At 30.9% G+C, this 91,429-nt stretch carries 82 protein-coding genes, 1 other RNA gene, 2 pseudogenes, 1 riboswitch and 1 other annotated feature; of the genes and pseudogenes, 66 read left to right on the top strand and 19 right to left on the bottom strand.

Going from position 1 to position 91,429, the window contains the following annotated elements:
• Positions 1 to 228 precede the first annotated feature (228 nt).
• Positions 229 to 570: a four-helix bundle copper-binding protein gene (locus CPJCM30710_RS09100; protein ID WP_212903857.1), complete on the bottom strand. Its 342-nt coding sequence runs from the start codon at positions 568 to 570 to the stop codon at positions 229 to 231.
• A gap of 388 nt (positions 571 to 958) precedes the next feature.
• On the opposite strand from CPJCM30710_RS09100, the gene CPJCM30710_RS09095 reads away from it, so the two are divergent.
• The 7 genes from CPJCM30710_RS09095 to CPJCM30710_RS18100 all read left to right on the top strand — a co-directional run bounded on the left by CPJCM30710_RS09095 (position 959) and on the right by CPJCM30710_RS18100 (position 6,995).
• On the top strand, positions 959 to 1,321 hold the full coding sequence (locus CPJCM30710_RS09095; RefSeq protein WP_212903856.1) for a DUF2294 domain-containing protein: 363 nt from the start codon (positions 959 to 961) through the stop codon (positions 1,319 to 1,321).
• Between the two features lie 218 nt (positions 1,322 to 1,539).
• Entirely contained in the window at positions 1,540 to 2,727 is a 1,188-nt protein-coding gene (locus tag CPJCM30710_RS09090; RefSeq protein WP_212903855.1) for a 5-(carboxyamino)imidazole ribonucleotide synthase, read from the top strand.
• Between the two features lies 1 nt (position 2,728).
• The gene (purE, locus tag CPJCM30710_RS09085) at positions 2,729 to 3,250 is read left to right on the top strand and encodes a 5-(carboxyamino)imidazole ribonucleotide mutase (RefSeq protein ID WP_246503504.1); all 522 of its coding nucleotides are present in this window, start codon (positions 2,729 to 2,731) and stop codon (positions 3,248 to 3,250) included.
• A gap of 21 nt (positions 3,251 to 3,271) precedes the next feature.
• Positions 3,272 to 4,567, top strand: coding sequence for an L-lactate MFS transporter (locus CPJCM30710_RS09080; RefSeq protein WP_212903854.1), 1,296 nt, complete (start codon positions 3,272 to 3,274; stop codon positions 4,565 to 4,567).
• A 255-nt stretch (positions 4,568 to 4,822) separates the two neighbouring features.
• A complete protein-coding gene (gene gdhA / locus CPJCM30710_RS09075) occupies positions 4,823 to 6,169 on the top strand; it encodes an NADP-specific glutamate dehydrogenase (protein ID WP_212903853.1) in 1,347 nt (448 codons plus the stop codon).
• A 325-nt stretch (positions 6,170 to 6,494) separates the two neighbouring features.
• A complete protein-coding gene (locus CPJCM30710_RS09070; RefSeq protein WP_212903852.1) occupies positions 6,495 to 6,770 on the top strand; it encodes a hypothetical protein in 276 nt (91 codons plus the stop codon).
• A gap of 93 nt (positions 6,771 to 6,863) precedes the next feature.
• Entirely contained in the window at positions 6,864 to 6,995 is a 132-nt protein-coding gene (locus tag CPJCM30710_RS18100; RefSeq protein ID WP_281413973.1) for a hypothetical protein, read from the top strand.
• A gap of 294 nt (positions 6,996 to 7,289) precedes the next feature.
• Here CPJCM30710_RS18100 and CPJCM30710_RS09065 read toward each other — a convergent pair whose 3' ends face one another.
• Both CPJCM30710_RS09065 and CPJCM30710_RS09060 read right to left on the bottom strand, forming a co-directional pair.
• A complete protein-coding gene (locus CPJCM30710_RS09065; protein ID WP_212903851.1) occupies positions 7,290 to 7,640 on the bottom strand; it encodes a cupin domain-containing protein in 351 nt (116 codons plus the stop codon).
• Positions 7,641 to 7,996: 356 nt separating this feature from the next.
• Positions 7,997 to 9,067 (bottom strand): sulfite oxidase, encoded by a 1,071-nt coding sequence (locus CPJCM30710_RS09060; protein ID WP_246503503.1) that lies wholly within the window; start codon positions 9,065 to 9,067, stop codon positions 7,997 to 7,999.
• A gap of 482 nt (positions 9,068 to 9,549) precedes the next feature.
• Here CPJCM30710_RS09060 and CPJCM30710_RS09055 point away from each other — a divergent pair, with 482 nt between their 5' ends.
• Both CPJCM30710_RS09055 and CPJCM30710_RS09050 read left to right on the top strand, forming a co-directional pair.
• Positions 9,550 to 11,781, top strand: coding sequence for an alpha-galactosidase (locus CPJCM30710_RS09055; RefSeq protein ID WP_212903850.1), 2,232 nt, complete (start codon positions 9,550 to 9,552; stop codon positions 11,779 to 11,781).
• Position 11,782: 1 nt separating this feature from the next.
• On the top strand, positions 11,783 to 12,397 hold the full coding sequence (locus CPJCM30710_RS09050) for a YczE/YyaS/YitT family protein (protein ID WP_212903849.1): 615 nt from the start codon (positions 11,783 to 11,785) through the stop codon (positions 12,395 to 12,397).
• Positions 12,398 to 12,579: 182 nt separating this feature from the next.
• Here CPJCM30710_RS09050 and CPJCM30710_RS09045 read toward each other — a convergent pair whose 3' ends face one another.
• Together CPJCM30710_RS09045 and CPJCM30710_RS09040 are read right to left on the bottom strand one after the other, a co-directional pair.
• The gene (locus CPJCM30710_RS09045; RefSeq protein WP_212903848.1) at positions 12,580 to 13,401 is read right to left on the bottom strand and encodes an AraC family transcriptional regulator; all 822 of its coding nucleotides are present in this window, start codon (positions 13,399 to 13,401) and stop codon (positions 12,580 to 12,582) included.
• 325 nt (positions 13,402 to 13,726) lie between these two features.
• Positions 13,727 to 14,197: a hypothetical protein gene (locus tag CPJCM30710_RS09040; RefSeq protein ID WP_212903847.1), complete on the bottom strand. Its 471-nt coding sequence runs from the start codon at positions 14,195 to 14,197 to the stop codon at positions 13,727 to 13,729.
• Between the two features lie 689 nt (positions 14,198 to 14,886).
• On the opposite strand from CPJCM30710_RS09040, the gene CPJCM30710_RS09035 reads away from it, so the two are divergent.
• Complete coding sequence (locus CPJCM30710_RS09035; RefSeq protein WP_212903846.1) at positions 14,887 to 15,156, top strand: DNA alkylation repair protein; 270 nt, start codon at positions 14,887 to 14,889, stop codon at positions 15,154 to 15,156.
• On the opposite strand, the gene CPJCM30710_RS09030 is transcribed toward CPJCM30710_RS09035, so the two are convergent.
• Entirely contained in the window at positions 15,135 to 15,410 is a 276-nt protein-coding gene (locus CPJCM30710_RS09030) for an SRPBCC family protein (protein WP_212903845.1), read from the bottom strand. The two genes, CPJCM30710_RS09035 and CPJCM30710_RS09030, sit on opposite strands and share 22 nt — an antisense overlap.
• Before the next feature lie 750 nt (positions 15,411 to 16,160).
• Between CPJCM30710_RS09030 and CPJCM30710_RS09025 the strand changes: the two genes are divergently transcribed.
• The 5 genes from CPJCM30710_RS09025 (at position 16,161) to hflX (ending at position 21,165) form a co-directional block, all read left to right on the top strand.
• Complete coding sequence (locus CPJCM30710_RS09025) at positions 16,161 to 16,523, top strand: DUF2089 domain-containing protein (protein ID WP_171298330.1); 363 nt, start codon at positions 16,161 to 16,163, stop codon at positions 16,521 to 16,523.
• A 21-nt stretch (positions 16,524 to 16,544) separates the two neighbouring features.
• Entirely contained in the window at positions 16,545 to 16,916 is a 372-nt protein-coding gene (locus CPJCM30710_RS09020; RefSeq protein ID WP_212903844.1) for an SHOCT-like domain-containing protein, read from the top strand.
• Positions 16,917 to 16,940: 24 nt separating this feature from the next.
• On the top strand, positions 16,941 to 17,201 hold the full coding sequence (locus tag CPJCM30710_RS09015; RefSeq protein ID WP_212903843.1) for a hypothetical protein: 261 nt from the start codon (positions 16,941 to 16,943) through the stop codon (positions 17,199 to 17,201).
• A gap of 1,128 nt (positions 17,202 to 18,329) precedes the next feature.
• A complete protein-coding gene (locus tag CPJCM30710_RS09010; RefSeq protein ID WP_212903842.1) occupies positions 18,330 to 19,808 on the top strand; it encodes an Lsa family ABC-F type ribosomal protection protein in 1,479 nt (492 codons plus the stop codon).
• An 88-nt stretch (positions 19,809 to 19,896) separates the two neighbouring features.
• Positions 19,897 to 21,165, top strand: a complete 1,269-nt coding sequence (gene hflX, locus CPJCM30710_RS09005) for a GTPase HflX (RefSeq protein WP_212903841.1) — start codon at positions 19,897 to 19,899, stop codon at positions 21,163 to 21,165.
• Positions 21,166 to 21,548: 383 nt separating this feature from the next.
• On the opposite strand, the pseudogene CPJCM30710_RS09000 reads toward hflX, so the two are convergent.
• Positions 21,549 to 22,040 (bottom strand): annotated as a pseudogene (locus CPJCM30710_RS09000) (transposase); the annotation flags it as partial.
• A 190-nt stretch (positions 22,041 to 22,230) separates the two neighbouring features.
• Here CPJCM30710_RS09000 and CPJCM30710_RS08995 point away from each other — a divergent pair.
• From CPJCM30710_RS08995 to CPJCM30710_RS08955, 9 genes are all read left to right on the top strand, one after another.
• On the top strand, positions 22,231 to 22,578 hold the full coding sequence (locus CPJCM30710_RS08995) for a winged helix-turn-helix transcriptional regulator (protein WP_212903840.1): 348 nt from the start codon (positions 22,231 to 22,233) through the stop codon (positions 22,576 to 22,578).
• A gap of 234 nt (positions 22,579 to 22,812) precedes the next feature.
• A complete protein-coding gene (locus CPJCM30710_RS08990; RefSeq protein WP_212903839.1) occupies positions 22,813 to 24,030 on the top strand; it encodes an MFS transporter in 1,218 nt (405 codons plus the stop codon).
• 372 nt (positions 24,031 to 24,402) lie between these two features.
• Positions 24,403 to 25,530 (top strand): hypothetical protein, encoded by a 1,128-nt coding sequence (locus CPJCM30710_RS08985; RefSeq protein ID WP_212903838.1) that lies wholly within the window; start codon positions 24,403 to 24,405, stop codon positions 25,528 to 25,530.
• Entirely contained in the window at positions 25,502 to 26,434 is a 933-nt protein-coding gene (locus CPJCM30710_RS08980) for a hypothetical protein (protein ID WP_212903837.1), read from the top strand. The genes CPJCM30710_RS08985 and CPJCM30710_RS08980 overlap by 29 nt, the downstream gene beginning before the upstream one ends.
• Positions 26,435 to 27,034: 600 nt before the next feature.
• Positions 27,035 to 28,687, top strand: a complete 1,653-nt coding sequence (cplR, locus tag CPJCM30710_RS08975; RefSeq protein WP_212903836.1) for an ABC-F type ribosomal protection protein CplR — start codon at positions 27,035 to 27,037, stop codon at positions 28,685 to 28,687.
• A 407-nt stretch (positions 28,688 to 29,094) separates the two neighbouring features.
• Positions 29,095 to 31,806, top strand: a complete 2,712-nt coding sequence (locus tag CPJCM30710_RS08970) for a PAS domain-containing sensor histidine kinase (RefSeq protein WP_212903835.1) — start codon at positions 29,095 to 29,097, stop codon at positions 31,804 to 31,806.
• A 452-nt stretch (positions 31,807 to 32,258) separates the two neighbouring features.
• Positions 32,259 to 34,139, top strand: coding sequence for a molecular chaperone HtpG (gene htpG / locus CPJCM30710_RS08965; RefSeq protein WP_212903834.1), 1,881 nt, complete (start codon positions 32,259 to 32,261; stop codon positions 34,137 to 34,139).
• A 183-nt stretch (positions 34,140 to 34,322) separates the two neighbouring features.
• Positions 34,323 to 35,387: a GerMN domain-containing protein gene (locus CPJCM30710_RS08960; RefSeq protein WP_212903833.1), complete on the top strand. Its 1,065-nt coding sequence runs from the start codon at positions 34,323 to 34,325 to the stop codon at positions 35,385 to 35,387.
• 178 nt (positions 35,388 to 35,565) lie between these two features.
• A complete protein-coding gene (locus tag CPJCM30710_RS08955; protein ID WP_212903832.1) occupies positions 35,566 to 35,760 on the top strand; it encodes a YwbE family protein in 195 nt (64 codons plus the stop codon).
• A 148-nt stretch (positions 35,761 to 35,908) separates the two neighbouring features.
• Here the strand turns inward: CPJCM30710_RS08955 and CPJCM30710_RS08950 are convergent, their stop codons facing one another.
• Complete coding sequence (locus tag CPJCM30710_RS08950) at positions 35,909 to 36,796, bottom strand: AraC family transcriptional regulator (protein WP_212903831.1); 888 nt, start codon at positions 36,794 to 36,796, stop codon at positions 35,909 to 35,911.
• A 144-nt stretch (positions 36,797 to 36,940) separates the two neighbouring features.
• On the opposite strand from CPJCM30710_RS08950, the gene CPJCM30710_RS08945 reads away from it, so the two are divergent.
• Positions 36,941 to 38,626: a glycoside hydrolase family 13 protein gene (locus CPJCM30710_RS08945; RefSeq protein ID WP_212903830.1), complete on the top strand. Its 1,686-nt coding sequence runs from the start codon at positions 36,941 to 36,943 to the stop codon at positions 38,624 to 38,626.
• A gap of 154 nt (positions 38,627 to 38,780) precedes the next feature.
• Positions 38,781 to 40,238: a sucrose-specific PTS transporter subunit IIBC gene (locus CPJCM30710_RS08940; RefSeq protein WP_212903829.1), complete on the top strand. Its 1,458-nt coding sequence runs from the start codon at positions 38,781 to 38,783 to the stop codon at positions 40,236 to 40,238.
• Positions 40,239 to 40,452: 214 nt separating this feature from the next.
• Here CPJCM30710_RS08940 and CPJCM30710_RS08935 read toward each other — a convergent pair whose 3' ends face one another.
• Positions 40,453 to 42,135: a cell shape-determining protein gene (locus CPJCM30710_RS08935; RefSeq protein ID WP_212903828.1), complete on the bottom strand. Its 1,683-nt coding sequence runs from the start codon at positions 42,133 to 42,135 to the stop codon at positions 40,453 to 40,455.
• Between the two features lie 448 nt (positions 42,136 to 42,583).
• Between CPJCM30710_RS08935 and CPJCM30710_RS08930 the strand changes: the two genes are divergently transcribed.
• On the top strand, positions 42,584 to 43,123 hold the full coding sequence (locus CPJCM30710_RS08930) for a hypothetical protein (RefSeq protein WP_212903827.1): 540 nt from the start codon (positions 42,584 to 42,586) through the stop codon (positions 43,121 to 43,123).
• 222 nt (positions 43,124 to 43,345) lie between these two features.
• Here the strand turns inward: CPJCM30710_RS08930 and CPJCM30710_RS08925 are convergent, their stop codons facing one another.
• Positions 43,346 to 44,230 carry a metallophosphoesterase family protein gene (locus CPJCM30710_RS08925; protein ID WP_212903826.1) on the bottom strand — a complete coding sequence of 295 codons (885 nt, stop codon included), beginning with the start codon at positions 44,228 to 44,230 and terminating at the stop codon, positions 43,346 to 43,348.
• Between the two features lie 237 nt (positions 44,231 to 44,467).
• Here CPJCM30710_RS08925 and CPJCM30710_RS08920 point away from each other — a divergent pair, with 237 nt between their 5' ends.
• The 3 genes from CPJCM30710_RS08920 to CPJCM30710_RS08910 all read left to right on the top strand — a co-directional run bounded on the left by CPJCM30710_RS08920 (position 44,468) and on the right by CPJCM30710_RS08910 (position 48,688).
• Entirely contained in the window at positions 44,468 to 44,878 is a 411-nt protein-coding gene (locus CPJCM30710_RS08920; RefSeq protein ID WP_212903825.1) for a hypothetical protein, read from the top strand.
• A 27-nt stretch (positions 44,879 to 44,905) separates the two neighbouring features.
• Positions 44,906 to 45,901, top strand: coding sequence for a type II toxin-antitoxin system antitoxin SocA domain-containing protein (locus CPJCM30710_RS08915; RefSeq protein WP_212903824.1), 996 nt, complete (start codon positions 44,906 to 44,908; stop codon positions 45,899 to 45,901).
• A gap of 297 nt (positions 45,902 to 46,198) precedes the next feature.
• Positions 46,199 to 48,688 (top strand): LTA synthase family protein, encoded by a 2,490-nt coding sequence (locus CPJCM30710_RS08910; protein ID WP_212903823.1) that lies wholly within the window; start codon positions 46,199 to 46,201, stop codon positions 48,686 to 48,688.
• A 178-nt stretch (positions 48,689 to 48,866) separates the two neighbouring features.
• Here the strand turns inward: CPJCM30710_RS08910 and CPJCM30710_RS18095 are convergent, their stop codons facing one another.
• A complete protein-coding gene (locus CPJCM30710_RS18095) occupies positions 48,867 to 48,989 on the bottom strand; it encodes a hypothetical protein (RefSeq protein ID WP_281413972.1) in 123 nt (40 codons plus the stop codon).
• Positions 48,990 to 49,217: 228 nt separating this feature from the next.
• Positions 49,218 to 50,084 carry a 4-hydroxy-tetrahydrodipicolinate synthase gene (gene dapA / locus CPJCM30710_RS08905; RefSeq protein ID WP_212903822.1) on the bottom strand — a complete coding sequence of 289 codons (867 nt, stop codon included), beginning with the start codon at positions 50,082 to 50,084 and terminating at the stop codon, positions 49,218 to 49,220.
• Positions 50,085 to 50,188: 104 nt separating this feature from the next.
• Positions 50,189 to 50,363: riboswitch (Lysine riboswitch) on the bottom strand.
• A 367-nt stretch (positions 50,364 to 50,730) separates the two neighbouring features.
• Between dapA and CPJCM30710_RS08900 the strand changes: the two genes are divergently transcribed.
• The 10 genes from CPJCM30710_RS08900 (at position 50,731) to rbr (ending at position 58,875) form a co-directional block, all read left to right on the top strand.
• Positions 50,731 to 50,922, top strand: coding sequence for a hypothetical protein (locus tag CPJCM30710_RS08900; protein WP_212903821.1), 192 nt, complete (start codon positions 50,731 to 50,733; stop codon positions 50,920 to 50,922).
• A gap of 439 nt (positions 50,923 to 51,361) precedes the next feature.
• Positions 51,362 to 51,655 (top strand): oxygen-binding di-iron domain-containing protein, encoded by a 294-nt coding sequence (locus CPJCM30710_RS08895; RefSeq protein WP_212903820.1) that lies wholly within the window; start codon positions 51,362 to 51,364, stop codon positions 51,653 to 51,655.
• Between the two features lie 224 nt (positions 51,656 to 51,879).
• A complete protein-coding gene (locus tag CPJCM30710_RS08890; protein WP_246503502.1) occupies positions 51,880 to 52,257 on the top strand; it encodes a GntR family transcriptional regulator in 378 nt (125 codons plus the stop codon).
• Between the two features lie 117 nt (positions 52,258 to 52,374).
• Positions 52,375 to 52,506 carry a hypothetical protein gene (locus CPJCM30710_RS18240; RefSeq protein ID WP_407644983.1) on the top strand — a complete coding sequence of 44 codons (132 nt, stop codon included), beginning with the start codon at positions 52,375 to 52,377 and terminating at the stop codon, positions 52,504 to 52,506.
• Positions 52,507 to 52,908: 402 nt separating this feature from the next.
• Positions 52,909 to 53,037, top strand: a complete 129-nt coding sequence (locus tag CPJCM30710_RS18090) for a GntR family transcriptional regulator (protein ID WP_281413971.1) — start codon at positions 52,909 to 52,911, stop codon at positions 53,035 to 53,037.
• 125 nt (positions 53,038 to 53,162) lie between these two features.
• Positions 53,163 to 53,522, top strand: a complete 360-nt coding sequence (locus CPJCM30710_RS08880; RefSeq protein WP_212903819.1) for a GntR family transcriptional regulator — start codon at positions 53,163 to 53,165, stop codon at positions 53,520 to 53,522.
• A 57-nt stretch (positions 53,523 to 53,579) separates the two neighbouring features.
• Complete coding sequence (locus tag CPJCM30710_RS18235; RefSeq protein WP_407644982.1) at positions 53,580 to 53,747, top strand: ATP-binding cassette domain-containing protein; 168 nt, start codon at positions 53,580 to 53,582, stop codon at positions 53,745 to 53,747.
• 157 nt (positions 53,748 to 53,904) lie between these two features.
• Positions 53,905 to 57,006 carry a PAS domain-containing protein gene (locus CPJCM30710_RS08870; RefSeq protein ID WP_246503501.1) on the top strand — a complete coding sequence of 1,034 codons (3,102 nt, stop codon included), beginning with the start codon at positions 53,905 to 53,907 and terminating at the stop codon, positions 57,004 to 57,006.
• 812 nt (positions 57,007 to 57,818) lie between these two features.
• On the top strand, positions 57,819 to 58,016 hold the full coding sequence (locus CPJCM30710_RS08865) for an alpha/beta-type small acid-soluble spore protein (RefSeq protein WP_212903817.1): 198 nt from the start codon (positions 57,819 to 57,821) through the stop codon (positions 58,014 to 58,016).
• Between the two features lie 274 nt (positions 58,017 to 58,290).
• Entirely contained in the window at positions 58,291 to 58,875 is a 585-nt protein-coding gene (gene rbr / locus CPJCM30710_RS08860) for a rubrerythrin (RefSeq protein ID WP_212903816.1), read from the top strand.
• Positions 58,876 to 58,964: 89 nt separating this feature from the next.
• On the opposite strand, the gene CPJCM30710_RS08855 is transcribed toward rbr, so the two are convergent.
• Positions 58,965 to 59,567, bottom strand: coding sequence for an FMN-dependent NADH-azoreductase (locus CPJCM30710_RS08855; RefSeq protein ID WP_212903815.1), 603 nt, complete (start codon positions 59,565 to 59,567; stop codon positions 58,965 to 58,967).
• A 609-nt stretch (positions 59,568 to 60,176) separates the two neighbouring features.
• Positions 60,177 to 60,494 (top strand) — a binding site (T-box leader).
• 92 nt (positions 60,495 to 60,586) lie between these two features.
• Here CPJCM30710_RS08855 and CPJCM30710_RS08850 point away from each other — a divergent pair.
• From CPJCM30710_RS08850 to CPJCM30710_RS08840, 3 genes are all read left to right on the top strand, one after another.
• The gene (locus tag CPJCM30710_RS08850; protein ID WP_212903814.1) at positions 60,587 to 60,976 is read left to right on the top strand and encodes a tautomerase family protein; all 390 of its coding nucleotides are present in this window, start codon (positions 60,587 to 60,589) and stop codon (positions 60,974 to 60,976) included.
• Between the two features lie 25 nt (positions 60,977 to 61,001).
• Positions 61,002 to 61,694 (top strand): hypothetical protein, encoded by a 693-nt coding sequence (locus tag CPJCM30710_RS08845; protein WP_212903813.1) that lies wholly within the window; start codon positions 61,002 to 61,004, stop codon positions 61,692 to 61,694.
• Between the two features lie 1,023 nt (positions 61,695 to 62,717).
• The gene (locus CPJCM30710_RS08840) at positions 62,718 to 62,975 is read left to right on the top strand and encodes a hypothetical protein (RefSeq protein ID WP_212903812.1); all 258 of its coding nucleotides are present in this window, start codon (positions 62,718 to 62,720) and stop codon (positions 62,973 to 62,975) included.
• Positions 62,976 to 63,013: 38 nt separating this feature from the next.
• Here CPJCM30710_RS08840 and CPJCM30710_RS08835 read toward each other — a convergent pair whose 3' ends face one another.
• Both CPJCM30710_RS08835 and CPJCM30710_RS08830 read right to left on the bottom strand, forming a co-directional pair.
• On the bottom strand, positions 63,014 to 63,670 hold the full coding sequence (locus CPJCM30710_RS08835; protein ID WP_212903811.1) for a Rossmann-like domain-containing protein: 657 nt from the start codon (positions 63,668 to 63,670) through the stop codon (positions 63,014 to 63,016).
• 344 nt (positions 63,671 to 64,014) lie between these two features.
• The gene (locus CPJCM30710_RS08830) at positions 64,015 to 64,506 is read right to left on the bottom strand and encodes a metal-dependent transcriptional regulator (RefSeq protein ID WP_212903810.1); all 492 of its coding nucleotides are present in this window, start codon (positions 64,504 to 64,506) and stop codon (positions 64,015 to 64,017) included.
• 167 nt (positions 64,507 to 64,673) lie between these two features.
• On the opposite strand from CPJCM30710_RS08830, the gene CPJCM30710_RS08825 reads away from it, so the two are divergent.
• Together CPJCM30710_RS08825 and feoB are read left to right on the top strand one after the other, a co-directional pair.
• Positions 64,674 to 64,913 carry a FeoA family protein gene (locus tag CPJCM30710_RS08825; RefSeq protein ID WP_212903809.1) on the top strand — a complete coding sequence of 80 codons (240 nt, stop codon included), beginning with the start codon at positions 64,674 to 64,676 and terminating at the stop codon, positions 64,911 to 64,913.
• 107 nt (positions 64,914 to 65,020) lie between these two features.
• Positions 65,021 to 67,171: a ferrous iron transport protein B gene (gene feoB / locus CPJCM30710_RS08820; RefSeq protein WP_212903808.1), complete on the top strand. Its 2,151-nt coding sequence runs from the start codon at positions 65,021 to 65,023 to the stop codon at positions 67,169 to 67,171.
• A gap of 63 nt (positions 67,172 to 67,234) precedes the next feature.
• On the opposite strand, the gene CPJCM30710_RS08815 is transcribed toward feoB, so the two are convergent.
• Complete coding sequence (locus CPJCM30710_RS08815) at positions 67,235 to 67,873, bottom strand: histidine phosphatase family protein (RefSeq protein ID WP_212903807.1); 639 nt, start codon at positions 67,871 to 67,873, stop codon at positions 67,235 to 67,237.
• Between the two features lie 366 nt (positions 67,874 to 68,239).
• On the opposite strand from CPJCM30710_RS08815, the gene CPJCM30710_RS08810 reads away from it, so the two are divergent.
• Genes CPJCM30710_RS08810 through CPJCM30710_RS08775 form a run of 8 tightly spaced genes read left to right on the top strand, consistent with a single transcriptional unit; the run spans position 68,240 to position 73,300 of the window.
• Positions 68,240 to 69,073, top strand: a complete 834-nt coding sequence (locus CPJCM30710_RS08810; protein ID WP_212903806.1) for an Mrp/NBP35 family ATP-binding protein — start codon at positions 68,240 to 68,242, stop codon at positions 69,071 to 69,073.
• 3 nt (positions 69,074 to 69,076) lie between these two features.
• Positions 69,077 to 69,460 carry a NifB/NifX family molybdenum-iron cluster-binding protein gene (locus CPJCM30710_RS08805; protein WP_212903805.1) on the top strand — a complete coding sequence of 128 codons (384 nt, stop codon included), beginning with the start codon at positions 69,077 to 69,079 and terminating at the stop codon, positions 69,458 to 69,460.
• 1 nt (position 69,461) lies between these two features.
• Entirely contained in the window at positions 69,462 to 70,292 is an 831-nt protein-coding gene (locus CPJCM30710_RS08800) for a P-loop NTPase (protein WP_212903804.1), read from the top strand.
• Positions 70,283 to 71,137 (top strand): ATP-binding protein, encoded by an 855-nt coding sequence (locus CPJCM30710_RS08795; protein ID WP_212903803.1) that lies wholly within the window; start codon positions 70,283 to 70,285, stop codon positions 71,135 to 71,137. Before CPJCM30710_RS08800 ends, CPJCM30710_RS08795 begins: the two co-directional genes overlap by 10 nt.
• Before the next feature lie 14 nt (positions 71,138 to 71,151).
• Entirely contained in the window at positions 71,152 to 71,508 is a 357-nt protein-coding gene (locus tag CPJCM30710_RS08790) for a NifB/NifX family molybdenum-iron cluster-binding protein (RefSeq protein ID WP_212903802.1), read from the top strand.
• A 31-nt stretch (positions 71,509 to 71,539) separates the two neighbouring features.
• Positions 71,540 to 71,998, top strand: a complete 459-nt coding sequence (locus tag CPJCM30710_RS08785) for a Fur family transcriptional regulator (protein WP_212903801.1) — start codon at positions 71,540 to 71,542, stop codon at positions 71,996 to 71,998.
• Positions 71,983 to 72,435, top strand: a complete 453-nt coding sequence (locus tag CPJCM30710_RS08780) for a DUF134 domain-containing protein (protein ID WP_212903800.1) — start codon at positions 71,983 to 71,985, stop codon at positions 72,433 to 72,435. Before CPJCM30710_RS08785 ends, CPJCM30710_RS08780 begins: the two co-directional genes overlap by 16 nt.
• A gap of 28 nt (positions 72,436 to 72,463) precedes the next feature.
• A complete protein-coding gene (locus CPJCM30710_RS08775) occupies positions 72,464 to 73,300 on the top strand; it encodes an MBL fold metallo-hydrolase (protein ID WP_212903799.1) in 837 nt (278 codons plus the stop codon).
• Between the two features lie 167 nt (positions 73,301 to 73,467).
• Here CPJCM30710_RS08775 and CPJCM30710_RS18230 read toward each other — a convergent pair.
• A pseudogene (locus tag CPJCM30710_RS18230) lies at positions 73,468 to 74,033 on the bottom strand (aldo/keto reductase); the annotation flags it as partial.
• A 217-nt stretch (positions 74,034 to 74,250) separates the two neighbouring features.
• Here CPJCM30710_RS18230 and CPJCM30710_RS08765 point away from each other — a divergent pair.
• From CPJCM30710_RS08765 to CPJCM30710_RS08715, 11 genes are all read left to right on the top strand, one after another.
• Complete coding sequence (locus tag CPJCM30710_RS08765) at positions 74,251 to 75,426, top strand: PucR family transcriptional regulator (protein WP_212903798.1); 1,176 nt, start codon at positions 74,251 to 74,253, stop codon at positions 75,424 to 75,426.
• A gap of 196 nt (positions 75,427 to 75,622) precedes the next feature.
• The gene (locus CPJCM30710_RS08760) at positions 75,623 to 76,771 is read left to right on the top strand and encodes an iron-containing alcohol dehydrogenase (protein ID WP_212903797.1); all 1,149 of its coding nucleotides are present in this window, start codon (positions 75,623 to 75,625) and stop codon (positions 76,769 to 76,771) included.
• 17 nt (positions 76,772 to 76,788) lie between these two features.
• Complete coding sequence (locus CPJCM30710_RS08755) at positions 76,789 to 78,129, top strand: aminotransferase class III-fold pyridoxal phosphate-dependent enzyme (RefSeq protein WP_212903796.1); 1,341 nt, start codon at positions 76,789 to 76,791, stop codon at positions 78,127 to 78,129.
• Between the two features lie 170 nt (positions 78,130 to 78,299).
• Positions 78,300 to 79,604, top strand: coding sequence for a M20/M25/M40 family metallo-hydrolase (locus tag CPJCM30710_RS08750; protein WP_212903795.1), 1,305 nt, complete (start codon positions 78,300 to 78,302; stop codon positions 79,602 to 79,604).
• A 12-nt stretch (positions 79,605 to 79,616) separates the two neighbouring features.
• Positions 79,617 to 80,939, top strand: coding sequence for a M20/M25/M40 family metallo-hydrolase (locus tag CPJCM30710_RS08745; protein ID WP_212903794.1), 1,323 nt, complete (start codon positions 79,617 to 79,619; stop codon positions 80,937 to 80,939).
• Positions 80,940 to 80,951: 12 nt separating this feature from the next.
• Complete coding sequence (locus CPJCM30710_RS08740) at positions 80,952 to 82,493, top strand: NCS1 family nucleobase:cation symporter-1 (RefSeq protein ID WP_246503500.1); 1,542 nt, start codon at positions 80,952 to 80,954, stop codon at positions 82,491 to 82,493.
• Positions 82,494 to 82,508: 15 nt separating this feature from the next.
• The gene (gene hydA, locus CPJCM30710_RS08735; RefSeq protein ID WP_212903793.1) at positions 82,509 to 83,879 is read left to right on the top strand and encodes a dihydropyrimidinase; all 1,371 of its coding nucleotides are present in this window, start codon (positions 82,509 to 82,511) and stop codon (positions 83,877 to 83,879) included.
• Positions 83,880 to 83,939: 60 nt separating this feature from the next.
• A complete protein-coding gene (locus CPJCM30710_RS08730) occupies positions 83,940 to 84,698 on the top strand; it encodes a hypothetical protein (RefSeq protein WP_212903792.1) in 759 nt (252 codons plus the stop codon).
• Positions 84,692 to 85,900 (top strand): NAD-dependent dihydropyrimidine dehydrogenase subunit PreA, encoded by a 1,209-nt coding sequence (preA, locus tag CPJCM30710_RS08725; protein ID WP_212903858.1) that lies wholly within the window; start codon positions 84,692 to 84,694, stop codon positions 85,898 to 85,900. Before CPJCM30710_RS08730 ends, preA begins: the two co-directional genes overlap by 7 nt.
• A gap of 259 nt (positions 85,901 to 86,159) precedes the next feature.
• Positions 86,160 to 86,505: RNase P RNA component class A (gene rnpB, locus CPJCM30710_RS08720), an RNA gene on the top strand.
• Positions 86,506 to 86,751: 246 nt separating this feature from the next.
• Entirely contained in the window at positions 86,752 to 88,077 is a 1,326-nt protein-coding gene (locus CPJCM30710_RS08715) for an ATP-binding protein (RefSeq protein WP_212903791.1), read from the top strand.
• Positions 88,078 to 88,275: 198 nt separating this feature from the next.
• Here CPJCM30710_RS08715 and CPJCM30710_RS08710 read toward each other — a convergent pair whose 3' ends face one another.
• Complete coding sequence (locus CPJCM30710_RS08710; protein WP_212903790.1) at positions 88,276 to 89,112, bottom strand: AraC family transcriptional regulator; 837 nt, start codon at positions 89,110 to 89,112, stop codon at positions 88,276 to 88,278.
• A gap of 150 nt (positions 89,113 to 89,262) precedes the next feature.
• Between CPJCM30710_RS08710 and melA the strand changes: the two genes are divergently transcribed.
• Positions 89,263 to 90,570, top strand: coding sequence for an alpha-glucosidase/alpha-galactosidase (melA, locus tag CPJCM30710_RS08705; RefSeq protein WP_212903789.1), 1,308 nt, complete (start codon positions 89,263 to 89,265; stop codon positions 90,568 to 90,570).
• Complete coding sequence (locus tag CPJCM30710_RS18225; RefSeq protein WP_407644981.1) at positions 90,571 to 90,789, top strand: alpha-glucosidase C-terminal domain-containing protein; 219 nt, start codon at positions 90,571 to 90,573, stop codon at positions 90,787 to 90,789.
• A 53-nt stretch (positions 90,790 to 90,842) separates the two neighbouring features.
• Here the strand turns inward: CPJCM30710_RS18225 and CPJCM30710_RS18075 are convergent, their stop codons facing one another.
• Positions 90,843 to 90,977: a hypothetical protein gene (locus CPJCM30710_RS18075; RefSeq protein WP_281413969.1), complete on the bottom strand. Its 135-nt coding sequence runs from the start codon at positions 90,975 to 90,977 to the stop codon at positions 90,843 to 90,845.
• Positions 90,978 to 91,429: the final 452 nt, after the last annotated feature.

The raw sequence follows: 91,429 nt of genomic DNA, 5'->3' as shown, positions 1-91,429 counted from the left end.
CTCGTATCATTTGAATAACTCCTATGAAATAAAATTCTATACTTTTAATTTTACTTCATAATTCAGTAAAAACAAAGACTGCTGACACTTTGTCAGCAGTCTGAAAAAATAGACTGAGAATAATCTCAGTCTATTTTTTGATATATTTGGGTCTATATTTTTCCTTCTCCTAGGAATACCTAATTTACTTTCCAAGATTCAACTAATGTATTTATTTCTGTATAAGTATCATATCCTATCGTCACAAGGTGCCATCGTCGCAAAAGCCATGCATTCTCTTGCACAATGTAGGCATATTTTCCCACAATGTTGTGATTCTGGGTCAGAAAATTTTAAACAGGCATTTCCGCAAGTTGTACAAATATGTGCACATAAATGAGCAATAGCTTTTGCAAATATACTACAACGAGCAATGTATTTCGCAGTTAAAGTACAAATGTCCGCACAATCACGTAATAATAGAAGTTGTTCTTTCCTGCATTCGATATCTGATTTTGCTTTTAACAAGGTAGTCATCTGTTCACAAATAGCTTCACAATGCTGAACAATTTTTAATACAGATTCATGCATCTTAAATCCCCTTTTATTAATTTTACTACTTTACCATATTATGTACTAATTGAAAATTTGTTACATAACAATTGTAATAGACGACAAAATTTAAATATTATCTATAGTATAAAGTGGTTCTTTTTTTGATGCTCATTTGTTTTTTTTATTACTATTGTAGATAATAAATATTTAAGTGATTAAAAAACTAATCTGTATCTAATAGAGTTATGAACAAAATTATAATATTGCACTTTTTTTATAGGTATGCTAAAATGGCTTTGAATTATATTATAAATTGGAGGGCAAAGGGAAAGTAGTATACTAGCCTAAAGCACTTCGATGGAATATAATATATTACTAGGTTAGAATGTTATTTTACTTGTTATAGATGACTGGAGATGGTTATATGACGAAAGGGCAGATTGAAGCAAAGATTAGTGAAATGGCAGCTAAATTTGAAGTGGAATTTATAGGTAGAGGTCCTAAACATATAAAAACGATAATTATTGAAGATTTAATTATTATTAGACAAAAAGGTTTTCTTAGCCCTGCAGAGCAAAAGTTGGCAGAAGATAGACGCGGGGTAGAATTAGTAAAGAAGGCCAGAACTATGTTGTTTGAAAATGCAGAAGAGTATTTTAAGAAACTTATTAACCAAGTGATTAATATTGACATAGTAAGTATTCATTCTGATGTGAGTACGAAAACAGGTGAAAAAATAATATTAATAACTGTTAGTAAAAATTTAGAAAAAGAATTTGAAAAATAAGTTGGAAGACCAAGCGAAAGGTTATAAGTACCAGTCGTAGTGTAAACCAACATTTATTAGTGTAATAGCTAATAAATGTTGGTTTTTTTATTTTATAAATTTAAGGTCTGAATTTAGCTTTATGAGAACCCCTTTTTAATATCTGGGGGGATAATTAGTAATTAAATTAAATTTATTTTAGTGTAAGTATAATTTATCAATGCATTAGGGGGGATTTTATGTTCAAAAGAAAAAATAATGTGATCTTGCCTCCTGCCAAAATAGGAATAATTGGTGGGGGTCAATTGGGGAAGATGCTAGCTTTTGAAGCTAAAAGGATGGGATATACTGTTATCATATTGGATCCTACTCAAAATTGTCCAGCTGGTCAAGTAGCAGATAAGCAAATAGTTGGTTCACTACACGATTCTAATGAAATAAGAAAGTTAGCGGAATTAACAGATGTTGTTACATATGAATTTGAATTTGTAAATGCTGATGTTCTATGTGAGTTAGAATCTGAAGGATATAAAATATATCCATCTGGCTCTACCTTGAAAAAAATTCAGAATAAATATATACAAAAGTCAGTATTTAGCAGTGCAGGATTGCCGGTACCTCGTTTTACTAAAATTAATCATATAGAGGATATAGAAGAGGGAATAAAAGATTTTGGATTCCCACTAGTATTAAAACATTGTACTGGTGGTTATGATGGTAAAGGGAATATTGTAATTAAGGACAAGAAAGATATAGAGAATGTTAAAAATGACTTATTACTAGAAAAATATGAGATGATGATAGAAGAGTTCGTTGCGTTTGACCGTGAACTTTCAATCGTTGTAGCACGTAGTTTTGACGGCAAGATTACATATTTCCCAGTAGCAGAAAATACACATGAAGATAGCATACTAAAATTAACTAAGGTTCCAGCTAAAATAAGTGATCAGGTAGAGTATAAAATCAAAGATATTGCACAAAAAGTCTTGGAAGTATTTGATGATATAGGAATATTTTGTATAGAGATATTTCTTACAGCAAATGGAGAAGTATATATCAATGAGGTAGCACCAAGACCACATAATTCAGCACACTATACCATTGAGGCTTGTATAACTTCTCAATTTGAACAGCAATTAAGAGCTATTACAGGAATGCCTCTTGGATCTACTAAACTAATGTCTCCTGCTGTTATGGTAAATGTATTAGGAAAACAGCCTATATATGGTGAGTATAGTGTTAAAGGCGTGGGTAGAATATTGGAGGAAGAGGGTGTATACCTTCATTTTTATGGCAAGCAGTTTGTTGATGTTAAAAAGAAAATTGGGCATATAACTGTATTAGATGATTCACTAGAAAAAGCAGAAGAAAAATCAATAATAGCTCTTGAAAATTTACTAATAGAACCTATAAAGGAGGAAATTTAATATGGAAAATATGATTAATCTTAATGAGAAAAACAAAAGGGTTGGTATAGTTATGGGGAGTTCTTCAGATTTTCCTATAATGAAAGAAGCTGCAAAGATTTTAAAAGAATTTGGAATTAGTTATGAAATTAATATTGTTTCAGCCCATAGAACTCCAAATGATTTATATGAATATGGAAAAACTGCAGTGGAAAGAGGAATTGAGGTTATTATAGCTGGAGCTGGTGGAGCAGCTCATTTACCTGGAATGATGGCATCACTAACTGCTCTTCCTGTAATAGGTGTTCCAGTTAAAACTAAGAGTTTGAAAGGTATAGACTCATTACTTTCAATTGTTCAGATGCCAAAAGGAGTACCAGTAGCAACAGTAGCTATAGATGGTGCAGCAAATGCAGGGCTACTAGCTGTTCAAATATTAGGAGTGAAAGATCCAGAAGTTATGGAAAAAGTTATTGTGTATAAAAAGAAGATGGAATATGAGGTAATGGAAAGCAGAAGAAAAATAGAGATTGAAGAAATATAAAAAATGTTAGAGGTATTATAAATGAGAGATATAAAAGTTTTCGGAATGCCCTTTGAAAAAGGTAGATGGCTGTTTATTCCTTTAGGAATAATACTTTTTATGTGCCTAGGAACAGTATATTCATGGAGTGTTTTCAGGAAACCTTTAGAAAATTTATTTAATATAGGTGCAACACAAAGTGGATTACCATATATGCTGTTTTTAGCAGCATATGCAGCTTTAATGCCAATATCGGGAGGCTTTATAGAAAAATATAATCCTAAAGTAATAATTATATTAGGAGGAATGCTTGTCGGGATTGGATGGATTTTATCTGGATATGCTCGGAGTATTAATGTACTTGCAATAACATATGGTATAGTCGCTGGAGGTGGAGTTGGAATAGTTTATGGAGTTCCAGTCGCGGTAATTTCCAAATGGTTTCCTGATAAGAAGGGATTGGCAGTTGGACTAATTTTATCGGGTTTTGGACTATCTCCTTTGATAACAGCACCTTTAGCACGATGGTTCATACATATTTATGGTCCACTTCACACTTTTAAAGTTTTGGGAACATTATTTTTAGTAATTATTTCAGTATTAGCTTTACCTTTTAGATTTCCTAAGGAAAATTTGTTTGATAAACAACAAACAATAAATAACAATAATTTGAAAGTTTTAGATGTTAGTACAAAAGAAATGCTTACCAAACCCAAATTTTATGGTCTTTGGATATGCTATGCTATAGGAACATTGACTGGACTTATGACAGTAGGGATAACAAGCTCCGTTGGAGAAGAAATTATTAAAATGGATTCTAAAACAACCGCATTTATGGTGTCATTGTTTGCCATTTTTAACGGTGTTGGAAGACCTTTATTTGGTTGGCTTACAGATAAATTGTCTCCTCTAAAGGCTTCTGTAATATCATATATAATAATAATGATTTCATCAGGTTTAATGTTGATGGCAAGGGAAGGAAGCGTGGGTCTGTATGTAGTTTCTTTTGCTTTACTTTGGATGACCCTTGGAAGTTGGTTAGCTATAGCACCTACAGCTACAGCAATATTCTTTGGTTCAAAATACTATAGTAAGAACTATGGTTTTATTTTTACTGCCTATGGAGTAGGAGCAGTATTAGGAGTTTCTTTGTCAGGTATATTTAGGGACAGGTTCGGAAGTTACATATATACATTTTATCCGATGTTCTTACTTGCGATACTAGGAGTGTTCTTTGCCATTTTATTTTTAAGAGAGTCTAAAGCTAATTGTTTCAGAAGGTCAAAGTATATTTATTCTATTGTAAAGAGAAAGAAGCTAGAACATGATGTGCAATAATAAAGATATAGGAATGTTTAATTATACATAGAATAATATAGTTATTATAAGGTAAATATTTTAAATATAGATGATTTTGAAAAGCTAATGAATTATTTAATAATTCATTGAAAGATCATAAGGTTAAAGGGGACTAGGTATAGTCCCCTTTAACATAACTTTTCTTTAGATAAATAGTATACCTTGAAAGTGTAGAATATCTAAATGCCATGAAGTGGATATAATACTAAAAGATATCCAAAAGGAGGTTACAAAATGAATGGTAAAGAATATGTTGAAAACGTTTTTGAAAATGTAGAGAAAAGAAATGCAGGGGAAAAGGAGTTTTTGGATGCTGTAAAGGAAGTTTTATTTTCTTTAGTTCCGGTACTCGATAAAAATCCTCAGTTTATTAAGGCGGGATTACTTGAAAGGATAACTGAGCCTGAAAGAGTGATATACTTTAGAGTTCCTTGGGTGGATGATGAAGGAAAGGTACAAGTAAACAGAGGCTTCAGGGTTCAATATAATTCAGCTTTAGGGCCTTATAAGGGCGGACTTAGGTTTCATCCTACTGTTAATCAAAGTATCGTTAAATTTTTAGGATTTGAACAAATATTTAAAAATTCTTTAACTGGTCTTCCTATTGGTGGCGGAAAAGGTGGTTCTGATTTTGATCCAAAAGGTAAATCGGATAATGAAGTTATGAGATTCTGTCAAGCGTTTATGTCTGAATTATATAAATATATAGGTCCTAGTGAGGATGTCCCTGCAGGTGATATAGGAGTTGGGGCCAGAGAAATTGGATATATGTATGGTTATTACAACAAGCTTAAAAGTTCAAGTGAGCAGGGAGTACTAACTGGTAAAGGATTAAACTACGGAGGTAGTCTTGGAAGAACGGAGGCAACTGGCTACGGATTGATTTATTTTACTGAAGAGATGTTGAAGGACAATGGGATAAGCTTAAAAGATAAGACTGTAGTCATTTCAGGTTCTGGCAATGTAGCAATTTATGCTATTAAAAAAGCAACTGAACTAGGTGCCAAGGTTATCACATGTTCTGATTCAAATGGATATATTATTGATGAAAATGGAATAGATTTAGAAGTGGTAAAAGAGATTAAAGAAGTTAGAAGAGGAAGAATAAAAGAATATTTGGATAAAGTACCTGGAGCTAAATATGTAGAAGGCTACCGAGGCATTTGGAATGTTAAATGTGATGTAGCTATTCCTTGTGCTACGCAAGGTGAAATAAATGAATCATCAGCACAAACTCTTGTGAAAAATGGTGTTATTGCTGTTGCAGAGGGGGCTAACATGCCTTCTACCCTGGACGCTATAAATGTATTCTTAAATGGTAAAGTTCTATTTGGACCAGCCAAGGCAGCAAATGCAGGAGGAGTTGCTTGTTCAGCTCTTGAAATGTCACAAAATAGCATGAGATATTCCTGGACCTTTGATGAAGTTGATTCTAAACTAAAGGATATAATGACCAATATTTATTATAATTCAAAAAATGCAGCAGTTGAGTATGGATATGGAAATAATATAGTGGCAGGTGCAAATATTGCAGGCTTTATAAAAGTTGCAACAGCTATGATGGCTCATGGTATAGTTTAATATATATTAGGAGTTAATGTCTAAACTTTCGCATCATAAAAACTTAGATGAAAGCAAAGGTTAGAAGGGTATCTCATAAGAAAACGAGATGCCCTTTGCTTATCACTTTAGTTTCAGATTAAATCTAGATTTTTTATAAGGGTTATATGACTTTGGATACAACTTACTACATTATACACTTGACTGTGGTTATCTTAAATAAGTTACTCTTAAATAAGTATAAAATTACCTCCGCAATTATTTTCATAATAGTTGCTTACATGTAAAATAAAGGAGGGATATTCATTTTTATGTAGAAATAAATATATGAAGGGAGATGATTGTTATGAAACAAGAACAAGCAGCTCGGATAGCACGAACTATGACTGGTAGTATTTTAGATACTTCCGATATTGTTAAACAAGTAAATGATGTTACTAAAAATACTAGACAAATAATAGGCATAAAAGTACATCAAGTGGTTAAAGAATATAAATTACCTTTTCATAAAACTTTTCCATTAGTCAGGAATAACTTTAATAAAATTGCAATTGAACACAATATAGACCCAGCAGTTGTATTTTGGGTGTATATGGACTGGCGTTATGAAAATTATAAATAACAAACTATTAAGGAGCTGACAAAGACTTTTTTAATTTTTAAAATAATCACATATACTAACTAATTAATGCTATACTATAAAAGAGGTGATTATTTGGGACGTAGAAGTAGTACTAGAGGAAAAGTTAAAGATCCAACGGACTTTAGCTATTTAATTAATAAACCTGAAGAAGAGAATAATACTAATAATGAAATAAAGACTGGTAGTGAAAAGAAAGAAGAGTAAAACTTAAAAATATATAACTATAGAGAGTAAGATAAGTAATAAAAGATTATCGTACTCTCTATTTTTCATTTATTGTGTAGGAAAGCCTTAAATATATTAAGTTCTAAAAGTTATGTAATCATAAATTATATTGGTAGTAAAGGGAAATATTAATAATATGCTATAACATATTTAAAAATTCCCTCACCTCTAAGCATTGGCGTAAGTGGGGGTTGGTTTCTTTTTCAGTATTATAGTTATGTTTAAGGTGTCAAATTGCATGTGCTAACTAATAAAAATAGCTTCTTGATGCTATTATACATCTTTAAATTCTGCACCTGCTCCAACCTTTGTAACTTGAACTGCAACCATTTCTTCATCATTGTTATTTGTAATTTCATGCCATTCTCCTGTCGGAATAAAAACAGTTGATCCAACTGTAACTTCAAGTTCTTTTTCCCCTAGTTTCATTTTTCCGCTACCTTTTAAAAAAAAGAATATCTGCTCACCACTTGGGTGTCTATGCAATTTTAAAACCTGACCTGGTTTAAAATAATAAACCTCAGAAGTAATATCATTACCTGCAAAAACTGGTATCTTAGGTACTACATTATCATTATATTGAGCTAAACTGCCGTTCAATAAATGCTTAAAATTGTTTTCCATAAATAATGCTCCTCTTTAATTTTTGTTAAAAATATTTACTATAAAAATATTTACTATAAAAGTATTTACTAAAAATAAAGTTCTATACTATTACAATCCTCCAGAGTATTTATATTCAAAAAGCTATTAGGTCTATTATTAATTCGAGGTGGAGGTTTTTATGAAAAACGATAGGGCTATTGAATTATATAATAAATTTTATAGTGATATAAATTTTGATAGATCAGAATTGTTTAAAGTAGTGAAAAACGAATATCCTTTCATATTATAAAAAAACATCAGAATTTGATTCTGGTGTCAATAACCTTACTGCAATTTTTTACATCTATTTCTATTTTATATGACGTGCACTTTAGCTATTCTATTTTAATATGAACTTTGTATACCGCATTGAAGCCGTAGCCTTTTTTGTTCCACTCTGCTTCAAAGGGCTGTACATTGCCACTGGAATCCTCAGCTCTGCAAAGGATGGTATATTCTCCTTTTTTCTGTACATTCCATAGGTATCGCCAAAATGTCCATGAATATTTTTGCTTTGGGTCCACACTCAGCTTTGCTTTTATCCAAGTTGAACCATTATCAAAGCTTAATTCTACTGTGGTGATACTTCCATGTCCCGACCATGCAATTCCGCAAATTTCGTGAGTTCCGGTATCTAATATTGAGTAATCTAGAGGCTGCTGAATTATTGAATTAATCTTAATATTCGTCACCGGTCTGGCATCTAGATCATTGGCTTTATGAGGATAATAAACGTAATCAACGGTTTGGAAAGGCCCTTTAAATGGATGATCTATGATCTGTATTTCCTTAAGCCATTTTACCGAGGCCATTCCATACCACTGAGGAACAATGAGTCTTAAGGGATAGCCATGCTCATAAGGTATGGTACTGCCATTAAGTTCGTAGGCAATGAGTACATCAGGTTGAAGGGCTACATCAATAGGAAGGCTTCTTGCATAATGAAATATCCCCTCCATATCTGTTCGAGTTCCTTTATCATGACCGATAAAGACAATCTCTTTAGCGCCATGCTTTACAACCACCATGTCTAAAAGACTTTTTAGCGTTACACCTTTCCATATTCCATGACTTATAGCTCCGTCTTCCCATTGTTCTCCATAGGCTTTTGGCTCAAAGTAGGTCCTTTTATTACCAGAGCATTCAAGAACCATGGTAATTTTCTTTGATGGCATAGATTTTAAATAAGAATGATGAAAAACCAGAGGTGCTTCTACATGTCCGTATATTGGCAGCAAGAAGGATTGTGGTGTTATCTCAGGGTATTTAAAATGATTTCTTCTATAAAAGTATTCTGAGGGAGTTATCCAGTTTCTTAAGAAGTGAATGGGGGTCTCCTTGTTTTCAGGGATCAGCTTAAGAGTTTTCAAAGTTGGCTTCATTGTATCGGAATGAAATGATTTCATAATTCTCCATCCTAAAATTTGTTCTCAATAGCATAATATTATGGATTATAATATTCTATGATTATGCTTTACAGAAAAACTTATGCAGTACTTAATTGTGTTTAAATATACATTTATATCAATACCTTTAGAAGTAGATTTAATTTTTTTCTACTAATCGTAGTTCTATTTTAGATTCATTATTTTTATATAAATATATGGTCTACTAAATTTTATTGTGTCTGATATTAAATAGTTTTAAGACTTAAAATTTAAAGTAGCATAGCAGATTAGAATAATTATATTAAATATAACAAATTGACATATTTGTATTACATATAGTAATGGAATTTTATATTGGAACGCGTATAATTTAATGTGAAGAAAACGTTAACGTTAAAAAATGTATACAAAATATTTTCATTTTAAAACTGTATAGCTTTGAGACTATTTAGAAGCATGCGGAGAAAAAGGAAGTATAAGGTAAAAGTAAGGAGGCTAATATGAGTATAGTTTACAGTGAAAAAAATAAAGAGTTTCATTTGTTTAATGATAAGATTAGTTATATCATCAAGATTCTAGAAAACAACCAGCTAGGAAACTTGTATTTTGGAAAATACATTAAGCATAGAGATTCCTTTGAGCATTTGTTTGAAAAAGCACATCGTCCAATGACTTCCTATGTGTTTGAGGGAGATTTAAAATTTTCTTTAGAGCACATAAAACAAGAGTATCCGTCTTATGGAACCACTGATTTTAAGATGCCTGCTTTTGAAATTAAGCAAGAAAACGGAAGTCGTATTACGAACTTTGAATATAAGAATCATCGCATTTTTATGGGAAAAGAGCCATTAAGGGAACTTCCTGCAACCTATGTAGAAAGTAAAGAGGAAGCACAGACACTAGAAATCACATTAGAAGATACCTTAATTCAAGCTGAACTAATTCTAAGTTATACTATTTTTGAAGAAAGAGGCGCCATTGCTAGAAATGCATTTTTTAGAAGTTTAGGAGGACAAACACTCCTGTTAGAAAATGCTATGAGTTTAAGTTTGGACTTACCGGATTATGACTATGAGATGATTCAATTATCCGGTGCATGGTCAAGGGAACGTCATGTAAAAAATAGAAAACTAGAACAAGGAATCCAGGCTGTATCAAGCTTAAGAGGAGCCAGCGGCCATAACCATAATTCATTTTTAGCTATAAAAAGACCTTCTGGAGATGAGTTTTCGGGAGAGGTTATTGGAGCAAGTTTGGTATATAGTGGTGAATTTCTTGCACAAATTGAAGTGGATGCTCATTCGATTTGTAGATTGACTATGGGAATTCATCCACATAATTTTGAATGGGTGTTAGATCCAGGCGGTGAATTTCACACACCAGAAGCGGTGCTTGTATATTCAGATGAAGGATTAAACGGCATGAGCCAGACTTTCCACGAATTATATCGTACAAGACTTGCAAGAGGGACATGGAGAGATAAAGTAAGGCCGATTCTCATTAATAACTGGGAAGCAACACAGTTTAATTTTGATGAACAGAAAATTTTAAATATTGCTAAAACAGCGGCTGAGTATGGAATAGAAATGTTTGTACTAGACGATGGATGGTTTGGAACCAGAAACGATGATCGTCAAGGACTTGGCGATTGGTATGCTAATAGCAGTAAGCTTCCAAATGGAATTACAGGTTTGGCAAAGAAAATAGAAGCATTAGGGTTAAAATTTGGCTTGTGGTTTGAACCTGAAATGGTGAATAAGAACAGTGATTTGTTCAGAGAGCATCCGGATTGGATTATCAGTACTCCAAATCGTAGAGAATCCCATGGAAGAAATCAATATGTGCTGGATTACTCAAGAAAAGAAGTAGTAGACTATATTTTCCATCAGATGAAAACATTGTTGGAAGAAGCACCAATTTCTTATATTAAATGGGATATGAATCGTAACATTACAGAGTGTTATTCAAGGGCAGTAGATGGAAAACATCAAGGAGAAGTTATGCACCGTTATATTTTAGGTGTTTATGACTTATATGAAAGATTAATTCAGGCATTCCCGAATATTTTGTTTGAGTCATGTGCGAGCGGTGGAGGAAGATTCGATCCTGGTATGTTATATTATGCACCTCAGTGTTGGACAAGTGATGATACAGATGCCATTGAGCGAATCAAGATTCAGTACGGAACTAGCTTTGTTTATCCTATAAGTAGTATGGGGGCCCATGTATCAGTAGTACCTAACCATCAGGTCTATAGAATAACACCAATAGAAACAAGAGCAAATGTTGCCTACTTCGGAGCTTTTGGTTATGAGCTTGACTTAAATGAATTAAATGAAGAGGAAAAAGAAAAAGTAAGAGAACAAGTAAGGTTTGTAAAAGAATACAGAGACTTGATTCAAAAAGGTAAATTCTATCGTTTATTAAGTCCTTTTGAAAATGAAAAAGCAGCATGGATGGTAGTTTCAGAGGATCAAAAAACGGCTTTAGTAGCTTACTATAAAATATTGAATGATGTCAATAGTGGCTATAGCAGGCTTCAATTAAAAGGGCTGAATAATGACTATTTGTATGAAATTGATAGACTTGGTACATCTCACTACGGAGACGAATTAATGTATGCAGCAATGATTACAACAGACTCTTCTGCAGGACAGATTATCGATCCAGGTGTACAAAAGGAATGTGATTTCTCCTCAAAAATATTTATATTAAAGGCGGTAGATGTATAAGATGAAAAAGAACATTTTAAGATATTTGACATTCTTAATGGGAATTTTGATTATGACTTTAGGTGTGTCTTTGACAGTTAAATCAGGTCTAGGTGCAGGTTCTTATGATTCTATTAACTTTGCTATCGCTTATATTTTTCATATCAATGTTTCAATAGGCATATATGCGACAGCATTACTAATTGTATTCATTACTGCATTTATAAGAAAAAGCAGACCAAGATTTCAAACATTTATTCCTTCAGTAATTATGGGGATTACGACAGATATATGGGTTAGGGTGATTAAAACTATTCCTACGGATATACTTTATATGAGAATTTTCATATTCATAGCTGGGGCATTAATGGTTAGTCTCGGTATTGCAATGTATATGACACCAAAGCTGCCTACCAATCCAACGGATGATTTAATGGTAGCTTTGACTGAAAAAAAGTTTAGCATTACAAAGTCAAAGCTTGGAATTGATATTTTATGCTTTGTTATTGCCTTTATTTTAAAAGGACCAATTGGGGTGGGAACGGTAATCTTAACACTTGCTATCGGACCGACAGTGGATATTTTTTACCATGGAATTGATGCTGTACTGAAGAACTTTCAGGTGGAGGTTGCGTAGTAATATTGAATGTACTTCATTAATTGTTGTTAGGAGTGTGTGGCGATAGCCACACTTTTTTTTGCTGCCATTTTACGAAATGAAATCTGGCTGAAAATAGGCTCGATACAATAAATACAACTTAGCAAAACAATATGTATATCACCAGCCCTCTTTAGAAAGGGTATCGTTTATCTTACAAACTAAGAAGTTTTGCGATAAACACTTGGACTAACCCCTTTCACTTTTTTAAAAGCTTTAGAAAAGATAAGGGAGTCAATATAACCGCAGGAGCGAGCAATATCCCCAATAGAAAGATTTGTCAATGTAAGCATCTCTGCTGCCCTTGTAATGCGGAAATTGCTTAGATATTGTTGTGGTGACTGTTTTACTGTATTTTGGAAGAGTGTAGTGAAATAGCTTCTGTTTAAGCATACATAGTTAGCAATGTCTTTAACCTTTATATCATTAAAATAGTTGTTTTGTATGAATTCAATAGCCTTTGTCACATAAATGTTTGTATTATTTCCTCTTTCTTTGGCAGTGATAAGGGTATTTTTAGTAATTGCTGAAAAGAATAAAAATAGCAATCCTTGCAACCTTAACTCATCAGTACTACTTAATGTATTATGAGCTAACATATCTTCAACATATTTTTTCAAGAGTTCTCCATTTTCACATTGAAAGATTAAACTCTCTTTATTCAATCCTGCGTAGCCTAAATATGTATCTGCTTTTTCGCCATTAAATCCTATCCAAATATAAGACCAAGGATCTTTTTCGCCAGCCTCATAATAGGTGACTACATTGGGGTAAATAAGGAATCCCTGATTTTTTTGTATTAAATGTGGCTTATCACCAACATGATAATGTCCTTTTCCACTTAAAACAAAATGAAGTAAATAGTTTGGACGAACTGCAGGACCAAAGCTGTGGGATGGTTTACATTGGGCTTGTCCGCAAAAGCATGGATATAAGTCCTTAAATTGATTTTGCTGAATGTGCAGCACATTTGCATCTTCCATAACAATGCTCCTTCCTACTTAGAAGATTGTACTTAAAAATTTCATATTAAGTTTTTAATATATAAATTCTTCTACATTTCCATTATTCAGATTAAGCATATTTATTTTAACATAGGAATTGATTGGAAACAATATTAGGAGAAGCGTTATATTATAATTGTATTTTATTACGAATGAAGTGAGTGTGTATGATAAAGATAAACTAAAAAGATGACCTGTTAATAATAGGTCATCTTTTTAGTTTATTTGCTGCAATTTCATAATGTGAAATTTGCTCAAATTTAATAGGCTCGATGCCTATTAAATTTTATTAACTTACATAAGTTTATTTTTTTGTGGTTTTATGAGCTAAACTTCCATTCCATTTCTGCATCTTAGCCTTTAAATTAGCTTTCATAGTATTAGCTTTATCTTGTGTAAGTTTACCATTAGTAACCATTTGGTCTATTTTTTGTGATTGAGCATCAATTATCATGGATCTAAGTTGATCTGCTGTAATACCCTTTTGACTAGCCAAATCAAATGCTGTTTTGCCAGACTTTGCAGCATCTTCTATCTGTGTCTTTGTAAATCCTAATTTGCTTTCTAATACTAAATAGATTGGATTAGTAGCATGTTTTCCTTGTTTTAAACTTCCGTTCCATTTTTGTATCTTAGTCTTTAAATTAGTCTTCATAGTATTAGCTTTATCTTGTGCAAGTTTACCATTGGTAACCATTTGATCTATTTTTTGTGATTGAGCATCAACTATCATAGATCTAAGCTGATCTGCTGTAATACCTTTTTGACTAGCCAAATCAAATGCTGTCTTTCCAGACTTAGCAGCATCTTCTATTTGTGTCTTTGTAAATCCTAATTTACTTTCTAATACCGAATAGATTGGGTTAGTACCATCTTTTCTATTCTTCTTTATTTTATGTTCTATTTTAGTTGTATTATTAGCTGTTGGATTATTAGCTAATGTGTAGCAAACCCTGTACCTAATGATACCACAAGAGCTAAGGCTGCCATTACCTTGAAATTTCTTTTTAACATTTTAACTACCTCCAAAAGTTGATTTGAATTTTTATGTGTAATGTAATTAAATTGAATTATTAATTTATATATACATTACACATAGTTTGTGACAGTTCAGTTACAACTTTATAGATATAATGTTAATATTTTATAAATAGACAACCTATTTCCATAGAATTTCAACATCTTACGACTTTTTCAAGAAGCAGGTTGGGGTAATGCCAAAAGAATATAGAAAAAGAAAAAAAGTGTATGATAATGGATAAAATTAAGTACTAGCGGAATTTAGTGCATTTATTAATTGGGGATTTAATAGTAAAATATTCATAAGTACTAGTATTTAAAGGATATATATAGCGGAAATTACAACTAAGATTATTGCCTTGTCATTAGTGAATAAATATGATGGAATGGAATTATGTGGTTTTATATAATTTATTATTTTATTAAATAAATATAGGGGATAAAATGAATATCATTGATGTTTTCTATATAAATAAATCAGAAGAAAATGCTATACCTATGTCTGCATATCTAAAAAATAACTTTCCTTTTCTTGGATTACCAAGACCTAAACGAAATGAATTACAAAAAACTTTCATAAAGGAAGTCAAGAAGAGAAAAGAAATTGACTGGAGCTTTGTATTTAAATGCTGGGATTTACCAGAGCGTGAATTTCAATATCTTGCAGCTGACTATTTGTTGGCAATGAAAAGTTATACTACCTTTCCTAAATAGTGTTTCACTGGTGCTCCAGATATCAATATGTAAGTAATAGAGTTAAGAGGGTCAATAGCCTCTAGGCGTTCATGAAATATAGCTTTTCCTGAATAGATTTTTCTTTCGCAGCCAACCCCCATTTTGGTATCATCACCTTTGTTAACAATTTCAATGGGTAACGCGGGTTCCGGTGATTTAGTAAAGTCGCCAGCAATCAGCCACACCTTTTCCAAAGGTGCATTAATAATTTTTTCAACACATATATAGCCCATGATTTTACCACCTTACTAATATTGTTTACTATTTACCATTGTATACCAAACGATAAAAATATCAAGGAGAGAATCAAAATGCTGCAATCGGACGAATTTTATGATTTATAACAATTAAGGTTTTGGAATACATTATTAAATATGAGAATAGAAAAACAACTTCCTATTGCTGATATTTAGCGGTAAGGAGTTGTTTAGGATTTATCCTTCAATATCAATGGAAACGCCGGACTTGAATTCCAAGGTGAATTTATCCTCGTATACAGTGACCTTCTCAATCAGCCGCCTGACAAGCTGCTCGTCGTATTCGATAATGGCGGTAGGCTGTTCCTGTAGAAATGCGCTCAGAGCAAGTGGGCACTTTTGTGCTCACTATGGTTCCTGACCCCTGTGAAATTTTAGTTCTGTTACAATCTTGTTTTTTTCCATTTAGACACCGTCCTTTCATTTTTACATGAAATTATGATGTCCAAACTAATGAAATGAATTAGTGGGAATTACAGGATTCTTAAGTTGATGGTTATTGGTACTCTAGCGGGAACAAAATGTGACCGCTTGCTGAATAAGAGAGAAGATAATGCTAACTAAGTATAATCTTCTCTTTTTATATTTTATTGAACTATCTAATTCAAATATTTAATTCGCGAATTCATATATTTAATATTTAAACAAGTAAATATAAAAAGATTTAATATTGATATTGATTTTTTAAAGAACGGTAGTATAATGAAATTATGGAGAGTGATTAGTATGGCATACAAAATAATAACTCAGTGCCCTGTATGTTCTTCCAAACTTACTGTTACAAAACTAAAATGTAAAAAGTGCGACACTGTTATTGAAAATGACTTTGAATTGTCTAAGTTCTCTTATTTAACCATGGAACAGCTAAATTTTGTTGAGGTCTTTATAAAATGCCGAGGTAATATTAAAGATGTTGAAAAGGAACTAGGAATATCTTATCCTACAGTTCGAGGTAAGCTGGAGGATCTAATTGCATCCTTGGGATATACACAAATCAAAGAAAAAGAGGATAACAGTGCTGATGTGATTGATAAGCTTGAAAAGGGAGAAATTACAGCCGAGCAAGCATTAAATTTATTAAGGAAATAGTATTTAAAGGAGTTGTATTAAATGAATGAAGAGGTAATGAGAGTATTAAAAATGTTGGAAGAGGGCAAAATTGATTCGCAAAAAGCCGGGGAGTTAATAGAAGCTTTAAACGCAACAAAAAAAAATGTTCCAGTTGCTGCGAACAATGTAGATAAAATGCTTAAAATTAAGGTTAACTCATCAACTGGAGATAACGTAAATGTAAATATACCTGTAAAGTTTATAAAAACTTTAGGAAGTGCTATTAAGAGAATACCTAAGGTAGTAGGAGTAGAAGGCATTGAGGACATAGATATACAGGCTATTCTCCAAGCTGTAGCCGAGGGATTAGATGGAAAGATCGTAGACGTGAAAAGTGAAAATGGAGACAATGTAGAAATTGTAGTTGAGTAGCAGCACCGGAGGTGACTATTATCTATGAGAATTTATATAAGAGAAAAAACAGGCAGGAAGTTTTTTATTCCTGTGCCCTTAAGCATTGCAGGTGCTGCTTGCAAAATAGCTAATTTTGTATTTAAGAGGGTAGATAAGCATATTGATGCTCAGACAAAAGAAATACTGGATTGTATAGATTTCGATGAACTTGCAAGGAGCTTGAAGCATTTGAAAGGCTACAAGGGACTGAAAATGGTGGAAGTAAAATCACAGGAAGGCGATAAAATAACTATAATTCTGTAATCTAATTTTTAATAAAAGAAACTTTGAAGTAAAAAGTTGATAATAAAATCTTTTTTTAAAAAATGCTACTCAATGTTTTAATGAATAGCATTCTGCGAAAATATACAAACTATAGCCCCCCTGGCCCTCTAAATTATTAAGGGGGTACATCTTTACGCAAAACCAATATTAATGCGTAATTGTATCATTTTATTGCCAAAACACATGTGGAGACTTGCGTGTTGCTACAACGAAAAAATATATAGAAATCCTTAATTTTAGGCACTTCTTCAATCATTTTGTTTTTACAAATGAGGGAAATAAAATTCGTAATAAACAGTTAAAAAAATATATTAACGTTTCTGTAGTTATTGATTTAACTAGGTTTAATAAGATTTTTATCTTAGGTACTATTTTATATGATAAAAATATACTTATTCATTATTTGCTAATTTATAATTTATAATTACTTTTGTATAATATCATTAAGTCATATTTGTAAAATATTGTATACCAACAGAGTCTATAAGAGCGACCATCTCTTGACAGTTACTTTGAATAGATACTATTCTAAATCTTCCGAGGCAAGTGGCGAGCTGATTAACAGATTGGCAAGATGGTTTTGTTGCTTAGTATAACATATAACTTATAGCACATGTGGAATGTGTCGTGAGGATAGAGAAGAAACAATATTCTTGATTCAGTTGTTGTTGATTTTTTCAACGCATAGTGGTACAATATCAATGAATTTGAAATTTGAGGTGAAATGATGATTAAATTTTCTTGCTAATTTTTAAAGTGCAATATGACAGAAAGATAAACGGATGTGCTCTGTTTATTTGTTGTACTTATGCAAGAAAGTTGTTCTTTTTTCTCTTAATGTATACTCTTATGTTATGCTAAAATGAATAGATAAACTACGTATATTTATGAGCTGCAAAAATAATAATTTCTTGCGGCTCTTATTTTTTATAAATAATGAGAATGAGGAGGATGGATAATATTATGAATACTAAAGATACTATGTTGACACATGATAATCTCCATATAGAGCCGGATACTGCAGGCGACATTTATATGGAGTAATACCAGTCGCCTATTGTTCCGACTTTGTTGTTTGTACTATTAATTACAAAGGAGGACAAAAATATGTCTTTAATAAATGTTACAAATCTGACCTTCGCTTATGAAGGCAGTTATGATACTATTTTTGAAAATGTAAGCTTTCAAATTGATACCGATTGGAAATTGGGCTTTACCGGAAGAAATGGACGAGGAAAAACTACCTTTCTGAATCTTTTACTTGGCCAATATGAATATACTGGAAGTATTTCGGCTAATGTAACTTTTGAATATTTTCCTTATGAGGTGCAGGAACAAGAAAGTTTCACCATAGATATCATAAGGGAAATTAGTCCAAATTCAATGGATTGGGAAATAATGAAAGAATTATCGTTATTGGATATAGACGATGATGTTTTATACAGACAGTTTTATACACTATCAAAAGGAGAACAGAACAAAGCATTGCTAGCCGCTATGTTTTTGAAAGAGAATTCATTCCTGCTTATTGATGAGCCTACAAATCATTTGGATGCTGAAGCTAGAAAAAAACTCAGTAATTACTTGAGAAAAAAGAAAGGATTTATTCTGATTTCACATGATAGGTCTTTTTTGGACAATTGTATTGACCATATTCTTTCAATAAATAAGACAAATATAGAAATACAAAAAGGTAATTTTTCCAGCTGGTGGGAAAATAAAAAAAGGCAGGATGGCTTTGAGCTAGCAGAAAACGAAAAGCTTAGAAGAGATATTAATCGTCTATCGGAGTCTGCCAAACGAACAACCAATTGGTCACATGAAGTGGAAAAATCAAAAAAAGGAACAACAAACTCTGGATCTAAGCTGGATAAAGGTTATGTCGGCCATAAGGCTGCTAAAATGATGAAACGTTCCAAGTCAATCGAAAACAGACAGCAAGCAACTATTGAAGAAAAGTCTAAGCTTCTTAAAAATATTGAAAGCTCCGAGAGCTTGAAGATTTCCCAACTTGCTTATCATAAAAATAAACTTGTGGAACTTGAGAATATTTCAATCTTTTACGGTGATACCATGGTTTGCAAAGATGTTGGCTTTAGTATTGAACAAGGTGACCGAATTTCACTCAAAGGTAAAAACGGCTCAGGAAAGTCAAGCATTATCAAGCTTATTTGTGGTGAGGATATAAAATATACAGGCACTTTTAGAAAAGGAAGTGAGCTTAAAATATCCTATGTATCACAAGATACATCGCATCTTAAGGGCAACTTAACTGACTACGCTTTTGAAAACAATATTGATGAAAGTCTTTTTAAAGCAATTTTAAGAAAACTTGATTTTTCAAGAATTCAATTTGAAAAGGATATGTCATCTTTTAGCGGTGGCCAAAAGAAAAAAGTATTGATTGCAAAAAGTCTTTGCGAGAAAGTTCATTTGCATATTTGGGATGAACCACTTAATTTTATTGATATTATCTCTCGTATGCAGATAGAACAGTTACTGCTTGAATATTCACCAACCTTATTATTTGTGGAGCATGACAGTGAATTTTGCAAAAATGTTGCAACAAAGTTTTTTGAGCTTTAGCTAAATGAATCAGAGTGTATTAAAGGGGGAGTGACAGACCTCCCTCCTTTTTGTCTAAAATAGAATGGTAATCGATGGAGGAAGCTGTATGGAGCAAAAGCAAAGAGCAGTAATTGTGGGCTGTAATATCAATAATGATAAGGAATTTTTAAATATGATGGAGGAGTTGTCCAAGCTAGCTGATGCATGTGATATTGAGGTAGTTGGTGAAATTACTCAAAAATTAGAGCGAGTGTATTCGTCACATTATATAGGAAAGGGAAAAGTCCAAGAAGTGATCTCATTAATCCATGAGAAGGATTCGGATATGGTTATTTTTAATGATGAGTTATCTCCTTCACAAATTCGTAATCTCGAAAAAGATTTAAAATGCAAGGTAATAGACAGAACAGTTTTAGTTTTGGATATTTTTGCTAAGAGGGCTAGAACAAAAGAAGCACAGCTGCAGGTAGAAATAGCGAAATTACAATATCTGCTGCCGAGATTAACCGATCTTGGAGAATCATTGGGCCACCAGGCTGGTGGTGCCGGGTTAATAAACAGAGGTTCAGGAGAAACAAAATTTGAACTGGACCACAGAAAGATTAAGGGTAGAATCAGTGTATTGCACGATGAGCTGGAAACACTTGTAGTTCAACGTCAGAACCAAAGGAAACAGCGTAAAAAATCAGGAATACCTGTGGTTGTCCTGGTTGGATATACAAACGCAGGTAAGTCAAGCATTATGAATTCCATGATTGATTTGTACAGTTCTTCGATTGATAAGAAGGTATTTGAAAAGGATATGCTATTCGCTACACTAGAAACTTATGTAAGAAGCATAAAGCTGCCTGATAATAAATCATTTTTGTTAAGCGACACAGTAGGTTTTATCAGCAAACTACCCCACCAGCTTGTTAAAGCATTCCGCTCAACTTTAGAAGAAATTACTGAAGCTGATATGTTAGTTCATGTAGTTGACTACTCTAACCCTAATTATAAACAGCATATTAAAGTTATCAAAGAGACACTAAAAGAACTAGGTGCGGATAATATCCCTACTATCTATGCTTATAATAAAGCAGATTTAGTAGAGGATGAAATCACAAAAGAGGAAAAAGATAGCATATATATTTCTGCTAAAATTAAAGCTAGAACAGATAAGCTAGTAAACGAGATTTGCAAAAGGGCTTTTCAACAGCATGTTTGCTGCCAGCTGTTAATTCCATATGAAAAAGGAAATATACTGTCATATTTTAAGGATAATGCAAATATCAAATCAACTGAATATAACATTAACGGAGTGCTGATATCCGTGGAATGCATGGAATCAGATTATAGAAGATATAAACAATTTGAATGCCTGATTAAAATATAGTTATCTAGGTAAAGTTACACTAGCATTTATTCGTAGTCTCTATAAATCGTTTTCTTTCATTCTTTACTGAGGAGATTAAAAATAAGCCTATAGTAACAAAATCAAGTAATAGAAGTGTCAGCAATTTTATAATTGTTGACATTGTATTATGTATCAAATCTAAAGCAAAGTTAAGTCGCAATGTTCTTATATTATGAACCAAAGGAACCCTTGGGTTCCTTTTAATAATGTTATAACATCAACACCATTCTTAAACCTGCTAATAAAAGTCAATACTTTTTTTAGCAGGTTTTCACGTTTTATCTTCCATATTTTATTGCACACCAATTAAGCCAGTTTAGCTTGTCTCACCCTGGCTTCAATATGATATTTATTTAAGTTTATTACTCATAAACTCCTTTTACTCTTGCATAATATATTCTTAGAAATTTATTTAGACCAGCCATTTTTGCTACCTTTGAAGCCTTACCCTCAGACTCCTTTTTTAGCATAAATAAATATACTGCATCATCCACTGGTTTATGGACTTTTAAGCAATTCATTACTTCAAATCCTGTTTTTATTAATACTGCTGAGCCGCGTTTAGATATTCTTCTCCTGCTTCCAGTAAACTGTCCCGACTGATACGGCGGGGCATCTATGCCCGCATATGCAATTAATGCTTTTCCGCTATGGAATCGTCTTATGTCGCCAATCTCAGCTATCAACCTTGGAGCAAGTATGTCTCCAACACCATTCATTTCACGTACTACAGAATACCCCTTAAGACTTCTTGCCAATTCCTGCATTTGTGATAAAATCAAAGCAAGAGTTTTATCTACTTCTTGGAGAACTCTTACAGCTTCTAATACCAGCATTTTGGTCGATGGGGTATTTTGATGTTCAACTCTTACACTTTTACAGTACCAAACATAGCCATAATTAATAGTATGTTCAAGAAGGATTTACATTAGTGCAAGTCTTTTTTTGAAAGTTAAATGAATTAATAGGTTTATATATGCAGAATGGGATAATTATAAAACTAAGAATATTGCTAAAAACTAATAATTAGGCAGGTGATAAATTGTGATTGATTACAACGGAAAGAAATACGTGTGTCTACTAGATTTAGGGTTTGATGTTATAAGAGGAAAATGGAAAGCTGTTATATTGTGTCATCTTGGAGATGGAGCAAAAAGGTTTCTTGAGCTTCAAAGAATAACCTGTGGTGTAAGTCAAAAGGTGCTTAATGAACAGCTTAGAGAATTAGAAGATGATGGGCTAATATATAAGGTGATTTATCCTGAGGTGCCTCCAAGAGTAGAATACTATCTTACTGAAAGAGGTAAAGAGCTGTATCCTGCTCTAAAAATGATTGAGGAATGGGCTGGTAATCACTACACAGAATACCAAAATGAAACAAATCAAGATTAAGAAAGGAATGTCTTAAGGCATTCCTTTTAAATTTTTATTAAAGCTAATCCATTGCTATCACATTAATACTACCTAAGAGTAAGTATACTACTTTAAAGTGCATACTTTTTTCTTTTTCAATTGTGTATGATAATAAGTCCTGTAGAGAATACAAGACAGACTTTCTTTAAAAAGGGCCCTTTTAAAGAAAGATCTTGAAATCATAATACTTTACTTAAAATAGGAGGATTTACTTTGGAAGGAAATTTATTATTAAATCAAAACACAAATAAAAAAGAAGGACTTAAGAACGGAACACTTGCATTGATTGCTCTAGCAGTAAGTGCCTTTGGCATAGGAACCACAGAATTTGTTATAGTCGGGTTACTATCAACAGTTGCGCAAGACTTGAAAGTAACCCTTACCTTAGCTGGTCTGCTTGTATCTGGTTATGCTTTAGGAGTTGCCTTTGGGGCACCTATAATAACTGCAGCAACTAGTAGGATGTCAAGAAAAACTTTATTAATATCTCTAATGGTTATATTTATAGCTGGTAACAGTATTGCTGCATTATCACCAAGCTTTGAGCTTTTGCTTATTGCTCGTGTCTTCACAGCATTCTCTCATGGAGTATTCTTTTCTATAGGATCAACTATTGCTGCTGATCTTGTACCAGAAGATAAACGTGCTAGTGCTATAGCTATAATGTTTACAGGTTTAACTGTTGCTACGATTACTGGTGTACCACTTGGAACTTACGTTGGTCAATTATTTGGCTGGAGAGCAACCTTCTGGGGGGTAGCTGCATTAGGGGTTATATCTTTAATATCTACATTAATTTTAGTGCCAAGTAATTTAAAGAAAGCACAACCAGTTTCAATTAAGGATCAATTAAAGCTTATAACTAATGGAAGACTAGTACTAGCCTTTTCTATTACTGCTCTTGGTTATGGAGGAACCTTTGTTACATTTACATTTCTAAGTCCAATATTAGAAAAGTTAACAGGGTATTCTCCAAATGGTGTAAGCATAATTTTATTATTATATGGTATAGCAATTGCAGTTGGAAACACTATTGGAGGTAAAGCCGCTGATAAGAATCCACTTAAAGCTTTATTCTGGATGTTTATTGCACAAGCCATTGTGTTATTTATTTTAACATTCACAGCTCACTCCATGGTACTGGGAACAATAACAGTTATTGTGATGGGCCTGTTTGCCTTCATGAATGTACCAGGACTTCAGGTATATGTAGTTGAATTAGCAGAAAAATACGTACCTTCAGCTGTTAATGTAGCTTCTGCTATAAATATTGCAGCTTTTAACCTAGGTATTGCCATAGGAGCCTTTATTGGTGGTTTTGTTGTCAATTCACTAGGATTAGGAAGTACACCTTGGGTTGGAGGCATAATGGTTTTAGGAGCCGTAGCTCTTATAATGGTTAGTCGTTCTTTAGATAATAAGGATAAATAGAAGAGTTTAATTAGTTAATTAAAAACACAACATTCTTAAATTTTACATTAAAGGTTTGGATCCTCATTTTGTAGGATACAGACCTTAGTTTTGTTTTATATTCTATTAAACTTTTAAAAGCAAAACAAGCTGAGTTAATAGTGTGATCACTTCCTCAGGAGCGTTTGCTAATAATAACTGGGCATGGATCTTCAATAGCCCAATCATGGATGAAGTATAGGCGAATTTGTGCTTTGTAATTATAAGTAATTATAGCAAAAAAATTCAATATGGCGCTATTTTATTATATAATTATATCAAAGTTATAACTTTATTAAGATTTAAAACCTATAAATAGTTTAATTATTTTATTTGAAGAGAAGGTGAGAGTATATGGAGATTAATAATTCACAAGAATTGATTGAAAAACTTAGTATTAAAATGAGCAATACATACAATGAATATAAAAAATCAACAAGAAGTGGTACTGATAATACATTATTAAAAAGTTATTTAATAGAAACACATTTATTAAATACATGTAGTGATTATGATAACATTTGTGAAACACTAAGAAATACTATAATTAATTATGCCGAAATTAATGAAACAAAAGAAGAAAACTTATTTTTAATTAAGAAAGATAGCTTAGAAATGTATCTAGATATTAATAACAAGAGATTTTGGAAAATGCATACAATTAGTCAAGTGAAAAATAGTGATAATTTTATTGACCATCTGACCAAAAAGGAAGGGTTTGATAAATTGTGGTTGCCATCTAGGTTTATTAGAAATTTTAGTAAGAGTAAATATTTGTATGGGGTAAAAGTTGGATTTTGTGATGGGTTATCCCAAAATGATTTTTTTGAAGATGATAATAACGATTATAATTTAGAGTTAAATAAGGGGTTTTCGGGGCTAGCAAATAAGTTTCTAGATCTATTAGAAAGTAGTAGTGACTTCAAAAACAAAATAGCTCTAAGTAAAATACAAATATTATCTGGGAAAGGCAAAGATGAGTTTGTAATTGATGATATAAAATATAGCGGAAAAGTTACTGCCAAAGGGAATAGTTTTATTGAGCATGATAATAACTTAGAAGAACTAATAAGAGACTATGAAAAATTGATAGATCACATTGAAGAAAAAATGGCATTAGGAATTTATGATGGAGCTATAGGCGGTGTACCAATAGAGATAATATTTGATAAAAAGGATATTAGTATAACTTCATTGGTAAAGTTGATTTTTACAGGAAAAGAGCCATTTAAGTTATTAGGGTTTGTAGAGCAGATGTCGGATGAATATGCAAGAATAAGTGCTGTTGATTTACATAACGGTAATTATGGCAAAAAAATAAATTTTGAAATTTCAAGTATAGGTATGAATGTATTTATTTCGAGAGGAGTATGTGGAAATTCTATAATGAGGTTATGTACAAATTTATCACGATTTATAGATCCTAATATCATGGTAAGGGGGTATGATATAGATGACATCTACAGTATCATCAGAGAATAGTAATTTTTTAAAAGAAATAGATATGATTAATATAATAGTAGCACTAACTATGCCCTTATCAAATATTCCAAGGTTTCTTTTTGAAAATAAATTCAAGATTATAGGTGTTGAAAGATTATATACAGATAAAGCTAATATAAATGTAAAGTTTGATGTAATTATTCACTGTAGAAATAAGAATTATATGATCGGGTTTGAATGTGAGGATGGGAAGATAATTTCTGGTAATGAAGCATGTAGGTATTCTAAATGCAATTACGAAGAACTTTTAAAATCATTAGGAATAAAAGGACAATCTCTAGTTAACCCTACTTTTAATCTAGGTTACATGTATAATAAAGCTTATTTAGAAAATGTAGAAAATTGCACAAGCGATGAAGTTAATTTTATAATTGTAAGAATTGATGAAAATACTATAAGTTTAGAAAAAAACTCCATTAATAAAGAGATTTATGAGCATTCTAATAATAAGAATATTAGTTGTTTCAAAAATGGAATTCCTAGAATAATTAGATATACTGAGAAAACTAATAAGTATGAATTTATCGGTGGGGTATTTCAAGAGATAGTTTCAAAAGGAGTTCAAGGACAGAAAAACATACCTTTACAGACAATTGTAGACGGTTGCATAAATACTTATGATGGTATTTCAAGTATTATTGGGGATGAGACGAAAAAAGTAATAAAAGGTAACATAAGAGAATTGCTCTCTGAATGGAACGCTAGTGAGTTATCAAAATTTATTCAGTTCAAAAATAGCGAAGTCATTATAAAAAAAGATATAAAAAATATTAAGACACTTGTAGAGTTTAGACAAGCTATATATAAGTATAGCGATGAGGTTATTAGTGGTAAACTAGATTGTGGAATACAGTTAACTTTAGAAGAAATAATATATGCATAAAATTACAAATGTATTCACATGATATTTAAAGTATGATGTATATATTAAGGAGCTGACAAAGACTTTTTTAATTTTTAAGATAACCTCCTTATAGAATGACAAAGAAAGAAGTAAAAATACATTAGTATTTAGAAAGCAGAAGTTTGTTTTATTAAATAGACTATAATAAATATCGGATAATAAGTATAATATTTATATCCGATATTTATATATATGAATTAATAAAAAGCAATAAATTGATAGAATCAAATAAAGCTCTTCAAGACATATCTGTTTATTATGGTCTTTCCATAGGATTTTATAGATTTAAAATTATAGTTGCGCTAGTTAGCATTCAAAAGGATAATATTTACATATTGTACAAAGGGTGCTATTATGATAAAAAAATATTAAGTAAGGCGGAGGTAATTTCACTGATGAGAATGTAATCTACTTTTGATTTTTTAAGTATAACATGTAATTTTATTGCCTAGTTTGTAGGTTTATTTGTTATGCTTAAGTTTTAAGAGAGTAGATTATAACCTAGAGGTGGTATATCTAAATTTGCCTTTTACGGGATAATTGTACTCTCTCCTATAAATTTAAGGAGGGATTTTTTTTATGACATTAGCATTATTAGATAAAGTAAAAAAATATTATGGAGATAGATTAATTTTAGATATAGAAAAACTTGAAATATTAGAAGGGGAAAGAATAGGATTAGTGGGGGAAAATGGTGCCGGAAAGACCACATTACTAAAGGCTTTAATAGGTCATATTCCGGTTGAACAAGGTAAAATCTTTTTAACTGACAGTTATTCTTATATAAGCCAAAATGAGAACTATACAGGAGGATGTGCACACAGTAAGATAAAAAAGCTTTTTAATGCACCAGATAAATATGAGGACTTCTTATCCGGAGGTGAAAAAGTTAAGCTTAAAGTAGTGGAGGCTTTGAATGAGAATAAGAGTCTTATAATTGCAGATGAACCAACATCAAATCTAGATAGTAATAGTGTAAAGCTGCTTGAAGATATGTTGAAAAGTTATAAAGGGGCATTACTAATAGTTTCCCATGATAGAAAGCTATTAGATGGGTTGTGTAATACCATTGTGGAAATTCAAGAAGGAAAAATATCTAAATACAGTGGAAATTATTCTAAATATGTACAGTTAAAAAATGAAGAAAGAAAAAGAAAAGAAACTGAATATGAGATATATATAAGCGAAAAGAAAAGGTTGGAAAATGCTATATTAGTTAAACAGAGGTTAAGGGACAGTATAAAAAGTGCACCGAGAAGAATGGGGAATTCAGAAGCTAGGCTGCACAAAATGGGTGGACAGAAAGCTAAGAAAAATATTGACAGCAATATAAAGACATTAAAGAAAAGGATTGACCATTTAGAAGTAAAACAAAAACCAAAGATAGTAAGAGAAACAAAAATAAAGATACAAGAAAATCTACAACTTGCATCAAAATATCCTATTGAAGTAAAGGACTTAAATTTATTTGCAGGAGATAAGCTATTATTAAAGGAAGTTGAATTTAAAATAAGAAGAGGAGAAAAGGCAGCTCTTATTGGAGACAACGGCTGTGGCAAAAGTACCTTACTAAAAGAGATATTAAATAAAAATAATAAGAACATTAAGCTTGCCAATAAAGTAGTTATAGGATACTTTGACCAATCACAGGATATTTTAGAAGAGGAAAAAACAATACTTAAAAGTATAAAAGATAGTTGTTCTTATGACGAAAGTTTTATAAGAATTAACTTAGATCAATTTGGGTTTAAGGGTGATGATGTTTTTAAAAAAGTAAATACTTTAAGTGGCGGCGAAAGGGTTAAGGTTATACTCTGTAAAATATTAATCTCAGATAACAATGTTTTAATTTTAGATGAGCCAACAAATTATCTTGACATAAAATCTATGAAGGCTTTAGAAGAGGCTCTTATTAACACTAATAAAACAGTACTTGTGGTATCCCATGATAGGGAATTTATTTCTAATGTATGTGACCATATTATTGAAATACAAAATAAAAACATTGTAGACTGTAATGGTAGTTATGAAGAACTTATCAAAGAAAAAGATAAATTAAATGTAAACAAATTTGAGGAACAAAATAAACATAAACTTATGGTTTTAGAAAATAGGCATGCAGAAATCATTTCCCGCTTATCCATAGAAAAAGATCCAATTAAAAAAAGTGAATTAGATAATGAGTATAATGAATTGCTTAAAGAAATAAAAATTCTTAGTTCAAATTTTTAATATGTAAATAATACACCACAAAAGCTAAATATTATCTATAACAAAAGAAGCTCTGGATAACTCCAGGGCTTTATATTATTTACACCATTTTGTTGGTATTGTTTTATGATTTAGTATATCATTATAAAATTTAGTTAATAAATTAATGTTTATTTGTATTTTAAAATCTCATTTATGTATTTAATAAATTTTTTAATACTATACTCCAATAATAAATAAATAGTGGATAACTTAACCAAAGATAAAATGATAGTATCATATTAACAATTACGGTAAGTATACCAATATGGTATAGAATGTGATAAAATGTAATAAAGGAATATTACTAAGTATATTTTACGATTTGATTATTTTAGTAATAAAAGAAATTTATATGTTGGTATATTGGAAAAACGGAGGGATAAGCTATGAAGTATACTTTGAATAAAAAAGCTCAAGACTTATTTCTGTATAGTAAAAACAGTATAGTTATTGAAGTTAGTAATGAGTTTACAAAGTTTAGCGGTTATTTAAGAAGTGAGTTGATAGGAAAATCACTTGCCGATATAAGTTATATGTTAAGAATCGATTCCCAGATATACCTTCAAAGCATTGAAAAAGATTGTGATTGTTATATATTTACTAAATCATACGAACCAAGAGAAGTTACTATATCCTGTAGTATTCTAGAATGCCAAAATGAAAAAATGTACTTTTTTATAGAGAAACCAAATTCTCGGATTGAAGATAAATGTATGGTTATTGAACAACTTTATGCAAATAGTAAAATTGGATTTGCAATACACAGTGTTCCAGATTTAATGTTGCTTAAAGCTAATCAGACGTTTTTAGATTTTTTGGATGCTCCATATAATCGAAAGGAAAATAGTATAGGTAAAAAACAGAAAGAAATAGTAACTAGATTTGAAGGAAGTAATGAAGAAGAGATTTTCTTAGACATTATAAAAACTGGTAAGTCCTATCATTTAACCGAAAATAAATATGATAATTTTAAAAAAGGAACTGGATATTGGAATTGGTCAGTAATACCAATATTCGTCGACGGAAAAATCAAATATATAATTGATACTGCTGAGGAAGTAACAGAAAGAGTTTTAAATAGAAAGCTAATTGAAGAGCAAGCTAAAATTATTGAACAACAAAAGAAGCAAAAATTAGAAGCAATCATTGAAAATATATCTGATGGATTATTTACCTTAGATAAAAACTATACTTATTCTTTATTGAATGCTGGTGCAAAAGAATTTTTTTATAATTCAGATTCAATTAAAGAATTTGGAGATTCATTAGCTCATACGAAATATTATGATTCAAAAGGTAATTCAATTGCAGAAGAAGACTTGCCTACTCGTAGAGTTTTAAGAGGTGAAAGAATTAAAGAATATAGATTAACATGTGAGAGACCTGATGGAGTATATCACTTCAATGTAAGTGGAAGTACTATTTATGATGAAAATGGAGAAGTAGTAAAGGCTATTATATGTTCTCGTAATATTACAGAACGAGTTAATAATGATGAATTGATAAGAATGCAGAAAGAACAATTAGAAGCTATTATTGAAAATATGTCTGATGCTTTGCTAATTTTTGATAAGGATGGTAACTATACCACACTTAATAAAGCAGCTAGAGATACTTTTTGTATTGAATCTACAAAGCTGAATAAGATAGGAGATGGTCTTAAAGAAGCTGAATATTTCGATATGGATAAACAATTAATCCCCTACGATAATACTCCTGCTTATAGGGTGCTAAGGGGTGAAAAATTATTGGGATATAAAATGACTATAAAAACTAATGATAATGTTATTTATACTGATATAAATGGTACCCCAATATATGATAATAAAGGAAATTTTATGGCAGGAATATTATGCTGTCGTGACATTACTGAAAAGGTAAGATATGAAGAAGGTTTATTAATAAAGACTCAATATAATTTTTTGAATAGAATGATAGATAATCTTGATTTGCCTGTTTTAAGATTGTCATATCCAGATTCTAAAATTACAAATATTAACCAAAAAGCTTATAATATTTTTAAGCAATTAAAACCAGAAATAAAGTCTCTTTCCTATATTATAGGAAAGAATTATGAAGATATTACCAATTTTGATAAATCGAATGTTTTTAAACATATTGAGAATGTTATAAAAACGAAGGAATCATCTTATTTAAAATATCAAAAATTAGTAGTTTCTGGAGAAGAAATGTTTGTAAATGTATTATATCAGCCTGTATTTGGAGTTAATGGTGAAGTTTCAGAAATAGCTGCAATTCTAATTGATGTCACTCAGGAAGTAAAGACTAATAATCACATGGAAAAAATACTTAGAATTCACGAGGAATTTTTTGCAAATATATCTCATGAACTTAAAACTCCCTTGAATGTGATTTTTAGTACAATTCAGCTATTTAATTCATATTTAAGAGATGATTCTCTAACAAATAATACAGATAAGATTACCGAATACATTAATATTATGACACAGAATTGCTATAGATTATCAAAGCTTATAAGTAACTTAGTAGACTTATCAAATATTCAATCTGGATTTTTTGAATTAAATCTATCTAATGAAAACATAGTTAATGTTGTTGAAGAAATCGTTCAATCGGTATCAGAATATATTAACAGTAAGGGATTCAGTATTATTTTTGACACAGATGTGGAAGAAAAGATCATTGCTTGCGACTCTAATAAAATTGAAAGGGTTATTCTTAACCTTATTTCTAACGCTATTAAGTTTTCTGAGCCACAGAATGAAATATATGTGAATATTACTGATAAAGACAACACTGTTGAGATATCAGTAGAGGATAGTGGTATAGGAATTGATGAAAAACATTTAGATAGTATTTTTGAAAGATTTAAGCAGGTGGATAAATCCTTTACTCGCAATACTGAAGGAAGTGGCATTGGATTATGCCTTGTAAAATCAATTGTTGAATTGCATGGCGGTAAAATAAATGTTGAAAGCAAATTAGGAGAAGGTAGTAAATTTAAGATAGATTTGCCTTCAAGAACTATAGAAAAAACAAAGGATACTAATAAAGATGCAGTGTTAAATAATAATGTTGAAATGATAAATATTGAATTTTCGGATATATATTGGTAATACCTATTTAATTTATTCCAGCATAATAAAAGTGAATAGACATTAAACTTATTTACTTTTACTAGATTTCACTTTGTGAATGGCAGCTTGTTAAATGAAATTTAGCATATGAAAGATTAAAACTGATAAAGTATATTGACATGGTATTTAAAGTATGATATATAAAAATTAGGGATTAGCACTCTAATGATGAGAGTGCTAATGATTATAAAATATTAAAGTAAAGGAGTTGTTAATCATGGCTGAATTAGTACCTTTAAACAACAATGATTTAATTACTAGGCCAACTTACTTTAAAGATCTCTACAACATGCTTGATGACTTTTTAGAGATACATGGTTACCAAAAAGAAGTTTGAGCACGGTAAACTTTTTATCCAAACTATCTTTAGAAATTTATTACTATGCTAATAAAATTTATGTTTAGTTTTTATTGAGAAGGGAGAGATTTACTTGGTAACAAAACAGTTTAAGGCAGAGTCTAAAAGGCTGCTAGATATTATGATTAACTCAATTTATACTCATAGGGAAATTTTTTTAAGAGAACTTATTTCTAATGCCAGTGATGCTATTGATAAAATTTATTACAAAGCATTAACAGATGAATCTTTGAGTTTTGAAAAAGATAATTACTATATTAAAATAGTCACTGACAAGGAAAATAGAGCATTAAAAATTTCTGATACCGGTATTGGAATGACAAAAGAAGAACTTGATGATAATCTTGGGGTTATAGCAAAAAGCGGATCTTTAAATTTCAAAAAAGAAAACGAACTAAAAGATGGATATGACATAATTGGTCAATTTGGAGTTGGTTTCTATTCCGCGTTTTTGGTATCTGATACTGTTACTGTTATAAGTAAAGCTTTTGGTAGTGATGAAGCTTATAAGTGGGAATCTAAAGGTGCAGAGGGTTATACCATTGAACCATGTGAAAAAGACTCTATTGGTACAGATATTATACTCAAAATAAAAGAAAACACAGAAGATGAAAACTTTGATGAATATCTAGATGAATACAAATTAAAATCTATAATTAAGAAATACTCTGATTTTATTAGATACCCAATAAAAATGGATATAACCAGAAAAAGACTTAAAGAGGATAGTGAAAAAGAATACGAAGACTATACAGAGGAACAAATTGTAAATAGTATGGTTCCTATATGGAGAAAGAATAAAAAAGAACTTAGTAAGGAAGATTACGAGAATTTTTATTCTGAAAAACACTACGGCTTTGACAAACCAATAAAATATATTCACACTAGTGTTGATGGTGCGGTGAGTTACAATGCAATTTTATTTATTCCAGAAAAAATACCATATGATTTCTACACAAAAGAATATGAAAAAGGCCTAGAGTTGTATTCAAGTGGCGTTTTGATAATGAATAAATGTCCAGATTTATTACCTGACTATTTTGGATTCGTAAAAGGTATAGTGGATTCAGAAGATCTATCCCTTAACATATCTAGAGAGATATTGCAACACGATAGACAGTTAAAACTTATCGCTAAAAATATAAAAACTAAAATAAAAAATGAATTAGAAAATATATTAAAGAATGAAAGAGATAAATATGAAGAGTTCTACAAATCCTTTGGAAGACAATTAAAGTATGGCATCTATAGCGATTTCGGAAGTAACAAAGATGTCCTACAAAACTTATTAATGTTTTATTCGTCAAAAGAGAAAAAAATGGTCACTTTAGATGAATATGTTTCTAGAATGCCTGAAGAGCAAAAATATATTTATTATGCTGCTGGAGAATCAAATGAAAGAATTGAGAAACTACCACAAACAGAAATTGTATTAGATAAAGGGTATGAAATATTATACTTTACCGATGATATAGATGAGTTTGCTGTAAGAATGATAATGAAATATAAAGACAAGGAATTTAAATCTGTATCAAGCGGTGACTTAGGTATAGAAATAGAAGAAAATGAAAAATCCTCTAGCTCCGATGATAAAGATAATAAAGAACTGTTTGAATATATGAAAAATATTTTATCAGATAAAGTTAAAGATGTCAGGGAATCAAAAAGGTTAAAGAATCATCCTGTATGTCTATCAAACGAAGGCGAACTTACAATTGAAATGGAGAAAATACTAAACTCTATGCCTAATAATCAGAATGTAAAAGCAGATAAAGTTTTAGAAGTAAACATAAATCATGATGTGTTTAGGTCATTGAAAGAAGCTTACACAAAAGATAAAGATAAGCTTGATCTATATACAAATTTATTGTATAGTCAAGCACTGCTTATAGAAGGATTATCTATAAATGATCCGGTAGAATTTACAAGCAACATCTGTAAATTAATGATATAGGTAAAAGCCACTTTCAAGTAAATATCTTGAAAGTGGCTTTTCTTCTACTGGAAATAAAAAAACAGGGATAGAGCAATATATGGAGAGAAGATGGGCAGTTTTATAATAATATTAAGGATGTTTATGAAAATGCTTTAATATACATATATATATAAGGTATAGAAGATAAAGGTGGTGTAAATAATGAAAAAAGTGCTGGCACTAATTAGTCTCTTCTTGTCAATTGTTTTTTTGTCCGGATGTAGAAGTCCAAATAGTGATAACAATACAATTAATGGAAATGATGATCAGAAAAATCCTTCATCTCCGGTGTTGAAGATTGAAGATTATTATCCAATTAAGGAAAATGTGAAGTATGTTTACGAGGGTATGGGAAATGAATATGCATCTTATGATGTATATATAGATTATACTTCAGATGATAAAGTTCAACAAAGAGTCAATAATGGTGGTACAGTCATGGCTCGGGTGATTAAATTAAAGGATGGTAAGCTTACTAGGTTATTATCAAGAGAAGAAGCATATTATCGAGAAAACCTTTTAAATGAAAAGGGCGGAGAAGAAGAAATCCTTTTAATGGAACCATTAGAAAAGGGTACCACTTGGACCCTTAAGGATTCAAGGGTAAGAACAATAACCAATATTTCAGCTGATATTACAACGCCATCAGGCAAATATAAAGCCATTGAAGTAGTGACTGAAGGATCAAATGATAAAGTAACTGATTACTATGCTAAAAATGTTGGTTTGGTAAAATCAATATTTACCTCTGGAAAAGATGAAATAACATCATCTCTAAGTAAAATTGAGGAAAATGTTTCACTAGTAGAAAGAATTAGCTTCTTCTACCCAAATATCAATGATAATAAGATTTACTATCAGATTAAAGAACTGAGCTTTAAGACGAATGATATCACAAGACAAGTTTTAGAGGAAGCTTATAAAGGAACAGTAAACAAAAATTTAGGAAAAGTATTTTCTCAAAATACAAAGATTAATAGCCTATACTTAAACAAAGATAATACCGTTTATATTGATTTAAATAGTGCCTTTTTAACTGAAATGAATGCTGGAAGTGGATATGAAAGCATGATTCTTCAAAGTATTGCGAATACTTTTGGCAAGTACTATAATTCACAAAAAGTTATTCTAACGATAGATAATAAACTTTATGAATCTGGACATATTGCTATGAAAAAAGGAGAATCTATTGATGTAAGGTATCAGGATGCTATTGAAGTTAAATAGCTTTATCTATAGGTTGCGAGGTCTTTGAAACAGGAAACTCCTACTTCTAAAGTGGGAGTAGTTCACATCAATATTGTCAACTCGACAGGTGTGGAGTGCGTTGTAATAATATATAAGGTATAATAGTGTTGAAATACTGTATGAAATTCTATTAAAACTAAGTTAAAAGGAGATTCTTATGAACGGAAACAATCGTGAAAATATAAAACCAGGCACAAAGGTTTTGATTGTACAAAAGCAAGATCAACGCACTGGAAAATTAACCGAAGGAATAGTTGGAAATATTCTTACAAATTCTTCTACTCATCCTCATGGAATAAAAGTTCGACTTGTCAGTGGAGTAGTGGGTCGGGTAAAGCAGATCCTTCTTTAAGCGGAAGGTAAGGATATATGAGGAGAAATAAATAGAGGTAATTAAGAGCATTTTGCTTTTTATGGCATAAAATATCATTGGCTTTTTTAAAAAATGTTTGCAAATGAATTTGATACGAGGGTTGACCCTATCAATATAAAAAAATCCTCTACGGAATGTCGAGGATTTTTTTATATTGATAGGGTGTACAATTTTTGTATTCCTTAAATTTTTTTATAAAGTAACTAAAGTTATCAAAACCAACATTAAAACACACTTCCATTACTTTTGCATCTCCTGTTTTAAGCAGTTTAGCTGCTTCTTCTATTCTATATTCATTAATATAGGTAACGGGAGTTTTTCCAGTTACAGATTTAAAAAATCTACAAAAATATCGAGTGTTCATATTAGCTTCGGCAGCTAATTCATCGATATATATTTTTTGTGTATAATTATTATGAATAAAATTAAGCACCTTTTTTATTAGCTGTACCTTGTAATCTTTTGGGATTAAAAGAGTAGCATCATTTTTAATAAACTTATCTTCTTCAGCTAAGTTTGCGATAATCTTTAATAGAGAACCTTTTATACTGAGTTCGCATCCAGCACTTTTCTTATGATAAGTATCAATCATTTCTAAAATTTCACGCAAAGTTTTATTACTCCCTGTAGAATTTGAATCAAGGAATAAAGGAAACCGAAGAGACCCTTTTAATATTGGTTCAATATATTTATTTTGATAATAGTCATAAATAGAGCTATTTAATATATTAAGATCAAATACTATGGCGTGATGTATAGAAGGTTTGCTGGCTATTTCATAAACTGAATGAAGTTGTTCACTATTTATAAAAATACATTGGCCAGAAGTTACTTTAATGGACTGCATATCTATGTCAAATATTAAGGTGCCATCTTCTACATATACTATTTCAATTTCGTTGTGCCAATGATGAGATACAGAGTAATTACCTTTAGTGTCTATATGAGAGTAAACATGGAGTGGAAATATAGAATTACCATGAGTTCTGTTTTCTTTTAAATTATTATTTTTCAATTTTATTCCTCCTAAGCTTTTGGTGAAAATAGTGTTATTTTTAGAGAAAATAAAGCAAGATTACAAGTGATGGTGTGTATATAATATTATTATAAGGTCAAGTGTAAGCGAATTCAATTATAAAAAATCAATGGAGGAATTAATATGAATAAAGCATGGTGGAAAGAAAGTATTGTATATCAAATCTATCCAAGAAGTTTTAAGGATAGTAATGGAGATGGAATAGGAGATTTAGGAGGAATTATTGAGAAGTTAGACTATTTAAAGGAACTTGGCATTGATGTTATCTGGCTTTCTCCAGTTTATAAATCCCCAAATGATGATAATGGATATGACATAAGTGATTATCAAGATATTATGACAGAGTTTGGTACGATGGAGGATTTTGATCAGTTACTTCAAAAGGCTCATGATAAGGGCATAAAAATCATGATGGACTTAGTAGTAAATCATACTTCTGATGAACATCAATGGTTTATAGAAAGTAGAAAATCCACAGATAATAAATATAGAGATTATTATATATGGAGAAATGGATTAGATGGACAACCTCCGAATAACTGGGGATCTAGTTTTAGTGGCTCTGCTTGGGAATACGATGAGAACACAGAGATGTATTTTCTTCATCTATTTTCCAAAAAGCAACCTGATTTAAACTGGGAAAATGAAATAGTACGAAATGAAGTATATGACATGATGAAATGGTGGTTAGACAAAGGAATTGATGGATTTAGAATGGATGTTATCAACTTAATTTCTAAGGATCAACGATTCCCTGACGGAGAAATAAGAGAAGGACGCCTATATGGAAATATTGCGCCATATTCTGTTAATGGACCAAGGGTTCATGAATTTTTAAAGGAAATGAATAAAGAGGTATTATCAAAGTATGACATAATGACTGTAGGGGAAACACCAAAAGTTGATACGGAAGAAGCTATGAAATATGTTGGAGAGACTAGAAATGAGCTCAATATGGTCTTTCAATTTGAGCATATGGGCTTAGGTAATGGTCCAGAGGGAAAATGGAGTAATATACCGTTTGAATTAATTGAACTAAAAAAAATCATGACTAAATGGCAAAAAGGATTAGAAAGAGGTGGATGGAACAGTCTATACTGGAATAATCATGATCAACCTAGAGTAGTTTCTCGTTTTGGGGATGATAATAGATATTGGGCGAAGTCAGCAAAAATGTTAGCAACTTGTCTTCATATGATGCAGGGAACACCTTATATTTATCAAGGGGAAGAAATCGGTATGACTAATGTATCCTTTAAATCATTAGAGGACTATAGAGATATTGAGACTTTAAATGCATATAATGAGTTGGTTAAAATCAAAGGAAAAGATCCAGCAGAAATGATGACAGCAATTTATGCAAAAAGTAGAGATAACGCTCGTACGCCTATGCAGTGGGATGATAATGAAAATGCAGGATTTACAACTGGTACTCCGTGGATAAAAGTAAATCCAAATTATAAACAAATTAATGTAAATTCTCAGTTATATGATAAAAATTCTATCTTTAACTACTATAAAAAATTAATTAGTATACGTAAGCAAAGTGAGATTGTGGTATATGGAACCTACGATTTAATTCTTGAAAATCATCAGGAGATATATGCATATACAAGAACTTTAGGAGATCAAAAGCTTCTTGTAATCTGTAATTTTACAGAGAATACTCCAGTTTTTAATTTACCTGAAGAGATAAAATATAATTCTAAGGAATTTATTATAGGAAATTATGTAACAGAGCGCTCTGATAGTATAGAATCCTTTGAACTAAAATCTTATGAAACAAGAGTATATTTACTAAAAAGTTAATTTAAATAATTCCCGCTGCATTGACACTAAAAATACAGCGGGAAACTTTACACTGATATATGCTAGGTTTGTATAAAATTCTTTAGGAAATTACATCAAGATTTCCAAATGATAAGTTTTAAACATTAAAATATACAATATAAGGGGGATCACTATGAACTACAAAGAAATTGCAAAAGAAATTCTACTTGCCATTGGCGGCAAAGAAAACGTTACCGCTGCGGCACACTGCGCAACTCGTTTACGTTTAGTTTTACAGAATGAAGGAAAAATCAATCAAAAACAGCTAGATGAAATATCAGCAGTAAAAGGTACCTTTGCAACAGGTGGACAATATCAAATTATATTAGGAGCAGGAATTGTAAATGAAGTATATAAAGAGTTTTCAAAGTTAACAGGCCTTTCTGAAATGTCCACGCAAGATGTAAAAAATGCTGGAAGCAAAAAACTAAATCCATTTCAACAATTTGTAAAAATGTTATCAGATATTTTTGTTCCTATTATCCCTGCGATCGTTGCCGGTGGTTTATTGATGGGAATCAACAACGTATTAACAGCAAAGGACTTATTTATTACAGGAAATTCATTAGTTGATGCCTATCCAGAAATGATAGATTTAGCAGCACTTATTAATACATTTGCTAATGCATCCTTTGTGTTCCTACCAGTGTTAATTGGTTTCTCTTCAGCAAAGCGTTTTGGTGGAAATCCTTATCTTGGGGCAGCACTTGGTATGTTAATGGTTCACCCAGATTTGTTAAATGGCTGGGGCTATGGTGGAGCATTAGTGAATGGTAAAATTCCAGTATGGAACATATTCGGCTTTCAGATTGAAAAAGTAGGCTATCAAGGTACAGTGTTACCTGTTCTTGCAGCATCTTATATTTTATCAAAAATAGAAACATATTTAAGAAAAGTAATTCCATCAGCATTAGATAATCTTCTTACACCGTTATTAACTATTTTTATTACAGGAATACTAACATTTACATTAGTAGGACCAATTACACGTTCTGCAGGTAACTTATTAACAGATGGATTAGTATGGTTATATAATACAACAGGCTTTATTGGTGGGGGAATTTTGGGATTTGTTTATGCACCAATTGTTATTACTGGGATGCATCATAGCTTTATTGCAGTAGAAACACAATTATTAGCTAACATTGGAAAAACAGGTGGTTCATTCCTATTGCCAATGGCGGCAATGTCCAATATAGCACAAGGTGCAGCAACACTTGCAGTTTTCTTTATTACTAAAGATAAGAAAATTAAAAGTATTGCATCAGCATCAGGTATTTCAGCACTATTAGGTATTACAGAACCAGCTATGTTCGGTGTTAATTTAAAATTAAGATATCCATTTATAGGAGGAATTATAGGATCAGGGATAGCATGCGCTTTTGTAACATTTTATAAGGTAAAGGCAGTTGGAATGGGCTCTGCAGGTATAGCAGGTATTATTTCTATTAAACCAGGATCAATTGTTCCATTCGCAGTTGGAATGATAATTGCCTTTATCATCGCATTTGCTGTAACAACTGTTTTAGCTAAAAGAGCCGCTAAAAATGATATAGTAAATTCAGAAAGCCAAGGAGAAATGGCTAGTTAATTATAGATTATATACTTCACTGTAGTATCTATCTTAAATAAGTTACTCGTAAATGAATATAAATTAAGGACAACCAGCTAGGTTGTCCTTAATTTATTAATCCCAATAACACAGTTTTTTAGAACAGAGACTTTATCTAAAATTTTCATAAGCTCTTTTTTTGTTTTCTTTGCTTAAATTTTTAAGCTTCTCATTTAAAAACATTTAAAGAATTTTATTCATTTTCTTTCTTCTCTTCACCTTCAACCTTTTGCTGATTCATCTTAACAGACTGTTCTACTTTAGCTAAATCTTGATTAAAGACTAAATTATCAAAACTCTTTACATTTATAGAGCCATATCCCGTATCTACAAATGTAATCCTAACAGTATCCCCTTCCTTTGTTATAGGTAACTCAGGGGAAAGACTTATAGGTGGATTAAATAGTTTATTTTCGTTACCCTGTAGGATTATAGCGTAGTATGAGCTAGCCTCAGATTGATATTCACCAATTCTTATTACTACTGCTTCCAATGTCTTTTCCTCTCCAGCGCCTCCAAGAACACCACCTTTAGTATTGAGACTTTTTAAGTAACTTGCCTTAGCCTCATTTACATCTCGTCCTACCCCTACGATACCAACATTCGATACCGAAACCAATGCAAATCTTTTAGCCAAACCCTCATTATCGTGCAATGTGATAAAGTAAGTGGGAATATTCTCAACATTAATTAAAGTAGGAAATGCAGCCTTATAACCCATGTTCTTAATCTCAGATTCTGCTGATTTTTCAGCAGCGATTTCTGTTCCACCACTCATTTTAAAATAGGTTGCTTGGCCTGTTTTGGTATCTACCAGCATAAATCCCGTAGTAGATTCGTCTCTACCTGAACCTGTAATACCAGTATAAAAATACGTCCTTCCATTATTGAATACTATCCCGTATCCTTCTGTAGTTTTCAGAACATCATTCTCTGAAAAGAATGAATTCCACCAGCCATGGACATACTTTCCCCAACTGTTAACTTGATTTTCAACTATATCTTGCGGTTGAATTCTAGAAACCCAATCAGGAGTGTTTTCAACAGTATATACCTTAACCTCTCCTGTTTGAGTATCCATAATAGCTGTTCCAACTGCTTTTGAACCACTTAACCCTATAGTATGCTCATATACTGTAGTTGTCCAGTATGGTTTACCAGTATTGTCAATTTCAAAAGTAAAATCTGTTAACCCCTTAGTAGCTAAACCAGTACCTGAAAAGAAAAGTCTTCTCCGAACATCATCTCCAAAAAAAGCTTCTGTTTGGTATTTTATGAAAATCTTTTGTCCGTTTATCTCATCCACTAATTTAACATCCTTATCATTAGTAGCGCTTACTACTATATACCCTGGCGTTCCTTGAGGACTTGATGCCCATTTAAAAAAACTTCTGTGTAGCAATGGAAAAACATATCTTAATTCTCCATTGTTATTTTGTAACGTTGGTTCGCCAATCTTTACTTTACTTCCTAAATTACCAAGCTTCTTTTCTGCAAGGGATTTAGCATAATTTTCCTTAACCACAGGCAACTGAGTTAAATCCACTACCTGTATCTCACTAGTAAAGGTTTTTTCTTGTACACTTCCAATTAAACGTCTGTAATCATCACTTCTGAATATGGGAAGAGACACTACTAGCATTACAATAAAACCTACAATCATTACAATAGCAGGAGCTAAAGGCAAGACTCTTGCTTTACTGGAAATATATTTCTCATCTTCATACATCTTAAGAAAAGCTAATCCTCCTAGCACTCCGGTAACTAAAATCGCAAAGATCCACGTTCCAGAATAGCTTAGGTTTAAAGGCATTAGGAATATGTATTCCGCACACCCAAATACAACTAAAACCATAATTAATAATACGTAAAACACTTAAAATCCCCCTCTTTTAAAAAAAATTCAAACTTTGTTTACTGTCTTATATTCTATTATACTAAAAAAATAGGCTTGTTTATTTCTTCAGCTGCTTTTTCAACATTTATTTTAGGCTTAACAACATTTGCAGAAAATAAATATTTTACTATGATAGTACTATTATTTTACGTAATTGTTACAGGAATATTGGTTGAAATATTGGCGGTTAATGAATTAATAAATTTTAATATACTGGTATTATTTGATTTAGGGATTAGGAGTGATTTAAATGGATTTAATGTTATACTGTATTATTTATTATTATCCCTAAGCGGGAGTCTATTATGGTACTATTTTGGTTATAAAAAATTTTTGAAGAAGGTATCATTAACTTCCAGTTATAAAGTAATGAATAGCTAGGTATTCTAAATATGTAAATATTCATTACTAAGGAAGTGAGTTGGCGATGAAGAGTGCTTTTAGATATGCTCCAGTTATTTTTATTACTACAACACTATTAAGATTGAATACTGTGTATGACGGTAGTTTTAGAATGAATTCAACGAATAATGTTGTCCTTGGTTACCAAAATAAACAACCTGTTATAAATGAAGCAAATTTTCAACAAACTAAAGCACAGGTTGAATTCTTTAAACAAGCACTAGATCAACTGGGAGCAACTACTCCTGAACAAGTTGTAACACTTTGGGTTAAAGCTGAGGAAACAAGAAATGGAGTGTTTCATTATGCTGTTGCTTGCAATGAGTTAAAGAAGAAGATTATTGAAGAATGGGGAAATCCTCAGAAAAGTTTTTGGATAATAGGTACTTCGAGCCCCTGGTTAGACAGGTATGAAATAGTATCTAAGAAAAAGTTAAATGACTTATCTTATGAAATAAAAATTAAGTATTTTTGGACTACTTCAGCTGGACAATCAGAACCTACTGAAAATACTCTGGTTATTATAAAATATAAAGATATTTGGTGTGTTAAGGAAGTAAAATAATTGTTTAGTTCGTAAGCATATTCAGTACATTCTCATAAGCATGATTACATAAAACTAATATTAAAACTGAAGCAGTGGAAGGAGGTAGAGGCCATTGAAGATGAGGATGGGATTGTTAGAACAGCGATGAATAATTCGCTAGTAAGAACATCCCATCCTTCTTAGCAAGCTTGAACTTATGCAACCTTAATTAAGTGATAATAACACTTCTAAAGCTCCTTATTAATTTAGAACCGTAGTTTTATCTATTTTGAATTCATCCAAAGTTTTGCCTTTTAAACTGATAGCAGATACTTTAATACAATCTATTTCCACATCTACAATTATAAAATGATATACATCAATAGGAGCTATTATAACTCCTTCTTTACTTTTATATTTATGATTAAGCTTCTCACCACCACCACCTGTGATTACCTGGTAAACACTTCTTTTATAGTAACTTTTCTCTTTATTAAATGAACTGTCTATTATTCTTCTGGAATAGTTATGCTCATGTCCTGAGAAAACTATATCCACACCACATTTATCAACTACTTTCCAGAAAGCGTCTCTATCCTCAGGATATAAATCCAAACAGTGACCAATATGGGCGCCAGTAGGAAATGCCGGTGAATGAACAAATACAATTTTATTTTTCTTACATTCAGAAGCCTTTTCTTCGAACCAATTAAGCTGCTCTTTGTCAATTCTGTGTAATGATCCATAGTGAAAAGCATTAAGTACTATGATTCTGGTATCATCAAAATCCATATAATACACTGTTTTATTGTAGCCTATGAGAAAATCATCGATAAGTAAATCATCGTAAACCTGGCTAAAGATTTTTTCAAATCGGTCATCTGTTGGTTCAATATTAACTTCATGGTTACCTATCACTGGAATTAAGGGTTTGGCTGGGTGATGTTTTTCAATCAACATCCTTAGTCTTTTCAGCTGAATAGTAAATATTTCTTCTTTGATACTGCCTGCTACCGTATCACCACACATTACAATAAACTGAGGACTAGGATTTAGTTTACAGCTTTCCTCCATGATTCTCTTTAGTACCTTTTCATTTATACCATAATTTTTACCCTTTGAGTCACCTAAAACTATGAATCTCATTTATTCTCACCACTAACACAAATATTTGAATAATGTACTGTAAATTATATGTTTAATGAGTTAACTTAAGACTAGTATATGACAGCAATATGAGTAAAGTAGGTGGATGAGAAAAGAATTAACAAAAATTAAAACATATGAATAAAATGCACTAATTAGTGCATAATATTGACATATAGCATTGGATATAGTACAATTTTATCATCTTACTAGGTCGTTAAAAAGCAAGGTGGTGATGTGTTGGAACATTATTTAAAAGATTACAGTGAAGAACAGATTAAAGAGTTGCTAGAGACCATTAAAAGCTGTGTAAGAAGGAAAAAGTATACTATATCTTTAAATGATAATAGACAAGAGAATATACAATTTATTTACGATTACAATATAACTGAAAAGAAACGAGTGGAAATCTTACTGAGCTTAAAATATACAGATTTTTGTTATGGGTTACAAAACATGAAGTTAGGGTATGAACATGAAATATTATATGTATTTTGCGTTCAAAGAGAGTTATGTGATGTAGAAGGAATACAAAGTTTAATTGATATATATTTAAAGTTTAATATAATCAAGAGTAGGTCTGGAGAGTTTGTGTTTACTGTTTCTTTCCATAAGAGAAACAAGCCTATTACATATCTATTCAGATAACTTTAAATGTGAAAGGAGTTGAAAGGTATGGAACATTTAGGATTTTGTGAACATTGCATGGATGAATATAAATACCTTGTACATGAAATATCAAAGAAATCTATTCTTAAAGGTGAAGAAATAGACTACATGGGAAAAGAAGCTTTTTGTAGTAATTGTGGTAATGAAATTTTTGTATCAGAAATATCAGATTACAACTTAAAAATTTTATATGATGAATATAGAAGAAGACATAGTATTGTAATGGTAGAAGAAATAGAAAGTATTATTAATAATTATTGCATTGGAAAAAGACCATTATCTTTATTGTTAGGGTGGGGAGAGCATACGGTTAGTCGTTATTTAGATGGTGATATGCCAACAAAACAGTATTCTGATATTCTTAAAAAAGTTTATGAAGATCCATATTACTATCTAGACATTTTAGAAACTGGAAAAGAAAAAATTAAAGTGATAGCTTATAATAAAAGTAAAGAAGCAGTTATTAATCTTGTAGGAGAGATTAATAGAGACGACAAAATAGATTCAGTAATAAAATACCTTTTAATTAGATGTGAAGATGTTACACCTTTAGCATTGCAAAAACTTTTATACTATGTTCAATCTTTCTATTATGTTTTTACAGGAAATTTTATTTTTAAAGAAGATTGTGAAGCTTGGGTACATGGTCCTGTATATAGAAAAGTATATGATAGATATAAAAAGTTTGGGTATGAACCTATTGATACTGAAGTACTTGGTGTTAATACTATACAGTTAAATGATGTAGAAAAGAGTGTTATTGAGAGTGTTATTAAATTCTATAGCTGTTATAGTGGTAAAGTGCTAGAGCAAATGACGCATAATGAGAAACCTTGGATTTTAACTAGGGCAGGATTTTCAAATACTGACTCTTGTAATAAAATTATTGAAAAAGATTTAATAATTCAGTACTTTACAGAAATTAAGGAAAGATATAATATGATTAATTTATTAGATATCCAAAAATACAGCAGAGATTTATTTGATAAAATTTCTATGTAATAGAATTGCTCCTGTTAAATGACAGGGGCTTTTTTCATACAATTACTTCCTTTGGTAAAAGATTTGGTGACTTAGAATAATTCACATAATTTTGTTACAGAACCTACACAAATTTGTCACAGAATTGACACAAATAAAGTTTAATATATATAAAGACAATGTATAACTATGATTTTTTTTGTTAGTTAGTGTATTATAGATGAATATGATAAATATTCATAGTTTTTAATTATATTTATATATGAATTTCTTCTATAAATATAATCTATAACAAAAGTGAAGGAGGTTGATAGCTTAATGAAAAAACAACAATATAAACTAAAGATTAATACTATTTTCATGCTATTGTTTTTGGTAGCATCAGTAATAGATATAGTTAAAATCAATAATGCAAAATTAATTTTAGCAAATACTCTAATTAGTTCCTTTAATATTTTTACGTTAGGGGTAACTAGATTTAATTCAGATAAAAGAAAAGGTTTAACTTTATTAGCAGTAAATGTATTGTTCTTATTAATGACGTTTAGGGATAATATTTATTCGTTCAATATGTTTATAATTTCATTTTTTATTTGGAGATATATAACTCCAAAAATAATTAAATTTAAACGAGTTTTTTTAACTTCAATAGTAGTTAGTTTTTTAGCTATATATTTTTTCTCCATAGTAAATATTAATATACCAATATTTACTATAGTGTTTTATCCTATATACTTATTTGGATACATGATAAGAGATGTGAAACTTCAAAAACCAAAAAATCAGATTAAAATAATTTTAACGATTTTGATTATTTCTTTTCTAGCATTGGTAGTATGTATTTTAAAATCCAGGGGATTATCAATCACTGAAAATATATCCTTTTTAAAGTTTCATACTAAGAGAGGTGAAAATTTAGTACTTCTACCATATATCGTTTTGTTTTATATCTCTTTTTCTTTAAGCGTAAATTACTTAATTTATAGATATACATGTTTATTTAAAGCTAATAAATATGCTTTTAAAGATTTAAATATTAAGATTTTAAACAAATACATATTAAATTTTGTTATATTTTTCAGTGTTATTTTTATACTGGTTTTTGTAGGTGAGTATACAATAAGAGGGCAACTCTTAACTACAGCTAAAAGTATAATATCTTTAAAATCAATATTAAATATTACTTTTTTATCAGGAGTTTATCTGGCTTTAATTTCAATTATTAATATGGGATTATCTACATTAATAATTATTATACTTGGATCATTTTTGATTTTAGGAAATTTTATTAAAATAAAATTTTTTGATGAACCATTATATCCATGGGATATTTATCTTATAAAGAATGCGTTGTTAATCTCAGGTGGATACATTAGTACTAAAATTATAACTATAGCTGTTGCTGTTGCAGTAGTTTTTCTATTTATAATAATTAAATTTAGAAAAGCTGTTGTAAGGACACTTAAGCCTAAGCCAGTTTTATATTTGCTTCCAATTGCTTTGGTTTTAAATATAGCAAATTTTATGATAACAAGTAGAGATGACTTATTATCAGATTTGGGCATGGGTAAATCATGGTATGTTGGTAAAGATGAGGTATTGGCCAATGGGTTTTTTATGCAGAATTTCTTTTATGCTACAGATTTGAAGATGTACCTCGATGATAAACCTAAGGATTATTCTGAGGAAAAAATTAGTGCAATAGCTGAATCACTTGCTAGTGATAATACTGTTCAAGCTACCGTAAATTCTAATAAGAAACCTAATATAGTAATGATAATGAGTGAGAGCTTTTGGGATCCAACTCAATTTGATAATGTTTCTTTTAGTAAAGATATTAATAAAAATCTTAAACAATACCAAAAAGGAAAAATTGTTTCGCCAGTATTTGGAGGGGGTACTGCTAATGTAGAGTTTGAAGCTTTGACAGGACTATCAACATATTTTACGAATCCTGGTGTTATACCTTATAATGCGTATCTAAGAAGAAATACTCCAAGTATAGCTACTGTACTAAAAAATAATGACTATAAAACAATTGCAATACATCCTAATGACGGTGAGTTTTATAATAGAAATAAGGTATATAATTATTTAGGTTTTGACAAATTTATAGATATTTCAGGCTTCAATAAAAATACTGATAACAAAGGACTTAATATTTCAGATGATAAGCTTGTGGATAAAATTCTTAATACTTTAAATGAGGATAATAATCCTAAATTTATATTTGCTGTTACTATGCAAAATCACGATCCTTACTATGATATTTATAATCCCCTAGAAGTTACTGCGAAATCTGATAAGTTAAATGATATTGAAACTTCCATACTTAGCAATTATGCTTCAGGAATTTACGATTCAGATAAGGCACTTGGAAAACTTATTGATTCATTAAGTAAGAGCGGTACGCCTACCATCGTTTACTACTTTGGTGACCATTTGCCAAGATTAGGATACCCTGAAGGTGTTTATGATGTGTATAATAAGTTAGATTATTTTAAGGATATTAATAATATCAGTAAGGATATAACTAACTATGAAACTCCGTTTGTTGCCTGGTCAAATTACAAAGAAATAAAATCTCTTGATACCCCAATTTCACCAGCTCAAATAGCATTGCAAGTACTAAAGGATTCCAATGTCTATTATCCAAGTTATTTTAATATATTGGATGAATTAAGAAAAGATTATCCATACCTTCAAAATAATATTAATAGTCAAGATTTATTAAATGAAAAAGTTATAAGTGACTATAAGCTTATACAATATGATTTGCTTTTTGGAAAACAGTATCAAATGAAGTAGCAAGCAGTAATGTGAAATTTATGCATTTCAGCTTATAATAAAAGTAAAGAAACAGTGAGGTATATCTCAGAATATTCTGAGATATACCTCTTTATGTAAAATTAGGAGATAAAACACAAATAATACAATTAGTCAGCCTCTAATATATTTTTAGAGTTTTTATTCACTAAATCAGATACTAGCTACTTTTACTTTTTATTATATGAATAAACCCAGCTATAGCAACAAGCAAAGGTAATATAATAAGTGTAAAAGTTCCAGCTTCTAGTTTTTCAACAACACTTTTTATCCAATCCAACATCACGGCTTCACCTTCCTTGAGATAAAAGTAGTATGTCCGAAAAATGTTAAAAATATTATAACTGTGGTATTGTTGAATTAATTAGTACTCTGTGTTAGGTCCTTGCATTTACAGTGGCTTTCTTATTTAATGAAACTTATATAAAGACAGATACTACTTTCTGGAGATAAAGCATAGCTAACCATTTGAAGAAAAGAGAATGGGATGCGTACTATCACATCCCATCTTTTAGAATCCCATTACTTTATCTAACTTATCTTTTAAATCATCAGTAATTTCCATTAAAGGTAGTCTTACCTCTGAAGAATCTATTAAACCTAATTTGTACATACAATATTTTAATGGCGTTGGGTTAGGTTGTTCAAATAACATAGGAATGAACTTATATAATTCCTTCCAAGTTTCTAGGGCTGCTTTATGATTATTATTTATAACTTCATTATATACCTTAATGAAGGATTCAGGATTAATATGAGCAGAAGCTAAAATACCGCCATCTCCTCCTAGGGTAAGAGTTGAATAAAATAAACTATCTTCCCCAGTTAATATAGAAAAATCCTTAGGTCTATTTAAAAGCAAATCTGTTGTTTGTGATATATCACCACTAGCATCTTTAATACCAACAATATTTTTAAGCTCAGCTAGTTTGTGGATAGTACTATTTTCAATATTTCTTCCTGTTCTATAAGGTATATTGTATAAAATAATATCTAAATAAGTAGCTTCAGCAATAGCCTTAAAATGTTCATAAATGCCTCTTTGATCTGGTCTTGAATAATAAGGAGATACTGATAATATTCCTTTTACTTTATGCTTTTCTGCAATTTTAAGCTGCTCTTTAACCTTTTTGGTATTATTCCCTCCTAAACCAACATAAACAGGAACAACATCATTGGTATACTCCATTGTTTTTTCAATGATTTCCTCATATTCTTCATCTGAAACTGTAGGACTTTCACCTGTAGTCCCTAAAGGTATTAAACCGTGAACTCCTTTACTTAAATAAAAATCAATCATTCTTTTATATGAATTAAAATCAACCTTGTCATTCTTAAATGGTGTTATTAATGGAACAAATACTCCTGTTAAAGCCATATAACGTACCTCCTAATTTAATAAAGTTTATACAAAAATAAAAAGCCTTGGTATGAAATCCAAGGCTTGTTTTACTCATGTTAATTAAAATACAAATAAAATCCGCTTTGGATAGCTCTCCACAAAAAAAATTGTGACAGTCGTGCACATATTCTATGCAAAACCAGCAACATAGCCTTAAAGCATCAGCTATTCACTTCGGCGATGAATCCTTTCCTATTACATCATAGTGCTTGTCTCCGTAATAGTACTCCTAAGCATCGCGCCTCTATCTCTAAAATATAATATTTACTTTTCTTGCTCATTATACAATAACATTTGTTTTAAATCAAGTGGCAACGGTGTAAGGAACAACTGGGAAAATATCAGAGTATAGTGAATAGTTGCTAATTTTTAATGTTTTCATATTGTTTATCGAAATTAATTTGCAAATCAATTGATAAAACGCAAAATTATTATTATATTTTATATGGATATATTATATAGAAATCAATAGGAGAATTTTTAAAAGATCTATGAAACTTTAGAAAGATGATTTCTGTATTTTACAGGGGGCATCTTTTTTTTGCTTTCATTTAGTTTTTTAAAGAAAAGAAGGAAATTTACTTTTTATGTATAAGTAAATATATGGAAGGGGGAAGAGGATATGAAATTCCATGACAAGATAAAAGAAATATTAGAAGCAAAAGGGGATAATAGGTTCCAATATATAATTAGCACTCCTAATAACAATAAGTGCTTAATTGTAATTATTGATAAAGATGGCAATGCTATAAACAGATTTAGTTTTGCTGGACAAGAAAAGGTTGAGGTTGAAAAATTTTTAATGATTACTTAGCAACAAAGTGAAGTTAAAGTGTTCATAAGCGAGGGCCCAATGAAAAAGGCTCTTTTTCATTCCTAAAATAAAAACTAATAATAACTTATCTGGAATAGAGCATTAATTTTATAAATACAAAATATCATATTTTAAAATAATGACTAACAAAGTTATAATATAAAAAAAGGGGACCGTATGCAGGTTGTTTACTTAAAGCTGTATACGATCCCTTTTAAAATATTAATTTTTATTTATTTTATTGTTCAGTTTAAAAGAAAATGATAATTTCCTTTTGTTATTATGATTTCAGAGGCTGAAAAGAAATTAAAAGTTTTTGTTTGCTAATGGTAGAAATTACTGAGATTCAAGAAATGCTTACAGTACTATATTTATGATATAATTATGCTTATGCATTATTAGATGAAATACTATTGATATGTTTTTGAGATGCATAATTATGAAAAATGAATTAAGAAGCATAGAGCTTACAGAGGGATTGTATTGGGTAGGAGAGGATGAAGGAGTTGATGGGCTTCATTGTAACTCTTATTTAATTATAGATGATAGAGAGGATGCTCTCATAGATCCAGGTTCAGTACTGGACTTTGAAAAGGTTTTTTCTAATGTGACAAAGTTGATTCCACTGGAAAATATAAAATATGTCATATTTAATTATGGTAGTGAAATCGGAAATGAAGTCATAAAAAATCTTTCTTATATCTTAATTAATAAGAAAGAGGAAAACCATTAGATATTTAGATTACAGGGGGCAGCATTTGCTTATTGTATTTCAAATACAAACAAAGAGGAAGCAATAAGTATAGCAGAAAATATACGAAAAATAGTAGCAGAGTCCGAAGTATTTATAGAAAACATTACTATATCTGTATTAGGTGGGAAAAAGAGTATTGACAGTTAATTTTTAGCGTATTATACTAACGGTGCACTAGAATACTGGATGGGAGGTAGCCATATTTGATTAAATTTAACGAAAGTACACCAATTTATATTCAGATAATGGAAAAAATAAAAGCAGATATTGTTTCTAGAAAGCTTAAATGTGGAGATAAGATGCCATCAGTAAGGGAGTTTTCTGAAAGTTTCAAGGTGAATCCAAACACAGTGCAGAGGGTTTTTATTGAATTAGAAAGGGAAGGTATCACTTACTCCAAAAGAGGTATTGGCACATTTATTGCCGAAGGAAATGAGCTACTGGAGCAGCTTAAAATTGCTCAAGCTCAAAAATATGCAAAAATATTTGCAGGTAAAATGAAAGAACTTGGCATGAAAAAACAAGAAATTATTGAATATCTTAATAAAGAATTGGAGGAAGGGGAAAGTGAAAATAATTGAAGTTGAATCGGTCAGTAAAAAATATTTCCCAAAAAAGTCCTTAGATGAAATTAATATAACCACCGGAAAAGGCAAAATTGTAGAATTATTGGGCTAAATGGGAGCGGAAAGATAATATTGCTGAAATCGATTGCAGGGTCAATAAGACCCGCTTCCGGAAATATAAAAATTTGCGGTTATCAAATTGGTCAAATTAATAGCTATAGTAAGTATACTAGAATGGTTCAGAATATGATAATAGTGCAATAAGGGAATATTTCAAGCATATTTTACAATCTAATTATTTTAATAATAAAAAAACTTACATATTGGTATATCGGAAAAATGGTATTGGAAAAACAGGAGGGTAAGTTATTAAGCATACTATGAATGAAAAAGCCCAAACCCTATTTCTTCATAGTAAAAATAGTATTATTATTGGAGTTAATAGTGTGTTTATAAAATTTATCGGTTGTCCAAGAAATGAGTTGACAAAGAGACAATGGTAACTTGCCATTGTACATATGCATTTTAAAAGACATGAGAGCAGTGTAGAAAATTTCTATACTATTTTCATGTTTTTTGATTTTATGGAAAAAATAGTGTTGACAGTTAAATTTTGGTGTATTATACTGATAGCACACTAGAATACTAGATTAGAGGTAACCATATATGTGTAAATTTAATGAAAGTATACCAATTTATATTGAAATAATCCAAAAAATGAAAGCAGATATTGTTTCTGGAAAACCTAAATGTGGAGATAAGACGCCATCGATAATGGAGTTCTCTGAAAATTAATGGAGTTTTCTGGAAGCTTAAAGGTGAATCTTATGATATATACGAATGCTTAAAGAGTTTTAAAGGGGTATATTAATTCTTTTAAAAGATGGAGTAAAAGCAAACTAGGTAGGAGGTAACCATATATGTTTAAATTTAACGAAAGTATACCAATTTATATTCAAATAATCGAAAAAATAAAAGCAGATATTGTTTCTGGAAAACTTAAATGTGGAGATAAGACGCCATCGATAATGGAGTTCTCTGAAAGTTTCAAGGTGAATCCAAACACAGTGCAGAGGGTTTTTATTGAATTAGAAAGGGAAGGTATCATTTACTCCAAAAGAGGTATTGGCGCATTTATTGCCGAAGGAAATGAGCTACTGGAGCAGCTCAAAATTGTTCAAGCTCAAAAATATGCAAAAGTATTTGCAGATGAAATGAAAGAACTTGGCATGAAAAAACAAGAAATTTTTGAGTATCTTAATAAAGAATTGGAGGAATAGGAAAGTGAAAATACTTGAAGTTGAATCGGTAAGTGAAGAGTACTTAAATAAAAGTCCTTGGGTGAAGTTAATATAACTATCGGAAAAGGCAAAGTTATGACATTATTAGCACCAAGTGGGATAGGAAAGAAAACATTATTAAAATTGATTTCAGGATTAATAAGATGCACTTCCAGGAATATGAAAATTTGTGTTGTGAAATTGATGAAATTACAATTATGGTAAATATACCATAGTGATGTAAAACATGATAAAATATAGCAAACGAATATTTTAAGAATATTTTACAATTTAACTATTTTAGTAATAAAAGAAACTTATATGTTAGTATATCGGAAAAAAGTATTGGGAAAACGGTATCAGAAAAACAGGAGGATAAGTTATGAAGTATACTTTAAATAAAAAAGCCCAAAATCCATTTCTTCATAGTAAAAATAATATTATTGTTGATGTTAATAGTGAATTTATAAAATTTATCGGTTGTTCAAGAAATGAGTTGATAGGAAAATCACTTACTGATATAAGTTATATATTAAGAATAAATTCTCAAATATACCTTGAAGATGTTGAAAACGATTGCCGGTGTTATGTATTTACTAAATCATACGAATCAAGAGAGGTTACTATATCCTGTAAGACTTTAGAATGTAAAAATGAAAAAATCTATTTTTTTGAGGAAAAACCAAACTCTCGAATTGATAATAAATTCATGGGGATTGAACAACTTTATGCAAATAGTAAGATTGGATTTGCAATACACAGTGTCCCGGATTTAATTTTGCTTAAAGCTAATCAGATATGTTTAGACTTTTGGGATGCTCCATATAATCGAAAGGAGAATAGTATAGGTAAAAAACAGAAAGAAATAATACCCGGATTTGAAGGAGGCAAAGAACAAGAGATTTTCCTAGACGTTATAAAAACTGGTAGGCCTTGTCATTTACCCGAACATGAATATAGTAATTTTAAAGGAGGAACTAGATACTGGGATTGGTCAGTAATACCAATATTCGTGGATGGAAAACTTAAATATATAATTGATACTGCTACGGAAGTAACAGAAAGAGTATTAAACAGAAAATTAATTAAAGAACAAGGTAAAATTATTGAACAACAGAAGAAACAACAATTGAAAGCAATCATTGAAAATATGTGTGATGGATTAATTATCTTAGATAAAGACTATAATTATTCTCTAGTAAATACTAGTGCAAAAGAATTTTTTTACAATCCACATTCAATCAAAAAAATTGGGGATTCATTGATTCATACAAAATATTATGATTCAAAAGGTAATCTAATTGCAGCGGAAGATCTACCTAGCCGTAGGGTTTTAAGAGGTGAAAGGATTAAGGAATGCAGAGTAACATGCGAGAGGCCGGATGGAGTATACCACTATAATGTAAGTGGAAGCCCTATTTATGATGAAAGTGGCGAAGTAGAAAAGGCTATTATATGTTTACGTAATGTTACAGAACAGGTTAATAATGATGAATTGATAAGAATGCAAAAAGAACAATTAGAAGCAATCATTGAAAACATGTCCGATGCATTATATATAATAAATAAAGATTATAATATAACCTATTTAAATAGTGCTGCAAGAGAAGGTATGTATGGAGCTGGCTCTATAAAGATAGCTTATGATACATTAAAATACAATAAGTATTATGATTATGAGGGGAATTTGTTAACCTTTGAGAATCTCCCTGTAGTAAGGGTTTTAAAGGGCGAAAGAATTAAAGAATATATATTAACCTGTAAGAGACCTGATGGAATATATCATTTCAATATAAGCGGAAGCCCTATCCATGACGAAAATGGCGAAGTAGCAAAGGCTATTTTATGCACTCGTAATATTACACAACAAGTTAATAACGATAAATTGATAAGAAGGCAAAAAGAAAAATTAGAAGCAATCATTGAAAATATGTCTGATGCTCTATTAATTTTCGATAAAAATGGTAACTACACCACACTTAATAAAGCAGCGAAAGATACTTTTTTCACTGAATTCGCAAAGTTAGATAAGATAGGAGAGGGTCTTAAAGAAGCTGAATATTTCGACATGGATAAACAATTAATCCCCTGCGATAATACTCCTGCTCATAGAGTATTACGCGGTGAAAAATTATTAGGATATAGAGTGGCTACAAAAACTGATGATAGTGTTGTTTATCATGATGTAAATGGTACTCCAATATATGACAATGAAGGAAGGCTTATGGCAGGAATATTATGCTGTCGTGACGTTACTGAAAAGATAAAACATGAAGAAGATTTATTATTAAAAACTCAATATGATTTTTTAAACAGTATGATAGATAATCTTGATTTACCTGTTTTAAGATTGTCATATCCAGATTCTAAAGTTACAAATATTAACCAAAAGTCTTATGATATTTTTAAGAAATTGAAACCAGAAATAAAGTCTATGTCTTATATTATAGGACAGAATTATGAAGATATCACTAACTTTGATAAAGCGGTTATTCATAAACATATTGAAAACGTTATAAAGAAGAAGGAATCATCGTACCTAAAATATCAAAGATTAATAGTTTCTGGAGAAGAATCGTTTGTAAATATATTATATCAGCCAGTATTTGGAGTTAATGGTGAAATTGCAGAAATAGTTACAATCATAATTGATGTTACTCAGGAAGTAAAAGCTAATAATCACATGGAAAAAATACTTAAGACCCATGAGGAATTTTTTGCGAATATATCCCATGAGCTTAAGACCCCTTTAAATGTAATTTTTAGTACAACCCAATTATTTAATTTATATTTAAAAAATAATCCTTTAATAAATAATAAGAATAGTATCACTAACTATGTTAATATAATGGTACAGAATTGTTATAGACTATTAAGGCTTATAAGTAACTTAGTAGACTTATCAAAAATTCAATCTGGTTTTTTAGAATTCAATCTATCTAATGAAAACATAGTTAATGTTATTGAAGAAATTGTTCAATCAGCATCAGAATATGTTAAAAGTAAGGGATTGAGTATCATTTTTGACACAGATGTGGAAGAAAAGATTATTGCTTGCGACTCTAATAAAATTAAAAGGGTTATTCTTAACCTTATTTCTAATGCTATTAAGTTTTCGGAACCAGGGGACGAAATATATGTTAATATTGCTGATAAAGATGATGCTATTGAAATATCAGTAGAGGATAATGGTATAGGAATTGATGAAAAACATTTGGATACTATTTTTGAAAGATTTAAGCAAGTGGATAAATCATTTACTCGCAATACTGAAGGAAGTGGCATTGGATTATGCCTCGTAAAATCAATTGTTGAATTGCATGGTGGTAAGATAAATGTAGAAAGTAAATTAGGGGAAGGTAGTAAATTTAAGATAGACTTACCTTCAAGAACTATAGAAAAAACAAAGAGCACTAATAAAGATGTGATTTTAAATGATGATATTGAAATGATAAATATTGAATTTTCGGATATATATTGGTAATACGTAATTAGATATTAATATTCCTACGAAAGGAACAAACCAACTAGGTAGTATATTATCAAACTTGAAGTTATTAAGTACATTGTTATAAACAAAGCATACCATTATTATGATGTGGATTATTATCCCTAATAACCGCATAGATTTTCCTAATGTATAGTTATAGTTCAAGAAATAGTTACCAGTTACCATGAGTGCCATGCTGAAAGTAGGATAAATACTAGCCAGCGTAGGTATTTTAAGTTCTTTATTAACCTCTTAGGGATATAATATTAATTTTAGAAATCCACTTATAATTACTAAAAAACCAAGATTCATGAATAAATGTTTAAGAAAATTAACACCTAAAAATCCAAAGGCGTTGGCAAGACTCATAGAACCTAAGGTAACTCCCATGGCTCCGATAGGAAGATTAATAAGTTCATTTTTCATAATAGCTATTTTACTATTTTTAATATATATATAAACACCTCGTATAATAAATTTCAACTACTATAGTATACAAGGTTGTTAGACGAAGTTATATATTAAATTTAATAATTCTTAATTTTTTCGTTAAAATTTAAAGTGTGTAGATAATGTGATAAATGTATAGAGGAAATCTAAGAAAAAATTAAAATGACTAGTAATTACTTTAGTAACTTTTGTTTGTTTTTAAATATCATAGGATGATTCTAGAGCTTTGTTTATTATTTTACTGTAAGGAAAACTCCACCTTTAATACAATTAATTCACTAGTGTAATAATTTTTGATATGTACAAACTATGAATAGACACCAAATATTAATTAATATTCATAGGAGGTAACAGTTATGGCAAATAGAAATAATAGAGTATTAGTTCCAGAAGCAAAAGCAGGATTAGAAAGATTTAAACAAGAATCAGCTACTGAAGTTGGAGTAAATCTAAAACAAGGATATAATGGCGATTTAACTTCAAGAGAAGCTGGATCAATAGGCGGAAATATGGTTAAGAAAATGGTAGAAGCTTATGAACAAGGTTTAAAATAATATATTAACAAGAAAAAGCTCTAGAATTAATCTAGGGCTTTTTCTTTAGGAGATTAATAATTAGAAATAGAAATTTAGTACAAAAGCCTTAATATTTTATGGAGTAAATAAAAAAATATTCAAAAAAGTTTACCTCTTATATAATATAATCGTAAATGATGATTATATTCAAAACAAAAACTAAATTTCATGAATTTACCAATAGATTAAAAGGAGTTTAATAGGGAATGGAGAATATGTATTATATATAAAAATATGGAGAGGTGGGGTATTTATGAAAGGTTTAAAAGGAACAAGAACATCTGAAAACTTAATGAAGGCTTTTGCGGGTGAGTCACAGGCAAGAAATCGATATACATACTATGCATCTGTGGCAAAAAAGGAGGGGTATGTACAAATTTCTAACTTATTCATAGAAACCGCTGAAAATGAAAAGGAGCATGCTAAAGTATTTTTTAAGTTTTTAAATGAAAGTTTAAAAGGAGAAACGGTTGAAATATATGCATCGTATCCTGTAGGATTAGGAGATACCAAAGCTAATCTTCTTGCAGCTGCAAATGGTGAAAATGAAGAGTGGACAGAACTTTATCCAAAATTTGCAGAAATTGCAGCTAAGGAAGGATTTCCAGCTATAGCTACAGCCTTTAGAAAAATAGCTGATGTAGAAAAACACCATGAAGCAAGATATAGAAAGCTATTAAATAACATAGAGAATGATACAATATTTAAAAAAGAAAGTGTTGTTGAATGGAAGTGTAATAACTGCGGATATATTCATCAAGGAGCAAGTGCACCGCAAGTATGCCCTGCCTGTGCGCACCCTCAAGGATATTTTGAGGTATTTGTTGAAACTTATTAATCCCAAGATTATGATAAGAAGCTGTAGATATTTTTAGTATCTGCAGCTTCTTATTTAACTATTTATAGTACAAACATTTTAAGTTACTGTTAGAAATCTTTTGCTATATCTTGTGCTTTTCTTATTGTATTTTCAAGAATTGCTTCAATATCTTCACCAATAACATTTACCTTGTTTGCTGATATAGTAGTAAAATCTTTAATTCCAAGGAAGCCAAAGATTGTTCTTAGGTACCTATCTCCCATTTCGTAGGCTGCAGCTGGTCCCTCTGAATATTCCCCACCCCTTGTAACAAAATGTAGTGCTTTCTTACCTTCACATAGACCAACTGGTCCTTCTGCAGTATATTTAAATGTGATTCCAGTAACACAAATATAATCAATATATGCCTTTAGTATAGCAGGAAAGCTTAAGTTCCACATTGGAGCTGCAATTATGTATTTATCTGCTTCAGCAAATTGATAAGCATATTTTAAAATTGGATGATCCTTCCCCTCACCTGGAGTAGGTGCATGTAGGGTAATACCTTCTTCTGTTAAAAAATTTATACCCTCTTTATATAAGTCTAGAGTTATAATTTCATCATTAGGATGGAATTTTTTATAGTCCTCAATAAAACTATCAGATATTTTAAATGTTCTTGATTGTCCTTCTGGTTTTGCATTTGCTTTAATGTAAATAATCTTACTCATCTTTTATCTCTCCTTATTTAATATAATTTATTAATGAAAACAAACATCGTTATATTGTTTGTTTTCATATTTAGATTAGATATATAACATGCTATATATCTTTAATTTGCTGTCATTTCGCGAAGTGAAATCTGACTCAATCTGAATAGAATCGATGCCTGCTCAGGTTTATTTTATGTGTATATAAACACTATATAATTTGGTTTATAACATAGAATACTGCTTTTCTTGAGGAAAGCTTGTTTACTATGCTATAATATTAGCAACTAGATATCTTTTTAACAAGTAGGCACTATTAAGTATCATAGTACCTAAAAAGATACTATTAAGAGGTGAAAGAGCTACGGAAGAAAAAAAGTAATTCTATGTCTTTTTGTGTTAACAGAAAAATGTAACATATCTACAATCAATTTGATAGGATAGCAAACTTGAATTTATACAAACTATAAATATAAACACAATATGTACAGGCGAATTGAGTTATGGGCACAAAATATTAGTATCTGTTGCTTTACCATCAATATTTAATTATAAATCTTTTAATAGGTTTTTAAGGCATCGTAATATTGACCTTTTATACAATTAGGTATATAATGTAAAAAATAAAATAAAAAGTCAATGAAGAGAAGAAGTAAATATAGGAGCTTAGTTAAAGAGAATTTGGGGTGGTGAGAGCCAAATACTGTAGTCTATATTGAATGGGTCTCTGAGATGTGATGCGAAATAGTATTAGCAGTAAACGGTAGTCTACCGTTAAAGAGACAGGGTATCGAGTAAAATCTGTACCTGGAAAGATAGTTTTATATTAAGGTGGATTAATGAAATTTTACATTTCGGCCTTGTTAGGAAAGAGCTATTATTTTACAAGAGTACATAACCTTATATATAACTAAATATGGGTGGCGCCACGGTCACTTCGTCCCATAATAAGGATGAAGTGATTTTTTTTATTTAGAAAACTATTTATTATTAAAAAAGGTTATATTTAAATTTAATCTGTTGTGGAGAGGTGAGTTAAAATGGCACAAATTAAAGTATATGGGATAAACAAAAATTTAAATATTATTAAGAAAAAGTTATCAGACGTTATTCATTCTTGTGTGGTGGATGCATTTCAATATCTAGTGGATAAAAGATTTCATAGATTCTTTCCTTTAGAAGAAGAAGATTTTTACTATCCAGAAGGAAGAACAGAAAAATATACAATCATTGAAATTAGTATATTCGAAGGGCGAAGCATTGAAGCAAAGAAAAATTTAGTAAGATTACTGTTTGAAAGGATTGAAAAGGAGCTAAATGTTTTACCTGAAGATATTGAAATAACAATTTTTGAAACACCAAAACATAATTGGGGGATAAGGGGGGTACCAGGAGATGAGTTAATTTTAAATTATAACGTAAAAATATAGTTTAAAAAGTATGGGGGGAAAGAAATTGAGTAGAAAACTAGAATTAAAAGATATAGTTCTTATTGGAAGAACATTCGATGAATATTACAAAATGTTCGGTATTAGCAGCATAGATGGAAAGAAAGAAAAGATATTAGATGTAGCATCCGGGGTTAGTTCTTTTTGTGCAGAGGCAAATTCTAAGGGATACAATGTTACAGCTTCCGATAGAATTTACTGTTTTTCAGCTGAGGAAATAGAAGGAAAGTGCATTAAAGATTTAGAGTTGACGATAAAAAATCTATCAGACGTAAAGGACTTATACAGATGGGAACTTTATAAAGATATTGAGGATTTAAAAAAGCAACGAAAAAAAGCGTATACGAGATTTATTGAGGATTTTAAACGAAAGCGTGATACGATATATATTGAGACAGAATATCCAAAAAGTAATTTTAAAGATAAGCAGTTTACCGTATCCCTTATATCTCATTTTTTATTTATGTATGATGAACATTTAGATTATGAATTTCATAAGCAAACTATTAAGGAGATTATAAGAATAACATCAAAAGAAATACGAATATTTCCAATTGTAAATTTGAAAGGCGAAAAGTCTATGTTTGTTAATAAATTAATGAGTGATGATAATTTTACTATGTATAAAATGCAAATAGTTAAAGTGAACTATGAATTTATAAAGGGTGGAAATGAAATGTTAATAATTAAAGTAAAATAAGGAATAATTAATCTCTATGGATTACAAAAGATAGTACGGCTTTAGTAACTAATGTCTATTAGGTTCGTTATTGATTTAGCATGAATAAGTATGTATACTTTTATAGTATTAGGTATTTCCTAATGTTGAGGTTATAGAGGAAAGAAGGAATTATTCATTATTGCAAGTTTTACCTTTTTTACACTGTGTGTTACTCTTTTCTTTATTTTTTTACTGTTGGGTGAGAAGTTAACAATGATGGAGTTTATTGCCTCCTTACTGATATTACTTAGTGTTCCTGTTCAAAAAATTGGTACTTTGATTAGGAATAAAAATAAGAGATATTTATTTAACTAAAGGAGAAGCTCTATCTTAAAATATGCAACCAATAAAGGTAGCTAAAAATGATGATGCGTAAATTAATACATAATATTAAATAAGCAATTTTCTACTATTAACAATGACTTACAAATAAATAGTAAATAATAAGAACAGTAGGGGAAATGACGAAAGAAAATTAAAATATACTTAAAGTAGTAGTGAATTTAATTGTTGTAGAAAAGTTTAAGGCTCGCTTGAAATCAAGCGAGCTTTTATTGCTGCAATTTAAGATCACCTTCCACACTTTCTACAGTAATCATTCTTTTGTTTTCCAGATTTCAACTATTTAGTAAAGTTTTATAGTCAGCAATAATAGGTTCACAAACAGTAGTATCCGTGTGAGTATATATAGTAAGTAATACACATAACTTTATTTTATAATAGATGTCTTTTAAAGTTTTATCATCTATTTAATAGAAACAAGGAATAAATTTACATATTATGGTATAATTTATAAAAAATGGGTATTGTGCAATGTGGAGTATTGATTAGGAGTTTTGATATCATCCAATGTTGTTATTTTACATGAAGATTAGAAAAACAGGGTATTTATTCTTGTTTTTTCAAGCTCTATTTTCTGTCATTTCACGAAGTGAAGTCTGACTCAATCTGAGTAGGATAGATGCCTGCTTAGATTTATTTCAAGAGAGGGGAGTGGTTTGAATGTCTTTCAAGAATAATACGTACAAAAATTCAATTGTTATTCTAATTGATAATGGCTATGAGTACTCATCAGTAGAGTGTTCAGAATTTAAGTTAAAAAAAATAGCAAAAGAGGATAAGGTAAAAATAGTTTTATTAAAGCTCGAATTTTTAATAGATAGGGCATTGAAGCATAGGAATGAAGAGCTGTTTTATTTTTATTCCAGTAGATACAACGCAATTAAAATGAAATATGAGCGTATTTTAAATAAATATTGATATCTTTAAAGTTATAGTAGTAAAACAAACTGTTTTGATTAAGAAATAACCAGAACATTAGTTATAGATTTATTAGCTATAGTACTGCCAGTAGCGATGATAATATCACACCAATTCAATAAATCGTCAGTTGATTTATTCCCATCTTCAACCATAGTGTTGTATTTAACTTTACCTATATTATCTGAGGCTAAGTCAACAATTCTTACTGTAAAGTTTTTAGCTAAATTCTCTAACATTGCCGGTTGATAACCTATTAGTGCTATTTTAGGGTTACCATATTTGTTTTTTATGTACTCTATTAACTCTAAAGCACATCTTTCAGGTTCTCCATCTTTACAGTGTATTGTTTTATCTGTTATTTTTAAATATTTACAAACAGCATTTAAAGTAGCAATATATACAGCAGTATCAAAATTTGTTTTTAAGGGCATTTCAATTATATCCTTTAAAGTTCCATTGAAGTTGTTAGGCATATCTGTAAAAGCCTGACCTTTAATTCCTCTAAAGTCTGCTTCAAGTAATCGTTCCTTCCCTTTTATAATAGGATAATCCTTCCTTTCAGGATTTCCTATAGCTTCTTCTGGTGTTAAAGTCCTACCTGTTATTTTTACTTCATCATTTAAAAAATTATTATCCTCTACAAGTTTTCTGAATTTGTTAAATAAATTATTATAGAATTCCGTTTGATTCATTATTTTACTACCTCCTTAAAAATTAAAAAAAGCGCAAACAACTAAGAAAATTCAAATTTTATTAGTGAAAGCGCCATTGATTTTTAAATATTCATTTTTACTATAAATTAATTAATCAACACCAGAATGAAGGCGACATTTTGCCAAAAATGGTACATCTCCTTATTTAAATTCTAAAGTTATGAAGATATTAAAAGAGAAAATATAGATAGAATGTTAATACTAATATAAAGAATTTTTTTGTTTTTAAAAGGTTAACCCCCTAAAACAATATAGGGCGTTAACCTTTTATAGGTTCTGTACTTTTATGTAGAAATATTATACATTTATGCAATAATTAATTTCTAATCTATTTTCTTGTTAATAGTATCATAGCTTTCTTTAAAACTAATATATTTATCTTTAATATCACTATTGTATTGAAAAAATTTATTTAAAATCTCTATATTATTAACTGTTTTTTCATTAATAACATGCTCTATAAGTTCAGTTTGTGTAAGTACATCTTCTTCACATCCTAAAAAAAATAGAAAACTTTCAATTATCTTATGTCTGTTTAATAAGAACTTACCAATTGTAAATCCTTTATCTGTAAGAGTTATAATTCCATATTTTTCATAGTTTAATAGTCCTAATTTACTAAGTTTTTGAGTCATTTTTGAAGCTGAAGAATCTTTTACATTGAGAAGTTGCGCAAGCTTATTTATACGAGTAAATCCTTCATCTAAAACACTTCTATAAATCATTTCCATGTAATCTTCCATAGCTGAAGTGAGTAGCTTCTTATCATAATTTTTAAGTTCGTAGCCTCGTACTGTATGAAATTTATTATCCATATCATCACCACCATAATTTAAATGTTACATCATCTAATAATTTATATATATTCGTAACACATAAAATTTATTTTGCATATTTTAGTGTAGGGAAAACTTTTTTCTCGCCACTCAATTATAAACTTTAATAAAAAAATAATTTACTTATTTGTAGGAGATGTAACAAGATGAGTAGCAATTTAATTCCACTTAGTTCTTTACCATTAGGACAAAAATGTAAAGTAAAACTGCTTAATTCAGAAGGAATTATTAGAAGAAGAATGTTAGATTTAGGATTAATTTATGATACGGTGGTAGAAGCTTTACAAAAAAGTCCTTCTGGAGATCTAGTAGCCTATCTTATTAGAGGTGCCGTAATAGCTCTCCGTTCTGAAGTAGCATCTAAGATACTAGTTGAATCTTTTTAGTTTTCTTAGATTACTGATTTTTTTATTCCCATGTTGATATTAATATTTCATGGGAATATACTTTTTTATCTTATGTAATAATTTGAATTTAAAGGAGGAGTTTATAAATGGGATTAACAAAGCAATCTACTGGAGGTGGAGTTCTTGAAAAAGAACTTAAAATCAAACGTAGTAACTCAGAAGATAAGATCGTTGCCTTAGCTGGCAATCCTAATGTAGGAAAAAGCACAGTATTTAATAGCTTAACCGGTCTCAATCAACATACCGGAAATTGGCCTGGTAAAACAGTAGCCAATGCTCACGGAAAATATATATATAAAGATAAAGATTTCATATTGGTTGATATACCTGGAACTTATTCTTTAATGGCAAATTCTGTTGAAGAGGAAGTCGCAAGAGATTTTATATGCTTTGGAAATCCAGATGTCACAGTTATTGTTGTAGATGCCACCTGCCTTGAAAGAAATCTCAATTTGGTACTACAAACATTAGAAATTACAAATAAAGTAGTATTATGCGTTAATCTTATGGATGAGGCAAAAAGAAAAAAGATTAATATAAACCTAAAAAAACTATCTAGCGAACTTGGAATACCTGTAGTTGGTACTAGTGCAAACAGGGGAAAAGGATTGTCAGAATTAATGGATAGTGTATATAAAATTTCTATTAATTTACAAACTACTAATCCAATTAAAATTCAATATGATACATGTATAGAAAAATCTCTTAAAATAATTGAATCTAGAATTGAAACTGTTCTTAATAATAAACTAAATAGCAGATGGATTGCTTTAAAACTATTAGACGGTGATAAGTCATTGCTTGAATCTATAAATAAATATCTTAATTATGATATAACCCTTAATGATGATATTATGAAATTGGTTAATGAAATAAAAGATAATTTACGCTCTCTTGAAATAGAGAATGATATTTTAAGAGACAAAATAGTTTCTAAACTTGTAGAGACTTCGGAAATGATCTGTAGAAAAGTAATTACCTTTGAAAATGAAAACTATAACAGTAAGGACAGAAAAATAGATAAGATTTTAACGTCTAAAATTTATGGAATTCCAATCATGATTTTACTTTTAGGTATAGTATTCTGGCTTACTATTACAGGTGCAAATATACCTTCTCAAATCATTTCTACTGGTTTATTTTGGATTGAAGACAGGCTTACTGAATTCTTTACTTGGCTTGGAACTCCTCCTTGGGTACATGGAATACTCGTTATGGGTATGTATAGAACACTTGCTTGGGTTGTATCTGTTATGCTTCCTCCTATGGCGATATTCTTTCCTCTATTTACCTTGCTTGAGGATTTAGGTTATTTACCTAGGGTGGCATTTAATCTAGATAATTTCTTTAAGAAAGCCTGTGCCTGTGGAAAACAAGCGTTGACAATGTGTATGGGGTTCGGCTGTAATGCTGCAGGAATAATAGGTTGCAGAATAATTGATTCTCCACGAGAAAGGCTGATTGCTATAATAACTAATAATTTTGTACCCTGCAATGGTAGATTTCCTACCCTTATAGCTATCATTACAATGTTTTTTGCAGGGATTATAAGTGGTCCATTTCAATCTGTAATTTCTACTCTTATTCTAACTACTGTAATAATTCTTGGAGTTATTATGACACTGTTAATTTCTAAATTGTTATCAAAAACAATTTTAAAAGGACTTCCTTCTACATTTACCCTTGAACTGCCACCTTATCGCAAGCCACAGGTGGGTAAAGTAATAATCAGATCTGTATTTGACAGAACATTATTTGTTTTGGGGCGTGCAGTGTCAGTTGCAGCTCCTGCTGGATTGGTAATTTGGCTTATGGCTAATATAAACATAGGAAATTTAAGTCTCCTAACTCATTGTGCAAGTTTTTTAGATCCTTTTGCAAAACTTATAGGACTTGATGGATATATTTTGATGGCCTTTATTTTAGGATTACCTGCCAATGAAATTGTTATTCCTATAATTATCATGAGCTATATGGCTACGGGCAATATATTGGAGCTTGATAGTTTAGAAGAATTAAGAACACTTTTAGTTTCTAATGGATGGACTTGGCTTACCGCTATATGCGTAATGCTTTTCTCATTAATGCATTGGCCTTGTGGTACAACATGCTTTACTATAAAAAAGGAAACCCAAAGCTGGAAATGGACTTTAGTTTCATTTCTTGTGCCAACCATTACAGGAATAGTAATTTGCTTTACTGTGGCTAATACCATTAGGTTATTAGGATTTATATAGTAATATTTTATAAATTAAGCAGGTTAGTGATATGTTATCACTAACCTGCTATTTTATTAATTATTAAACATATGATTTTATACTATAATCATTAGGAAGATGGCTTGTATCATTTAATGTAATTATTGTTGGATTAAAGTTATCATCAAAAGTTATTTTACAGACAGCAGTATTACCTAAAACAATTTTATGGTACATAGTCATTTTCCAATTAAAAAGACCTATTAGACCTGCTTTTATTATTCCTCCATGAGATACTATCACAATATTTTTTCCTTTATGTTTTTTTACAATTTCTAGGATGGCGCTTTTAGCTCGAATACTTGCTTTCTTAAGACTTATATCTCCACCACATAAAGGAGCATCAAGTTCATCAGTTCTCCATTTATTAAAATTATTAGGATAGTTATTTGCTATCTCTCTTATGGTAAGGCCTTCCCAATCTCCAAAATTTATTTCCCTTAATTGAGGCTCTATAATAGGATTTAAATTTGTATTATTAGAAATGATTTCTGCTGTTTGCAGTGCTCTTTTTAAAGGACTTGTATAAATACAGTCAAAATCATTCTCAAATCTTTTTTTTACAAATTGAGCTTGCAAAATACCTTCATTTGATAGGTTTATATCCTTACATCCTTGGAATTTTCCTAAAGCATTCCATTCAGTTTCCCCATGTCTTACTAATACTAGTGTAGTATTCATAATATCCCCCATTATTACTTTATTTATTGCCATTTCATAAAGTGAAATTTTCTTTAGATAGTTAATTAATTAGTATGTAGTTTTAATAAATATTTTTCGGTTAAAGTTCACAATTCTTTTAGTATTTTAATAATCATATTAAAATACGTTTTTTATAAGCTCATTTATCGTTAACTAAAGAATTTATAAAGAAAACTGTTACTCTAAGCCTATATAAAAACTGTTTCAAATTGTTAGAAATATATCTATATAATGAATATTAGAATTTTTTTCATTTAAAGTCAAGAAAAATAATTGGCATTTGATAAAAACTAAAAATAGGAGTACTATATAAATAGCAAATGCCAATAATAAGAGGTGAAGATTATGTCAGATTGTAATTTATGTCCATCTAATGGAAATTGCACTAAAGAAAAAGAAAGTTGCATGGTTGAGAATAACCCAATGAATAATGTGAAGAAAGTTATAGGGGTTATGAGTGGAAAAGGTGGTGTTGGAAAATCCACTGTATCTGTGTTAATTGCAAAAACCTTAAGACAATTTGGCTATAAAGTAGGGATTTTAGATGCAGATGTAACAGGTCCAAGTGTACCTAGATTGCTTGGAATAAAAGATAAAAGAGCAGAAGTTACAGAACAATTTATACTCCCTGTAGAAACAGAAGATGGTATTAAGGTAATGTCATTAAATTTACTAATGAAAGATGAAAGTCAGCCTGTAATATGGAGAGGACCAATAATTTCAGGAACTGTAAAACAATTTTGGACAGATACACTTTGGGACGACTTAGACTACTTAATAATCGATATGCCCCCTGGTACAGGAGATGTAGCTCTAACTGTAATGCAGTCCATACCGATAAATGGTATAGTCATGATATCTGTTCCACAGGATCTAGTTTCTATGATTGTTTCAAAGGGTGTAAATATGGCAAGGAAAATGAACATTAACGTTTTAGGTGTTATTGAAAACATGAGTTATATAATGTGTCCCGATTGTGGGAAAAAAATTAAGATTTTTAATGGAGAGAGTACAGAGAAGTTCTTACAAGAAATGAGATTAAAACTCCTTGGAGAATTGCCAACGTTAAGTAGTATATGCAATCTTTCAAATTATGGATATGAAAGTTTTAGTGAAAGTTTGGAATTGATTTTTAATCCTATAGTTACAAATATAATTAATCAATTGAAGGAGGACTAATAAATGAAAATTGCTATTTCATCAACAGGAACAACTATGGATAATTTACTTGATATAAGATTTGGAAGATGTGAATATTTTCAAATCCATGATACTGATAATGCGGAAGTTAAAATTGTAGAAAATAAAGGCCAAATGTCTGGTGGAGGTGCTGGAATAGCAGCGGCACAACAGTTAATTGATGAAAAAATAGATGTGATAATCACAGGTAATTTAGGACCAAATGCTTTTGAATTAACAAGTAAGGCGGACATTAAGGTATATAGATGTGGAAATATCCTTATTCAGTCAGTGTTAGAAAAGTACAATAATGGTGAATTAAAAGAATTAGAAGAAGCAGGGCCAGCTCATAATGGCATGGGGCACGGATTTGAAGGGGGAAGATAACGTGAATGTAGCAGTATTAAGTGGAAAAGGAGGAACAGGAAAAACTACAGTATCAACTAATCTTGCACTGGCATTAAAGGCAAATTATATTGACTGTGATGTAGAAGAGCCAAATGGTTTTTTGTTTTTAAAACCACAAGTTAAAGAGATAGAAAATGTTATGGTAGAATATCCGCTGATTGAAGATAGTAAATGCGTTTCTTGTGGAGCTTGTGTAGATGTTTGTCAGTTTAATGCTTTAGCAAAAGTGAAAGATGATATTATATTGTTTCAAAAACTATGTCATGGCTGCGGCGCATGTGAAATTGCTTGTAAGTATGGAGCAATAAGTTATAAAAAGAGAGAAATAGGTAGAATTGAAAAGGGGCACATAGATAATATAGATTGCAGTAGAGGAATATTGAATATAAGTGAACCTATGGCTGTTCCAGTAATAAGACAGTTACTTGAAAAACTGCCTGAAGGAATAAACATAATAGATTGTCCTCCAGGAACATCCTGTAATGTGGTAAATTCTCTTAAATATGTGGATGGCGCAGTACTTGTTACAGAGCCTACAGAATTTGGTCTTCACGATTTAAAAATTGCAGTAGAACTTGTAAGAATGTTTAACATACCTTTTGGCGTGGTTATAAATAAAAATAGTTGTGAAGAAAATTTAATTAAAAAGTATTGTGTTGAAGAACAAATACAAATGATTGGGGCAATTCCATACAACAGAGAAATAGCAGTAATTTACTCTAAGGGTGAAATTATATACAATAATTCAAAATTTAAAGATATATTTAATGAATTAGCAGAAAAGACAAAGGGGGTGCTAAAGTGGAATTAGTAGTTTTAAGTGGAAAAGGAGGAACAGGAAAAACTACGATTGCAACAGCACTATCTGAACTTGCAGAAGAAGTAGTAAGAATAGACTGTGATGTTGATGCACCTAATTTTTATTTATACTACGAAGGTAGGGCTATAGAGAAAGAAGATTTTTATGGTGGAAAAAAAGCCTTTATTAATGAAGAAAAGTGTATAAAATGTGGTAAATGTGAAGCTGTTTGTAGGTTTAATGCAATTAGCAATTGCATTATCAATTCTTTTAGTTGTGAAGGTTGTGGGGCTTGTAGTCTTATCTGTCCTCAAAATGCCATTGAACTTAAAGATGAAAAAACAGCAAATACATTTATTACAGAAATAAATAAAGGAATGGGAATTATATCAGGAGCAGAGATGGAAATAGGTGCTGATGGATCAGGAAAACTCATAACTTTTCTTCGTAAAAATGGAAGGAAATTTTCAAACGAAGAGAAACTTATTATATCAGATGGTTCACCAGGAATAGGCTGTCCAGTTATAGCGTCTATAACCGGATGTGATGTGGCTTTAGTGGTAACAGAACCTACTAAATCAGGGCTTGAGGATCTTATGAGAGTTGTGTCATTATGTAAGCATTTTGGTATATATACCATGGTGTGTGTTAATAAATATGATATAAATGAAGAGATTAGTGAAGAGATAGAAAAATTTGTAGATGAACAACAGTTAAAATTGATAGGGAAAATTCCTTACGATGATACTGCTATGAAATCTATTAATGAATTGAAACCTATTATCTATTATGATGATAGTACAGCAAGTAAAGCAATTAAAGATATGTGGATTAATATTAAAAAAATAATATTTTAAGGGAGGATTATGAAATGAAAATAGCAGTTGCAAGTGAAGGAAAATATGTTAGTGGGCATTTTGGACATTGTGAGGGTTTTACAACTTATGAAGTTAAAGAGGGTGAAGCATTAAATAAAAGTTTTACTGCAAACCCAGGACACAGACCAGGATTTTTACCTGTATTTCTAAAGGATTTAGGGGTGGATGTAATAATTGCAGGAGGTATGGGAGAAACTGCACAGCAATTATTTGTACAAAACGGAATAGAAGTTTTTGTAGGGTCAGAAGGTTTGTGTGATGATATAATTCAGAAGTATATAATAGGAGGATTAAAGTCTACAGGAAGTGTATGTAGAGAGCATAAGCATGAAGGAAATTGTAATGGTTAAATAAATTTGTATATGGAGTGAGTATTTGATTATGGAAAAAGAACTTATATTGATTAAAAATTTATTAAAGAAGCATAATTGTAAATTTACAAAACAAAAGAAACTAATATTTGAAGAGTTATTCAAATCAAATACTCACCAAAATGTGAAAGAAATTTATGAAAAAGTAAAAAGTAGTAATATTGGTCTTGCTACTGTGTATAGGACAGTAAATATTTTTAAACAAGCAGGAATAGTAAAAGAGATAAATGTAAATGGAGCAAGTTATTATGAATTAAAAATATACAGTAAAAAACCTCTGCATATTCATTTTAAATGTATAAGGTGTAATAGTATAATAGATATAGATAATAGCAAAGTTAATTTGGAATATATTAAAATAAACAATTATATAGAGAAAACAAAGAATATTGATATTTTTGATGTAAATACTATTCTAGTTGGACTATGTAGCAAATGCAGGGAGGATAATAAATGCCAAGACCAATAAAATGTAGAAAGGTAGAGTTTTTACCAGAGTATACATATTTTATACCTACTGGTAAAAGGAAATGTGAATTAGAAGAAATTGTTCTTAAGGTTGAAGAGCTTGAAGCAATGAGGCTCAAAGATATAGAAGAACTAAATCAAGAAGAATGTGCAGAAAGAATGCATGTCTCCAGGCAAACCTTTCAAAATATAATAGATAGTGCAAGAAAAAAAATTGCTATTGCTTTAATAGAAGGAAAAGCAATAAATATAAGTGGCGGAAATTATACAAGAAATGTATGTCAATTTAAATGCTTGTCTTGTGGTAATACATATGAAATAAGGTACGAGGAAGATAGAAGTGTTTGTCCGGTATGTGGTTTAAATGAAGTTATATGTAGTAAAAAGAGCAACTTTTGTCATAGAATCTGTAGTAAGCATGATACTACAGATAAATAGGTTTTATTACAGGGAAAGGGAGAACTAAATGGTTGTTAAAATAACAACACTAATAGAAAATGATGTTAAAGATAAGTCTGTTTTAAATAATGAACATGGACTTTCCTTTTACATTCAAGTTGATGATATAAATATTATATTTGATACAGGTCAAAGTGGAAAATTTATTGAAAATGCTAATAAACTTAATATAGATTTAAAGCAAACAAATTATGTAGTTTTAAGTCATGGTCATTATGATCATAGTGGAGGATTTACAAGACTTGTAAAAGAAATAGGGAATTCATTTGAGTTAATAACAGGAGAAAAATTCTTCAATTGTAAATATAAATGTGATGGAATTTATTATAAATATATTGGTAACAATTTTGAAAAAAAATATCTTAAAGATAGCAAGATTTCAGCAAAATATATTAATCAAGATATTTTTAATATTTCTGACAATATACAAGTGTTTTCAAATTTTGAAAGAAAAACAGGTTTTGAAAAAGTTAATAACAAGTTTTATATTAAAGTAGATAATAACTATGAAACAGATGACTTCTCAGATGAAATTGTATTAACAATACAACTTAAGGAAGGGTTACTTGTTATTTTGGGGTGTTCTCATATTGGTGTTGTTAATATTTTAGAAACATTAATACAGAGAACAGGTATGCCTATTTATGGTATTATTGGCGGAACTCATTTAGTAGAAGCAGATGACTTAAGATTAAATGAAACAATAAATTATTTAAAAGAAAAAGATATTAAACTTATAGGTGTTTCTCATTGTACTGGAGAAAAGGCTATTGAAAAACTAAAATATGAGTTTAAAGATAAATTTTTAAATGTTACTACAGGACAAACAATTGAAATATGTTAGTATAAAAAGGAAAAATAACAGATTCAAAAGAATTAATTAAAGCTTTAACCATAAGCAAACTTTCCCCTTAATTCTTTTTTATAGTATTTAATTGTTGATTAAAAAGGGAATTGGACGCATCCGATTCCCTTAAGTGTAGTTCGAAGACATTCACCGCTAGATACATGTTAATCTTCTAAAATTTCCTCAATCTTTTGCAATTCTTCTGAAGAGAATTCAAGATTATTTAGATCTTGAACATTTTCTTCAATCTGACTTACTCGACTAGCACCAATTAGTGCAGAAGTAATTCGGTTTTCACGAAGTACCCAGGCAAGTGCCATCTGCGCCATACTCTGACCTCTTGAATTGGCAATTTCATTTAAAAGTAGAACTTTTTCTACGTTTTTAGTGGTTACATCATCAGCTTTTAGAAAACCTGCTGCTGTTGCTGCACGTGAATCCTCTGGAATCCCTGAAAGATATTTATTGGTTAACAGACCTTGTGCTAGAGGACAAAATGCAATACTTCCAATTCCCTCTTCTTTAAAGATATCTACATAATATATCTACATAATTCAGCCCCATGTTTAAGGCTTTGGTCTAGGCTTGCAATTAGGTATTTTTTTGATTCCCAGTCGCCGTAGGGGCCTGGCCACATGTAGTATCCTGCCTTGGTGGATATAATTAGTTCATCGCGGTATCCGTTAAGGTCTGTCTTTAAGATTCTGCCAAAGGTTTCTTCTGCAGATCCAGTTTTATTTTCTAAGATGTTTAAAAAACTCAAAGGAGTATCCTCGAATAACTATAGAAAAACAAAATTTAACGCAGATAGATTGCAAAAGTTGTAAAAATAATATGTTTTCTTCAATATTGTTATAATTGTTATATAAGTATGTTACTTTTAATAAAGTAAATAAGATGTCCATTTAATTTTATTTTTAGAGGAAGATTGCAATGGGGGGAATAGTATGTCTGTTACATTAGGGCAATTAATTAATCTTTCACAACTTGCTAATATGAAATTAATAGCAGGAAGTCAAGGATTAAAGGGAGATGTAAGGTGGACTCATATACTTGAGGATGAAAATATAACTAGCTTTGTTGAAGATGGAGAATTAATTTTTACAACGGGAGTTGGATTTAAACATGGTAAAGATAGTCTATTTAACATGGTAGAAAGACTTTATCATAAGAATACATCAGGTATTGTGTTAAATGTAGGACCATATATACCACAAATTCCTGCAGAAATAATTGCGTTTGGTGAAGCAAAAGGTTTTCCAATATTTCAACTTCCATGGGAGTCAAGAATTGCCGATATTACTCGTGCAATATGTGAATACATTATAAAGGATAATGATAGGGAAAAAAGTATTGAAGATATAATTAAAAATATTATATTTTTAAAAGATTTAGATAAAGAGAAAGGTTTAATGAAGTTAGAAAGGTGTGGATATAACACCAGACATAATTTCTGTGTTATGTTAGCTGAAGTTTCTGAGGATTCACAATATATAAAGGAAGAACATATATACAATATCTATAAATTTATTAAATTTAGGCTTTCTATAGTGTATGAAAAGTTCTTATCTTTTGTACAGGATAACAAGATTATTTTTATTTTGCCTCAGAGAAAAGATGAAATATTTTCAGATAAAGGTATTGCACAGGAGATTATAGATGGAGTAAATACAAAATTTAAGGATACAGTATTAAATATAGGCTTTGGAAGATATTATTTGGGTATAGATAACATGGATCAAAGCTATAAAGATGCTCTTAAGGTTGTTCAGGTCTCAAGTAGAAGAGAGAATAATATTGATATTTGGGAGTATGATGATCTTGGTGTATATAAGCTTCTTATAAATTTAAAGGAATCTGCAGAACTTAAGGAATTTTATGAAGAAACATTATTAAAGCTCGATGAATATGATGCTATTCATAGTACAAATTATATTGAGATCTTGAAGTGTTTTTTAAGTGAAAATAGAAGTATAAATGAAGTGAGTAAGAAAATGTATTTGCATAGGAATACTGTAGCTTATAAGATTAAAAGAATTGAGGAGATTCTTCAGTGTGATTTATCTTCATTAAATGATACATTTAAAGTTATGCTTAGTATTATGATAAAAGATATAGTATAGAATTATGCATCAGGCACAAAGTTTTTTGTGCTTTGAACCATAGAAAAACAATATAGGTTTTATATATAATAGATTTATAGCAATTAAGAATATAGTAAACAATTTAATAAGTAAGTTTGCGAAACAATGGCGCTATTTCATGTTTTACTAGCATGAAGTATGCGTCTTTTTTGTTTTACATAAGGAGGAGTAGATTGTGACAAAATTACTATTTCAAAGTCCTAATAGAATAATTTTTGGAGATGGCTCTGTAGAAACAGCGGGTAGGGAAACTAAAAAGCTTGGAAATAAAGCTCTTATTGTTACAGGGAAAAATTCAGTAAAAAAAAGTGGAGCTTTAGATAAGCTCATAAAATCTTTAGAAGAATCTGATGTAGGATATGTACTTTTTGATCAAGTTGAATCAGATCCAGATGTTAAAACCGTTGAGAAGGGGGTAGAACTTTCAAAAATAAATTCAGTGGATGTGATAGTTGCTATGGGGGGAGGAAGTCCTTTAGATGCTGCAAAAGCTATTTCTATAATGATTACAAATCTAGGAAAGATACAGGATTATGAAGGAAAAGGTCCTGAGAAACCTGTGATCCCAATTATTGCAATACCTACTACCGCTGGAACAGGAAGTGAAGTGAGTAGGTATACCGTTATAACGGATAGTAAAAGAAAAGTAAAAATGCTTATTGGCAGTGATTTTATAATACCTACAACTGCTATACTGGATGCGGAACTTACAGTTTCTATGCCGCCTCAAGTTACAGCAGCAACAGGAATGGATGCACTTACACATGCTATAGAAGCATATATCTCAAAGGTTTCCACACCATTCTCAGATACACATGCTGTTGAAGCTATTAAACTTATATCAAAGAATTTAATATCAGCAGTATGCAATGGAGATAACCTAGAAGCAAGAAGAGGGATGCTTTATGGACAGATGCATGCAGGATTGGCTTTCAGTAATGCTTCTGTAGCACTTGTTCATGCAATGTCAAGGCCGCTTGGAGCACACTTTGGAGTTCCTCATGGAGCTGCAAATGCAATGCTTTTACCAGTAGCGATGGAATATAACAGAAGTTCATGTACTGAAAAAATGAAAATTATAGCTGAGGCTATGGGGGAGATAACTGAGGGTCTTTCTGTGAGAGGAAGTAGTTACAAAGCTGTAGAAGCTATAAAAACGTTATTCGATGAGACTAATTTAGAAGGAAAGCTTAGAAATATGAATATTCCAGAAGAAAGCCTTATGTTATTAGCAGAGGATGCTTCAAAGAGCGGAAGCTGCCTATTCAATCCAAGAAAAGCTTCTAAGGAAGATATATATAAGATCTATAAAAGTATTTTTTAATTAAAAGGAGAAAAACGATGAGTAAAATAGAGTTAACTGTTGAGGAAATAAAACAATATGATAGAGAATTTAACCTTCATTCATGGTCAAAACAAAAAGGTTTAAATCCTATAGCTGTAAGTAAAAGTGAAGGAATATATTTTTGGGATTATGAAGGGAAAAAATATTTTGATATGTCATCCCAGCTTGTAAATATGAATATAGGTCATGGAAACAAAAAGGTTATAGAAGCAATAAAGGAACAAGCAGAAAAGCTAGCATTTATTGCACCTAGTTTTGCCGTTGAATCTAGATCAAAACTTGCAAGAAAGATAATAAATATTGCTCCAGACAATATGCAGAAAGTATTTTTTACTAATGGAGGAGCTGATGCTAATGAAAATGCTATAAAAATTGCAAGAATGTTTACAGGAAGGAATAAGATTTTTTCAAGGTATAGATCATATCACGGTTCAAGCTTTGGTGCAGGTAACCTTACTGGGGAACCAAGAAGATATCCACTAGAACCAGGTATTCCTGGATTTGTTAAGTTTTTTGATCCTTATATATATAGAGCTGGTATTAATTTTAAAAGTGAAGAGGAGGCTTCAAAGTATTATGTAAATATGCTTAGAGAGCAGATACTTTATGAAGGACCTTTCAATGTAGCAGCAATAGTTTTAGAAACTGTAACAGGAAGTAATGGGGTAATAATTCCTCCAAAGGGATATCTAAAGGGCATTAGAGAAATCTGTAATGAGTTTGGAATCATGATGATTTGTGATGAGGTAATGACAGGTTGGGGAAGAACAGGAAAATGGTTTGCAGTAGAAAACTGGGATGTAAAGCCTGATATTATTACATTTGCAAAAGGGGTTACTTGTGGATATGTACCTATAGGAGGAGTAATAGTAAGCAAGGAAATTGCAGAGTTTTTCGATGATAGAGTACTTCTATGCGGATTAACTTATAGTGGACATCCGCTAGCATGTGCTGCAGGATGTGCAACCATTGATGTGTATGAAGAAGAGGGACTTATAGAAAACGCACAAAAAATGGGTGGGATTTTAGGTGAGTTACTTGAAGGATTAAAAGCAAAACATACTTCTGTTGGAGATGTAAGATATATAGGACTTTTTTCTTCAATAGAGCTTGTTAAAGATAAGGAATCAAGGGAAACTTTAGTGCCATATGGAAAAGATCCTGAAGGGATTATGGGGAAAATTATAGGACTTCTTAAGGAAAGAGGTTTCTCAACTTATTCACATGAAAACATCATAATAGTAGCACCACCGTTAATTATTAATAAGGAAGAGTTAATAGAAGCTATGGATATTATGGACGAAGTTCTAGATATAGTAGATAAAACAATGCTGTAATTAGATAAATATTAAAGATAAGCAACTTCAATTTTTAATAAAGATAACTAGATTTTACTTTGTAAAATGGTAGCAAATCAATTCAATTATGAAATTGTTTATCTATCTATATTAAAGTTCATAAATAAGTTTACACTATAAATTTATTTTATTAGGAAGGAGTAAACAGTATGATAGACAAGGTTAAAGGCATATCTGAGATATTATATGATGACATGATCGACTTTGCAAGAAGATTAATTAAGTGTCCATCACTATCTGGAGAAGAGGAAGAAATATCTCAAATATATATAGATGAAATGAAAAAATTAAACTATGATGAGGTCTTTAGAGATGAATGGGGAAATGTAGTTGGCATAGTATATGGTACTGAGAAAGGTCCTACAATAATGTTTAATGCTCATATGGATCACGTTGATCCAGGAGATTTAAGTGAATGGAATGGATATGATCCTTATGGAGCTGCTGTAGATATTATAGAGATGGAGAATGAGGACAGAACAAAAATAGAGATGGCTGAGGTAATACATGGAAGAGCAGCAGCGGATGTAAAGGGAGGTGCTGCTTGTCAAATTTACAGTGGAGGGATACTAGCAAAGCTTAAGAAGTTAGGTTATAGCATAAAGGGAAACTTTATGTTTACAGGAGTTGTACTTGAAGAACCAGCGGAGCAGCTTGGAATGATTAAGCTAATAGATGAAACATTACCTGAAAGAAATTTAAATTTTGATGGAGTTGTTTCTTGTGAAGCAACAGGTCTTAAACTTTATCTAGGACATAGAGGTAGAGTTGAATTGAAGATTACTGTTTCAGGAATTACCTCTCATGGAAGTGCTCCTTGGCTTGGTGTTAATGCAGTGAATAAAGCAACTAAGATTATTGATAAGATAGAGGAATATTATTCCAATAACTACCTTCAGGATCAGAATCTAGGAAAAAGCAGTATAGCGTTAACAATAATCAACTGTACTCCAGGAGCATTATGTATAGTACCTGATAGATGTATGATAACCTATGATAGACGTTTCGTTCCAGGGGAAACAGCTGAAAGCTGTTTACAAGAGATACAAAATATTATTGATGATATTTCAAAAGAAGATAAGGACTTTAGAGCAGAGGTGGAAATCTCAGCAGTACCTAGAACATCTTATACAGGAAAAACAGCAACAATACCTAATGTAAAGGAAGCATGGAAAATAGATAAGGAACATCCTTTTGTTAAAGCTGCAGCAGATGGTCTTAAAGGATTAGGGGAACCTGTAATGTATGGTTATTGGGACTTTGGGACTGATCTTTCAGTGATATGTGGAAGAGTGAAAAAGCCAGCTATAGGGTATTCACCAATGCAGGAATTATACTGCCATAGACCAATTGACAGAGTGCGTACAGATTATATGAAGAGGGCCCTTACAGGAAATGTATCCATATTTATGGAACTTGTGAATATATCAAGGGAAAAATTTAAACTTGATTAGGGTGGGGATATTATGAGTAATGCAAGATTTGAAGCTATAAAAACTATAAGTAGTTTTTATAAAGGAGATTTAGTAGAATTTACGGAAAAATTAATTCAAACTTCAAGTATAAGTGGAACTGAAAAGGCAGTTGCAGATTTATATATAGCAGAAATGGAGAAACTTGGGTACGACGAAGTCTTTAGAGACGATATGGGAAATGTGGTTGGTATCGTAAAAGGTAACGAAGAAGGGCCTTCCATAATGTATAACTCCCATATGGACCATGTAAGTCCTGGAGACTATGCAAACTGGGAAGGATATGATCCTTATGGCGCTCAGATAGATATATGTGAAATAGATAACCAAGATAAGACTGCAAAAGAAATAGTGGAGTGTATCCATGGTAGAGCAGCGTCAGATGTTAAGGGTGGAGCTGCTGCTCAGGTATATGCAGGTGCAGTACTTATAAAGTTTAGAGAAAAGGGTTATAAAATCAGAGGTAACTTCATGTTTACAGGGGTTGTACAAGAGGAACCAGCAGAAATGGTTGGAATGCTTCACCTAGTTGATAAAACATTTAAAGAAAAAGGTTTAGACTATGATGCAATGGTATCCTCTGAGGCATCTTCTCTAAAATTATATTGTGGTCACCGAGGAAGAGTAGAGTTTTTAATAACTGTTTATGGACGTACTTCTCATGGAAGTGCACCATGGTTAGGTATCAATTCAATCTATAAAGCCATACCTCTCATAACTAAGCTTAAAGATGAGCTTTACCCATCTTTACCTGTGGATGAACAGCTTGGAAAAGCTTCGATTTCTTTAAATATTATAGAGTGTTCTCCAGGAGCACTATCTATAGTTCCTGATAAATGTATGCTATCAATAGACAGAAGAACTATACCAGGAGAAACAGCAGAAAGTGCTAAGGAACAAATTCAAAAAATCATAGATGAGCTATCAGCTCAAGATTCTGAATTTAGGGCAGATGTTAGAGTGAAAACTGCTCTTGAAAAGTCATATACAGAAGTTGAATATGAGGTCGCTAAGGATATGGCACCTTGGAAAATATCAACAGATCATCCTTTTGTAAAAGCTGCTTCAGAAGCTTTAGAAGGCTTAGGTCAGCCTGTTAAATATGGTTATTGGGACTTTGGTACTGATGCAAGTAAGACAGCAGGAATAGACAGAAAGCCAACTATAGGATATTCACCAATGCAGGAGCAATACGCTCATACACCTTATGACAAGGTTAGAATAGACTATTTACTTAAGGCTGTAGAGGGAAATGCTGCTATCTTTTTTAAGGCGGCAGAAAGTAAAGAAAATATATTTATGCCACTAGAGTGGTAGGGGGATTTTTATATGAATATCGATAAAAAGCAAAAAAGTATTAATGGATTATTTGAGCTTACTACCGCAGGTACAGAAGCTATAAAAGAAAGTAGATATTACAATGAAGACCTTGCAGCTACAAAGGTAAAGGGAAGAACATGGAACACATATCACATTGCTGCTTTATGGATTGGAATGTGTGTATGTATTCCTACCTACATGCTTGCATCAGGTTTATTGTCAGCAGGTCTATCTTGGTGGCAGGCAGTATTGAATATAGCACTAGGTAACTTAATTGTTCTAATTCCTATGCAGTTAAATTCTCATGCTGGAACTAAATATGGAATACCATTTCCTGTATTTGCAAGGCTTTCCTTTGGGATGAAGGGATCAAATATTGCAGCAATGGCGAGAGCTTTAATAGGAGCAGGATGGTTTGGAATTCAATGCTGGATAGGAGGTCAAGCAATAAATATAGTTTTAGCAATTATATTTCCTCAATGGGCAAATTGGGCAACAGGAATATGGATTTCCTTCATAGGCTTTTGGGCTCTAAATGTATGGATTTCATATAAGGGACCTGAGGCAATTAAATTTATGGAAGCATGGGGAGCGCCAATATTAGGATTATTATCATTAGCTCTTATGATATGGGCAGTGGTTTCAGTAAATGCTGAAGGGAAAACTGTGGCAGATATACTTAATATGCCAGCAAGTTATGCTCCAGGAAGCTTTTGGAAGATATTTTTAGGGGGATTAACAGCTAATATAGCGTTTTGGTCTACTTTATCGCTTAATATTCCTGATTTTAGTCGTTTTGCAAGAAGTCAAAAGGACCAATTCCTTGGGCAGCTTTTAGGACTTCCAACAACAATGGCAGTGTTTGCATTTATAGGAGTATTTGTTACAGGTGCTACTAAAGTTCTTTTTGGTGAGTTTTTATGGGATCCTGTCGTAGTAATAGGAAAAATAAATACACCTATAGCTGCCATATTGGGGGCAGTAGGGATAGTTATTGCAACATTAACCACTAATATTGCAGCTAATGTTGTTGCTACATCAAATGATATTTCAAACTTAAATCCAAGATTAATATCATTCAAAAAAGCAACTTTAATCACTGGTGCTGCAGGAATAGCAATAATGCCATGGAAGCTTCTTGCTAGTGCAGGAGCGTATATCTTTGGATGGCTTGGAACTTACGGATTACTTCTTGGACCTTTAGCGGGAATCTTTATTGCAGATTACTATATTTATAGAAAGAGGAGAGTAGATGTATGTGATTTATTCAATGAAAAGGGTGGCCGTTATTGGTACAATAATGGATTTAATATAAAGGCTATATATGCATGGGTTATAGGAGCAATATTTCCTGTATTAGGCAAATTTATACCAGAATTGAGTTTCTTTACTGATAGCGGATGGATCGTAGGATTTTTAGTAGCAATGGTAGCATACACACTATTAATGAAAACCTATACCAAATCCATTCTTTCTGAAGAAGAAGAAAAATTTATTACTGAGTTTGAAGTTAACGGAAAGATAGTGAATTTTGGTGATGTTACTGTATAAGAGGAGGAGGTAACCATGTTAGATTTGGTTATAAAAAATGGAACAATTGTAACAGCATATGAAACCTACAAGGGTGATATAGGAATAAAAGATGGAAAGATTGAAGTTATAGCTTCTAATATTAGTTGTTGTGAAAATATAATTATAATAGATGCTTCTGGTAAGCTTATCTTACCAGGAGCTCTAGATGTACACACTCACCTTCAAATGCCTTTTGGTGGAACAGTATCTGCAGACAGTTACGAAGGTGGGACTAGGGCTGCTGCTTGTGGAGGGGTTACAACAGTATTTGATTTTGCTATTCAAAAAAAAGGGAAAGGCATTATAGAAACTGCTGAAGAAAGAAAGTCACTTTGTGAGCCTCAAGCTTGTGTAGATTATGCCTTCCATGTAGCTATAACAGATTTAACTGATGAGGTATTAGATGAGTTTGAAAGAGCTGTTGAGTATGGAGTGCCAAGTTTTAAGCTTTTTATGGTTTATAAAAAAGAAGGGCTAATGGTTAGTGATGGAGTGTTATGTAAGGCACTTGAAAGATCTAAGGAAGTAGGCTCTATGATAAGTGTCCATGCAGAAAATCCTGATGTTATAGATGAAAGAATAAATAAGTTCTTGAGGGAAGGTAAAAAAAGTGCATGGTATCACTATGAAAGCAGACCAGAATTTGTTGAAGCAGAAGCAGACAAAAGAGCTATTCACTGGGCAAAAGCAATAAATGCACCTCTTTATATAGTGCATCTTGCTAATAAAGAAGGTGTTGAAGAAGTAAAGAGAGCACAAGATGAGGGATATAAAATTTATGCAGAAACCTGTCCTCAGTATTTACACTTTACCAATGAAGTGTATAAAAGAGAGGATGGAAGAAATTTTGTATGCTCTCCTCCAATAAAGGGGGAAGAAAGTCAAGAAGCTCTTTGGAAAGGTATTGATTTAGGTGTTATATCAACTGTAGCTACAGATCACTGCCCTTTCCAGGCTTATGAGAAGGATTGGGGAAAAGATGATTTTACTAAGATACCAAATGGCTGCATGGGTATAGAGAATATGTATCCTTATCTTTTAAGCGAAGCAAATAAAGGAAGACTTTCATTCAATAAAGTTGTAGCGTTATGTTCAACAAATCCTGCAAAGATATTTGGTTGTTCATCTAAAGGAAATATAGCCTGTGGATATGATGCAGATTTAGTAATATATGATCCTGAAATTAATTTTATTGTTACTAATGAAAAGATGCACTCAGATGTAGATCATACGATCTGGGAGGGAGTGAAATTAAATGGTTATCCTATAATGACATTATTAAGAGGAAATGTTGTATTTAAAGATGGAGAATTTTTAGGAAATCCTGGAATGGGCCAGTTTATTAAAAGAGATAGATTAAATTAATAAAACTAAACAGGCATCGAGCCTGTTTAGTTTTAGTTAGATTTAGAGAGAGGTGGAACTATGGATAATCAAAATAAATATTTAACTGAAATGCTTATTACTCAAGAAGTGTCAAGATGCTTATTGTGTTATGATCCACCTTGTAGTAAAGCATGTCCTGCAGGAACGGATCCTGCAAAATTTATACAATCTCTTCGTTTTAGGAATTTTAAAGGAGCACAGGAAACAGCGATAATAAATAATCCATTATCATCTGTTTGTTCAGTTTCTTGTAGTCACAAATATTGTGAAGGAGCTTGTATACGCAAGAAAATTGATCGTGCTATTGAAATACAAAAAATACATGAATATTTAACGGAGGATTCCTGTAAAATAAATTTTAACGGTAATAAGAGAACAGTAGGGGTTTGTGCTAAAGGAATATTTACTCCAATAATAGCAGGTGAACTTGCCCAAAATGGGTATACAGTTATTTTATTTGGAAAGCAATCTATAATTGATGAATTTAGCAAGTACGAAGAATATATAAGTAGAGATCTACTGCATTTAGAGCAACTAGGTGTAGTGTTAAAAAATCAAGTTATTAATAAAGGAGATATTATAGATAGTATAAAAGAAGGAGTATTTGATGCTTTTGTAACTGATGAAGCCATAGATTATCAAGGAGTTGTTATAATACCTGAAGAAAAGGTGGTAGAAGGAGAGATTGTCATAGCAGTTAAAAAGGGTAAAGAATTATCACAAAAAATATTGAGAAAGTTTGAAAAAGACGTTTTTGTAAAGGAGAATGTTGTTGTAGAGGAAGAGGTGGCATTATGAAAAAAGATCTTTCTATAGAATTTTGTGGAGTAAAATGTGAGAATCCATTTTTCCTTTCTTCATCAGTAGTTGGAAGTAACTATGAAATGTGTGCTAAAGCACTAAAGATGGGCTGGGGTGGAATTGTATTTAAAACCATAGGTTTCTTTATTCCTAAGGAGGTTTCTCCAAGGTTTGATCAGATCGGCAAGGAAGGAACTCCCTTCTTAGGCTTTAAAAATCTTGAGATGATATCCGATCATTCTTTAGAGGATAATTTAAATTGGCTAAAAAGACTTAAAGAGAATTTTCCAGACAAAATAATTGTTGCTTCAATAATGGGACAAAATGACGATGAGTGGACAAAACTTGCACAGCTTGCAACTGAAGCTGGTGTAGATATAATAGAATGTAACTTTTCTTGTCCTCAAATGATTACAGAAGCCATGGGGTGCGATGTTGGACAAAATCCAGCCCTTGTTAAGCGTTATTGTGACGCTACAAGAAAGGGAACACATCTACCTATACTTGCAAAAATGACTCCTAATATAGGAAATATGGAGGTTCCAGCTTTAGCATCTATTGAAGGTGGTGCCACAGGCATAGCAGCCATAAATACAGTAAAAAGTATAACAAGACTTGATTTAGATAACTTATCTGGATACCCATCAGTAAATGGAAAAACAGCTGTATCGGGATATTCAGGTAAAGCTGTTAAACCTATTGCATTAAGATTCATCCACGATATTGCAAAGTATCCAGCACTTAAAGATGTTCCTATAAGTGGAATGGGAGGCATTGAAACTTGGGAAGATGCTGTTGAATTTATATTATTAGGATCACGTAATATTCAAATTACTACTGCTGTTATGCAGTATGGTTACAGAATAATTGATGACCTGATAAGTGGATTATCCTACTATATGGAAGAAAGAGGCTGTGATAAAGTATCAGACTTAGTAGGAGCAGCTCTTTCTAATATTGTAGGAGCCAATGAACTGGAGAGAAGTTCTATACTATATCCTGTCTTTAACAATGAAAGCTGCATAGGATGCGGAAGGTGTTATATATCCTGTGGAGATGGAGGACATCAAGCTTTAGAGTGGGATTATAAAAAAAGGCTTCCCAAATTGTTTAGAGAGAAGTGTGTTGGATGTCATTTGTGCAGGCATGTTTGCCCAGTAAGTTCAATAGCATGTGAAGAAAAGCGAACAGCAATATAGTTAATATGAATTTTAGAAGGGTATCTTATGGAGAAATAAGAATATCTTTTAGGAAGTTTTAAAGTTTTTTTTCACGACTGTATGTCGCATAGTTTTGTAAATTGTTATATTAAATAAATTTATTGTAAATGAGAATTGAAATTCAAATAAATATAAATTTAAACAATATCACCACTTAATAACACAATGGGTTAAAGAAATCTATATTTCCATAAATTTTATTTGATAATAAAAAGTTTATGTGTTAATATAAATCTTGCGAGTAAGTCAGGCAATCGCTGCTGATGTAAAGTCAGGAGAGGAAAGTCCGAGCTCCATAGGGCAGGGTGCTGGATAACTCCCAGTCGAGGTGACTCGAAGGAAAGTGCAACAGAGAGATACCGCCTTAAGGATTTTCCTTAAGGTAAGGGTGGAAAGGTGAGGTAAGAGCTCACCAGCGCGATGGCGACTTCGCGGCTATGTAAACCCCACCTGGAGCAAGATCGGAGAGGCATTATGGGACTGCCCGTCCCGCCTCGTGGTGTATCGCTGGAGCCTATTGGTAACAATAGGCCTAGATAGATGATTGCTTAATACAGAACTCGGCTTATAGACTTGGTCGCATAAGTAGAAAATAAAACTGGGCAGGCATTTAGCCTACTCAGCTTGAGTCAGATTTCACTTGGTGAAATGACAGCATATAAAGCTCACGGTTTTATCGTGAGCTTTTTTGCTATAAAAAAGTATAAATTAGCTGAATATTCGTGATTTAAGAATAGTGATTTTTATTATACTTAATTTTATATTTAATGATATACTGGTATTTAAAGCTATTAAAATAAAATATTTTTTTAAGGTTCAGGAGGGTTTTTATGGTAAAAAATAAGATAACAGACATAAAATTTGCTTTAGATTCTTTAAGTGTTTACAGAGGATTATTAAAAGATAATGTAATAAACAAGTTTAATTTATTACTTGAGTACATAATTAATGATAACAGAGATCTAAGCAGTATTATTAATAAATATAATGATTTTTATTATAGTTTAGTAAGCTCTAATTCTACTAATACATTTAAAAGTTATGTAATAAACTGTATTCTTTTCGATGATAATGTTTTTTCAAGAAGTGCTGAAATAAAAAATTTCAATGAGATTGATGATTGTATTAAAAAGGCTGTAGATCATGACCTGTTATGTCTTCAAAAGGTTGCATTGCTTTCGGCAGGAGATATAAAAGACCATTTAGAAGAAACTAATCCTCATTGGAGTTTTGAAACAGATATAATAGCATCCCTTCCAACATGGGATTTCAAAGATTATGAAATTAATTACTCAGGAATTTATGATATATTTGAGAATTTTAATAGATCAGAATACTGGAGCTTATGTACAAAGGATGTAGCAGACTTTTATAAATTGAATGGAACAGGAATTTTTGCAAAGTACAAGGGATTTATATGGGAAAGACAGGATGGTTTTGGAAACCTAAAAGGTATAGCATCTCCTGATCCTATAAGAATAGCTGATTTAATAGGTTATAATTCTGAACGTGAAATTATAATAAAAAATACTCTTAACTTTTTAAATGGTTATCCTTCAAACAATATACTTCTATATGGTGAAAGGGGTACAGGTAAATCATCAACTGTAAAAGCAATATTAAATGAATATTATGACCGTGGTTTGAGAATTATTGAATTACCAATAATGCTGCTTCCTGATTTTCCTCAAATTATTAAAATTATTAAAGATAGACCACAAAAATTTATCGTATTCATTGATGATTTAGCCTTTGGGGACAATGAAGAAAGTTATACAGCTCTTAAAGCAATTTTAGAAGGTGGTTTAGAAAGTAGACCTAAAAATACCGTTATATATGCAACATCCAATAGAAGACATTTAATAAAAGAAAGATTTAGTGATAGACAAGATGAGGTGCATGCTTCTGACACGATACAGGAAAAATTATCGCTTTCTGATAGATTTGGAATTACTGTTACATATTTATCTCCAGATAGAAATAAATATATTGAAATTGTAGAAGGATTAGTGAAAAATAGGGGATTAATAATAGATAAAGAGCATCTTAAGAAGGAAGCTCAATTATGGGAAATGAGATATAACGGGCGTTCTCCTCGAACTGCAAAGCAGTTTGTAGATTGGTTAGAAGGTCAGTTAAGTGAAATAGATAAGTAAAAAATTAAGCGTCTGATAAAAACTCTGCTAAAATGACTAATAACATAGGAAATATGAAGGGTTCAGCGTTATCATCTATTAAAGATGGTGCCAAAGGCATAGCAGCTCTTATAAGATATATTAAGGGGAGGGGCTGTCCGAAAAGTATAATACTTTTTGGACAGCCCTTTTCTACATAAGTTTAACGATTAACTCTAATTATAACAGCATATTTTTTCTATATAGTTTAGGAGAATATCCATTTATCTTTTTAAATACCTTTGAAAAACACAAAGGGTCATTATAACCTACTGACCGTGATATATCACTTATAGAAAGAGCTTCATTTTTCATAAGTTCACATGCTTTATTAATTCTATACTTAATTAAGTATTCCTGTGGTGTAATATTAAAGTGTTGTTTAAAAAATGAACTAAAGTAATTTTTATTTAATCCTACATGTTCGGCTATATCAGCAATACTTATATCTCTAGAGTAGTTAGTCTCGATAAACATCATTATTTTCTTAATATAACTATCTTTATAGCTACTTCCAAACATATCACTACGTTCAGCCCTTTCAATAAGCTCTGATAAGAAAATACTAAGTATACCTTGAAGTCTTAAATCTCCTCCATACTTAAGTTTAGCGGCGATTCTCATGTCTTCAAAACATTTTTCAATAAATCCTCCGTTTTCATATTTGAAAATTGGATTGTATCTATCAAGATTAGCTAGTTTTAAATAGTTTTCTGCTTTTATACCTAAAAAACCTACCCAAGTATATATCCATGGATCATCTTTATCTGCCTCATAGTAGGTTATTACATTTGGACATATAAGAAACCCTTGATTTTTTGATATTTTATATGCCTTCCCATCTACATAAAAAGTGCCTTGCCCACTAAGAACATAATGTATTAAATAATGATCCCTTAGAGCAGGTCCATAGGAATGATTTGGCTTACATTCTGACATACCACACTGATATACTATCAAATCGTATCCCTCTTTATTTACTATAGAAAAACAAGTAATATCAATAGTATTTTCCATATTCCCTCTCCTCGCAGTTTATATCAAAGATTATACCTTCTGAAATTATACCATGTTTATCTTATAAAAATCCATTTTATACCTATTGTATACGATTATAATTAAAGTATAGAAATTATTAAATATCTGAAAAGGAAGGATGATTAACATATGCCAAAAATAACTTTTATAGGTGCTGGAAGCAGCGTATTTGCAAAAAATGTTTTAGGTGACTGTATATTAACACCTGCTCTACGTGAGTCAGAATTAGCTCTATTTGATATCGACTTAGAAAGACTTAAAGAGTCTGAAAGTATGCTAAATAATATTAATAATAATCATGGAAATCATGCTAAGATAATAGCTTATACTGATAGAAAAGAAGCTCTTAGAGGAGCTGATTATGTTGTAAACGCTATCCAAGTTGGTGGATACGAACCATGTACAGTAACTGACTTTGAAATACCTAAAAAATATGGATTAAGACAAACAATTGCTGATACTCTAGGTATAGGCGGAATATTTAGAGCCTTAAGAACTATCCCAGTAATGCTTGATATTGCAAAGGATATGGAAGAAGTTTGTCCAGATGCTTGGTTCTTCAATTATACAAACCCAATGGCCATGCTTACAGGTGCAATGCTTAAAGCTACAAATATTAAAACTTTAGGGTTATGTCATAGTGTACAAGCATGTGTACCAGGTTTATTAGATTCCCTTGATATAGGAGTAAAAGCTGAGGAAACTCAATGGAAGATAGCTGGTATAAATCATCAAGCTTGGCTTCTTGAAATAACAAAGGATGGTAAAGATTTATACCCTGAAATAAAGCAAAAAGCTGCAGAAAAACAAAAGCAAGGACCTCATTGGGACATGGTAAGATATGAAATGATGCTTAACTTTGGTCATTATATTACAGAATCAAGCGAACATGCTTCAGAGTATCTTCCATACTTTATCAAAAATAAATATCCTGAACTTATCGAAAAATTTAATATTCCTCTTGATGAATATCCAAGAAGATGCATAGAGCAAATTGCAAAATGGAAGAGTATGAAAAATGATCTTGTTAACAACAAAAATCTAGAACATGCACGTACTCATGAATATGCATCGTATATAATGGAGGCAATGGAGACAGGTAACCCTTATAAAATTGGTGGTAATGTCATGAATACAGGGTTAATAACCAACCTGCCTAATGACGCTGTAGTAGAAGTTCCTTGTCTTATAGATAGAAGTGGTGTAACTCCTTGCTATGTTGGAGCACTTCCACAGCAATTAGCTGCGCTTAATAGAACAAATATAAATGTACAGCTTATGACCATAGAAGCTGCATTAAATCAAAAGAAAGAATATATATATATGGCTGCAATGTTAGATCCACATACTGCTGCTGAGCTTTCAATGAATGAAATTAAATCTATGTGTGATGAACTAATTGAAGCTCATGGAATTTGGCTTCCACAATATAAGTAAATGAGTTTTATGGAAGACTATAAAAATGTATTTGCATATATTAGAGAGTATCAAGATAATAAGCTTTTTATAATTTGTAATTTTAGTAATAAGAGTATCGATATAAATTTAAATTATAATATTAAAAAAGTAGTGTTATCAAATTACGAGCATATTAAGAGGTTTTATAACGATATAGAGATGAGGTCTTATGAAGCTATAGTTTTAGATATTGTATAGGAAAGTAATTCAATTAATAGTGTCTAATCTCTATAAACTAAGAGAGTTAGACACTATTTTTTTCTTTTATCTACGGGTAAGGATACTCCAGTATCGCTTACCATCTGTAGTAGAGTTACAAACTCCTGCATTTTAGGTGGTGAGCAATTGACAGAGATAAACATATTTATAATAATTACATCTAGCATATGAACCTACCTGGTGTATCACTAGGAGCATAGTTAAAAATAAGAGAGAAAAAAAGATAAGTAACGAGATATTTTTATTATATAGCTGAAAAACATCTTTTTCATATTAGTTTGTATGATAAGATAATCCATGTCGCTACGGTAAGTGAGCGATAAAGGAGTCAACAAAATAGTGTTGACAACAACTTTAAATGTGATAATATATCACTTGTCGGTTTAACTCGACAAACTAAAAATAGTTTTTCTATAGATGTTAATTCAACTTTAAAAAATATAAAAAAAGTTGTTGACAGAGAAGTGAAAAGCTGATAAGATAGTCAAGCGGTCAGTTGATGACACGCAAAAACAACTTGGTCTTTGAAAATTAAACAGAGGAAATTAAGTACAGCAATTCTTTTGAGAGCAAGAGATTAAACTTTTAAATTGAGAGTTTGATCCTGGCTCAGGACGAA

This window comes from Clostridium polyendosporum, assembly GCF_018332455.1.
Taxonomy (GTDB): Bacteria; Bacillota; Clostridia; order Clostridiales; family Clostridiaceae; genus Clostridium_AY; species Clostridium_AY polyendosporum.
The sequence above is the reverse complement of the archived record's forward strand: the minus strand, read 5'-3'. Positions and strand labels throughout refer to the sequence as shown.

Excerpts from the sequence above, each read along its gene's own strand:
- CPJCM30710_RS08840 (WP_212903812.1), top strand. The coding sequence starts at position 62,718 with ATGTCTTTCAAGAATAATACGTACAAAAATTCAATTGTTATTCTAATT.
- CPJCM30710_RS09100 (WP_212903857.1), bottom strand. The coding sequence starts at position 570 with ATGCATGAATCTGTATTAAAAATTGTTCAGCATTGTGAAGCTATTTGT.
- dapA (WP_212903822.1), bottom strand. The coding sequence starts at position 50,084 with ATGGCTTTAACAGGAGTATTTGTTCCATTAATAACACCATTTAAGAAT.
- CPJCM30710_RS08915 (WP_212903824.1), top strand. The coding sequence starts at position 44,906 with ATGGAACATTTAGGATTTTGTGAACATTGCATGGATGAATATAAATAC.
- CPJCM30710_RS08985 (WP_212903838.1), top strand. The coding sequence starts at position 24,403 with ATGGAGATTAATAATTCACAAGAATTGATTGAAAAACTTAGTATTAAA.
- feoB (WP_212903808.1), top strand. The coding sequence starts at position 65,021 with ATGGGATTAACAAAGCAATCTACTGGAGGTGGAGTTCTTGAAAAAGAA.
- CPJCM30710_RS08825 (WP_212903809.1), top strand. The coding sequence starts at position 64,674 with ATGAGTAGCAATTTAATTCCACTTAGTTCTTTACCATTAGGACAAAAA.
- cplR (WP_212903836.1), top strand. The coding sequence starts at position 27,035 with ATGACATTAGCATTATTAGATAAAGTAAAAAAATATTATGGAGATAGA.
- CPJCM30710_RS09070 (WP_212903852.1), top strand. The coding sequence starts at position 6,495 with ATGAAACAAGAACAAGCAGCTCGGATAGCACGAACTATGACTGGTAGT.
- gdhA (WP_212903853.1), top strand. The coding sequence starts at position 4,823 with ATGAATGGTAAAGAATATGTTGAAAACGTTTTTGAAAATGTAGAGAAA.
- CPJCM30710_RS09010 (WP_212903842.1), top strand. The coding sequence starts at position 18,330 with ATGTCTTTAATAAATGTTACAAATCTGACCTTCGCTTATGAAGGCAGT.
- CPJCM30710_RS08805 (WP_212903805.1), top strand. The coding sequence starts at position 69,077 with ATGAAAATTGCTATTTCATCAACAGGAACAACTATGGATAATTTACTT.
- CPJCM30710_RS08865 (WP_212903817.1), top strand. The coding sequence starts at position 57,819 with ATGGCAAATAGAAATAATAGAGTATTAGTTCCAGAAGCAAAAGCAGGA.
- CPJCM30710_RS08710 (WP_212903790.1), bottom strand. The coding sequence starts at position 89,112 with ATGGAAAATACTATTGATATTACTTGTTTTTCTATAGTAAATAAAGAG.
- CPJCM30710_RS08745 (WP_212903794.1), top strand. The coding sequence starts at position 79,617 with ATGAGTAATGCAAGATTTGAAGCTATAAAAACTATAAGTAGTTTTTAT.
- CPJCM30710_RS08775 (WP_212903799.1), top strand. The coding sequence starts at position 72,464 with ATGGTTGTTAAAATAACAACACTAATAGAAAATGATGTTAAAGATAAG.
- CPJCM30710_RS08850 (WP_212903814.1), top strand. The coding sequence starts at position 60,587 with ATGGCACAAATTAAAGTATATGGGATAAACAAAAATTTAAATATTATT.
- CPJCM30710_RS09080 (WP_212903854.1), top strand. The coding sequence starts at position 3,272 with ATGAGAGATATAAAAGTTTTCGGAATGCCCTTTGAAAAAGGTAGATGG.
- CPJCM30710_RS08900 (WP_212903821.1), top strand. The coding sequence starts at position 50,731 with ATGAAATTCCATGACAAGATAAAAGAAATATTAGAAGCAAAAGGGGAT.
- CPJCM30710_RS08945 (WP_212903830.1), top strand. The coding sequence starts at position 36,941 with ATGAATAAAGCATGGTGGAAAGAAAGTATTGTATATCAAATCTATCCA.
- CPJCM30710_RS08815 (WP_212903807.1), bottom strand. The coding sequence starts at position 67,873 with ATGAATACTACACTAGTATTAGTAAGACATGGGGAAACTGAATGGAAT.
- purE (WP_246503504.1), top strand. The coding sequence starts at position 2,729 with ATGGAAAATATGATTAATCTTAATGAGAAAAACAAAAGGGTTGGTATA.
- CPJCM30710_RS09095 (WP_212903856.1), top strand. The coding sequence starts at position 959 with ATGACGAAAGGGCAGATTGAAGCAAAGATTAGTGAAATGGCAGCTAAA.
- CPJCM30710_RS08955 (WP_212903832.1), top strand. The coding sequence starts at position 35,566 with ATGAACGGAAACAATCGTGAAAATATAAAACCAGGCACAAAGGTTTTG.
- CPJCM30710_RS08765 (WP_212903798.1), top strand. The coding sequence starts at position 74,251 with ATGTCTGTTACATTAGGGCAATTAATTAATCTTTCACAACTTGCTAAT.
- CPJCM30710_RS09090 (WP_212903855.1), top strand. The coding sequence starts at position 1,540 with ATGTTCAAAAGAAAAAATAATGTGATCTTGCCTCCTGCCAAAATAGGA.
- CPJCM30710_RS08785 (WP_212903801.1), top strand. The coding sequence starts at position 71,540 with ATGGAAAAAGAACTTATATTGATTAAAAATTTATTAAAGAAGCATAAT.
- CPJCM30710_RS09060 (WP_246503503.1), bottom strand. The coding sequence starts at position 9,067 with ATGAAATCATTTCATTCCGATACAATGAAGCCAACTTTGAAAACTCTT.
- CPJCM30710_RS08970 (WP_212903835.1), top strand. The coding sequence starts at position 29,095 with ATGAAGTATACTTTGAATAAAAAAGCTCAAGACTTATTTCTGTATAGT.
- CPJCM30710_RS08870 (WP_246503501.1), top strand. The coding sequence starts at position 53,905 with ATGAAGTATACTTTAAATAAAAAAGCCCAAAATCCATTTCTTCATAGT.
- CPJCM30710_RS09020 (WP_212903844.1), top strand. The coding sequence starts at position 16,545 with ATGAATGAAGAGGTAATGAGAGTATTAAAAATGTTGGAAGAGGGCAAA.
- CPJCM30710_RS09035 (WP_212903846.1), top strand. The coding sequence starts at position 14,887 with ATGAATATCATTGATGTTTTCTATATAAATAAATCAGAAGAAAATGCT.
- hflX (WP_212903841.1), top strand. The coding sequence starts at position 19,897 with ATGGAGCAAAAGCAAAGAGCAGTAATTGTGGGCTGTAATATCAATAAT.
- CPJCM30710_RS18090 (WP_281413971.1), top strand. The coding sequence starts at position 52,909 with ATGTGTAAATTTAATGAAAGTATACCAATTTATATTGAAATAATCCAA.
- CPJCM30710_RS08835 (WP_212903811.1), bottom strand. The coding sequence starts at position 63,670 with ATGAATCAAACGGAATTCTATAATAATTTATTTAACAAATTCAGAAAA.
- CPJCM30710_RS08740 (WP_246503500.1), top strand. The coding sequence starts at position 80,952 with ATGAATATCGATAAAAAGCAAAAAAGTATTAATGGATTATTTGAGCTT.
- CPJCM30710_RS08910 (WP_212903823.1), top strand. The coding sequence starts at position 46,199 with ATGAAAAAACAACAATATAAACTAAAGATTAATACTATTTTCATGCTA.
- CPJCM30710_RS09065 (WP_212903851.1), bottom strand. The coding sequence starts at position 7,640 with ATGGAAAACAATTTTAAGCATTTATTGAACGGCAGTTTAGCTCAATAT.
- hydA (WP_212903793.1), top strand. The coding sequence starts at position 82,509 with ATGTTAGATTTGGTTATAAAAAATGGAACAATTGTAACAGCATATGAA.
- CPJCM30710_RS08940 (WP_212903829.1), top strand. The coding sequence starts at position 38,781 with ATGAACTACAAAGAAATTGCAAAAGAAATTCTACTTGCCATTGGCGGC.
- CPJCM30710_RS09050 (WP_212903849.1), top strand. The coding sequence starts at position 11,783 with ATGAAAAAGAACATTTTAAGATATTTGACATTCTTAATGGGAATTTTG.
- rbr (WP_212903816.1), top strand. The coding sequence starts at position 58,291 with ATGAAAGGTTTAAAAGGAACAAGAACATCTGAAAACTTAATGAAGGCT.
- CPJCM30710_RS18225 (WP_407644981.1), top strand. The coding sequence starts at position 90,571 with ATGAGTTTTATGGAAGACTATAAAAATGTATTTGCATATATTAGAGAG.
- CPJCM30710_RS09015 (WP_212903843.1), top strand. The coding sequence starts at position 16,941 with ATGAGAATTTATATAAGAGAAAAAACAGGCAGGAAGTTTTTTATTCCT.
- CPJCM30710_RS18095 (WP_281413972.1), bottom strand. The coding sequence starts at position 48,989 with ATGTTGGATTGGATAAAAAGTGTTGTTGAAAAACTAGAAGCTGGAACT.
- CPJCM30710_RS08810 (WP_212903806.1), top strand. The coding sequence starts at position 68,240 with ATGTCAGATTGTAATTTATGTCCATCTAATGGAAATTGCACTAAAGAA.
- CPJCM30710_RS18075 (WP_281413969.1), bottom strand. The coding sequence starts at position 90,977 with ATGCTAGATGTAATTATTATAAATATGTTTATCTCTGTCAATTGCTCA.
- melA (WP_212903789.1), top strand. The coding sequence starts at position 89,263 with ATGCCAAAAATAACTTTTATAGGTGCTGGAAGCAGCGTATTTGCAAAA.
- CPJCM30710_RS08715 (WP_212903791.1), top strand. The coding sequence starts at position 86,752 with ATGGTAAAAAATAAGATAACAGACATAAAATTTGCTTTAGATTCTTTA.
- CPJCM30710_RS08925 (WP_212903826.1), bottom strand. The coding sequence starts at position 44,230 with ATGAGATTCATAGTTTTAGGTGACTCAAAGGGTAAAAATTATGGTATA.
- CPJCM30710_RS09025 (WP_171298330.1), top strand. The coding sequence starts at position 16,161 with ATGGCATACAAAATAATAACTCAGTGCCCTGTATGTTCTTCCAAACTT.
- CPJCM30710_RS08730 (WP_212903792.1), top strand. The coding sequence starts at position 83,940 with ATGGATAATCAAAATAAATATTTAACTGAAATGCTTATTACTCAAGAA.
- CPJCM30710_RS08895 (WP_212903820.1), top strand. The coding sequence starts at position 51,362 with ATGAAAAATGAATTAAGAAGCATAGAGCTTACAGAGGGATTGTATTGG.
- CPJCM30710_RS09045 (WP_212903848.1), bottom strand. The coding sequence starts at position 13,401 with ATGGAAGATGCAAATGTGCTGCACATTCAGCAAAATCAATTTAAGGAC.
- CPJCM30710_RS08960 (WP_212903833.1), top strand. The coding sequence starts at position 34,323 with ATGAAAAAAGTGCTGGCACTAATTAGTCTCTTCTTGTCAATTGTTTTT.
- CPJCM30710_RS08880 (WP_212903819.1), top strand. The coding sequence starts at position 53,163 with ATGTTTAAATTTAACGAAAGTATACCAATTTATATTCAAATAATCGAA.
- CPJCM30710_RS08830 (WP_212903810.1), bottom strand. The coding sequence starts at position 64,506 with ATGGATAATAAATTTCATACAGTACGAGGCTACGAACTTAAAAATTAT.
- CPJCM30710_RS08930 (WP_212903827.1), top strand. The coding sequence starts at position 42,584 with ATGAAGAGTGCTTTTAGATATGCTCCAGTTATTTTTATTACTACAACA.
- CPJCM30710_RS08750 (WP_212903795.1), top strand. The coding sequence starts at position 78,300 with ATGATAGACAAGGTTAAAGGCATATCTGAGATATTATATGATGACATG.
- CPJCM30710_RS08790 (WP_212903802.1), top strand. The coding sequence starts at position 71,152 with ATGAAAATAGCAGTTGCAAGTGAAGGAAAATATGTTAGTGGGCATTTT.
- CPJCM30710_RS09030 (WP_212903845.1), bottom strand. The coding sequence starts at position 15,410 with ATGGGCTATATATGTGTTGAAAAAATTATTAATGCACCTTTGGAAAAG.
- CPJCM30710_RS08780 (WP_212903800.1), top strand. The coding sequence starts at position 71,983 with ATGCCAAGACCAATAAAATGTAGAAAGGTAGAGTTTTTACCAGAGTAT.
- CPJCM30710_RS08755 (WP_212903796.1), top strand. The coding sequence starts at position 76,789 with ATGAGTAAAATAGAGTTAACTGTTGAGGAAATAAAACAATATGATAGA.
- CPJCM30710_RS09055 (WP_212903850.1), top strand. The coding sequence starts at position 9,550 with ATGAGTATAGTTTACAGTGAAAAAAATAAAGAGTTTCATTTGTTTAAT.
- CPJCM30710_RS08855 (WP_212903815.1), bottom strand. The coding sequence starts at position 59,567 with ATGAGTAAGATTATTTACATTAAAGCAAATGCAAAACCAGAAGGACAA.
- CPJCM30710_RS08980 (WP_212903837.1), top strand. The coding sequence starts at position 25,502 with ATGACATCTACAGTATCATCAGAGAATAGTAATTTTTTAAAAGAAATA.